The sequence below is a fragment of the Antrihabitans auranticaus genome (assembly GCF_016481275.1).
Lineage (GTDB): Bacteria > Actinomycetota > Actinomycetes > Mycobacteriales > Mycobacteriaceae > Antrihabitans.
The window spans coordinates 568,129-683,471 of the sequence record NZ_JAEMNW010000003.1 but is presented as its reverse complement, the minus strand read 5'-3'; the positions used below and the strand labels follow the sequence as shown (position 1 = coordinate 683,471).

Sequence of the window (115,343 nt, the reverse complement as noted above, 5' to 3'; positions counted from 1 at the left end):
CTCCTTGCAAGAGGCCCTACTGTCGGCTCATCGCAATGCCGGCTCGTTCCGTGCCGACGCAGCGGTCCGTAGCTGGTTGCACTCCATCGTCGTCAACGCTTGCCTCGACCGGATCCGGCGCAACAAGGTCCGCCCGACCGTCTCGCTGGACCTCGACGAAAGCGACGATCCCCGCGATGACCGCGATCGGTACTCCGAGTTCGAGATGTCCCTCGTCGTCGAGGAGGCACTCTCGACGCTGCCCCCGGACCAGCGCGCAGCCCTGGTCGCGGTGGACGTCGAAGGACTGTCCGTTGCGCAAGCCGCAGCTGCACTCGGCGTTGCGGAGGGGACAATCAAGAGTCGCTGTGCGCGGGGCCGCGCCAAAATGGCGGCCAAGCTCGAATTCCTCAGGGATCGAGGGAACCGGCTCTGACCAGCGCGCGTCAAACTCTAGTAACAGGCACGAAGACTTCCGGCGAGAGCGAGGTGTGATGGGTACTAGATACACAGTGCCCGGACCACCCTTCTCGGTCGAGCTGCTGGCGGACCTCCATGCAGACAACCTGCCGCCCGAGGTCGCCGACCAGCTGTGGCCGGTGGTGCTGCAAGACGCCGACGCGGTGCGAATTCTCGATTCGCTCGATCAGGCAACCACTGTCCTCGGCGCCCTCGGCCAGGATTCGTCGATCGGGATCCCCATCCCGCCCGACGTCGCGGCGCGTATCGATCAGGCTCTCTCGGCGCCGTCGAATGTCGTTCCGATCACGTCATCGCGTCGCCGGCGCTGGATCGTCACAACTGCGGCCGCAGCCTCGGTCGCCGCGGCGATTGCGATCGTGTTCACCGCCGTCACGCTGAATCGCCCAGCCGAGTCGCAGCCATCCGCTGCCCCTGAGTCGTCAGCGGTTTTGGAATTGCCGAGCGAACTACCCATCGCGATGTTGTTGTCCGTTCAAGGCCGCGACGAACGGCCCGGCGCACTGGCGGACCCTGCCGTCCTACGCAGCTGTTTCGCGGCCAACGGACTCAGTCCGACCGCGCCGGTTCTGGGTTCTGCGCCAGTCAGATTTCGTGACCAGGACGCTGTCCTACTGCTGACCGCAGCAGAACCCCCCGCGCACGTGCTCGCGCTCGTCGTCGGCACCGGGTGCGACGAATCCGACCCACAGGTGCTCGCCACCCGATCGATCGGCTGAGCAGCATGCTCGGAATCGGCGAAGGTCAGGTGGGTGGACGCGCGGGTCGGGAACAAGGGACCCTACCCTTGTGTTGAACCGAACGATCCAGAACCAGTAGCCCTCCGGAAGGTCAAATGACGCTCGCGCAGTCTCCAGCCGATAACACAGCCGTTCGTGATCTGATCATCGTCGGCTCCGGTCCCGCGGGATATACGGCCGCCGTGTACGCCGCCCGCGCAGAACTCGAGCCGCTCTTGTTCGAGGGCACGCAGTTCGGCGGAGCTTTGATGACGACCACAGAGGTCGAGAACTTCCCCGGTTTCCGTAACGGAATCATGGGGCCCGACCTCATGGAAGAGATGCGCGAGCAGGCCAAGCGGTTCGGCGCCGACATCCGCACCGAGGACGTCGAAGAGATCGATCTGTCCGGGGACATCAAGCGCGTGGTCGTCAACGGCGAAACCTTCGAAGCCCACGCGATCATCCTTGCGATGGGTGCAGCCGCACGCTACCTCGACGTACCGGGCGAGCAGGACCTCCTGGGGCGCGGCGTCAGCGCGTGCGCAACCTGTGATGGCTTCTTCTTCAAGGAACAAGACATCGTTGTCGTCGGCGGCGGCGACTCCGCGATGGAAGAAGCGACCTTCCTGACCAAGTTCGCTCGGTCCGTGACGATCGTGCACCGCCGCGAAGAGTTCCGTGCCTCGCGCATCATGCTCGAGCGCGCCAAGGCGAACGAGAAGATTCGGTTCGTCCTCAACTCTCAGGTCGTTCGTGTCGTCGGCGAGAACAGTGTCACCGGTGTCGTGCTGCGTGACACGGTCACCGGCGAGGAGAGCCAGCTCGATGTGACAGGCATGTTCGTCGCGGTCGGCCACGACCCACGCAGCGAACTCGTCAAGGGCCAGGTGGAATTGGATGGCGCCGGCTATGTGGCAGTGAAGTCGCCCACCACAGCGACGGCGGTGGACGGCGTGTTCGCGGCCGGTGATCTCGTCGATCACACCTACCGTCAGGCGATCACTGCCGCCGGAACCGGATGTTCCGCCGCTATCGACGCCGAGCGCTGGCTTTCCGAGCGTGGCGACATTTCGGCGAACACGATTGCCGGCACGCGGCATTCCGTCGCAGTCAACAGCTGACCTTCGCAACACAACCAGGAGATACCGTGTCCAACACCATCACCGTCACCGACGCCTCGTTCGCAGATGACGTCCTCACCAGCGAAAAGCCGGTTCTCGTCGATTTCTGGGCAACCTGGTGCGGGCCGTGCCGAATGGTCGCTCCTGTTCTCGAGGAGATCGCGAAGGAGCACGGCGACAAGCTCACGATCGCGAAGCTGGATATCGACGCCAACCCAGGCACGCAGCGCGATTACCAGGTCATGTCCATCCCGACACTGATCCTTTTCAAGGGCGGCAAGCCGGCCAAACAGATCGTCGGCGCCAAGGGTAAAGCCGCGCTGCTGCGGGAACTTTCCGACCACATCTGATCCCGAGCGCGGGCGGTTGCGATTTGGTATGCAGCTGCCCGCGGACGGTAATGTTCTGCGACAATCGTTCGACGTGTTCGTGCCGTTCTCGATTGTTGAAATGATCAGTGCGCGCATGAGGCTGGTAAAGGAAGGCTCCAACGAATGCACCGACTCCGTTCCGGTGATCATGGACCAGCTGTCGCCGAAGTTCGCGACGCGCTGGCGCGTCTCGGCTACTTGCAGGAAGATGCTCCGACCCCAGATTCAGCGGGGGACGACTCCGGCTTCTGGGTCGCCAGGGACGCCGCGTTCGACAATTCGGTCGACAGCGCAGTACGAGCCTTCCAGCAGCAACGAGGACTCTTGGTCGATGGGATCGTCGGGCCCGCAACCTATCAGGCACTGAAGGAAGCGTCGTATACCCTCGGCGCCCGGACGATGTTCTATCAGTTGTCTGCGTCGCTTTACGGCGACGATGTCGCGACGCTGCAACGTCGACTGCAGGACCTCGGGTTCTACGTCGATCGCGTCGACGGATACTTCGGTCTTCAGACCCATGAAGCGTTGAGTTCTTTTCAGCGTGAAATCGGGCTCGCATCAGACGGAATCTGCGGGCCGGACACTTTGCGTTCGCTCGAGCTGCTCGGTGCCCGCGTCACCGGCGGCAACCCGCACCGCATCAGTGAAGAAGAGTTGGTCCACCGCTCGGGTCCGCAGTTGACGGGCAAGCGGATTGTCATCGACCCAGGCCTGGGTGGAAATGACAAGGGACGTACGGTGCCCACCGAATTCGGTGACATGTTCGAGTCGGAGATTCTGTGGGATCTCGGGAGTCGACTCGAAGGCCGCATGGCCGCAACGGGTATGGAGACGTTCCTCTCCCGGCCGCACAATGCGAACCCTACCGACGTCGAACGTGCCGAGACCGCGAACACTTTCGACGCCGACTTGATGATCTCGCTGCGTTGCGCAACGAGTGACAGCCCCTCCGCCAACGGTGTTGCAAGCTTCCACTTCGGCAACTCGCACGGCTCGACGTCGATGATCGGGCAGGTACTTTCGGGGTTCATTCAGCGGGAGGTCGTCGCTCGAACCTCGTTGCAGGACTGCAGAGTTCATGGACGCACGTGGGATCTGTTGCGCCTCACCAAGATGCCGACCGTGCAAATCGACGTCGGTTATCTCACAAGCGATCTCGATGCGGCCACTCTGACGAATCCCCGTTACCGCGACGTCATCGCCGAAGCAATTCTCATCGCGGTGAAGCGCCTGTATCTGTTGGGGCAAGACGACCAGCCCACGGGTACATACACATTCGCCGAGTTGCTCGCCGAAGAACTGGCGTCCGCCGACCGCGGCTGATTCTCGCCGCGGTCGTTCTAGCGCCCAGACCGTTCTACATCGCCCCGACCTTAGACCGACTTCCGAGGTCGGCGACCGACAGCGATGCCGCTTGCAGCAATTGCTCGAGGGCGTATTCGACGTCTGCCTTCCAGCCGTGGTCGCGGTCGAGTTCCAGCCGCAGGCGCGGGAATCGGTAATGTGGCGCAACCACTTCGAAGCCGACCGCTTCGAGGAAATCCGCCGGGATCATGCAGGAAGCGGGGGAGCACTCAAGCGCTGCTGTAGCGCTGGGGCGGCCGGCTGCAATCGTGACGTCGCCGGGAACGTCGTTGTCATCCTGCCGGATTCCGAACGACTCCAGCGCACGCACACCGCGTCGCACAAGATCGGCGACGACCGCCTGCACGAGGTTGTTCGCTAGCGCGTCGTCGTCGGCTATGTCATCACGCAATGCGGCACGTTCGAGGCGCAACGTGGTGAGGAGAACCGCGTCCGCGCTGACGGGCGACGTTGGAAACAGCCCGGCGCGCGGGACAGCACTCGGCGGGGAGTACAGCGCGCAGCCCGCAGGCGTTCCGCCCACGGTTGCAACTTGACCGCATGATCCCCACTCGAGCATGACCGTCGAAAGCCAGGCTTCCTTCTCGAAGACTGGGTCCGTGAATTCTCGCGAGGTTGCCGCGACCGCGGGGTCGAGTTCCCAGAACACGCATCGCCGAGCGTGCGAGGGCAGTCTGTCCAGACCATCCAGAGTCAGAGCGGTGACGTTGGTCGACACTGCTTGCCTCAGCCTCCGTGTCTTTGCCGACGGTCAGACTCGAAAGAACGCCCTGTCACTGTGACGTTTCGAGCCTGACCCGTGGGATACCCACTCACAATCATAGATTCGCGTCTTGCTTCTCCATAAGTCCGACGATTCGTTGGAGGTCGTCGACCGAGCCGAACTCTACGACGATCTTCCCTTTTCGCTGCCCAAGGCTCACGGTGACCTTGGTATCAAAGGAGTTCGACAGCCGCTCCGCCAAGTCTTGAAGTCCGGGCATTTGAATCGGCTTGCGACGAGCGGGAGGCAGCGCCTTGTCTTCTTCGCGGTTGGCGAGCGTGACAGCCTCTTCGGTAGCTCTGACCGAAAGTCCCTCGGCAACGATTCGTGCGGCGAGGACTTCCTGCGCATCCGCGCCGGCATCCAGCGAGAGGAGTGCGCGTGCGTGACCCGCCGAGAGCACGCCGGCTGCAACCCGGCGCTGTACGGGAATCGGCAACTTCAGCAGTCTGATCATGTTCGTCACCACCGGGCGTGACCGACCGATGCGAGCAGCCAACTCCTCGTGAGTGACTTCGAACTCTTCGAGCAGTTGCTGATACGCCGCAGCTTCTTCCAGCGGATTCAGCTGCACTCGATGGATGTTCTCGAGGAGTGCGTCGCGCAGCATCGAACCATCGGCTGTTTCGCGAACGATCGCCGGGATGGTCTCGAGTCCGGCTTCCTGGCTCGCTCGCCAACGCCGTTCACCCATGACGAGTTGGTAGCTTTGCAATCCGGTGCGGCGAACAACGATCGGCTGCATGAGGCCGAACTCGCGAATCGAGTGAACGAGCTCCGCCAGAGACTCGTCGTCGAAGACCTGCCGAGGCTGCTTGGGGTTGGGGCTGATCTGCGCGTGCGGGATCTCCCGATACACAGCACCGGCGGGGGAGGCCTCGAACTCGTCGATCGAGTCCGGGATCCTGTCTGGCGCACCGGCGAGCTTCAGCGCTGTGTTCGACTTCTCGACGCCGATGATGACGTCGGCAGCTGCACTACCGAGGCCAGGTCCGCCGTTGGCAGGGCCCGTGGGGATGAGAGCAGCAAGGCCGCGACCCAGTCCACCTTTACGCGCTTGACTCATGCTCGTGCACTCCTCGTCGTTCCCGCCGAACGAGATGCAAGCTCTCGTCCCGCATCTAAATAGCTCATGGCTCCACGTGAACCTGGGTCGTAGTCAAGAACTGTCATACCGTACCCAGGCGCTTCGGAGACCTTGACGCTCCGTGGGATTACTGACCGAAGTACAGCGTCGCCAAAATGGTTGCGGACTTCGTCTGCGACTTGGTCCGCCAATTTGGTTCGACCGTCGTACATCGTGAGGATCACTGTCGACACGTGCAGCGCCGGATTCAGGTGGGCCTGCACGAGCTGAATGTTTCGGAGAAGCTGGCCCACACCCTCGAGCGCGTAGTACTCGCATTGGATCGGGATCAAAACTTCCTTGGCTGCGACCATCGCGTTGACCGTCAGCAGGCCCAGTGACGGTGGGCAATCGATCATCACGAAGTCGATATCCAAGCCATCGAGCGCCGAGTCCGACAGCGCGGTCTTCAGCCGACCTTCACGGGCAACCATCGACACGAGCTCGATCTCTGCGCCGGCGAGATCGATCGTCGCAGGAATGCACATGAGGCGCGGACTGTGCGGGCTCTGCTGGATAGCGTCCTTGGCCTTGACCTCGCCTATGAGGACCTCGTAGCTCGACGGTGTGCCCGAGGTATGAGTCACCCCGAGAGCGGTGCTGGCGTTGCCCTGAGGGTCCAGATCGACGACGAGAACCGTCAGACCTTGCAGTGCAAGCGCCGACGCGAGGTTCACCGCGGTCGTAGTCTTTCCGACGCCACCCTTCTGGTTGGCGATCGTGATGACGCGTCTTTCTGACAGCTTCGGGAGAGCTACCGATTGTGGATGTAGAACCTGGCTGGCGCGATGAGCAGCTGCTCCGATCGGGGTTTCGGTGGGGGAGATCCCCGCGTACGTACTCACAAAGTCGTTGTCGTGCTTCACTCCGTGCCTGCCTGTCGATTGTCTCGATTGCGACCGAGTTTCGCGTGAAACGGTTCCACGTGAAACATCGTATTGGTCACCACTCGGCATTGTTGCTCCTAACGCGAGCAGCAGCCCGCTAGCTGACTATCAAATCTCAAAGAGCCCGACCCGGCATCGCCTGCAACACCCATCAATGTCTCTTGCCGAGCCGGACAACAATGGCCGAAATCGGCTGAATGGTTGCGCCACAGTGGGATCGCTCAAGCTTGCCAGGGCGGACACGTCGAAGGGAAGTCAACGTGACCGAAACTTCTACGCCGTCAGGAATTCAAGAAGAATGCCGTACGCACAATCATGCCCGGTGACAAGTCACCCGGCCAAACCGGCCTAGCCACAAGATTTTCGCGACACGCCAGCGGGAGGTCCGTCGCTGCGTGTCGCCCGGGGCCGAGGCGTGGTTCCACGTGAAACATGGGTTTTCGACGCGATCGAGGACACGGCCCGCACCTATTGATCGTCGAACGAACCTGTTCCAGGGGCAAGCTCAACCCAATGGCAAGTCACACGACACGATGCATCCCGAGCTGGTCCAGTTGCCGACGCGCTCAGGAGATGGTGCTTCTCCACCAGCTTCAACGAGTCCGGAGCGACGCCGACGCCGACGCCGACGCGTCGGGTGTCTTCGACGGGTTGCGGACGGCGGAAGCGGGTGTATCTCAAACTCGACAAGTACCGCCCCTTTGAATCGGAACGCGAGCTACCTAGCTGCCGCGTGGTCCGGTAGCTAACTCCGCAAGGACTTGACCGCCGTCCTGCCCAGAACGGCGCAGCACCTGATGCCACGCCGCCTACGCGTGCGGCCAAGCCTCGCTTACTTCGGAGCTCACAAGAAGAACTAACGAGCCTTGTCCGCGGAGCTGATTCGCCGGCTACTCCGCCATCGGGCACTATCGGCCGATCCACCAAGCCGGCTCCGACCATCACGCCCAGCTCCGCATTCCCGGTACGTTCCTGAGGTGTCGACGATCGTCTCGAAGGACGAGTCGGGCAATCCAGATCAGGCTTGCCAGGAGGTTCTCACTCAATGAGCTCTCGCCCGTGTTCTCGTTCGCCCCCGCTGCCCGATGAACAGTCGTCGACCAAGTTGACCGGTTTCCCAGCGAAGTTGCGCGCGGAGTTCCGTTTCGACGTGCTCGATGATCGAACCATCGCCGCCGTCGGTGGACCGTTTTAGTGCTCGCTCAATGCCCGGTGGAGAAATTCGACGTATTGGCAACAAGGGGCCTTACCTCAACCCTGACCTTGCCTGTGTTGGACGGTGACGTTGCGTATGGCCTGACACGGATCTTCAACGGATGGTCCGGTCCACTTCGCAGCCGGGTCCGATCCCATTTCGTCCGTCGCCCACTCTCCTCCGCGAGCCGCGAGCGGAACCGGCGACAGATGGAGGGCCGAGCTGAATCGATCGGGTTGGCAACAGCCGCCCACCGCCGCATCGGCGGCAGCAGCTGTGCCGATCTGAATCTCGCCCTCAACTGGCGAGCTGTTTCACGTGAAACAGAACATCAACCGCCCTCAGCAGCGCGGCGGGAGCACTCACGCGATATCGCATTGGTTACTACTTCTCTCTCCAGACAATTCGCAACCGAGCAGTAGCCGAGTTTCGGCATCACAACTTCGGTAGGCGATTGCCCGTGGCCTCCTAGCAATTGGCCAAATGACATAGCGCGCTTTCGCGAAATCGGTTTGACGAATTGCAGAATTGGGCCAACCACGTGACGACTTCGGCTGCGTCCAAAAGCACGTCGCAACCGAAACAGAAGATGTCACCGCTGCAGGGTTTGCGCTCCACTGACACATCTCCGAACAGATCGGTCGAAAGCGCGGCATCCTTAGCTCCTGGCGAATGCGCACCGATCTCGAACGCTTACCGCGGGATGACGGTGCATCTGGGCACGAAGAACGAATCCAGTTGGTGGGACTCGTCGTTGATGCCCCTAGCTCACGACGTGCCGTCAAGGCGCGGCATTCGGATGCGAGTTCAGTTTCGCCGCCACGCCGGCATCCGATCGCTCCCCACTTCGTCCCAAACCAGATACTGCGACACCACACCGGTCCGGCGCAGCAATCTCGACAATTACTCGAACGCCGGGTCGCCAATGCCAGACCGGGCAAAGCCCTCAGTTCGGATTGTCGGTGGTCGAAAGCCCCGATCGAATCGCGCGATTTCGCCGACCCGATTGGTGGTGAGCGAAGGCGAATCGGGACGGATCGATCGGACCCAATAGATCCATGGTGCGATCATCGACCTCAGCTTCGTCGGACGAGCCCGCGCGATCTCCCTTCTCCACCGCATCGACGATCCAACCGTGAGGCTTCGGTGTGCCATCGCAACCTGCCCGACTTCACGGGCGGGCGCGTGCCCGGCACATCCCGTCCCTCTGCTGGCTCGATAAAACAGGAGTCACCAAAGAAGGCGGTCGATATTCAGACGTCACGCAGTGGTCAGTTCCAACTTGCCGTCGCCAGCACTCGTCCAAACGCATCGGGGGATCCGGTTGGTCTGTGCCAACGGCGGTCCAAAAGTAGACCAGTGACGGCGTTCGTCAGGCAGATCACGGTGGTGTAGTTGTTGTGGCGTGTTTCGGCGTCGGGGACGATGCGGTCGCCGAGGACTTCGCCCCAGCGGGCGAAAGGGAAGGTTGGAGGTGAGGACGAGCGAGCGGCTGGACACCGGTTGGAAGAACAGGTTTGCGGCGTCTTGTTCAAAGGGGATGTAGCCAACTTCGTCGAAGACAGTTCCCGGGGGTGCATCGAGCCGGTCTGACAGCAGCTGCCACATCCCGGCCACCGACACCAGCACCAGGGGGCAACCGACCTGCACCGCCCGACGCGGCTGATGCTCGAGCCGGTCGGCGGGCGCGTCCTCCGGCCGCAAAGCGCCGGCCCGTTCCCGCAGGCATCCTCCGATACGCCGCCAGCAAGGCACGAATCTTCGGCTCAGCCGCATTGATCGCAGAATCGACCTGCGGACGGTGATACTTCGGCCGCGACTCACTCGCCAACGCGGCAGCCACCGTGCCACGCGCGAACCTGAGCTTCTGTCGCAGCTCCTCGAAAACCAGGCCACTGGTGCTCGACGAAACCCGCCACCCATCCAAGGATGGGTGGCGTGGGCCCGGACTCATGGCTGACAGATCGTTGGCGGGACATCAATGGCACTCGCTTGGAGAGTGAGAGTCCTGAGCGTGCACGAACGCTGTTTGGAGATCTTGTTGACCCCGATGCGCGACGGGATCACCGTGTGGCCGAGACGTGCCGTCGGTACGGGGTCTCGCGACAAACGTTCTATGAGTACCGACGCCGGTTCTACACCGACGGAGTCGGCGCACTCGCCGCGGTCGCGCCGACCACTGACCTCACCGAGGCAGACGGACGCGGCCGTGAAGGCGGAAATCGTGCGACTACAGGCCGCCAAACCGCGGTGGGGTGCCCGCACCATCCACACTCACCTCGCTCGTGCCGGTGCACCGCGCGTGCCAACAATCTCGACCACTCACCGAGTGTTGCATCGGCATTCGACGATCACGCCGCAGCGGCGCCGCACCCAGCGCACGTGGCGACGGTACGCCCCCAACGATCTGTGGCAAATCGATTGCGCACGCAGGTCGCGTTGGCCGACGGCTCCACGGCATGGATCGTGGCCATCCTCGACGATCATGCGCGGTTCGCGATGGGCGCAACCGCGACACGTGGGTTCACCGTGCTGTCAGCAGGGCGGGCGATGGAGACCGCCATCGCCGAGCACGGCGCGCCGCGGCAGTTGGTCAGCGACAACGGCCAGCAGTTCCGCTCCCGGGACGGACACAAGCGCGTGCATTTCCAGCAACGATTGACCGCGCTGGGGATCAAGCAACTCAGCTGACGTCCTCGTCATCCGCAGACTTGCGGAAGATCGAGCGGTACCACCGCACCTTCAAGAAGTTCTACACCCGACCACGCTCCGGCGGAAACAATCGAGGAGTTACAGGCCCTATGCGAACGGTTCCGATGGCACGACAACCATGAACGCCCATACCGTGGGCTCGAGCAGCAGACCCGAAGGTCGCCGCCGGCAACATCAACTTCCGCACACGCAAGATCGGTACCGGCAGCCAACGGCGCGGACAACACGTCGTGGTGATCGAGACCGGAGTCGACACGGTGATGTTCGTCGAGCATGACACCGGAACTCTCATCCGCGAGCGAGCTAACGATCCGCCCTATTGGCACTTACCACGGCACCGGCAAGCCTCGCGGCCGTCCTCGCAAAACCCTGAACCTACAACAGAATCGGTACTGTCACCGATGTCCTGACAACACAGTGTCTGGGATGTCCCGGGCCTTACACACACTAAAACGCACGGGGTGGCCGGTTTTCAAAGAGCACTACCGGCTGGTCTTCGTCGACATCGTGCCCGAGCTGAGGTCGGGAGTCAGAAGGCTCATTGGCCGAGTACTACTAGCGGGAGGTTCCGTGCGGCAAGCTTCCGGCACAGAAATCTGCGGACTGAAAACCGACACCATCGCCGCGTCTGAGCCACCGCGGCATTCGGCCGCTAGAGGAAGGGTCACTGCGCTCCGAGCAAAGCGTCTCCAGCCGAGGCTCGGCATGTCGTCAGCAGCATCGAAAATGCAGATACGTCGTTCACCAAGCAACGCGCCGATCGGTTGCCCAGTCCCCGTGTCACGTGACAATTTCGCCCTGGGGTGATCGTTCCTGCGATTTACGAGCCCAAAAAGCACGAAATCACTGCGAATTCAGCGCTTCTGGCGACGCGGAACCCGCTCGGCGCAAACGACTGTCGTCGGCGTGGGAAGCACCCCGACCCCACATTCGACGACCTCGATGTGCGCTGCACCCAACTTTGCGAGAGCCGCCCGGTCGCGAGCGATCTCCTCGCCGGCGGTTGCGCCCTTCATTGCGACCATCCGGCCGTGTTCATGAACGAGGGGGAGTGACCACTTAGCCAGCTTCTCGAGGGGGGCGACCGCGCGGGATGTCGCCACGTCCGCACCGCCGACCTCCTTGATCACCCCCGGCTGTTCAGCGCGCCCCCGAATGATGGTGATGTCCAGCCCGACCGACTCGGTGAACTCCGCAAGAAATCTCGTTCTCCGAAGGAGCGGCTCAACTAGGGCGACCCGTAGATCGGGCCGAGCGATCGCGAGCGGAATGCCGGGCAGGCCGGCGCCACTACCGATATCCACTATCGACTCGCCATCGCCGATCAACTCTCCAACGACCGCGCAGTTGAGAATGTGCCGATCCCACAGTCGCGGAACTTCACGCGGACCGATCAGCCCGTGCTCGACTCCGTCAGTCGCCAACGCATGCCAATAGCGCACCGCAAGCTCGAGGCGACTACCGAAGATCTTTTGTGCCACTTCCGGAACATCGTCCGCGATCGGTTCCACGTGAAACATTCCTCCCAGGCACAGAACTACATCGATGTAATTAACCTACAGAACCAAAAGGGCCCCCGGTCTGTTGACCGAGGGCCCCGCTGGTCATCGTCGTCAATCCTTGACGACTACTACTCGCCTAGAAGGCTCTGCGCCTTCGCTCTCGCTCGAGACACCGTCGACTCCGGCAACCGCGTCGTGGACGATCTTGCGCTCGAACGGCGTCATCGGAGACAGGGCTTCGCGTTCGCCCGACTCCAAAACCCGGTGCGCGGCATCCCGACCCAACGATGTCAGCTCCGCACGCCGGTTTGCCCTCCAGCCAGCAATGTCCAACATGAGCCGGCTGCGCTCGCCGGTGCTCTGCTGCACGGCGAGACGAGTCAGCTCCTGAAGGGCATCGAGAACCTCGCCGCGTCGACCGACGAGCTTCGTAAGGTCTTTCCCACCGTCGATGCTGACGATTGCGCGGTCACCTTCCACGTCCAGGTCGATGTCGCCGTCGAAGTCGAGAACGTCGAGCAGCTGCTCGAGGTAGTCGCCCGCGATCTCGCCCTCTTCGATCAGATCGTCATCGGACTCCACGGCGACTTTCTGCTCGCCGTTCGCACCGTTGACTGCCGTCGACACCTCTGTCTCAGAAGAGGTCTCTTCGGACTGTCCGTTGTCCGAATCGAATGCCATCACAGTTTCTGCTTCCTCACCCTGTCGAATTTCTTCGGTAAGCATCGTCGTCACCGTCGCTTCTTGTTCGATCGACCGCGGCCGCCGGGTCTGCCACCCTGCGAAGGCCTTCGTTGCTGGCCACTGCCTCGGTTCGGTCTCTTCGGCTGAGCCTTTGCCGGCGCAGTCTCCGTAGTCGCGGCGGTGGGTTCCACAGCCGCCTCCTCAGCACCCGCGAGCGTTGCGGCTGTCGACTGACCCTTGGCCATGTCGACACCCGTCTTTCCCTTCGCAGGTCGCGCTCCTGGCTTCGGCGCGTTCTGCGTCCGCCGCTCGATTGCGGCTTCCTTCTTTTCCAGCTCCTCGCGATCGATCTTGCGGAAGACGAGGTGCTGCTGCCCGTAGGTCCAGATGTTGTTCGCAACCCAGTACAGAAGAACGGCGATCGGGAGGAACACACCGAACACCAGCACGCCCAGTGGGAACACCCACAGCGCGAGCTTGTTCATGATCGCGGCCTGCGGGTTGGCAGCTGCCGCTTCACTCTGGCGAGCGACCGACGCACGCGCATTGAAGTGCGTGGCGAGGCTCGCGATGATCATCAGCGGAATCGCGACGACCGCGATTCCAAGCGTCGACGGAGCGGCTCCACCGACCACCTGGAAGGCCTCGAACGCCGACTGCTTCTGCGTGATGAACGACGTCAGCGGCGCACCGAAGAAGTCCGACTTCAGGAAGGACTGGACGTCCTCAGCCGAGAAGAAGTAGTTCGGCGTCTGGGAGTTCTGCAAAGCGTCCATCGGCTCCGGGCGACCGAAGCCGCCGACGGTGCGGTTGAACGACATGAGGACGTGATACAGGCCGATGAAGACCGGCACCTGCGCCAAGACGGGGAGGCAACCCATGATCGGGTTGAAGCCGTGTTCCTTCTGCAGCTTCTGCAGTTCTACGGCCTGCCGCTGCCGATCGCCCGCGTACTTCTTCTGCAGGGCCTTGATTTGCGGCTGTAGCTCCTGCATCTGGCGCGTCGTCCGGACTTGCTTGACGAAGGGCTTGTACAGCAGCAGACGCAGTGTGAAGACGAGGAACACCACAGACAGTGCCCAGGCAATGCCGTTGTCCGGTCCCAGGAACGGAATCGCACCGAAGACCTTGTGCCAGAACCACAAGATCCCGGAGACCGGATAGTAAATGAAGTTGAGCACGGCTCTATGTACTCCTCTGTTTCTGCATATCCACCACGTGGTGGTGCACCGTTTGGTCATGCGCTGCTGCGGAAGATCTGTGTCCGACACACTTGCGCGAACGCTCTGGCACCGGATCCCACCCTCCAGGGTGCCAGGGTGCACATTTAGCGAGTCGAATGATCGTCAACACGAGCCCTCGAACGACGCCGTACTCGCGAAGCGCAGTGACTGCGTACTCGCTACAGGTCGGAGTGAATCTGCATGTTGGAAGCCGCAACGGTGAAACGTAGGTTCGATACAACTCGATCGAGAAGATCAAGATACGGACCGGAAGTCGGTAGACGACGACAGCCGTGCGCCGCATCCAGTCGGTGTTCATCGGAGGCCGGCAGATTCGGGTGAGCCCGCGCGGTCGAGCTGCAGTTTCCCTACGCAGCTGCGCACCTGCCGCTCGAGCTCAGCTGAAGACGCATTAGCAGAGGAGGGGAGCGCACGCAAGACGATGTCGAACTCAGGGCGCACAAAGCTGACGACCGGACCGAAGACATGTCGAAGTCGTCGTGCAACGAGATGACGGGTTACCGCAGATCCCACGGATTTGCTCACGATCAGACCGACACGTGGACCGCCGTACGCCAACGCCGGTCCATCCAAGGACCGGTCGAAGGCATGCACGACGACGTCACGCCTCCCAGTGCGATGGCCGCGGCGCACCGTCCGGGAGAAGTCTGAGTGATGATGCAACCGATTCGGCTCGGGTAGCACCCCTGTGTCCGAACCCTGCAGCCTGAATCAGGCTGTGAGCGACTCGCGGCCCTTGCGGCGACGCGCAGAGACGATCGCGCGACCCGCACGGGTCCGCATCCGGAGACGGAAGCCGTGAACACGCGCGCGGCGTCGGTTGTTCGGCTGGAACGTCCGCTTGCCCTTGGCCACGGTCAACACTCCTCGAAAATCGCGGCGCCCTTGTGGCGCCATCAGCAAATACAACTTACAAATCTGGGGTCGAGCATCGGTGGTGGCCGATTCGGTGACTCGAGCGAGTGTCCCGGCCCGGTCAGCACGAAATCGCCACCCCACCAACGGGTGACTGTTCGAGGGTACTGATGCGGCTTCGCAGGGTCAAACCAGCCCGGTAGGACTGAGTTCCGTTTTACTCACAGGCTCGGAGTCCAACCAGCCGCGTCACAATGGAGTTCACAGCAACCGTTCCCCGACCCCGTCACATAGTCGCAGTTCAAAGCCATATTGTGAAGAACTCCACGCGCGCAACTCACACGCCTGTGTTTCTCCACATCTGTGGATAATTGTGTGGAGACAGGGCTTGGGTGGCATATTCGTTACCCGAGTGGCAGGTGCCGCTTCGCTCGACAAAGCCACCGCCGTACCGCCGATTCGATCGGTGGACCTGTGGGTGGACGAAACTCTGGGGAGGCACCGTCGTGAACGACGACCTGAACATGCTTGCCGGCGTCTGGCCCGACGTTGTCGCGGAGTTGATCGCAGGCACCGATGAGCGACCGGGACACGGTCTGACGAATGCGCAGAAGGCCTGGCTCGCCCTCGTCAAGCCGCTGACCTTGACGCAGGGGTTCGCACTGCTGTCCGTTCCGTCGTTTATCGCACAGGAAGCGATCGAACGCGACCTCAGAGAGCCGATCCTTCAATCCCTCGGACGTCATCTCGGGGAGCAGGTCGAGGGCTTGGGCGTCCGGATCGCTGCCGATACCCCGGCGCCACCCGCGCCCGAACGGCCCATACCCGAACGGAATCAGTCGCTCACGCGTGAATCCGACGACGACATATCGCCGCCCACGGATTTCCGGCGGCGCAGGCTCACAGGTGGCGTCACGAGTTCCGCGTTCGACGAGATCGACGACGACCGTGAAGCCATCGCCAGCATCCAGAGTTCGTGGCCGTCGTACTTCCACAAGCCGGCCGATGCGCCGACGACGTCGCCGGCTCCGAACAGCCTGAACGCCAAGTACACCTTCGACACCTTCGTCATCGGTGCCTCGAACAGGTTCGCCCACGCGGCCGCCGTCGCGATCGCCGAGGCCCCCGCGCGGGCCTACAACCCCCTGTTTGTCTGGGGTGCGTCCGGACTCGGCAAGACGCACCTCCTGCATGCGGCCGGCCAGTACGCACAACGACTCTTCCCCGGCATGCGGGTCAAGTACGTGTCGACCGAAGAATTCACCAACGACTTCATCAACAGCCTGCGCGACGACCGCAAGGTTGCATTCAAACGCCGTTACCGCGAGACCGACGTACTACTGGTCGACGACATCCAGTTCATCGAGGGCAAGGAAGGTATCCAGGAGGAGTTCTTCCACACCTTCAACACGCTGCACAACGCGAACAAGCAGATAGTGGTCTCCTCGGACCGACCGCCCAAGCAGCTGACAACCCTCGAGGAACGCCTTCGAACCCGGTTCGAATGGGGCCTGATCACGGATGTTCAGCCGCCGGAACTCGAGACCCGCATCGCGATCCTGCGCAAGAAAGCACGAATGGATCGACTCGACGTTCCGCACGATGTCCTCGAGTTGATCGCGAGCCGCATCGAACGAAACATTCGCGAGCTCGAGGGCGCACTGATCCGCGTGACAGCGTTCGCCTCACTGAACGGTCAGCCGCTCGACCTCACGCTCGCCGAGGTTGTGCTGCGTGACCTGATGCCGGATACCGCGGCCCTCGAGATCAATGCGGCCACGATCATGGCCGTCACGGCCGAGTACTTCAATACCTCGATCGATGAGCTCTGCGGGCCGGGTAAGGCACGGCCGCTCGCCATGGCTCGCCAGATCGCGATGTATCTGTGCCGCGAACTGACCGATCTGTCCTTGCCGAAGATCGGGCAGACGTTCGGGCGCGACCACACGACCGTGATGTATGCGGAGAAGAAAATCAAGAAGGAAATGACCGAGCGGCGACGTGTGTACGACCAGGTTCAGGAGCTCACAGCACGCATCAAACAGCGCTCGAAGCGGTGACGAGCAGTGGCCTCGGACAGCTGTCCAATTAAGTTCCCCACAAATCTACTCACACCTGTGGATAACGTTGTGAGTAATGCGGATAGTTTGGGGATGAGCGCGGGACAGATGTCAGCAATTTCGAGTTCTCCCCACCCTGGCCGATCGCTCCTCGAGCCTGTCCTGAATCCATCCCCACCACACCACGCTTGCCCACCTGGGATTTTGTCGTTAATCCACAGTTTCCACACGACCTAATACTGTTGCAGTTCTCTTCCTCTAAATATCTTCTTTAAAACAGCCTGTGGGGAAGAACCGTTCGATCGCGCTCAGAAGGCCGACAAGATGCTCCGATCGACCGCTTCCAAGTTCGATCCGAAGCACATAGCGTGGTTGTCTGCACCCGCGCGTAGCGTGTGAAGCCGGGCCGTATGCCAGACTTCGACAACGGAGTCGCCGACAGCGTTGCCGGAGACGAAGCTGCCCGACCAGAACTTGTAAGACCAAACGTTTTTCCAGCTAGCTCGCTTGCGTTGCTAGCAATGCGACGAACCCAACCGACCGAGAGGAACGCCGGGGCGATGGAGCTTGGGAGCATGAAATTTCGAGTTGCTCGCGAAGACTTCGCGGATTCCGTTGCCTGGGTGGCACGGAGCCTGCCTTCTCGTCCTCCGGTGCCCGTCCTCGGCGGTGTCCTGCTGGTGGCCGACGACAACGGCCTGACTGTTTCGGGATTCGACTACGAGGTCTCCGCCCAGATGCGGATCTCTGCCGAGGTCGCGGGTCATGGCGAAGTTCTGGTGTCGGGCCGGCTACTCGCTGACATCACGAAGTCCCTGCCCGGTAAACCGGTCGATGTGACGGTCGACGGCACGCGTGTCTCGATCGTGTGCGGAAGCGCGAAATTCTCGTTGCCGACGATGCCGGTCGAGGACTATCCCCAACTTCCCGAGCTGCCCGGGCACACCGGTTCGGTCTCGGCGCAGATCTTTGCCGAGGCGGTCGGCCAGGTTGCGATCGCGGCAGGCAAGGACGACACACTGCCGATGCTGACCGGGATCCGGGTCGAAATCGAAGGCACCAACGTCGTCTTGGCGGCAACCGACCGGTTCCGCCTTGCCGTGCGGCAGGTCGAGTGGGATCCGGAGAAGTCCGACGTGAAGACGGCGGTGCTCATTCCTGCGAAGACGCTTTCCGAGTCGGCCAAGACACTTGTCGGGCCGCTCGATTCACAGGTCGAACTGTCGCTCGGTTCCGGGTCCTCGGTCGGTGCGGACGGTCTGCTCGGAATCGTCTCGTCCGGCCGTCGGACGACGACACGCCTGCTCGATGCGGAATTCCCGAAGTTTCGGCAGTTGCTGCCGAAGGAGCACACGTCGATGGCGACGCTTGACGTCGCCCCGCTGATCGAAGCAATCAAGCGTGTTGCCCTGGTTGCCGACCGCGGTGCGCAGGTTCGGCTCGAACTGTCCGAGGACGGCCTGCTGCTGTCGGCGGGTGGTGAAGACGCCGGCCGAGCGGAGGAGCGGCTCGAGGCCGACTTCCGCGGCGAACCGCTGACGATTGCCTTCAACCCCGGCTACCTGAACGACGGCCTCGGATCACTGCACAGCGACCGCGTGTCATTCGGTTTCACGACTCCCAGCCGCCCCGCCGTGCTGCGCGCCGCGAGCGACGAGGAGCCGGAGACCTCGGCGTCGGGTGCGTACGTTGCTCCGGCCAGCGATTACACGTATCTGCTGATGCCGGTTCGCTTGCCGGGCTGACCTAGGTGTTCGTCAGATCGCTTGCACTGCAGGACTTTCGGTCGTGGGACCGCGTCGGGATCGATTTGGCGCCGGGCCGGACCGTCTTCCTCGGCGCGAACGGGAACGGCAAGACGAACTTGCTCGAGGCGTTGGGATACCTCTCGACCCTTTCTTCACATCGGGTCGCGTCGGAGGCACCGCTGGTTCGGACGGGTGCGACGCGCGCACAGATCAGTTCCGCGGTCGTCAATGCCGACCGCGAGCTGCGCATCGATGTCGAGCTCAATCAGTCCGTCGCGAATCGGGCTCTCATCAATCGCAGTCCGGTGCGGCGGCCGCGCGAAATTCTCGGAATCTTGCGCACGGTCTTGTTCGCACCCGAGGATCTGGCACTCGTTCGCGGTGACCCGGCAGAGCGTCGACGATTCCTCGACGAATTGCTCACGACCCGATTGCCACGGATGGCAGCGGTGCGTGCCGATTATGAGCGGGTTCTCCGGCAGCGATCCGCGTTGTTGAAGACGGCGGCCCGCGCGCATCGGGCAGATCTGTCGACGCTCGACGTGTGGGACGGCCACCTGGCAGTGCATGGTTCGACGCTGGTGGCCCAGCGGTTGCAGCTCGTCCACGAACTGGCTCCGTACGTGGTCGCCGCATATCGAGCGATCGCGCCGGAGTCGCGTCCCGCCGCGATCCAGTACCGCTCGAGTCTGGGCGATTCCCTCCCCGCCGAGTACCTGGATCCCGCAAGAACACCGGCCGCCGACGATCGCGAATTCCTGGAGGCAGTCTTTCTCAGCGAGCTGGCCAAGGTCCGCTCGAAGGAACTGGAACGCGGAGTGTGCCTGGTCGGACCGCACCGCGACGACCTCGAGTTGTATCTGGGCAGCGAACCCGCGAAGGGTTTCGCAAGTCACGGCGAATCCTGGTCCTTCGCGTTATCGCTTCGCCTCGGCTCCTTCGAACTGTTGCGTTTCGATGGAAGCGACCCGGTTCTGCTGCTCGACGACGTATTCGCCGAACTCGACCGCCGCCGTCGCACCGCACTGGCAACCGTCGCGGTGACCGCCGAGCAGGTGTTGATCACAGCGGCCGTTGCCGAGGATGTCCCGCCTGAGCTCGAGGCGAACGTCGTGGGAGTCGAGGCGATTGCGACCGCTGATGGCCGGGTGTCGCGAATCGTCGAATCCGGCGGCACTGTCGGTGGTGCGGAATACGATCTGGAAGCCCCCCAGGCCGGAAGGAGTGTCGCGACGTGACGACAGGCGCGGAACCGGAGCCGGAGCAGCCGGTGCTCAAAGGTGTGGATATCGCACGGCGCGCCCTCGAGGAGGCGCGTGCCGCCGCTCGAGCGAGCGGGAAGGCGGTAGGGCAGGGCAAGTCGTCGCCGCGCAACGCGAACATGTCGCGGTACCGGACCGGTCGCAAACGTGGCTGGTCGGGCTCGGGTCCCGACGATCGTGACCCGCAGGCATTCGGAGCTCTGGCCGGTTCGATATCGCGGTCGCGTGGCTGGACACCGAAGGTGGCCGAGGGAACGGTGTTCGGCCGGTGGGCGCAGGTCGTCGGCGAGGACATCGCGTCCCACGCAGAACCGTCGGTGCTGAAGGACAAGGTTCTCCACGTCGCAGCCGAATCCACCGCTTGGGCAACACAATTGAGGCTCATGCAGGCGCAGATCCTTGCGAAGATCAATGCCGCTGTCGGGCAAGGTGTCGTGACATCACTGCGCATTACCGGTCCCGCTGCGCCGAGTTGGCGTAAAGGTGAGCGACATGTCAAAGGCCGCGGCCCGCGCGACACCTACGGCTAGACCAGCGGTACATAGGTCCGCGAAAGACAGTTCCTGATTTTCCGCTACGTAGGGTTTCACTCCCGAATCGTCGAGTTAATCGATTCTCGGGCGTCTCAGGGGTGTCATAGGTGCACTGTGGCCTACGCGTACCAGTAAGATGAAGGGGTAATTGGCGGCGACACCGCCGACGTGCGTTCGGAACCTCGATTTCGGTCGTCGCTGCCTAGCGAAAGCGATGCCCGAACGATGCCGGGGGAGTTGCGCGTCGGGAATCTTGGAAGAAGGAGAGCTACCGACCCGTGGCTGCGCAAAGTTCGAGTAAGGGTAAGTCCGACAGCACGGCGAAGAGTGATTACGGCGCCTCCTCGATCACCGTCCTCGAAGGCTTGGAAGCGGTTCGTAAACGCCCCGGTATGTACATCGGCTCCACCGGTGAGCGTGGGTTGCACCACCTCATCTGGGAAGTTGTCGACAACTCGGTAGACGAGGCGATGGCAGGGCACGCGACTCGAGTCGATGTCACGTTGCTCGGCGATGGCGGCGTCCAAGTTGTCGACGACGGCCGTGGTATCCCGGTTGCGATGCACTCGTCGGGTGTTCCGACGATCGAGGTCGTCATGACCCAGTTGCACGCCGGCGGCAAGTTCGACTCGGATTCCTATGCGGTCTCAGGCGGTTTGCACGGCGTCGGTATCTCGGTGGTCAACGCGCTGTCGACAAGTGTCGAAGTCGAGATCGACCGTGACGGCTTCCATTGGACGCAGACATACAAGGACGCGAAGCCGGGCAAGCTCGAGAAGGGCGCGCCGACCCGAAAGACAGGTACCACCACTCGGTTCTGGGCCGATCCCGAGATCTTCGAGACCACGGTTTACAACTTCGAGACCGTGTCACGTCGGTTGCAGGAGATGGCGTTCCTCAACAAGGGCCTGACGATTACCTTCACCGACGAGCGCGTCGCCGATGACGACGTCATCGACGAGGTCGTCAGTGAAACCGCCGCCGCACCGAAGACGCATGCGGAAGAGGAAGCGGCCGCTGCTGCGCCGGTGCACAAGGTCAAGACCCGGACCTACCACTACCCGGGTGGTCTGGAAGATTTCGTTCGGCACATCAACCGCACCAAGCAGGCGATTCACAACTCGACAGTCGGCTTCACTGCCAAGGGCACGGGCCATGAGCTCGAGGTCGCGATGCAGTGGAACTCCGGCTACTCGGAGTCTGTGCACACTTTTGCGAACACGATCAACACGCACGAGGGCGGCACACACGAAGAGGGCTTCCGTACCGCATTGACCTCGACGGTCAACAAGTACGCCCGCGACAAGAAGCTACTCAAGGAGAAAGAGCCCGCACTCACGGGCGACGACATCCGCGAGGGCCTGGCCGCGATCATCAGCGTCAAGGTCGGCGAGCCGCAGTTCGAGGGTCAGACGAAGACGAAGCTCGGCAATACCGAGGTCAAGTCGTTCGTGCTCAAGGCCTGCAACGAGCACTTGGCGCACTGGTTCGAATCGAACCCTGCGGATGCGAAGACGATCGTCAACAAGGCTGTCTCGTCGGCGCAGGCGCGCATGGCCGCCCGTAAGGCTCGCGAGCTGGTCCGCCGCAAGAGCGCGACCGATCTCGGTGGGTTGCCGGGCAAGCTTGCCGACTGCCGCTCCAACGACCCGAGCAAATCCGAGATCTACATCGTGGAGGGCGACTCCGCCGGCGGTTCGGCGAAGTCGGGCCGCGACTCGATGTACCAGGCGATTCTCCCGCTGCGCGGAAAGATCATCAACGTCGAGAAGGCACGCATCGACCGCGTGCTGAAGAACAACGAAGTCCAGTCGATCATCACGGCCTTCGGCACGGGTATCCACGACGAGTTCGATATCAGCAAGCTGCGGTATCACAAGATCGTGCTGATGGCCGACGCCGACGTCGACGGCCAGCACATCGCAACGCTGCTGCTCACGCTGCTGTTCCGCTTCATGCGGCCACTCGTCGAACACGGTCACGTCTATCTGGCGCAGCCGCCGCTGTACAAGCTGAAGTGGCAGCGCGTCGAGCCGGAGTTCGCCTATTCCGATCGTGAGCGCGACGGAATGATCAAGGCGGGTCTCGAAGCCGGCAAGAAGATCAACAAGGACGACGGTGTGCAGCGCTATAAAGGCCTCGGCGAGATGAATGCCAAGGAGCTGTGGGAAACCACGATGGACCCCGCCGTACGTGTGTTGCGTCTGGTGACGCTGGACGATGCGGCATCGGCCGACGAGCTGTTCAGCATCCTGATGGGCGAGGACGTCGAAGCTCGCCGCAGTTTCATCACCCGCAATGCCAAGGACGTTCGTTTCCTCGACGTGTAGGAGCTGGCGCGCCTGTGCGCGGTTAGCGAGTCCAGGGACTCCCAACCGCGCACGTGCAGCGCAGCCGCCTGAAAAGGAGTTTCAATGACTGACACCACGTTGCCGCCGTCGGGTGGAACTGGGGACCGGATCGAGCCGGTCGACATTCAGCAGGAGATGCAGAACAGCTACATCGACTATGCGATGAGCGTGATCGTCGGGCGCGCGTTGCCCGATGTCCGCGACGGCCTGAAGCCGGTGCATCGCCGCGTCCTGTACGCGATGTACGACAACGGCTATCGACCCGACCGTGGTTACGTGAAGTCCGCGCGACCGGTCGCCGAGACGATGGGTAACTACCACCCGCACGGCGACGCGTCGATCTACGACACCCTCGTGCGTATGGCGCAGCCGTGGTCGCTGCGGTATCCGCTCGTCGACGGCCAGGGCAACTTCGGTTCGCGCGGCAACGACGGCGCGGCGGCCATGCGGTACACGGAGTGCCGCCTGACTCCGCTCGCCATGGAGATGCTGCGCGAAATCGACCATGAGACAGTCGATTTCGTTCCCAACTACGACGGCCGCACACAAGAGCCGACCGTTCTTCCCAGCCGGGTGCCGAACCTGCTGATGAACGGCAGCGGTGGTATCGCCGTCGGCATGGCGACGAACATTCCGCCGCACAACCTGAACGAGCTCGCGGACGCCATCTACTGGTCGCTCGAGAACTTCGACGCGGACGAAGAAGCAACGCTCGCGGCCTGCATGGAATACGTGAAGGGCCCCGACTTCCCGACTTACGGGCTGATCGTCGGCGGGCAGGGTATTCACGACGCGTACACGACCGGCCGCGGCTCGGTCCGGATGCGTGGCGTCGTCGAGATCGAAGAGGACGCCAAGGGGCGCACCACGATCGTCATGACCGAGTTGCCGTACCAGGTCAACCCGGACAACCTCATCACCTCGATCGCCGAGCAGGTTCGCGACGGCAAGATCTCGGGTATTTCCGACATCCACGATGAGTCGTCCGACCGTGCGGGCATGCGGATCGTCGTCACCATCAAGCGTGACGCGGTCGCCAAGGTTGTGCTGAACAACCTCTACAAGCACACCCAGCTGCAGACCAGCTTCGGCGTGAACATGTTGTCGATCGTCGACGGTGTGCCGCGCACCCTGCGTCTCGACCAGATGATCCGGCTCTACGTCACTCATCAACTCGACGTGATCGTCCGGCGGACGAAGTACTTGCTGCGCAAGGCCGAGGAACGGGCCCACATTCTGCGTGGTCTCGTGAAGGCACTCGATGCGCTCGACGAGGTCATTGCCCTCATCCGGCGGTCGGCCAACACGGAAACCGCACGTACCGGCTTGATGGAACTCCTCGACATCGACGAGATCCAGGCAACGGCCATCCTCGATATGCAGCTTCGCCGTTTGTCGGCGTTGGAGCGCCAGAAGATCGTCGACGAGCTGGCCAAGATCGAAGCCGAGATCGCAGACCTGAAGGACATCCTCGAGAAGCCCGAACGGCAGCGGGCAATTGTTCGGGACGAGCTCAAGGAGATTGTCGACAAGTACGGCGACGACCGCCGGACCCGAATCATCGCCGCCGACGGCGATGTTGCCGACGAGGATCTGATCGCTCGGGAAGACGTGGTCGTGACGATCACCGAAACCGGTTACGCGAAGCGGACCAAGACGGATCTCTACCGCTCGCAGAAGCGTGGCGGCAAGGGAGTGCAGGGTGCCGGCCTCAAGCAGGACGACATCGTCAAACACTTCTTCGTCAGTTCGACCCACGACTGGATCTTGTTCTTCACGACGAAGGGCCGGGTCTACCGCGCGAAGGCGTACGAACTGCCCGAAGCCAGCCGTACCGCTCGCGGGCAGCACGTCGCGAACCTCCTGGCCTTCCAGCCGGACGAACGAATTGCCCAGGTCATCCAGATCAAGACCTACGAAGACGCGCCCTACCTGGTACTTGCGACGCGAAACGGCCTGGTCAAGAAGTCGAAGCTGACAGATTTCGATTCGAACCGCAGCGGCGGAATCGTCGCCGTCAACCTGCGTGGCGAAGACGAGTTGGTCGGTGCAGTGCTGTGCTCGTCCGAGGAAGATCTGTTGCTCGTATCGGCACAGGGCCAGTCGATTCGGTTCTCCGCGACGGACGAAGCCTTGCGCCCGATGGGCCGCGCCACGTCCGGCGTCCAGGGGATGCGGTTCAACGGTGACGACGAACTGCTGTCACTGAATGTTGTCCGCGAGGGAACCTATTTGTTAGTTGCCACGAACGGCGGCTACGCCAAGCGCACCCCGATGGACGACTACCCTGTGCAGGGACGTGGCGGCAAGGGCGTCCTCACGATCCAGTACGACAGGCGGCGAGGCACGCTCGTCGGAGCGCTGATCGTGAACGACGAGGACGAGCTTTATGCGATAACGTCCGGCGGTGGAGTTATTCGCACCGCTGCGAAGCAAGTCCGCAAGGCCGGCAGACAGACCAAAGGTGTGCGACTGATGAATCTCGGGGAAGGCGACACATTGCTTGCAATTGCTCGCAATGCCGACGAGCCTGACGATATCGACACCACCGGTGCAACGAACGGATCGAAGGAGTCCAAGTGACCACGCCCGACGAACCGACCGGAGCCAACGGTGCAGCCGATGGTCCGACCGAGCGCGTGCAGCAGCCACCGTCGCTGATTCCGCGCGCGATTCCCCGGCCGGTTCCATCGAAGCCCGCTAGTGACGGCGGCTCGCCCGCTGGTAGCGGCGACCAGCCGCCGCAGATTCGGGCACCCAGGGCCGAGCAGCCCCACGCGCCGCAGCATCAGGGGCCGCGTACGCAGGGCGCCCGGCCGGCACCGGTTGCCGAAACAGCGCAATCCCGCACCCCGGTGGATGGGGCTGCGGCTGCAGCCACCGAGACCGCCGCAAAGGTGCAGAACGGTCATACCCGTCCGGCGTGGCAGCGCCCGGGGCAACCACAGCGTGAGCCGCAGTCGAACCTGCACCGTCCCGGTGAGCCGCCGGTAGCGGGCAGGCCGAACAATGCCGCGCCGGTCGGAGCAGTGCGCGATCAGGCAGCGGCCGCGAAGACTCTTCGCAAGGAAGCAGCCAAGTCGAAGTCCGAGGCGATCGACGGACCTACTCGCCATATTGCGCGTCCCGAGTTGGCCAAGGACATGCCGGACCTTTCCGAGGTCCGGCATCCCACGCCGGCCGAACAAACCGCCGCACCGGCGGGTCGAGTAGTCGCCACATCGGTCGCAACGGAGGGCGAGCCCCTGCGAGCGACGGTGCAGATCCGCAAGATCGACCCCTGGTCGACGCTGAAGGTCACGCTTGTCATCTCGGTGGCGCTGTTCTTCGTGTGGATGGTCGCCGTCGGGCTCCTGTACCTCGTTCTCGACGGAATGGGTGTGTGGGACCGGCTGAACAACGCCTTCACCGACATCGTGTCCGAGAACAGCTCTGACGGCCTCGTCAGTGCAAGTCAGGTCTTCGGGTATGCCGCGGGTATCGGCGTGATCAACGTTGTGCTGTTCACCGCTCTAGCCACCATCGGTGCGTTCATCTACAACCAGTGCTCGGATCTGGTCGGCGGCGTCGAGGTGACGCTCGCCGATCCGGACTAGCGAGAAGTCGCTGCACTGGGCCGTTTTGGTTATCGACGGCCCGGTGCGGTAATCTCTCCCCTCGGTTCAGGTTGCAGATTGCAGCCGCGAATCGAACGAATACGGGCCTATAGCTCAGGCGGTTAGAGCGCTTCGCTGATAACGAAGAGGTCGGAGGTTCAAGTCCTCCTAGGCCCACTCCCCGTACAAAGTAGGGTAGGAATATGAAATTCTTCCTCCCTGTTCTCGGTGTGACGGTGGCTGTGCTCGTCGGAATCACGAAGCTGCGCACGCGCAGTAGTGAGGACGTCTGGCACGAGGCCACCAGCCGCTGATCTCAGCGGCTATCGGTCCGGGGCCGTAGCTCAATTGGCAGAGCACTGCCTTTGCAAGGCAGGGGTTAGGGGTTCGATTCCCCTCGGCTCCACAAGTTTCCGCCCGCCCGCAGCGCGCACTCAGCGCCTGCGGGTTTGTTTTTTGCCCTTTGCCGGTTGCGTGGCCGGCTTCTTCCGGCCATCCCGCTGCGGCTTCGGCGCGGTGGAGGACGATCGCGAGCTTCGTTCCGAGCGTCCCCTGACGATCCCGATGAACTCCTCGATGTGGTCCGTAGTGTGGCTCGACAGCCAGGAGACGGCGATCTCCGTTGCGGGCGCATCGACGACAGTTCGGTAGACGAGGTCTTTGCGTGCGTGCAATCGCGCGATCGAGTGCGGGACGATCACCACTCCGACCCCGGCCGCCACCAATTCGATCGTCGACTCGATCGAGTCCAGGTCGTCGGCGTTGTGCAGCTGTTCATCTGCGAGGTCCGACAGTCGCAGCTCGTCGAACGCGGCGATCGCATGTTCCTTCGGCACCAGAACAACGGGCTGCTCGCGATAGAGCGGTATGACGCTGAGCCCCTCACGGTCGACCGGTAGCCGCAAGAACCCCACGTCTATGCGTCGATCATGAAGGGACGCAACTTGATCGGCGACCTCGACGACCGATGCCTGCAACGGGACCTCCGGAAAACGTTCGGCCCACGTGCGGGTCCACTTCGTCACCGTGACGCCGGAGACGAAGCCGATGTGAAGTTCCGGGTTCGACACGACCACAGGTTCGGCGGCCTCGGCATCCGCGCGCGCGACGAGATCGTGTGCCGAACGCAAGTACTCGCGACCGGCGTCGGTGAGCTCGGTCGGTGAGGCGCCGGGGACGAAGAGCTTTGTGTCCAACTCCCGCTCGAGGTCGATCACCGTATTGCTGAGCTTCTGGCGCGAGATGTTGAGAGACTTCGCCGCGCGCGCGAAGTGCAATTCCTGCGCAACAGCGACGAACCAGCGCAGCCGTTGAACGTCGACGGACTCCAGACCGGTCATTGGAGGAAGCGTATTGCACTCGTGGTCCGGGTCGGCGCGAGAGGCAGATATTGTGTGGTGCGTGAGCCCGGACAAGAAATCGCAGACAATGAAGCCCCTGACCGCGGCGAACAAGCTCGGAATCTACTTGCCGGCAACGCCCGAGGAGTTCCGGAACTCGCAGATCTCCAGAGCCGAACTGGCGGAGCTGGAAGCGAATCCGCCCGAGTGGCTCGCCGAACTGCGCCGCAACGGACCGTTCCCGCGTGATGTCGTGTCCCGGAAGTTGGGTATCTCGAATTCCGGATTGGTACGCGCAGATGTATCGGATTCCCTGACTGCCGATCAGATCGGCGCGCTACTTGCCGATCCGCCCGAGTGGCTCGTTCGCGAACGCGCCAACCTTGCCGCGGTGATCGCGGACAAGAAGCGGATCAAAGAAAAAGAAGCCGAACGTCGGGCGGCGACGAATCGGCCCGCTAAAAGGTGAGCTCAGCTTTACAAATCGTTCTGTTTGTCTAGACATAGGACGTAGACGTCCGTAATGTCAACCGCATCGGTGCTCTACCTCACAGCACGTGAGGCGGTTGAGAAGGAGACATAGATGTCTACCCAGACAGAGACCGCGAATGCGGAGTCGGTGACGGCGCCTGCTGTTCCGGTATGGCGAGATTCCAAGCGATACATGTGGCTGTGGGGGCTGTTCGCTCCGAGCGCTCTTGCTATCGCCCTTCCGCTGATCTGGACCCTCAACAGCATCGGATGGAGCCCGGTCGCGCACGTGCTGTGGTGGCTCGGACCCGTGCTCGTGTACATCCTGATCCCGATTGCCGACCTGTTCTTCGGTCCGGACGGTGCGAACCCGCCCGACGAGGTCATGGAGTACCTCGAGAACGACAAGTTCTACCGCTACCTGACCTACGCGTTCGTTCCACTGCAGTACGCGACACTGGTCGCCGCGTGCTACCTGATCACCGCGAACGACCTCAGCTGGCTCGGCCTCGACGGTGGATTGAGCGTCGTCGACAAGATCGGCCTCGCGATCACGGTCGGTTGCATCGGCGGCGTCGGCATCAACACAGCGCACGAGCTCGGCCACAAGAAGGTCGACATGGAGCGCTGGATTTCCCGGATCACGCTTGCCCAGACCTTCTACGGACACTTCTACGTCGAGCACAACCGTGGTCACCATGTCCGCGTGGCCACTCCCGAGGATCCCGCCAGCTCACGATTCGGCGAGACCTTCTGGGCCTTCTGGCCACGCACCGTATCGGGCAGCTTCACGTCCGGCTGGAACGTGGAGAAGACCCGTCTGCAGCGGCTCGGTAAGGGACCGTGGACCATCAAGAACGAGGTCCTCAGCGCCTGGCTCATGTCGGTGGTCCTGTTCGGCGCCCTCGTCGCGATCTTCGGAATCGAGCTGCTGCCGTATCTGCTGCTGCAGGCACTGATCGGTTTCAGCCTGCTCGAGGCGGTGAACTACCTGGAGCACTACGGCCTGTGCCGGCAGAAGCTGGCGAGCGGTCGTTACGAGCGTCCGGCGCCGGAGCACAGCTGGAACAGCGACCACATCGTGACCAACATCTTCCTGTACCACCTGCAGCGCCACAGCGATCATCACGCGTATCCGACGCGTCGCTACCAGACGTTGCGCAGCTGGGACGGTGCGCCGAATCTGCCCAGTGGTTACGCCAGCATGATTCTGATCGCGTACTTCCCGCCGATCTGGCGGAAGGTGATGGACCCGCGAGTGCTTGCGCACTACGACGGCGACATCACCAAAGCGAACATCGATCCGAAGAAACGCGCGAAGGTTCTCGCCCGCTACGGAGTGACAGAGTCCGCCTGATGACGATGGCTGAGCGGTCCGCGGCGCCGGCCGCGGTCCGACCCACGTACCACTCGGCGGCCCGCGACCTCCTCAGGCAGTCGATTCTGGATTCGGTTCGCGACTTGCTGAAAGAGCGTGACTGGTCGAAGGTCAGCCTGTCCGACGTCTCGAAGCAAGCCGGCGTCAGTCGGCAGACCCTGTACAACGAGTACGGGTCGCGTTCGGGCTTGGCCCAGGCCTATGCGATCAGGCTCGCGGACCGCTTCGTCGATCAGATCGACAAAGCGATCTGGGCAAACATCGGCGACATCCGCACGGCGCTCTCCGAGGCGGTGTCTGCTTTCCTGCAGGAGAGCGCAGCGGATCCGCTGGTGCAGTCGTTGCTCACCGGTGAGGTGAAGCCTGACCTCCTGCGCCTCGTCACGATCGACAGCGCGCCGATCATCACGCACGCCGTGGGACGACTGGTCGTGGTCTTCCAACGCAGTTGGGTCGACGCGTCCGACGACGATGTCAGGATCCTCGCGCGATCCGTCGTTCGGCTCGGCCTGAGCTATGTCTCGATTCCGCCCGAAAGCGAATACAACGTCGCCGCAGACCTCGCACAGCTGCTCGGGCCCTTCGTCGAATCGATCACGACAGCGGACCCCAGCCGCTGAGGTTCGCGGCTCGCGCTACCGTCGGCACATGACAGAGCTGCTCGAGTTCCTCCTGACGGAATCTCCGACGCCCCCCGCGATCGAGTCCGTCGCAGCCGCATGGCAGCACCACCGAACAGTGGCCGATCGGTTCGAATCGCCTGTGGATATTGCGGCTGCCGCCGGGTTCGGCGCAGACCGTCTGGGCTATGCGTTTCTCTCCGGATATCGTGCGGCACTGCAGAAGCTGCTCCCGGCTATACCGAGCGACTCGATGGTTGCGTTGTGCGCGACCGAGTCGGGCGGCGGTCATCCGAGTGCGATCAAGACGCTGCTGACGCCGTCCGGTGACGGCTGGGAACTGACCGGGACGAAGTCCTTTGTGACGCTGGGGTCGGCGGCCGACGTCCTCATCGTGTTCGCGACGACCGGAACGTCTGCGCAGGGGCAGAACCAGTTGCGCGCGGTCTCGGTCGATTCGAAGAGTCCGGGAGTCCGGATCGACGACCGAGAACCCCTCGAGTTCGCGCCGGAAATTCCGCATGCTGCACTGACCTTGGATCGAGTCGCGGTGAGCCCGGACGACGTCTTGCCCGGCGACGCATATTCGTTGTACCTCAAGCCGTTCCGGACCATAGAGGATCTGCACGTTCTTGCTGCCGGTATCGGTTGGCTCACTCAGATCGCGCGCAGATCCGACTGGCCACCGAACATCGTCGAGCGGTTGCTGGCCCTGCTGACGACGGTCCGTGCTCTCGCGGCCGCGCAGGCCTCGGCTGCCTCGACGCATATCGCGCTGGGTGGAACGTTCACCCTGTTCATCGAACTGCTCGATGACCTCGAAACACAGTGGACCACTACCGATCCGGAGCTTCGCGAGCTATGGGCGAGGGATCGGCCACTTTTGTCGATCGCCGGATTCGTCCGTGCCAAACGGCTCGAGGCCGCGTGGCGAACTCTCACTCTCGGTGGGTAGCAGCTTCCATCGCTACGAGAGTCGCCAGTTCGTCGTCCGAAAGGCCACGGCCAGTGGCACGTTCGGCCTCGAGCTGTGCGCTGTTCAGGGCAGAGGACAGGACCTCGACAATGCGGGCAACGTCCGTGAGCTCCGACGGCGACGGCGGCATTCCCACGCGGGTCTGAATAGCTTCGGCCGCGCCGAGCAGCTGCGCCGCAGACTCTGCCCGGCCCCGCAGCGCAAGAGCACCGGCCATGCCCTCGAGAGCCCAGGCCGCGTCGCGCGGCGCCTGTATTACCACCGACATCGAGTATGCACGTGAGTGACAGTCCCAAGCGTGCGTTGCGTCGCCGTCGATTTCAGCGATGAAGCCCAGTTCACAGAGCACGGTCGGAAGATATGGCGGAGCCTCTTCGGGAGGCCCTTCGGGCGTGATGTCGATGATCCCGCGCAAGACCTCGAGGGCCCGCTCCACCTGACCGCCACGGCGTGCAGCGAAGCCGAGTCCCATCGACGCAAACACCTGACCGCCCATCGAGCCTTGTTCGGCCGCAAGCTTCAGAGCCGGCTCGCAATACTCGATGGCCTGCTCGAACTTGCTCTGCTCCATGGCAATCCAACCGAGCCAGGACAGGTGCCCGGCAACGTCCTGCCACAGCTCGAGCTCCTCGGCGATACGCAATCCGGCGCGATGCTTTTCGGCAGCACCGTCGAAGTCGCCCCGCAATTCAGCAAGTGCACCAAGCCATTCCGCAGCTTGCAGTTGACCCCAGCGATCCCCGACCCGGGCAAACAGTTCGGCGCTGCGTTCGGCGCAACGGCCGAGTTCGGCGATGTCGGCCTGAACGTGGGCCGCCATCGCCTTCATCAGGTGGACCGCCGCAATGCCCCACTCGTCGCCTACCTGCTCGAATGTGGCGAGCGTGGAATCAAGATCTGCCGGGCCCGGTGCGTCGATCGCTGTGAACACCGCGAACCACTCCGCACGTGCCCGGACGCGCGGGTCTGTGATGTCGTCGAATTTCGGGGCAGGAACGGGCGCACCCTGTTTTGCGGCGAAGCCGGCGTCCCATGCCGAGGCGATCGCGCGTAGTTCCGCCGCGCCGCCGGTTGTTTCGAGTGCGGCACGCAGGCAGCGGCGACCCTCGCCGAGGCGTCCGCGCAAAAACCAGTACCAGGCAAGCGAATTGGCGATGGCCAGCGCATCGTCGGCGTGTCTCGAAGCGATCGCATGGTCGAATGCGAGGCGGATATTGGCAGTTTCGGCGTCCAGGCGGTGCAGCGATCGCTGCTGCTCTGCGTGGTACAGCAGTGGCGCAGCAGACTCGGCGACGTTGCGGTAATAGGCAAGGTGGCGTGCCCGCAGTGCTTCGACCTCTTCGGCCTCGTGCTGACGCCGCAGGCAGTATGCGGCGACAGATTCCAGCAGCCTGTACCGGGTTTCGCCGCGGGTGTGGCTGCTGACCACGAGAGATCGGTCGACAAGTCGCACCAGCAGCTCGGGCACGAGGTACTCGGGTAAATCCGTTCCACTGCAAATAGTTTCGGCGGCGTCGAGCGTGCACCCGTCGGCATGGACAGCGAGCCTGCGCAACACGGTCTGCTCGTCGCTGGACAGCAGATCCCAACTCCAATCGATCATTGCCTGGAGAGTTTGCTGGCGTGGCGGCCGACCGCGGTGCCCGGTCGCGAGCAGCCGAAACCGGTCGTCGAGGCGCGCCACCATCTCGTGCACACCCAGTCCGCGCACGCGGGTTGCGGCTAGCTCGAGCGCCAGCGGTATGCCATCGAGTCGCCGGCACAGCAACGCAATCGCATCGCGCGAGGCGTCGTCGAGGACGAAATCGCGGTCTGACGAGCGGGCACGTGCAACGAAAAGTTCTATGGCGCTGGACTGTTCGAGGGTATCGACGGTCCATACACATTCGCCGGGCAACCCGAGTGGCTCTCGGCTCGTCGCGAGTACGCGTGCGCCCGGAGCACTGCGCAGGAGGTGTTCGGCAAGTTCGGCGACAGCGTCGACGACGTGCTCGCAGTTGTCGAGCACGAGCAGCGTTGCGCGACTGCGGACGGCGGCGAGCAGGCGTTCGATCGGGTTCGGGATCTCGCCCGTGTCCCGAATTTCGAGGGTCTCCGCGATGTGCTCGGCGAGGTCGGCCGGCGTCGGGCGCTCGAGGCCGGCCAACTCGACCAGCCAGACCCCGTCCGCGTGACGCGCCGCTGTGGCACCTGCGGCCGCGACGGCAAGACGGGTTTTTCCGACACCGCCCGGACCGGTCAGCGTGACAAGTCGTTCGTCACCCAGTGCGATGTCGAGGTCGCGCAGCGCGTCGTCGCGGCCCACCAGCGCGGTCAGGTCTGCGGGCAGGTTGGTCGACCTACGTTTCACGTGAATCATTTGCGGCGGCGGCGCAGAGAGCGATTCGTCCTGTGCCAAAATCGCGCGCTGGAGCGCGACCAACTCGGCACTAGGATCCAGACCGAGCTCGTCGGCAAGCAGAGCCCGCAATTCGTCGTAGCTGGCGAGCGCTTCGTGCTGGCGCCCCGCGCCGTACAGCGCGCGCATATGAGCGGCTCGAAGCCGTTCTCGCAGTGGATTTTCCGCCAGGACCTCGGAAATGTCGCCGACGACCTCGGTGTGCTGGCCAAGGTTGAGCCGAGCGTGGGCGAGATCCTCCCACGCCACAAGGCGCTGCTCCTGCAGCTTCGCAATCGTCGCCACGGCGAACTCGTCGTCCGCGAACTCCGCGAGAGCCGGACCCCGCCAGAGCGCCAAAGCCTCGGTGAGAAGCGCGACCGTCCGGTCCGGCTCGGCTCCGCGCGCGTCGACGAGCAGTTGCCGGAAGCGGGCGGCGTCGACCGCGTCTTCCGCAGTGTGAAGCCGATAGCCGGGTGGCGGCGAAACCACGAGCGACTTCGCGCCAGGCTCGGCATCCTCGAGGGCTCGGCGCAGCTGAGAAGCCTTGGCAGACAACGTACCTGCCGCATTTCCCGGCGGACGTTCGCCCCAGATGTCGTCGATCAGGCGGTCGGCGGAGACAGGCCGACCGACATTGACGAGGAGGTCGGCGAGCAACGCACGCACCTTCGTACCAGGTACGGCAACCGGTTCGCCCGTGTCGGTCCAGACGGCGAGGGGTCCCAAGATTCCGAATCGCATCGGCGCAAGCCTATCCGGAGCCCGGCAACCGACCGTAAACAAACCGTAAGGCGGTCCGCGCAGAGTGAGTCACATCGAAAGATCGCAGACCACAGAAAGAGACTCACCATGAAGAAGACAGTCGTCGCCCTCCTCGCCGCAGCGTCGGTCGCCCTTGTCGGATGCTCGTCGACCGATGCACCGGACGCTGCAGCCCCGGCCGCCGATCCCGGCCACTACGCGGCGGTCAACGGCCTGAACATGTACTACGAGGTCCATGGTGAAGACAACGGTCAGCCGCCGTTGGTTCTACTGCACGGTGGCCTTTCGGCGACCGGGACGTCCTTCGGCGAACTGCTGCCGACACTCGCTCAATCTCGCAAGGTCATCTCGGTGGAGCAGCAGGCACACGGCCACACCGCAGACATCGATCGGGTGATGAGCATCGAGTCCATGGCGACCGACACGATGACGCTGCTGGATCAGCTGGGTATCCCGCAAGCCGACATCTTCGGCTACAGCAACGGTGCCGGCGTAGCCCTCAACATCGCCATCAGGAATCCCGAATTGGTTCACAAGTTGGTGCTCGCATCGGGCAGCTACAGCACAGCGGGTCTCTACCCGGGAATGCTCGAGGGCATCGCCCAGATGCAGCCGGAGATGTTCGAGGGAACACCGTTCCTCGACGAATATCGAAGCATCGCACCACGTCCCGAGGACTTCGGGCGACTTCTCGAGCGCACCAAGGAAATCGATTCGACGATCCCGGAGTACTCGCCCGAGCAGGTCCGTGCGGTCACCGCTCCGACGCTGCTGATCGCGGCCGACTCCGACATCATCCGGCCCGAGCACACCGTCGAGTTCTTCCGGCTGCTCGGCGGCGGCCGCAACGGAGACATCGAAGGCATGCCCGAATCGCAACTGCTGGTGGTGCCCGGTGCCTCGCACGTGACCGTTGTGCAGCAACCTGCCGTCGTTCTGCCCGCAATCGATTCGTTCCTCGACGCGGATCCGGCGGCGCAGTGATGAACGGGCGGCTCCGCGTCGCGGTGATCATCGGGAGTACGCGAGTGGGCAGGTTCGGCCCGACAGTCGCCGGCTGGTTCGCAGGCCGGGCGCGCCGGCGACGGGACTTCGATGTGGAGGTCATCGATTTGGCCGACGCAAATCTGCCGGACCGACTGACCGACGACGTACCACCACCGCCGGTTCGTCACCTCGCCGCGAAGCTCGAGTCTGCAGACGCGTTCGTGATCGTCACCCCCGAATACAACCGGAGCTATCCGGCGCCGGTGAAGGCGGCGATCGACTGGTACTGCAGCGAGTTTTCCGGGAAGCCGGTCACCTTCGTCTCCTACGGTAGAGAGTCGGGTGGGATGCACGCGGTCGCGCATCTGCGCGAGGTGTTCGCAGAGCTGAACGCGGTCGCGATCCGGGACAGCGTGAGCCTGCCGTGTTATTGGAACCAGTACGCCGCCGACGGTAGTTGGCCCAAAGGGTCTGGGGAACTGGAACATTCGGTCGGCGCAACGCTCGATCAGCTGGCGTGGTGGGGGTTCGCACTGCGCGACGCCAGAGCACAACAGCCGTGTCCGCACTAGCGGCCGGTTCGAAACAACAACACACACAGGAGGATTGGAAAATGGGAAAGATCATCGAATCGACGTACGTGACGCTCGACGGAGTTCAGGACGAACCGCAGCAGTGGTCGTTCGACTACTTCGACGACAAGGCAGGCGCATTCGCGCTGGAGAGGCTGCTCGGGGCAGAGGCGTTGCTGATGGGCCGTCGGACATACGACGGTTTCGCCGAAGCATGGACACAGCGCAGTGGTGACGAATTCTCGGACAAGTTCAATTCCATGAAGAAGTACGTTGCGTCGTCGACCCTGATAGACCCGACGTGGAACAACACGACCGTTCTGGGTGCCGATGTGGCCGGCGAGGTCGCGAAGCTGAAAACCGAACTCGACGGGGACATCTTGATGTACGGCCACGGCCCGGTCGCGCGGTTGCTGCTCGAGCACAACCTGCTCGACGAGCTGCACCTGTGGATCCATCCGTTGTTCTGGGGCAAGGGCGCTCCGGCCGATCTGCTGTTCCAGCCGGCTGCAGAGACGCGTCTGGCGCTGTCGGGAACGACGGTCCTGGACTCCGGGGTGGTGATTCTTTCCTACGTTCCCGCATGATCGGTCAGTTTGAGCGCCGTACATCCCGATTGGATGTACGGCGCTTTTTCTGCCTCCGGCATGTCGAAAAATTGATTCCTGATTCGACGTATCAATAGAAGCGCAACTGGCGATGTACATCACAACAAAGCCGGCGCCAGACAAGGAGGATCGAAAATGAACGTGCTCATCGAAATGACATCGTTGGCGATCGGTCGTCCGACCGCTGACGCCGATGCCGAGACCGTTGCAGTGTGGTACGAGGCCAAAGCCCGACTCCACGAGCATCTCGCTCGCCAGGACGGGACCGACAGTGCGCGCGAGAATGCACTCGCGCTGCGCGCACACGAGCGTGCACTGCGTGCTCGCGGCATGTCGGAGCTCGCGGTAGCCTGACGAACTTGTCGGTGGTCGATGCGAACATATGTTCGTGCGAACCGATGCAACGATCCTTCACGCCGACCTGGATTCTTTCTATGCGTCGGTCGAACAACGGGACGACCCGACACTGCGCGGCCGGCCCGTTATCGTCGGCGGGGGCGTTGTTCTCGCGGCAAGCTACGAGGCGAAGGCATACGGCGTCCGCACACCGATGAACGGTCGTGAAGCACTCCGCCTCTGTCCCAACGCGGTCGTCGTCGGTCCACGTATGTCCGCCTATTCAGAAGCCAGTAAGGCGGTCTTCGACGTGTTCCGTGACACCACACCGCTCGTCGAGGGGATTTCGATCGACGAGGCGTTTCTCGACGTCGGCGGACTGCGGCGCGTCTCCGGCTCGCCGATGGAGATCGGCCAGCGGCTACGCGAACGGGTGCAAGCGGAGGTCGGGCTGCCGATCACGGTGGGAATCGCATGCAACAAGTTTCTGGCGAAGGTGGCGAGCGCCGTCGCGAAACCGGATGGTTTGCTGCTCGTTCCGCCGGGCGGCGAACTGGAGTTCCTTCATCCCCTTCCGGTCGAGCGGCTGTGGGGCGTCGGCGCTGTGACTGCACGGAAGCTGCATGATCACGGGATCCGGACGATCGGAGAGATGTCGAGCGTCGGCGAGGCTGCGCTCGCCTCGTTGCTGGGTCGGGCGTCGGGCCGTCATCTCCACGCCCTGTCCCACGCGCGCGATCCACGTCGAATCGAGGTCGGCCGACGGCGAAGATCGATCGGCTCGCAGCGGGCGCTCGGCCGGAGACCGCGGTCGGACGAGGACATCGATGCAATCGTCGTCGGCCTGGTCGATCGTTTGGGTAAGCGGCTTCGCCAAGCCGACCGCGTCACCAGGACGGTCGTGCTGCGACTGCGCTTCGACGACTTCGCGCGCGCGACTCGCTCCCATACGATCTTCGAACCCACGGCTGGCAACGACGTAATACTGGCGGTGGCAAGGAGATTGGTGAACGAAGCGCGTCCCATGATGCGGGCCAGGGGACTGACCTTGATCGGACTGTCGCTGGGTAACCTGGAGAACGCCGACTCGATCCAACTTGCACTGCCGTTCGGCGCGGCGACATCCGAGACGCTCGACGTCACGGTCGACAGGTTGCGTGAGAAGTTCGGTTCGGCGGCCGTCACCAAAGCTGTTCTGATCGGTCGCGATCAAGGTATGACAGTACCGATGCTGCCCGACTGATCCGATCTGAACTAGCGACCGATACAAAAGTCGGATGCGTGTCGGTGCCCTCCGCAATACTGTCGACGTCGGACATACCCAGCACGCAATTACCGAGAACAGGAATGTCATGCCCAATGCAATCGAGGCCGAAGGCCTGATCAAACGCTACGGCAAACTCACAGCTCTCGATGGTCTGGATCTGGAAGTCCCCGAGGGCACAGTCATGGCGTTGCTCGGCCCCAACGGCGCTGGAAAGACCACAACGGTTCGTGTACTGACCACCTTGCTGAAACCGGACGCGGGCAGCGCGCGAGTCGCCGGCCTCGACGTAGTTGCGCAGGCGCGGGAGCTGCGCTCACGCATCGGCGCGTCAGGGCAGTATGCGGCCGTCGACGAGTACCTGACCGGCGCGGAGAACCTCGAGATGGTCGGCAGGCTCTACCACCTCGGGACCAAGCGGAGTAAGCAAAGAGCCCGCGAGCTGCTCGATCGGTTCGAACTGAACGACGCCGCGGACCGCCCGGTCAAGGGCTATTCGGGCGGTATGCGACGGCGCCTGGACCTCGCCGGTGCGCTGGTGGCAAATCCTCCCGTGTTGTTCCTGGACGAGCCGACCACGGGGCTCGATCCGCGGGCAAGGCTCGGAATGTGGGACGTGATCGAAGAACTGGTCGCCGGCGGAACCACGCTGTTGCTCACGAGTCAGTACATGGAGGAAGCCGACCGCCTCGCCGACAAGATCGCGGTGATCGACCACGGCCGCGCCATCGCGCTCGGGACCGCCGATCAGCTGAAGGATCAGGTCGGCGGCGAGCGCATCGAGCTGACTGTCAACGATCCAGCCGATCTCCAGACGGCAAAGGTCACTCTGGCGCCCATCGCAGTCGGCGAAATGCAGGTCGACACGAACATCAGGAAGATAACCGTCCCGATCACCGATGGTTCGGCGTCCCTGGTCGAAGCGCTGAGCCGGCTGTCCGCCGAGGGTGTGAAGGTGCGCGACGTCGGGTTGCGCCGACCGACTCTGGACGACGTGTTCATCGCGTTGACCGGGCACGAGGCAGACATGACGCAGAACAGTGCCGACAGCGATTCCACGAAGGAGCTCACGCGATGAACGCGGTCCAGATGGCAGTGGTCGACGGTGTCACCATTGCCAAACGCAACGTCATCAAGATCAAGCGGGTACCCGACCTGCTCGTCTTCACGATCATGTCGCCGATCATGTTCGTGCTGCTGTTTGCGTACGTGTTCGGCAGCGTCATCGACATGCCGGGGATTTCGTACCGCGAGTTCCTGATTGCCGGAATCTTCACCCAGACAGTCATTTTCGGTGGTACATGGACCGGACTCGGGTTGGCGGAGGACCTGCAGAAGGGCATCATCGACCGCTTTCGGTCGTTGCCGATGTCGCCGGCCGCAGTGCTTGTCGGCCGCACCGCGAGCGACATCATCATCAACGTGATCAGCCTCGTCGCGATGGCCTTGACCGGCCTTCTCGTCGGTTGGCGGATCCGCACGTCCTTCTGGGAGGCGGCTGCCGGGTTCGCGCTGCTCGTGCTCTTCGCGTACGCCTTCTCGTGGGTGATGGCTGTCGTCGGGCTGTGGATCCGAACGCCGGAGATCTACAACAACGCGGTCTTCATGGTCACGTTCCCCCTCACGTTCATTGCCAACACCTTTGCCAACAGCGCCGAGTTCCCGACGGTGTTGCGGCACATCGCCGATTGGAATCCGGTGTCCGCGCTGACCCAGGCGGTCCGGGAATTGTTCGGAAACACGAGTCCCGACGTGCCGATCTCGGACGCGTGGCCGATCCAGAACGCGGAGTTGGCGTCGCTGCTGTGGATGGCCGTGATGTTGATCGTGTTCGTACCACTCGCGATCTGGCGATACCAGAAAGCGGTCAGCCGCTAGTAGCGCTTCGCGTCCGGGACGACAACGGTGCCGCCGACAAGCAGCGGCGAGCAGAGATCCCAGGCCGGGCACAGGATGGGTGAATCGGTGCTCGACAATGCGGTGTTGCCGTTGCGCAGGCCGAACTCGACCATGAGCCAGTCGAGCCGGTCAGCGATTGTGCCGTGGCTGACGGTCGACGCAACGGGGTGACCGGACTGGTCCTTGGTGAAGATCGTGTAGGCGGGGTCGCCGAGCCGAATCGGCTTGGCGCGCTCTGCCGGGCGGATCGGACTGTGGTCGGCCGGTCGCCGGACAGCGTCGATCGCAATCGCGTACTCCGGAGCTGTGCCACGCCGGGAAGCGGTGAGGATGCAGATCGGGTCGACGGCTGCGACCATGGCGGCGACGCGGTCCGCCGGTTGTTCTGGGTCGATCGGCAGCACCGCACCTCCGGCCTTGGCAACCGCGTAGATTGCGACGATCAAGTCGAGGGACAGTCCCATCATCAGCACGACGTGCGTATCGGGTTCCACACCGAGCCGAATAAGGCCACGCGCCAACCGATTCACCCGCTGATCGAGTTCTCCGTAGGTCACCTGCCGGCCGTCGTGGACGACTGCAACCGCATCCGGCGCGGCGGTGACCTGGGCATCGAAAAGTTCTAGGACGGTCACCGGCACGAGGGTCCGGCGCGCGACCCGCGGCGCTTCCCAGCGGGCTTCCTGCATGATGCCGGTTCTACTGATCACTGATGCGTCCTCGGTACGAAATGCCTCTCGAACGAGGCGCAAGGTCTGTTTCCGAGCGAAGAATACCGTGAAATCCGAGAAACTTCATGATCTGCGCATCCCGATGGCTATCGGCTCCGGGTATGAGAAATCAGTCGATAGCTAGGCTAAATAGTGCCGAGAGCTAAACAGCTGACAAGGCAGGCAAATTGTCAGCGAATACCTCGGGCGCCATCCGCGGGTCGGTTGACCAAGATCACTGACTCGGTTGTCAGTCCATCCGGTTAGGCTGACCTCCGAAGCTCGAACAGGACAAAGGGGAGGGCCGCAATGGCGGAAAAGGCGTCTCGAGTACTGAGCCGGTGGCCGGTATTCACGATTGTCGCCATTGCGATTCTGGTGTTGCTGGCCGGCGGGTTCGGCGGATCGTTCCAATCCAAGCTCACCGAAGTGCAGAAGAACGACAACACCGCGTGGTTACCGCACTCTGCGGAATCGACGAAGGTCGACGAAGAGGCGCAGAAGTTCCTCACCGTGCAGACGTTTCCCGGGTTCGTCGTCTTTCATCGGGAATCGCAACTGACGGCGGACGACAAGGCGCGAGTCCAGGCCGCGCAAGAGAAGATTGCGGCCATCCACGGCGTGGATTCGCAATCGGTGCTGCAACTCCCGCCAGCTCGAGATGGCACTGCCGCAGCAATTCTCGCGCCGCTGATCGCCAAACAGGACGGTGTCTCGCTGACCGGTGAGGAGGTCGCCGAGACCGAGCAGACGGTCATGGACACGGCGCGCGAAGCGATCGACGGAGCGCAGGGGCTCGAGGTCTACCCGGCGGGTCCGGGCGGATTGTTCACGGCCTTCATCGATGCCCTCGCAGGGCTGGACGGTCTGCTGCTGCTCGTGGCGCTCGGCGTCGTGATCGTCATCCTGCTACTGGTCTATCGCTCGCCCGTGCTGTGGATCTTCCCGATTCTGTCTGCGATTCTGGCGATCGGTCTCGCGTCGATGCTCGTCTACTTCATGGCCGACGCGGACATCGTAACAGTGAACGGACAGACCCAGGGTGTCCTGTTCGTGCTGATCATCGGTGCCGGCACCGACTACGCCCTGCTGCTCATTTCCCGTTATCGCGAGGAACTGCACGAGTTCGAGAATCGGTTCGAGGCGATGCAGAAGGCGTGGCGCGAGACGGCGGGTGCGATCGTCGCATCGGCAGCGACCGTGATCGTCGGCCTGCTCTGCCTTTCCTTTTCGGAGCTCGGGTCCAATCGAGGGCTCGGACCTGTTGCCGCGATCGGGATCGCGTGCACGTTGCTGATCATGATGACGTTCCTGCCCGTCTCTCTCGCTCTCGCAGGCCGTTGGGTCTTCTGGCCGCGCCGGCCGGAAGCCGATCACGAAGTAGATATCTCGACGCACGGGCTGTGGGGCCGGATCTCGCGGGCGGTCGTGGACCACCGGCGACCGGCCTGGATCGGAGCGACGCTGCTCTTGCTCGTGGGCATTCTCGGCATCGGTGCGTTGGACACCGACGGACTCTCGCTGCAGCAGAACTTCACGAACAACCCGCCTGCGGCGGTCGGGCAGAAGTTGTTCGACGAGAAGTTCGACAAGGGCGCCGGAGCGCCCACTGTCATCGCGACGAATGCGAACGCCGCCGACACCGTGATTCGTACAGTGCAACTGGACCCGGGTGTGTCGAAGGCGCCGGGATCGGTCTGCCGGCAATCCGATCTGGTGAAACTCGCCGAGCTGGCGAAACAGTTCCCGTCGGGCCAATCGCCGTCCGGAGCGACGCCGACCTGCATCGTTCCCGCCGACCCGATCGACGGCCGGATCCTCATCAACGCAACGCTCGTCGACTCGTTCGACTCACCCGAGGCGCTCGAGACGGTCGAGCGACTGCGTTCGACGCTGCACGCCATCCCCGGTGCCGATGCTCTGGTCGGCGGTTCGTCGGCGGCAACGCTCGATGTGCAGCAGGCGGCCGTGCACGACCGCAACCTGATCATCCCGATCGTGCTGATCGTGATCTTCCTCGTGCTGGCGTTGCTGTTGCGCGCAGTCGTCGCCCCGATATTGCTCATCGCCTCGGTCGTGCTGTCGTTCGGTGCGGCTCTCGGCGTGAGCGGGTTCGTGTTCACCCACGTCTTCGGGTTCGCGGGCGCCGACCAATCCTTCACGCTCTTCGTGTTCGTGTTCCTCGTGGCGCTGGGAATCGACTACAACATCTTCCTGATGACACGTGTCCGGGAGGAAACTCCCGAACACGGTGCGCGCGAAGGCATTCGACGAGGGCTTGCCGTCACCGGTGGCGTCATCACCTCGGCCGGAGCAGTCCTCGCCGCGACGTTCGCCATGCTTGGTGTGCTGCCCATCGTTGCATTTGCCGAGATCGGCTTCGCGGTTGCGTTCGGCGTACTGCTGGACACGATCGTCGTTCGTAGCATCCTCGTTCCCGCCCTCGCCCACGACATCGGCAAGAAGATCTGGTGGCCGTCGAAGCTGGCGTTCGCAAAAGACTAGGGCGACAGCGCGTCGAGACCGACCCGGATGTCGTGCGGGTGGATGTCACCCAGCAATATTCGCTGGGTGACGAAGCCCATGATCGTCGACAGCAGGGTCTTGGCGATCGCGGCGGTCGTTGCCGGGTCCGGCGTGGAGCCGTTTCGCACGAGCCAGGCGCCTGCGATCTCGGCGAAGGTCGCGCGGAGCTGCGTGTAGCGCGTAGTCAGAGCCTTGTGGACGGCAGGGTTTCGCGGCGCTTCGGCCCAGGCGTACAGAGCAATTCGGGTGACGTCGTCGGACCCCTGCTGGGCAAGAGTGCCGAGGATTGTCGTCAACAGCTGTTCGATTGTGTCGCCGATCGTCGGATGGGTTGCCGACTCGTCGAACACCGTGCGCGCGCGTTCCAGCAGTATGTCGAGCGTTTCGTCGATCGTGGCCAGGATGAGTGCGTCTTTGCCCGGAAAGTATCCGTAGAGGGCGCCGGCGGAGAGCCCCGTTTCCGCGATCACATCGTCCATCGACGTCATGTGAAACCCGTTCGAAGCGAAACGCCGCCGTGCTGCGTCGATGATCTGACTGCGGCGCGCGACTCGGTGCGCTTCGGTCACCTTGGGCATGTTCCGAGAATAAAAGCGAACCCTCGTTCTTGACAAGGAAAACGCTACGGGCGGACACTGTGGTTAACGGGAACGTACGTTCTTTTTAGGAGGTTCCGATGACCAAGAACGACCTTCGGCACATCATCGGTGCGACTGTTGTTGCCGCTCTGCTTGTTTCGGTATTCGTGGTTGCATTTGCGTGGCCGGCTGCGAACCTGCGACCACGCGATGTCCCGATCGGAGTTGCCGGCCCGGCGCCCTTCGTCGCACAGGTCGAGCAACGCCTATCGGCAGCGCAACCGGGCGGTTTCGAGATCACCGCTTACGAAAACCCGGCGGCCGCACGAGACGCCATTAAAGCTCGCGAGATCTACGGCGCGATCGTGGCAGGTCAGCCGCCGACCGTTCTGACGGCGCCCGCGGGCAGCGCAGCCGTCGCCCAGGCGCTCGAGGGAATCGCAGCAGGAATCAACGGAGTCACACCGGTCCCGACAGAGCAGGTGGTCCCGCTGCCTGCCGAGGATCCCCGAGGAATCGGGTTCTCCGCGGGTGCGCTTCCGATGGTCCTCGGCGCGTTGCTGACGGGAATCATCAGCTTCCTGCTGTTGGCCACAGTCGGTGCTCGGTTGACCGCGTTGACAACTGGATCGATCGCGGCGGCACTCGTAGCGGCGGCGTTGCTCGGACCATGGCTCGGGATTCTGCCCGGTGCGTACGTCGAGACTTCCGCAGCCATTGCGCTCGGGTTCTTTGCAGGCGGTGCGATGGTGGTCGGCTGGGCGTCGCTGATCGGTCCGCCGGGCATCGGTGTTGCCGCCGTGCTGCTGATGGTGCTGGGCAACCCATTGTCCGGTGCGCCGAGCGCACCGGAATTGCTGCCGACCGGTTGGGGAGCCCTCGGTCAATGGCTCCCGCCCGGCGCGTTGACTTCGCTGTTGCGCTCGGTTGCCTACTTCGACGGGGCCGGCGGTGCACGACCTGCTGCGATACTGGCCGCGTGGGCAGTCCTCGGCGTGACGCTGGCAGCGCTCGGTGCCCGCCGCGCTAAGGCGTCGCCCGAGCCTCTTCGTCCACCACAACAGCCGGCGCCGACCCATTAGCTGACGGACCGAGAGTCGGCGGCGCGTCCGCAACCGGCGGCGCGGTTTTGCGGCGGCGGCTCGCGCTGAAGAATGCGGCGCCCGCGGCAACGACAGCAAAGACGCCGGCGCCGATCGCGAGTCGGGTGCGTGTGCTCGACCCGCTGCCGACCGCTGCGACGTCGGTCGCTGCTGCGCGCGCGGCCTCTGACCTCGCGGCGAGCTCGGAACGGGCGACCCGCGCTCTGGCGACTCCCGTCTTGGCCAGCGTGTATCCGGCCTTGCCGAGCAGGAAGCCCAGCCCACCGGTGCCTTTTGCAAGCGCGGCGACTCCGGAGCCTGCTTGGTGGATGGCCCTCGAATAGGTGAGGGACGAGCTGGAATCGGTACTCGAATCGTCGAGTACCGCAATATCGGACTCGGGTGCGGACTTCTTAAGCCTCATCAGTCCACTCTGACATAGCAGAGCGTGTGCGCGGTTGAACTTGCCGCTAGAGGGTCGTGGCACGATGTAGCGGTGACCTCACCGATTCAGACCTCGACAGCGACGCTGCACACCAACCGTGGCGACATCAAAATCGCGTTGTTCGGCAACCACGCGCCGAAGACGGTCGGCAACTTCGTCGGCCTCGCCGACGGGTCCGCGCAGTACACGACCAAGAATGCGGCCGGCAACACGTCCGGACCGTTCTACGACGGCGCGGTGTTCCACCGCGTCATCCGCGGCTTCATGATCCAGGGCGGCGACCCGACCGGTACCGGAGCGGGCGGCCCGGGGTACGAATTCGGCGACGAGTTCCACCCCGAGCTCAAGTTCGACCGCGCGTACCTCCTCGCGATGGCGAATGCCGGACCGGGCACCAACGGTTCGCAGTTCTTCATCACGGTCGGCGCGACCCCGCACCTCAACCGCAAGCACACGATCTTCGGCGAGGTAGTCGATGCCGACTCGCGCGCAGTCGTCGACGCGATCGCGACCACGGCAACCGATCGGCGTGACCGTCCGTCCGAACCTGTCGTGATCAATTCGATCACGATCGCTTGATTGGCGAACACATGAGTACGGGTGGCGGTTACCCGCCGCCGCCGACGTGCGTTCGGCACCCGGACCGGCCGACCGGCTTGTCGTGCAATCGATGCGGTCGTCCCTCGTGCGCGGACTGCCTGCGGGAAGCGGCGGTCGGTTTCCAGTGTGTGGATTGCGTGCGCCAGGGCCGGTCCGAGGTGCGGCAGGTACGTACGGTGGCAGGCGCGCCGGCACGCAGCACGGCGACGCCGGTCGTGACGTATGCGCTCATCGCGCTGAACGTCCTCGTCTTCGCGATAACCGCGGTCCAGTCGAGCAATCTCATGGACAACGAACGCGGTTCGCGCCTGTTCGCCGACTGGGCACTATGGGCACCGGCGGTTGCGAACGGTGAATTCGTTCGTGTCGTGGGAAGCGGCTTCCTGCATTTCGGGCCGGTCCACCTGCTCGTGAACATGCTCGCGCTGTATGTCGTGGGTAAAGACGTCGAACTCGTCCTCGGCTGGGCGCGCTACCTGGCCGTCTATCTGACCTCGCTGCTCGGTGGCGCAGCCGCTGTCCTGGCGCTTCAGGACAATGCGGTGACCGCCGGCGCGTCCGGTGCGATCTTCGGACTCTTCGGCGCGATGGCGGTGATTCTGATCCGTATCCGGCAAAGTCCCGGACCGGTACTGGCGATGATCGTCATCAACGTGATCATCAGCGTGTCGATCCCGGGCATTTCGCTGTGGGGCCATCTCGGCGGCCTGGCAGCGGGGACGGCAGCGACGGTCGGACTCTTGTTTGCACCTGGGTGGCTGCGTCGGGCGGGTACGAATGTGACCGACTCGACGGCCCGTCTGGTCGGTTGGCTGACCGTTGTGGGCGTCGCGGTGTTCGCTGTTGCCGTGGTGTGCGTTCGTGCGCTGCAGATCCGCACCGAACTCGGGCTGTGACGCGCTAGTCCTCGCTCGGCGAGAGACCGTGCACCGAGATCGCGTCGAAGACATCTTCCGGATTCGCGCCCAGGTCCCAGCGCCCGAAAATCAGCAGCCGGCCCTCGGGGTCGGCTGCTGACTGCACGTCGATCTCGAGAACCGGTACGCGACGACCCAGCCGCGGGTAACGGACGATGCGCGCTCTGCGCACCTCCGTGTGGTCGTAGACGACCGCCCCGCGGATGCGCTTCACTCGTAGCCTGCGGCCGCTGAGGATCGCCAGCTTAGGTCGCTGCGCGAAGCCCAACCCTGCGACAGCGAGCAAGCCCACGGCCGCCAGTCCGACGAGGAGTTGGCCCGGACGGTCGTTGGGTACTGCGACCGCGGCCAGCGCGAGTGCGACACCCCCGACTGCGGCGACCACGAGTGCTGCCGTAGGCGTTGACCAGGACACTTCCGATTCATCCACAGGGGTTATCCACATTGGGGATGAATGACATCGATGTAATTGGCTAGCGCCACTTCATCGTCATGACGAGCCCGACGACCATCAGACCGAAGCCGATCAGGAAGTTCCAGGCATTGAGGTTCGCCATCCACTCGATCTGCTCGGCGGCCAGGTAGTAGACGATGAGCCACGCCAATCCGGCGAGCATGAAGCCGAGCATGATCGCCACGTACCAGACGGGCGACGGGCCGGCCTTGATCTTGACCGGCGTGCGGCTTGCGGGGTTGATCGTGTAGTCGGTCTTCTTGCGGACCTTCGACTTGGGCATGACTTCCTCTTCGAACGTAGAATCAGGACCTTCTGTCACAGAATCAGGCCCTGTCTCACAGAATGCCTGGAAACTGTGTCACAGCTTCGGGGGTGCCAGGCGCGTGCGACACCCGATGGTGTGGTGTACACGCTAACCTAGCGCCGATACCGTCGGATTTGCCAAAGCGGGATGGGGCGAGGATCTGCGAAACCGGGCCTGGCAGGCGCTTGCCCTCGTCGTGTGCGCGATAGCCGGTCTGCTGGTGACGACAACCCGGCAGCTGTCGGACGGCGTCGAGCTGCGAAGCAGCGATTCTGCCCGGTTGTCCGACCTTGTGCGCGCGGCGGAGGGCGCTGCTGACGAAGCCGCCGTCGAACGTGATGCGCTCGCGTCGAGGGTTCGGTCACTACAGGAAAGTGCAGCCCAATCGGATGCCGCGGTCGCAGCGGCGCTCGGTGAGGCGGACCGGCTTGCCACCGCGGCAGGTCTGGACGAGCTCTCCGGACCGGGCATCGTCGTAACCCTCACCGACGCTCCGCGGGACGCCGAAGGGCGCTATCCGGAATCGGCGACACCCGACGACCTCGTCGTTCATCAGCAGGATGTGCAGAGCGTTCTCAACGCATTGTGGGCGGGCGGCGCGGAGGGCATCGCCATGCAGGATCAACGGATCGGCGCCGACTCCGCGCCGCGTTGTATCGGTGGGACGCTGCTGCTGGGAGGCAGGTCGTACGGTCCGCCGTATGTGATCACCGCCGTGGGCGACCCGGGGAGATTGTCCGGCGCGCTTGCCGCGGAGCCGGGTGTGCGGCTGTTTCAGCAGTACGCTGCCAGGTATCGATTGGGGTATTCGGAGACCCTCGGCGACCGCCTGACCGTCCCGGCATACGCCGGGTCCGATCAGGTCCGCTTCGCCCGCTCGAGCGGCTGAACCTCGCCGGATTTCACCACGTACCCTGCTGGTATGCGGATCTTGGTGGTCGACAACTACGACAGCTTCGTGTTCAACCTCGTCCAATACCTGGGCCAGCTCGGCACGCGAGCGACCGTGTGGCGCAACGACGACCCCAATCTCGCTGATCTCGACGCCGTCGCAGCCCAGTTCGACGGTGTTCTCCTGAGCCCGGGACCGGGCACCCCGCAGCGCGCCGGTGCAACGATGGGTCTCGTCGAGGCGTGTGCCCGCGCACGGACACCACTGCTCGGCGTATGCCTCGGGCACCAGGCGATCGGCGCAGTCTTCGGTGGCACGGTCGATCGCGCACCAGAGTTGCTGCACGGCAAGACCAGCGTCGTGAACCACACCGGCGTCGGCGTGCTCGAAGGGCTGCCGAACCCGTTCATCGCAACCCGGTACCACTCACTGACGGTTCTCGAGGAGACCATTCCGGCTGAGCTGGAGGTCACCGCGCATTCGGAGAGTGGCGTCGTGATGGCCTTTCGCCACCGCACCCTGCCGATCCACGGTGTCCAGTTCCACCCGGAATCCGTCCTGACACAGGGTGGGCACCGGATGCTCGCCAACTGGCTCAGCCTGTGCGGCGACCGCCCGACCGAAGGGCTCGTCTCCACGCTCGAAGCCGAGGTGGCCGCCGCGATGGCGTGAGTCGCGCCTCAGCGCGGGATGCCGACTATCCCGATCGACACGGCAACAGGCCCGTTTCGCGGTAGTGGGCTTCCCGGAGGGAACTGCTGTGTCACCACTTTGCCGATCTTGGCACGGTCGAGCGTCGGCTCCTGGGTCTGAATCAGCTGTTCGTTCGGGGCCGCCCAACCTGCGGCGCGCAGCAATTCGAGCGCCCTGCCGACGTCCTGGTTCAGGAGGTCCGGCATCGGTACGGTGTCACCCTTCGACACCCGGACGGTGACGGTGCTGCCTCGGTCCTTCTGCGTGCCGCCCGGCGGGTCCGTCGAGACGACTTCGCCGACGGGCTGCTGCGAAACGACCTCTTCGATGACGACAACGAAGCCCCGGGAGTCGAGCGCGGCGGAGGCCTCGTTGATCGGCCGACCGACCACATTGTTGACCTCGAGCTGGGCGGGACCGGTACCGAGGGTGAGCTCGATCGGCGAGCAGCTGTTCGCGATCGTGTTCGCGGCCGGCGTCTGCACGACGACTTTGCCGACGTCTGCCCTGGTCGACTCTTTTTCGCTGGTGTCTCCGGCCAGCGTCATGCCTTGCCGGCCGGCCTCCGCTTCGGCTTCGGTCTTGGTTTTACCGAGAAGGCTCGGGACCTTGACCATCTGCGGGCCCTTGGAGACCTCGAGGGTGACCTCGCTGCCCTCGTCGTTGCGGGAGCCGGACAGCGGCTTCGTGGAGATCACGTCGCCCGGTTTGCCCTGGCAGCTGTAGATGTCGACGCGATTGACGTCGAATCCTGCGTTGGTGAGGAGCGCCTCGGCATCGGACACGGACTTTTCGGCGACGTTCGGAACCTCGACCTGGTCGGGTCGTGAACCTGGTCCCTTGAACCAGAGGAAGACACCGACGAAGGCGACCACCAGCAGCGCCGCGACGATCATCGCGGTGATGCGCAAGCCGCGCCGTTTACCGTCGTCGTCGTCATCCTCGTCGTTGTCGGGGATGTCGGCGCCGTACGAGTCCTTGACCGCTGCGCGATGCCGGCGCGGCGGTGGATCGCCCCCGCCGAGAATCGTCGTGCGGTCCTCTTCGGTCATGATCGTCGGCGCGACGGGCCGTTGACCGCCGAGGACGCGAATCAAGTCGCTCCGCATTTCTGCCGCAGACTGATAGCGGTTCGCCGGGTTCTTGCTCATCGCCTTGAGGATCACGGAGTCGAGCTCGCGCGGCACACCCTCGTGCACCGACGACGGCATCGGCGGATCTTCGCGAACGTGCTGGTAAGCGACCGCGACGGGCGAATCGCCCTTGAACGGCGGCTCGGCCGTCAAGATCTCGAACAGCACGCAGCCGACCGAATACACATCCGAGCGTGCATCGACCTGCTCGCCCCGGGCCTGCTCGGGCGAAAGGTATTGCGCCGTACCGATTACCGCGGCGGTCTGCGTCATCGGGCTGGAACTGTCCGCGATCGCACGGGCGATGCCGAAATCCATCACCTTCACGGCGCCGGCCTTGTTGATCATGATGTTCGCGGGCTTCATGTCGCGATGCACGATGCCGTTGCGGTGGCTGAAATCCAGCGCAGCGCAGACGTCGGCGATGACCTCCATAGCTTTGCGCGGCGTCATCGGGCCCTTGGCCCGGACGATGTCGCGCAGCGTGTCACCGTCGACGTACTCCATCACGATGAACGGCAGCGGCCCGGCCTCGGTTTCCGCCTCGCCGGTGTCGTAGACGGCAACGATTGCGGGGTGGTTCAGCGCCGCCGCATTCTGGGCTTCCCGGCGAAACCGCAGGTAGAACGTTGGGTCGCGCGCGAGGTCGGCGCGCAGAACCTTGATCGCCACGTCCCGGCTGAGCCGTAGATCGCGCGCCAGATGCACCTCGGACATGCCACCGAAGCCGAGGATCTCACCCAGGTCGTACCGGGCCGAGAGTTTGCGCGGCGTCGTCATCGCGGTCCTAGCGTCGGCAGCGTGAAGCCACCGGTGGGAACGGTGAGCGTCGGCAGCCCGAGCGGCCGCGACGGGCTGACCGCAGACGTCGGCTGAGTGACCGGCGGCGTCGTCGTGGTCGGCGGGGTGGTCGTCGTTGTCGTGGTTGTCGTGGTGGTGGTCGTAGTCGTGGACTCCGTGGTCGTGGTGGTCGTAGAAGGTTCGGTCGTCGTCGGCTCGGTGGTTTCTTCTCTGGTGGTCGTCGTCTCGGGCACGGTCGTCCGCTCGACGGTCGTCTGTTCGAGGGTCGAGGTGTTACCGGTCGGCGCCGGGTTGTCGTCGTTGCCCTTGAGAGCGAGCCATGCGGCGAGCAGCAGAGCGATGAGCAGTGCTGTGCCGCCGATGCCCGCAAGCGCCTTCTGCCCCGGCGACATGCCGCCTCTCGGTGGTGGCTGGCGCCGATGTGGCGCAGGCGTGTAAACCGGTGCGGGACGGGAGAATTCGCTGTTCCCAGACATGATCTGGGTCGCCTGCGTGGGTGGCGGCGGTGGCGGGAGGACGCGCGCGGCACCGGTCGGCGTCGGCGCGACAGCGGGCATCGCCGCGGTACCCATCTGCGTGGACAATCCCGGCACTGCCGACTGCGGACCGCCTGGCACGGCACCGGGCGGCGGTGGCCGCCGACCGGCACGGACTGCCGCGACGGCGTCGGCAAATTCGCCGCCGCTCCTGTACCGGCCCGTCGGATCCTTGACCAGTGTGATCTCGATCAGTTCCCGGACGTTGGGCGGTAGGTCCTCGGGCAGGGGCGCGGGGGCCTCACGAACGTGCTTCATCGCGACGGTGATCGCGCCTTCGCCCACGAACGGCCGCTTGCCCGCCAGTGCCTCGTAGCCGACCACGCCGAGCGCGTAAACATCGCTCGCGGACGTCGCGTCCTGGCCGAGAGCCTGCTCGGGCGCGATGTACTGCGCTGTACCCATGACCATGCCGGTCTTGGTGACGGGGGAGGCGTCCACCGCCTTGGCAATGCCGAAGTCGGTGATCTTCACCTGACCGGTCGGGGTGACGAGGATATTGCCCGGCTTCACATCCCGATGCACCACGCCGGCGGCGTGCGCGACCTCGAGCGCGCGGCCGGTCTGTTCGAGCATGTCGAGGGCGTGTTGCATCGACAGTCGACCGACCCGGCCCAGCACCGCGTTGAGTGGCTCGCCCGCGACCAGTTCCATGACGAGGTATGAGGTCTCGCCGCCTGAGGGATCGGTCGTTTCGCCGTAGTCGTAGACGCCCGCGATGCCCTGGTGGTTCAGCATCGCGGTGGTTCGGGCCTCTGTGCGGAAGCGTTCTTTGAACGTCGGATCGGCCGAAAGCTCCGCCTTGAGAACCTTCACCGCCACCCGCCGGTCGAGCCGGTTGTCGGTGGCTTCCCAGACCTGTCCCATGCCACCGGTCGCGATCAGCCGCTGCAAGCGATACCGGTTGGCGATGAGGGCGCCGTTGCTCAGCACTTGTCCGCACCCCCATCATCGCCGCGCGCAACTACGCCCACACGGCGGCCCGTCCCCGAGTAAAGAACTGTCGCGCTCATTATTTATCCAAACCGGCGGCGATGACAGCTCGAGCGATCGGAGCGGCGACAGATGCGCCCGTCGCGGACTGTCCGCGGTCTCCGCCGTCCTCGACGATCACCGCAATCGCGATCTTCGGGTCGTCAGCCGGTGCGAACGCGATATACCAGGCGTTCGGCGGCAGGCCGTCACCGTGCTCGGCAGTTCCGGTCTTCGACGCGATCTGCGCGCTGGGCAACGAGCCGTTCACGATTCCGAGCTCCGCGTGCTTCTCGGCCTCGATCATCATGTTGGTCAGCTGTGCCGCCACATCGCGGCTGATCGCCTGCTCGACGGATGCCGGCCGCGTGGTTGCGAGGTCGGAGTAGTCCGGACCCTGCAGTTCGGCGACCAGATGCGGTTCCATCCGCAGACCACCGTTTGCGACGGTCGCGGCGATCACTGCGTTCTGCATCGGCGTAAGTGCCACGTTCTTCTGCCCGATGCTGGCCTGGCCGAGTTCAGCGTCGTCCTCGATCGCACCGACCGTGCTTGCGGCAACTTCGATCGGGATCGTCGAGGTCGACTCGATGCCGAATGCTTCGGCCTGAGCCCGCAGGTCCGCGTCTGTCAGCTGGATTCCGAGCTCGGCGAAGGCGGTGTTGCACGACTCGGCGAACGCGACCGTCAGGGTCGTCGTCGCGCCGCCGCCGGGTCCGCAGTGCGAATTGCCGTAGTTGGGCAGCTGCGTATTGGTACCCGGCAGAGTGATGCTCGGCGCTGCCGTCACCTGCTGGTCCGGGCTTGCGCCGTTGCTCAGCGCGCCCGCCGCGACCACGACCTTGAACGTCGAACCAGGCGCGTAACGCTGGGACACAGCGCGATTCAGCGTCGGATGATCGGGGTCGCTTTCGAGAAGGTCCTTGTTCTGCGCGACGACGCCCGGGTTGTGACCGGCGAGCAGGTTCGGGTCGAAACTCGGCGTCGACACCATCGCAAGGATGTTTCCGGTGCTCGGTTCGATTGCCACGACCGAGCCGCGGAAGCCCTTCGACGTCAGTTCGTCGTACGCGACCTGCTGCATGCGCGGCTTGATCGTCGTGACGACGTTGCCGCCGCGCGGATCGCGACCGGAGAGCAAGTCGAAGAACCGGCGCCCGAACAGCCGATCATCGGACCCGTTGAGCACCTGATTCTCGGCGAGCTCCAATCCGGTGCTGCCGTAGTGCATCGAATAGAAACCCGTGACGGGTGCGTACGCCAGCGGGCTCGTCGGGTAGGTCCGCAGGTACTTGTAGCGATCGTCGGTGGGCACCGACACCGCCAAGGGCTGACCGTCGGCGCTGATCTGGCCGCGTTGGCGCGAGTACTCGTCGAGTGAGACCCGCTTGTTGAGCGGGTTGAGTCGCAGGTGGTCGGCGTTGATGACCTGAACGTAGGTCGCGTTGGCGAGCAACACCACGACCATCGCCAGGACGGTCATGGACACACGACGCAGGGCGGCGTTCATCGCTTCTTCAGCATTTCAGTCGGGGCATCGGCGATCGGGGCTTGCACGCTCTTCTTGGCCGGGGCGGGGGCACGCGCGGCATCGGAAATCTTGATCAACAGCGCGAGGAGAATGTAGTTCGCCAGCACCGACGACCCGCCGTACGAGACGAAGGGGGTTGTGAGGCCGGTGAGCGGGATCAACTTGGTGACGCCGCCGACGACCACGAACAGCTGGACGGCAATCGTGAACGACAGTCCGGCGGCGAGGAGCTTGCCGAAGCTGTCCCGCACGGCGAGCGCGGTTCGCAGACCGCGCACGATGAACACCAGGTAGAGCACGAGAACGGCGGCAAGACCGACGAGGCCGAGCTCTTCACCGATCGTCGAGATGATGAAGTCGGTGTTCGCCAGCGGAACCTGGTTGGGGCGCCCGTTACCCAGGCCGGTCCCGAAGATTCCGCCCGTGGCAAGGCCGAACAGCGCCTGCGTGATCTGATACCCGGCACCGTCGGGGTCGGCGAAGGGGTCGAGCCAGACGTCGGTCCGCAGGCGTACGTGGCTGAAGGCGTTGTACGCGAAGATGAAACCGACGATCAGCAGACCGCCGCCGATGAGCACCCACCCCACGCGCCCGGTCGCGATGTACAGCATGGTCAGTACCGTCGAGAAGATCAGCATCGAGGTGCCGAGGTCTTTCTCGAAGACGAGCACGCCGATCGAGATGACCCATGCGGCGAGTATCGGTCCGAGGTCACGCCCGCGCGGGAAGTCCATACCGAGGAAGTGTTTGCCGGCGGTCGTGAACAGCTCGCGTTTCGCGACGAGTATCGACGCGAAGAAGATGATCAGCAGGATCTTCGCGAACTCACCGGGCTGAACGTTGAAGCCGGGCAGGCGAATCCAGATCTTCGAACCGTTGGTCGTCGAGTAGGCGCTCGGCAAAAGCGCCGGAATCGCCAGCAACACCAGGCCGCAGAGTCCGAGCGTGTAGCCGTAGCGCGCGAGCGTCCGGTAATCGCGCAGGATGACCAGTACGGCGAGGAAGCCGATCAGGGCGAGCGAGGTCCAGAGCACCTGCTGATTGGCCGCGGGGTCCGGCATGATGACGTCGCAGTCGGGCTTGCCCGCGCACTCGGCAACTTCGAATTTGGCCTCCTCGATCGACGCGAGATCGAGTCGGTGGATGAGGACGAGGCCCAGACCGTTCAGCACGGCGACGATCGGCAGCAGCAACGGGTCCGCATACGGTGCGAACCGCCGAACACCCAGGTGGGCGATCGTGAACAACGCCATGTAGGCCAGGCCGTACTTGACGAGGTCCCAGGTGATCGACTGCTCTTGGCTCGCTTCTACGAGCACCAGCGACAACGTTGTCAGCAGCGCCGCGAAACCGAGCAGCAGCAATTCGATGTTGCGCCGATTCGACTGGATCGGCGCTGGGGCGAAACCACCTGGTGGGCTCGGAAAGGATGGCGCGGGTCTCGCCTTGGCCGGGGGTTCGGGGGACGACGACATTCAGTTCCCCGGCCTGCATTGGGGTGCCGGCAATTGTGAGGTCGTCGTCGGAGCCGGTGTCGTCGTGGTCGGCGGTTGCGGTGTCTCGGTCTGGTCGGCCGGCGCCGGCGGCGCGGGGGTTTCGGTCACCGGCGGGACGAACGGGCCCGGTGTCGCAGATGGCGTGGTCGTCGGCGTGGCCGGCTCCGGCTTGCAGACCTCTTTCAAGTTCTCGGCGATGAGGCGGCGCATCGTGGCCTCGGCCTCGTCGTAGGAACCGTTTGGCAGACCACTGCTGACCTGACTCTGCGCGGCGTCCGTGAGGTCGCTGTTCTCCAGCAGGCGGCAGCCCGGATGGTCCGCGTCGGGCGTGATGATCGTCAGCGCGCCGGAATTGTCGACGCAGCCGTTTCGGAAGACGTCTTCGAACGAATAGCCGGGTACCGACAACGGAATTCCACGCAGGATGACGATCTCGCCGTCGCGCTCGGCGACGTAGTAATTGTTGCGAATCATCTTGGCAGCCACGATGATTCCGATCAACAGGACGACCACGACGCCAGCTGCGATGAGCAGCCAGCGCAATTTGTGACTCTGCTTGGGCGGCGTTTCGCGGACCAGCGGAAGTCGCTTGGGCGCGGCGCGCGGTGGGCGCATCGCAGCCGCTCGGCCCGCGGACGTGTTCGGCGGGGGAGTGTCGTCGTCCACACCCGACGCCGCACCGGCGACGATCGGATGGCTCTGGCCGTAATCGAGGTCGATGACGTCGGCGACCACAACGGTCACGTTGTCGGGTCCACCGCTGCGGAGCGCAAGCTCGATCAACCGGTCCGCGCACTCGTCCTGGTTGCCCTCACGCATCGTGTTGGCGATCGTCTCGTCGCTCACCACATCCGAAAGCCCGTCCGAGCACAGCAGATAGCGGTCACCGGCGCGCGCTTCGCGAACCGTGAGCGTCGGCTCGATCTCGTTTCCGGTCAACGCCCGCATGATCAGCGAACGCTGTGGATGCGAATGTGCCTGCTCGGCGGTGATCCGGCCCTCGTCGACGAGCGACTGGACGAACGTGTCGTCGCGCGTGATCTGCGCGAGTTCGCCGTCGCGCAGCAGGTAGGCCCGCGAGTCGCCGATGTGCACGAGGCCGAGCTTGGTGCCGGCGAAGAGAATCGCGGTGAGCGTCGTGCCCATGCCGTCGAGTTCGGGCTCTTCGTCGACCTGGTCCGCGATCGATGCGTTGCCCTCGCGCGTCGCGGCCTCGAGTTTGCCGAGCAGATCGTTGCCGGGCTCGTCGTCGTCCAGGTGCGCGAGCGCCTCGATCATGAGTTGCGACGCGACTTCACCGGCGGCGTGGCCGCCCATGCCGTCGGCAAGCGCAAGGAGGCGAGCGCCCGCGTATACGGAGTCTTCGTTGTTGGATCTGACGAGGCCGCGGTCGCTTCGCGCGGCATAGCGCAGTACAAGGGTCACGATCGCAGCTCGATCACGGTCTTGCCGACCCGAACTGGCGTCCCCAGCGGCACGCGCACGGCAGTCGTCACTTTCGCTCGGTCGAGATAGGTCCCGTTAGTGGACCCGAGATCCTCGACGTACCAATCCGAGCCACGAGGAGACAATCTAGCGTGACGAGTGGATGCATAGTCGTCTGTGAGCACGAGTGTCGAGTCGTCGGCCCGTCCGATCAGCACAGGTTGAGTGCTCAAAGATATGCGAGTACCCGCGAGCGAGCCCTGCGTCACGATCAGATGCTTCGCGGACTTGTGCCGGTTGAACGACGGCAGGACGTTGCTGCTGCGGGACTGACGCGGCTGAATCCGGATGCCCGAGGCCGCGTAGATGTCACTTCGCAACGTCCGCAGCACCGCCCAGACGAACAGCCACAACACGAGGAGAAAGCCTGCTCGGGTCAATTGCAGAATCAGGCCCTGCACCGCGATCTACCTCCTCGCCTCGCCCGGACTGTTGCACGGCAGCCCGCAGCGAACCGTCGAGGCACACTGCGGGTGTTGGCAGCATCATATGGTGCTGGCAACGCTTCGAGAACACGATAGAGATCAGGTATCACGATACGGAATCGGCCCGGGTTATCTGACATAGCGAAACGCGGTGTCCGAGTCGAGACGCGCGGCGGCTCAGAGGATTCGGATCAGGATCTCGGAGTGTCCGGCGCGGATCAGGTCGCCGTCGGCGAGCTGCCATTCCTGCCCGACCGGTGAACCGTTGACCGTGGTGCCGTTCGTCGAACCAAGATCGAACAGCATTGCGACGTGCCCATCCCACCGGATCTCGAAATGCCGGCGCGAAACGCCGGTGTCCGGGAGCCGGAACTGCGCGTCCTGGCCGCGCCCGATCACGTTGTTGCCGTCGCGCAGCTGATAGGTGCGACCGCTGCCGTCGTCGAGCTGCAACGTCGCCGTGTAGTTGGCTGCCGGTGCGGCATAGCCGCCGCCGTAGCCCTGGTCGCCGTAGGCAGGCTGCTGACCGTACCCCTGTTGGCCATAGCCCTGCTGGCCGTAGGGCTGCTGGCCGTAGGCCTGGTCGGAGTAGCCCTGCTGGCCGTAGTTGGGATCGGCGTAACCCTGCTGGCCGTAGGGCTGCTGGCCGTAGGCCTGGTCGGAATACCCCTGCTGGCCGTAGGGCTGCTGGCCATACGCCTGGTCGGAGTACGGCTGCTGCCCCTGCTGGTCGTATCCGCCCTGGTAGCCGCCGCCGTAGCCCTGGTCGTAGCCGTTTTGCTGGCCCGGCTGCCCGTAGCCCCCCTGCTGGTCGTATCCGTTCTGGTAGCCAGGCTGGGCGTACCCACCCTGCTGCGGATAGCGCGGATCCTGGCCCTGCTGATGACGGTCGTCGCCGGGACGATCGGCGGCCTCACGGCTCGGGTCGTAGCCTGAGTTCTGCGTCATATCGCCGGCTCCTGGTTGCGGTGTAGCGGGTGGTCGTTGACTGGGTGGCCGCTGCGTGCGGTCGACGTCCGGATCTACTCGTCCACTCGCGCGGAACTGACCGGTGTGCAAAGTGGGTGACGCCTCGAACTCGACGAGCACGGAGCCGTAGGTCTGCCAACCCTGCTCGCGGATGTAGTCCTCCAAATGCTTGGAGAACGTGCGAACGGTCAAGTCGTGGTCGGCGGCCAGCTTCTCGTGATCGGACGCGTTGATCGTCACGACATAACAGTTGGGTGCCAGTAGATGGCCGCCCTCGAGCTCTGTGACACTGTCCGTCGCAGCGGTCTGCAGCGCGACTTCGACCTCTTGGGGGACGACGCTGCCACCGAACACCCGGGCGAACGCGTCACCGACGGCGCCTTGCAGCTTCCGCTCGAATCGTTGCACGATCTTCATCAGGAGCCTCCTCTCGGCGAGTTCTTCGGGCGTGCGGGCTCGCCTTCTGTGAGCGTGTCACGAAGTCGAACCGGTCTCGCCATGATATCTATCATCGGCGCTACCGGTGCTATCCGACAGATTCGACGCTCGCGGAAACCCGTTTCGTGACCACGGGTACCGGCGTGATAATCTTCCTCGGTCGCTCGGGCGAGTGGCGGAATGGCAGACGCGCTGGCTTCAGGTGCCAGTGTCCTTCGGGACGTGGGGGTTCAAGTCCCCCTTCGCCCACAATTGAGCAGTTCTATGAACTGCGACACATCAGGTCACGAACTCGGAAGAGGTCGTGACCTTTGTGTTTGAGCTCGTAGGCCGATCCCGGAGGCTTACGGGATGCGCCGAACACACAGGCCTGCAACCACGCATTGAAACGCCTACGACGCTCGAATACGATCCCGATCCTCCGTTCGATGTGCGGAGGAAAGGTAACGAAGCTGTTTTCTCTGTCCCGGGCGCTTGGGATCGATCGTCGGTGGGTAATAAGCCGAAGTGGAATGTAACCTTCGCAACATGACTGCCCGTGTCCTCGTGCCGTTCGTAGGTGCCGCAATTGCGGCATTTGCGATGCCGCTCACACTGTCCGTTCAGACGGCTTCTGCGGCGCCATGCCCCGACGTAGAGGTGGTCTTCGCGCGGGGAACCGCCGAGCCGCCGGGTCTCGGCATCACCGGAACCGCGTTCGTCGAATCGCTGCGCCTGCAAACGCCCGGTCGGTCGGTGGGCGCCTATGCGGTGAACTACGAGGCCAGCGCCGACTTCGGCAACCCGATTCCGCTCGCCCGCACAGTGGTCGACGGTGTCAGGGATTCGCAGGCGCACGTCGAATACATGGCGTCGGCCTGCCCCGGAACCAAAATTGTCCTCGGCGGATACTCCCAAGGTGCCGTTGTAGCCGGCTTCACCACGATGGCCGGGGTTCCGGACGGCGTGCGCCCGGAGTACGCATCGAGCCTGCCCGCCCCGATGCCGCCCGAGGTAGCGAGCCACGTCTCGGCGGTCGTTCTGTTCGGCAAGCCGTCCGATCGCTGGATGCGAGACGTCGAAGCACCGCCCGTAGTGGTCGGACCCCTCTATGGAGGCAAGGTTGCGGACTACTGCGTCGGTGGCGACACGATCTGTGACGGTTCACCGGTCGGCCAGCCGAACGCGCTGCACGTCTTCTACAGCTTCAACGGAATGGCCTTCAACGGGGCAAGTTTCGCGGCGGGGCGGCTCTGAGGCCGTAAGTCAGTAGGCGTCGGATTCGTCGTCGACTGTCGAGACGGTGATGATTCCTTCCAGTTCGCTCAGTTCCGAAACGACCGACTGCACGTCGCCCTTACCGGCAACGTAAATGCGCACTTCCAGGGTGGATCGTGCGTCGGTCTGTTCGGGAGCGGCGCCGACTGCATTGCGCTGGGTGACAGAAATGTCTTCGATCTGGAAGCCCGCCTCGCGAACGATCTCCACGATGCGGTGCAACAACCCGCGGCCGTCGAGGAAATGCACGCGAATCGGCGGCTTCGGGGCGTTGAGGTGGCGTTTGGCGAAATCGCCGATCAGCGGGAGCACCAAGACCGCGATGAAGTACGCGACTGTCGCGACCGCTGCGAGCAGCACAAGGCCTGCACCCGCGCACGCGCCGATCGCTGCGGTCAGGAAGATTCCTGCCGCGGTGGTCAGCCCGCGCACGGAATCACGTTTGACGAAAATGATTCCGCCACCGATGAAGCCGACGCCGGCCACGATCTGTGCGGCCACACGCGATGGGTCGACGATCACGGTGCCGTCGGAAAGCACGTCCTGGAACCCGTACTTGCTCACCAGCATCCACAGCGCCGCCGCGAAGCCGACGACGGTGTAGGTGCGGATGCCCGCTGACTTCTGTTTGAGCTCGCGCTCGAGTCCGATCAACGCGGACAAGCCAAAGGCCACCGCGAGTTCGATTACCTGCGTCAGACCTTCGCCGGTCTGCTCCCTCAACGCCTCGAGCATCACGGCGTTCACGCTAGCGCGGACGCGATCCAGACAGGGTAAACATCGCAATTCGCCTTTTCGGGTCAGCGGTTCGGCCGGCACGCGGTTGCGGCGGTGTCCGGCAGCCGGGTCGATACGCTGGTCGCAATCGACGGAAAGGTGTGGCAGTCGTGAGAGAACAGATCATGAGCCGGGTTGCCCGTGCGAACCGGTGGGTCACCAATCCGATTCAGCGGCAATACGCCTGGGTTCTGAAGCCGTATGCGGTCGTCGTGCACAGCGGCCGCAAATCGGGAAAGACTTACCGCACGCCGGTCGTGGGCTTTGCGAGTGGCGGCACTTTCGTCGTTCCGCTGTTCTACGGCGACAAGACCGACTGGATTCGCAACATCTCCGCTGGCGGCGGCTACGTCGTCCGGGGCGGTCGGACGTTTCCGTTGTCGAACGTCCGGATCGTCGATCCCGACGATGCCGACGTCTCGTTTCCCGCGAGTCGCCTCTGCGCGATTGCCGGACGGGCGTTGCTCGTCGACCTCGCCCCTCCCGAAGAGGGATTCGGCCGAGGACCTCGCTAGCCCGCCTCCCCACCTCGCCGAGAGTGCACCTGCTGTCGCATCGGCCGAGTATCACCGCAAATAAGTGCACACTGGCGGAGGGGCCCGGAGCCGCGCCGGGCTTCGCTAGCCTGGGAATCGTGCGGGTAGCGACTTGGAATGTGAACTCCGTCAAGCAGCGGGTGCCGCGGTTCGTGCCGTGGCTCGACCAGCGCAAGCCTGACGTGGTCTGTCTGCAGGAAATCAAGCTCACCGACGAGGCCTTCACGGCGCTGCTCGGCGAAGAACTCGCGCAGCGCGGGTACGAAATCGCGGTGAGCGGCGAAGTGCAGTGGAACGGTGTGGCGATCCTGTCTCGGGTCGGCGTCGCGGACATAGAGGTCGGCTTGCCGGGCGGTCCCGGATTTCCGCATCCCGAAGCGCGAGCGGTCGCGGCGACCTGCGGTGGGGTCCGGGTGCACTCGGTGTACGTGCCGAACGGTCGAGAACCCGACTCGGACCACTACAGATACAAGCTGGAATGGCTGGCCGCGCTGGGCGAGTCGGTCCGAACCGGACCTGCCGACGCCATGGTGTGCGGTGACGTGAACATTGCGCCTGCCGACGCCGACGTCTTCGACCCGAACGCTTACGTCGGCCAGACCCACGTGACCGCTCCGGAGCGCAAGGCGCTGACCGATCTGCTGGACCTCGGCCTCCACGACGTGGTCCGTGACCGGTGGCCGGACAAGCGGATCTTCACCTATTGGGATTACCGCGCGGGCATGTTCCACAAGGATCTCGGCATGCGCATCGACCTGGTGCTCGCGTCGTCTGCCGTCGCCGACCGCGTCGAAGCGGCCTGGGTCGACCGCCTCGCGCGCAAGGGAACTGGGCCGAGCGACCACGCACCCGTGATCGTCGACCTCGACGAAGCTCCGGACGGCGACATCGGGCCCGTCGTTCCGCCGCCCTCCGCACCTGCAGCAAAACGCGGAGCGGTCAAGTTGCCGCAGTCGAAGTAGCTAGGCCGACGGCAGCGCCCGCGGGCCCTGACGCTCGTCGAGAGCAGCCGGACCTTCGCGCTCGACCAGTTCGCGGTCGCCCTCACGTCCGGTGAGGCCACGAGAGAGGTCCTCGGGTGTGCCGACGCCCAGGGCTTCGGTGTTCCACGGGGTGTAATCGAGGCCGTACTGGTTCTGCGGGCGCGGACCCTCGACGACGCGCGTCGAGTGAATTCGCGAGAGAGCAGGCGCGGACTGTTCCTGCGGTGCCTGCGTCAACTGCTCTGCCTGGCGGTACACCGCGGTCTCGTCGGGCTTCTGCTCGTCCATCGTGACCGTGCGCTTGCGGGAGAACGAGAACTTGATCTCCTCGAACTCCTCGAAGACCGAGCGTGCGGACTTCACCGGGTTCGCGTTGCTCAAATTCTTCACGACGTCCGGCACCAGCGACTTGCCGATGCCGGTGACGGTGCGTGCGAGGTCGGGCAGCGGGTTCAGGCGCGGCAACCCGACCGACGGCGGCTTCGCCGGCTCGGCCTTCGGCTGCTGCTTCTGCTTGGGCGCTGCGACAGCGGGCAGTCGGTCCGGCGTTGCGGGCAGGTTGTGCCCGACACGGGCAATCTCGCGCCCGGGAGCGTAGTCCAAAGGCGCATCGGCAAGTTCTGCCTCTGCGATCTCGGCCTCGACCGCGTCGGCGATCGGAGTGCGCTCCTGGGCGCCGGTGCCGGCCGGTAGTGCGGCCACCGGTGCGAAGTCGAGGCTTCGCGGAAGCTGCTGGGTCTGACCGTAGGCGTTCTCGTCGAAGGCGGCCGCGACGCGACGCCGGTGATGCTCGCGCTCGATAGCCGTTTCCGCTTCGGCTGCGAAACGTGCCGAGGTGAGCTTCTGCTCGGCCCAGAGCTTCTCGGCTTCTGCGCGAACGGCTGCGCGCTTGAGCGCGATCTCGGTGTCTGCCTCGATCTCGGCGCGCTGGCGGACAGCTTCGGCGTCCGAGCTGCGGTCGAGAAGGGTCTCGCCGCGCCACAGCTTGAGCAGCAGGGGCAGCAGCATGAGGACCGCGAAGAACGTGATCGTCAGCAGGCGCAGCATCATCGCGCCCAGGTTGGCGACGGTGTAGTCGTGCATGGCGGTCCAGCGGCCACTCAACCCGCGATCGACATCGGACGGAGCCGCGGCCTTCGCAGCGGCCAGCGCTGTCGCGCCCTGCGCGATCTCGGTGTCGAGCGAGGCAACCTGCTGGTCGCGGTTCGACTCTGCGAGTGCGAGGGCATCCTTGGCGTCGAGGTAGATCTCGTTGGCCGAGCGAGTCTGGGGTCCCGATCCTGGTACGCCCGTGATGCCGGGCGGGCAGGTCGGCTGTGGGTTGAATTCGCAGTTGGCGCGGATGAACGCTTCGTTCATATGGACGCGGGCGTCGTCGACGGCCTTGTCCAGGCCCGATCGTGCAGTGCGGAGGTTGTCGAGGTTGTCGGTCGCGAGGACGACGGCAGGGGCGCCGGCGGTGCGTTCGACGGCTTGCTGGTCCAGTTCGCGGTCGACCGCGCCGCTGAAGATACCGATCGCGGCCAACTCGCCGAGAACAACACCGATGAACAGGGCGATGAGGCCGCGGCCGAGGAGTCCGTACCAGCGGGTCGGGCGCCCGCCTGCGAGAGTGCGGGCGATAGCACCGACGAGCAGGCCGACGACCAGGGTGAACGGAGCAATGAGCGCGACGGAGACCGTCGTCGAACCGGCGACGGCAACGGTCGCAACGAGCCAGGCCAGGAGGCCTGCGAGCAGGACGATCAAACCTGTGACCTGGTATGCCGAACGGTCGTGAGTGTCTCGCGAACTGGCTGCGTAGCCACCGCCGAGCCACGTCAGGCCGTTGCCCAACGCGCTGCCGGGGGCCGATTCGGCCAAGTGTCTGCTCATGGAGGACTCCAAATCAGTTCAGGGGTTGAACTCAGGGTGACAGGTACTTGCGTGAGGTTGAAGTCATCGCACGCCGTTGTGAAAAGCTTCACAATCGCCCGCCCCAGCTTGCGATGCTGGTCGGGGCCTGCGGCGCAGCACCTGTGCTGATTGCCGGCAGTTAGCTGAAGGCGTATCTCGAGAAGTCGGTGACACCACGGTAGCCGATTTGGCGGTAGATCGAGATACACGAGGTCGAAGCGCCCTTAGTAACGGAACACCGTAGTTAGGCTAGGCTTACCGGACCCTGTAGTTGAGCATCGCTCGGTTTCGCCCGCGAAGGAGTTGGAGTACCCGGTGGACAAACTTCTGGTTGTGGGCGCCGGACCGAAAGCTCTCGCTGTTGCCGCCAAGGCCGCCGTCATGCGCGAACTCGGGCTGCCGGCGCCGCGCGTGGTCGTCGTCGAGGCACATGCGGTCGGGGCGAACTGGATGGCCAGCGGCGGCTGGACGGACGGAAACCACAGGCTCGGCACGAGTCCGGAGAAGGACATCGGGTTCCCGTACCGGTCCAACGTGGTACGCGGTCAGAACCACGCTATCAACGACAAGATGATGGCTTTCAGCTGGATTTCGTTCCTCATAGATCACGGCACCTACGCCGAATGGATCGACCGCGGCAGGCCTAGCCCGCAGCACCACATGTGGGCGAAGTATTTGCAGTGGGTCGCGCAGAAGGCCGACCTCGACCTTGTGATCGGGCGAGTCCGCGCCATTTCCGCGCAAGGGGGGAACTGGGACGTCGCCGTCGAGGCGGCGGACGGCACCGAAACTCGGATCTCCGCGGACGGGCTGATGATCACCGGTCCCGGCGTCAGCACGAAGGCGCTCTACAGCCACACGAAGGTGCTGAGCATCGCTGACTTCTGGGATCTCGCCGGGCGGCGCCAACTCCCGGTTTCTTCGAAGGCCGCGGTGATCGGTGGTGGCGAAACGGCAGGATCGGCGCTCGACGAGCTGGCGCGCCACGACGCGATGACCATCTCCGTAATCTCGCCGATGGCCACGCTCTACACCCGTGGTGAGAGCTACTTCGAGAACTCGCTGTTCAGCGATCCGTCGAAGTGGAGTGCGCTGAGCAACGACGAACGGCGTGACGTCATCCGCCGTACGGACCGCGGCGTCTTCTCGGTGCGCGTCCAGGAAACTCTGCTCGGCGACAACAGGATTCATCATCTGCAGGGCCGCGTGATCCGCGCGCAGGAGCAGGGCGAGATGATCGCATTGACGTTGCACAACGACATGCGGCCCGAGCAGACCCACACATTCGACCTCGTCGTCGATGCAACGGGCGGTCAGCCGCTCTGGTTCCTCGAACTCTTCGATTCGGACGCCGTCGACATGATCGAACTCTCCGTCGGCTGGCCGCTGAATCAGATGCGCGTCGAGACGTCGATCGGGTACGACCTCGCTGTCCGCGGGCTGACGCCCAAGCTGTTCTTGCCGAACCTCTCCGGTCTGGCGCAGGGGCCAGGTTTTCCGAACCTCAGTTGCCTTGGCGCTATGTCGGACCGAGTGCTCCGCCCGGCAGGCCGGGGAAACCGTGATGCGCCTCCTGTCGAGGCGCGCGCGGCCGATCGACGGTGACAACTCGCGAACGCCGGGTCCTCGGCATTGCCGTCCTACTGGGGCTTCTCGTCATCGCGTCGATGGCCAGCATCGCCATCGGCGCTTTGCCGATGAGTCTGTCCGAAATTCGGCATGCACTCTTCTCGCCGACCGGTCTGCCGACCGATCAGGTCATCCGCGACCTGCGAATCCCGCGAACTATTCTCGGCCTGACGGTCGGGATCGCGCTCGGTGTGGCCGGCGCCCTGATTCAAGGCCACACGCGCAACCCGCTCGCTGACACCGGACTGCTCGGGCTCAACGCCGGTGCCGCGTTCCTGGTGGTCCTCTCGATGTACGCATTCGGCTTCACGATGCCGAATCAGTACATCTGGTTCGCGCTGGCAGGTTCGCTGGTCGCGGGAGTCGTGGTGTTCGGGATCGCGTCGATCGGGTCGGGCAGCACCAGCCCGCTGAGCCTCGCGTTGGCAGGTGCAGCCGTCAGCTTCTGCTTGCAGGCGTTGACGAACGCGTTCCTTCTGCTCGACGTCACCACCCTGGACGGATACCGTTTCTGGATCGTCGGGTCCATCGCCGGTCGCGACCTCGAAGTCTTCTGGCAGGTGGCGCCGTTCCTGTTGCTGGGCCTGGCCCTCGCACTGGCAAACACTCCTGCGCTCAACGTCCTCAACCTCGGCGACGACGTCGCCCGCGCACTCGGCAGCAATGTGGCGGTCAACCGCGCCGTCGGACTGCTCGCGGTCACCCTGCTTGCAGGAGCCGCGACGGCGGCCTGCGGACCGATCGCGTTCGTCGGCCTGGTTGTCCCGCACATCGCCCGCGCGATCACCGGACCCGACTACCGCTGGCTCGTCCCGTATGCCGGCCTGCTCGGTGCGCTGCTCGTTCTGCTCGCCGACGTGGTCGGCCGCGTGGTCGTCCGACCGGGTGAACTGCATGTGGGCATCGTGCTTGCGCTGGTCGGGGCCCCGTTCTTCATCGCCATCGTGCGGCGGCGGAAGCTGGTCGCCGTATGAGTACCAAGTTGAAGGTCGAGCGCAAGCCGCTGCGGGTAGGTCCGGCGTCGGCGGTCGTACGCCCGTACGCGGTCGTCGTGGTGGTCATGCTGGCGGCCGTGCTGTTCGTCCTGTTCTGCGTCGACGTCGGCCGTGGCGAGTATCCGCTCTCGATCGGCCAGGTCATCGACGTGCTCGGCGGCGGCGGAAAGCGCGCCCAGCGGGTCATCGTCATGGACCTGCGGCTGCCGCGCGCGCTCATCGGGATCCTTGCGGGTGCAGCGCTCGGCGTCGCGGGGGCGCTCACGCAATCGACGTTGCGTAACCCACTGGCGGGTCCGGACCTCCTGGGCATCACCGCGGGCGCAGGCCTGGCCGCGATTGCGGTGATCGTGCTCGGTGGCGCGACCACCGGTGGTGCGCTGCACCAGTTCGGCGTTCCTGCCGCGGCACTCGCCGGTGGCCTCGCGACTGCCGTAGCGATCTACGCATTGGCGTGGTCGAAAGGGTTCGATGGATTCCGGATCGTGCTCATCGGGATCGGCATCAACGCGATGATGACCGCGGGGATCGGATGGCTGCTCGTCTTCGGCAAGCTCGACGACGTCATCCGCGCCCAGATCTGGCTCAACGGCTCGATCAACTCGACCGACTGGTCGCAGGTCGGTCCGCTTGCTGTCGGGTTCGCTGTCGCCGGTGCGTTCGCGCTGATCTCGGTGCCGACGATGGCGACACTTCGGCTCGGTGACGACAAAGCGCGCTCGCTGGGTGTCCGGTTGCAGTTACGGCAGACCACGTTGCTGCTCGCCGCGGTCGTTCTGGCGTCGCTCGCCACAGCGGTGACCGGTCCGATCGGTTTCGTCGCGCTGGCCGCGCCGCAGATCGCGCGCCGCATCCAGCGGTGCCCTGTCGAGCCGATCTTGGCGTCCGCGCTGGTCGGGGCGATCCTGGTGATTTGCAGCGACATCGTTGCGCGGACGATCCTGCCCGTCGACCTCCCTGTCGGCATCGTGACCTCAGCGCTGGGCGGCGTATTCCTGCTGTACTTGCTTGTCGTCTCCAACCGGAAAGTGACCGTATGACGGACCTCGGAAAGCGACTTGTCGCCGAAGGCGTGACGCTCGGCTACGGCAGCCGCGTGGTCGTCGACAAACTCGACCTCGCGCTTGACAGTGGCGTGATAACCACTGTGATCGGCCCGAACGGTTGCGGAAAGTCGACGCTGCTGCGGTCGCTCGGGCGGCTCCTCGCCCCGAAGCAGGGTCGAGTCCTGCTGGACGGCAAGGCGATTTCGAGCATGAAAACTCGTGACGTCGCGAAGATTCTCGGCGTGCTTCCGCAGGCACCGATCGCGCCGGAAGGCTTGACTGTCGCCGATCTTGTTGCACGCGGTCGGCACCCGCACCAATCGTGGGTGCGGCAGTGGTCGGCCGACGACGAGTCGGAAGTGGCCGAAGCGCTCGCGCTGACCGGAATCGCCGACCTCGCCGACCGGCCCCTCGACGAACTGTCTGGCGGGCAGCGTCAGCGGGCGTGGATCTCGATGGCACTGGCCCAGGGCACTGACGTGCTGTTGCTCGACGAGCCGACGACCTACCTCGACCTCGCGCATTCGGTCGAGGTGCTCGACCTCGTGGACCGCTTGCACAGCGAAATGGGCCGGACCGTCGTGATGGTCCTGCACGACCTGAACCTCGCGGTTCGCTACAGCGATCGCCTGGTCGTCATGTCGGACGGAAAGATAGTGGCGTCCGGTCCACCGCAGGACGTGATCTCGGCCGACCTACTACGCGAGGTCTTCAATCTGGAGGCGACCGTGATCGACGACCCGGTATCGGACCGTCCGTTGATCGTTCCGATCGGCACGCGGCATGTCTTCGGCACGGTCGGCGGACCCGCCAAGGCGCTCAGCTAGCTTCTTCCGCCGCTTCGATTGCGGCGAGCGACCGCCGCAGGGCTGCCGCTTCGTCAGCGGAGACCTTGCCGACGAAATGCACCAGCGCGATACGCCTGCCGTCGGCTTCGCTCGCTTCGTGCAAGGCGTCGACCATCATTTCGGCGACCAACTCCGCCCGTCCCCGCACCGGCACGAACCGGTGTGCGCGAGTGTCCCGCTGCTGGACGAGCAGGTTCTTGCGCGCGAGCCGGTTCATCACTGTCATCACGGTCGTGTAGGCCAGCACACGGTCTGCCGAAAGCAGTTCGTGCACTTCACGCACGGTTGTCGGCCGGTTCGCGGACCAGAGGTAGTCCATGACCGCTCGTTCGAGAGCACCGAGGCGCGTTCGCTTCGGCCGTTTCAGCTCGGCAGGCCTGATGCGCTTGGTTGCAAGAGTCGTCACCGGGTTGACGCTAACCACTCAGCGGTGGTTAGGCAAGGCTTACCTCAAGTGCGTTTGTGCCAGTCCGCGTCCGGTCGGACGTGTGGCAGGTCGGCGGGCGTGCGCGGAATTGCGTACAGGGCGATCCGGCGGTCCGGCCGCACGTCGTACTCGCCGAGATTGCAGAAGCGCTTCTTCTCTACTGCTCGGCGCATCCGCACGTTCCGGTAATCGGGGTCGACGATGATGCGCCGGCACTGGGGCTCCATCCGCCAGATCTCTGCAACGAGAGAGGCCATCCATTGCGACATCACCCCCCGGCCGATCAGCTCGAGATCGGCGGTCGCGACGTGAAAGCCCATATCCCAGGGGTCCGCGTCGTAAAGCAGCGCGTTCTCGTCCTGCGCGACTCTGTACAACTCGACGTAGCCGATGTCGCGCCGACCGTCTTCGAACTCGTAGCTCAATATGCACGGGCGGGAATAGGAATCGCCAAGGCGTTCGAGGCTGTCGGCACGCCACTCGTCGACCGACCAGGGTTGCTCCCACGTCTCGACGAGATGCGGTTGCTTCATCCACGTGGCAATCAGGGCGGGATCGTCGCTGTCGGGATCGACGAATCGCAGACCGAAGGGTGCGCCGAATTCGGGCAGCTCGGGTGCCGGAACAGCGCGGACTGCTTCGGACACGTCTGTCAGCTGACGTTTTGTAGCCATTTTGTAAGGCTAGCCTAGCCTCGGCTATGGTCGGACATCGTCCTACAGCACCCGGCGATAGACGGTTAGGCTAGCCTACGCTAAAGTCAGTGCCGTACGTGAACTATTGCCGAGGTTTCGGCAGAACTCGGAGCAGCGCAATGCCCAACCCACTCGGCTGGATCAGGCAGTTTCAAAAACCAGGTTCGCCGGCGGGTCCGCCGCTCTTGATTTTTCCGCACGCGGGTAGCGGGGCTTCCGCGTATCGAGCGTTCTCCAAATTGCAGAGTGAGACGTTCAACACAATAGTCTTTCAATATCCCGGCCGGCAGGACAGAGTCCGCGAACCCGCCGCGGAGACGCTGAACGAACTCGCCGAAGGAGCTTTCGCAGAGTTCCAAACGTGGTATTCCGACGACGGTCGACCGTTGACGGTTTTCGGCCACAGCATGGGCTCGATCGTCGCCTTCGAGTTCGTGCGGCTTGCCGAAGCCGCGGGAATCGATGTCCGGCTGCTCGTCGTTTCGGCAGCGGTCGCGGCCGACCGTGTCGCGGACCTCCCACCGCATCCCACCGATGACCAGCAGCTGCTCGACCACCTGGTTTCCCTGGAGGGAACCGGAGACGACGTGCTGGCGAGCCGCGAGGTCATGAAACTCGCATTGCCGGTGATGAAGCTGGATTACCGCGCCTTCGACGCGTACTCGTGCGCAGAAGGCACCGTCGTAAACGCGGAGATTCATGCCATCGGCGGAATCGAAGACCCCTTCATCAAGCCGAAGGATCTGTACGGCTGGTCGCGGCATTCCACAAAAGACGTGCAGGTCACCGTATTCGACGGAGGACATTTCTACGTGAACGAGCACGCGCAGGGAATTGCGGAATTGCTGGCACCGGCAAATATCGCTAGCCGATGACCACGGCGGAGCAAGATCCCATCGTCATTGCCGGAATGGCAGTCGAGGCGCCAGGCGGGATCGACACGCTTGCTGCGTTCTGGTCGACATTGGCCGACGCGAAAGAATCGATTCAGCCATTTCCGCGGGATCGCGATTGGCCTGTCGAACAATTGCTTTCCCTTTCCCGCATAGACGGTTGGGGAAAGGTTTCCGACGCAGGCGGCTTTCTCGACGGTGCCATCGAATTCGATCCATTGTTCTTCGGAATATCGCCACGCGAAGCGGTGTCGATGGACCCGCAGCAACGCGTCGGACTGCGAGTTGCCTGGAAGGCACTCGAGAACGCCGGCATCAACCCCGGAACGCTCGGCGGCGAAGACGTCGGTTGCTACATGGGCGTATCGATCTCCGAATACGGACCGCGTGCAGGCGAGATCAACGAATACACGGGCCACAGGGTGACGGGTACCGCGCTGGGTGCAGTGGCCGGCCGCATTTCGCACAGCCTCGGTCTCGTCGGACCATCGGTCAGCGTGGATACCGCGTGCGCGTCGTCGCTGACAGCGCTGCACATGGCCGCGAGCGCAATCCGAAACGGCGAGTGCGACTGGGCGCTCGCCGGCGCGGTCTGCGTGATGGGATCGCCGGCCGCGTTCTTCGAGTTCTCCAAGAACAACGGTCTCGCCGCCGACGGCCACTGCCGCTCGTATTCCGACGACACCACGGGAACGCTCTGGGGTGAAGGCGCCGGTGTCGTGATCGTCGAACACGAATCGCGGGCGCGCGAACTGGGTCACCGCATCTACGGCCACGTGCTCGCGACCCGGATCAATCACAACGGCGCCGGAATGCCGATCGTCGTACCGAGCACCGAAGCGCAGGAGCGGCTGATCGAAAAGACGATCGCCGCTGCCGGTATCGATCCGGGCGATGTCGGCATGATCGAGGGACACGGCACGGGGACGCCGCTCGGCGACCCGCTCGAGCTCAACGCGCTGCAAAACACCTACGGTGCCGCCGAATCGGCAGATGCTGTCCTGGGTTCGCTGAAGTCCAATTTCGGGCACGCCCAGGCAGCGTCCGGAATCCTCGGCTTGATCAAGGTTCTGCTGTGCGGTGAGCACGGCTACATCGCACCGAGCCTCTTCTCCGACAACCCGACGACGAAGGTCGACTGGACGCGCGGCAAGCTGCGCCTCGCGCAAAAGCTCGAGTATTGGGAGCCGCGAAACGGCGTCCGCTACGGCGCGGTGTCGTCGTTCGGTGTTGCCGGAACCAACGCGCACGCCATCATCGCGATGCCAGCCGGCCAGGAGGCCAGCCATGCCTAGTTACCAGCTTCCCGATGGAAGCATTCCGGTTCTGCTGTCCTCCGATTCAGCGGACCTCCTGAAGAAGGAAGCGGTCGCGCTCCTCGCGTATGTCGAGGACCACGCAGACGTGACGCCGGACGAGATCGCGTCGATGCTGTTCCGCACCCGCGTCGCGCGCAGGCACCGCGCGCTGGCAATGGTCACCGACCGCGCGGGCTTGCTTCGTGCCTTGCGGGCGGTTGCCGACGGCGCCGAGCACCCCGCTGTCGTCGCAACGACCGCGGCTGCCGGTGCGCGCAGGGTCGGCTATGTCTTTCCAGGTCAGGGCAGCCAGCGCGCAGGAATGGGCAGGCTCTTCTACGACACTTCACCGGCCTTCCGCGCCGAGATCGATGCCTGCGATGCGGCCTTCCACGAGGTCTACGGCACATCGCCGCGGTCCTACATCCTCGACGCCGATGCGTCCGGCGACAACGACATCCGCATAGTTCAGCCCGCGCTGTTCATGCAGATGGTCGGCCTCGCCGCGATGTGGCGCGCGGCAGGCGTCGCGCCGGCCGCGGTCATCGGGCACAGCCAGGGCGAAATCGCGGCCGCTTATGTGTCGGGCGCGATGACGATGAAGGACGCGATCCGCGTCGTGTCGACCCGCGCCAGGGTCGTCCACGAGGTTGCGCCCCGCAACTGCACCATGGCAGTCGTCGCCATCGACCGCGACGAATGTGAAGCGATGATCGCCCGGCATTCCGGTTGGGCTGAGCTCTCGGTGATCAACTCACCCCACATTCTGTGTGTCTCCGGCGAACGGACCGCTCTGCTCGAGATGATCGACAAGCTCACCGAGGAGGGCAAGTTCGCCAGGGAGATCCGTGTCGAATATCCCGCGCACACGTCGGTGGTCAGTCGTTTTCAGGATCAGTTCCGCGGTGTGATCACCGGGCAGCTCGACAACGGCGCGTTTCTCGAGCCATCGATTCCCTGCATCGGTGCGACTCTGGGCGGCGCGATCTTCCCCGACCTCCCCATCGACGAGTACTGGTTCTGGAATTTGCGCAACGCCGTGCGCTTCGACTTCGCGATCGCAAGCGCGGTCGAAGAGAAGATCGACTTGTACGTGGAGATTGCCGAGAACCCGACGCTGATGCTCGCGATCCAGGAGAACCTGAGCGTTTCGGCGCCGGGGCAGCCGATGCGCGTCGTCGGTACGTCCCGCCGATCGGCGACCGACCTGCGTGAATTCACCCGCAACCTCGGGACCATCGCGGTCAACGACACCAGCTATTCGTGGGACGCGCTGCGCGTCGACACGGCAGGTCCGGTGCCACTGCCGCTGCGGGATTTCCCGAATGTGCAGATGCAGACGATGAAGCTGTGGGCCAAATACATTCCCACCGTTGCGGCCGCCGTCGAGGTGCCCGACGAGGCGTACCCGCAGCGAGTTGTCGAGAACTGGGTTCGCCTGGACCGGCGTTCGCTGACGCCACCGCGAACGATTCAGTTCGTCGACCACACCGGCGAGTGCGCGGACCTCGCCACCGCTTTGATCGACGCAGCCGACGGGCACGGCGCAACCGCCGCGCTCTACGACCCCGACCGCGCCGATACCCGCGATTTCGACACCGTCGTGATTCTGCTGCCTAGCCTTCCCGATCTGGATGCCGCGTCCGCTGTCGCACAGTTTGCCGAGTTCTTCGGCCTTCGGCGCTGGTGGCCGCCGCTCGAGGACGAGGTTCGAGACATCTGGCTCGTAACGGTCGGCGGCGAGGTGGTCACACCCGAAGACGGCGCGGCCAATCTTTTCCACGGCGCCGTCACGGCCGGCTACCGATCTATCGCGACCGAACATCCGGCGGTCACCTTCCGGCACCTCGACCTCGCGCGCGACCTCGCCCGACCGGCTAAAGCCGCCTCGATCGTCGCAGCACTGCACACCGCCGGCGAGTCGGATCTCGCGCTCCGGGGCGGGAAGGTCTACGCCAAGCGTCTGGTTCTCGACCAGTCAGCTGCGATCGCCAAGCCGCAAGACCTGAGCAACGTTGTCATCATCGGTGGCACCGGCAAGCTCGGCCTCGAATTCGCGGAGCACTACGCGCGCCTGGGTGCGGACCGCGTCACGCTGCTGAGCCGGTCGGGTGAGTCGGCTGCCCTCGCGCCACGACTGGAATCCCTCCGTGCGCTCGGCAAGACCGAGATCGTCGTTTCCGCATGCGATGTGAGCGACGAGTCTGCGGTGCTGCAGCAAGCGACCGAGTTCGAAGACAGCCCTGCGAGCCTCGTGCTCCACGCTGCGGTCAACTATGTGGACAGCCCGTTCGAGGACGTCACTCCCGAGGCGGTCGAAGAAGCAAGCCGCTCGAAGGTGCTCGGCGTCGGAAACGTGCTTCGTGCGTTCCCGCTGACCCCGGCGTGCAAGGTCGTCATGTGCTCATCGGTGGCCGCGACCCTCGGTGGCCGTGGCCAGCTGCTCTATGCCGTCACCAACCGCATGCTCGATGTCATGGCGCAGCAGCTGCGCGAGCAGGGCGTCGACTGTGTGTCGGTGCAGTGGGGACTGTGGAGCGTCCAGGGACCGCTCGACGACGCGGGAGTCGCGAAAGTCGAAGGCGCCGGTGTTATCCCGATGAATCCTGGCGACGCGATCGCCGTCGGACTGGCCGACCCTCGCGACGGCATTGTGATTTCCGCAGATTGGGCCGAAGTGGCGTCGATTCTCAGCGTCTTCGGCTACGGACCGATGTTGTCGCCCCTGGTGCCCGAAGACGTCGTCGCGCCTGCCGAGCCCGAGCCCGTTGCCGCACTCGTCGCGGAGGCACCGGCACCGACCGGCACGTTGGCCGAGCGCATCCTGCACGAACTCAATCTTGTGATGGGAGTCGACGACGCCGACGCGATCGACGGCTCGGTCCCGCTGGTTGCCCTCGGTCTGGATTCGTTGCAAGCGTTGGATTTCCGTAAGCGCGTGAAAGCGCAGCTGAACCGCGACCTCCCGGTGGCAGCCATTCTGGGTGGCGCCTCGCTGGATGAGGTCGTGGCGTTGATGAGTAATGAGGGGTCAGTACATGTCTGACGATATTGCCGCGCGGCGCAAGCTGCTGCTTGCCCAGAGGCTGCGGGAAAGTGGCTTGGCAGCATCCGAATCGACCGCTCGCGTCGTGCGCAAGCCTGGTGTGCGCTCGGCACTTTCGGCAGGTCAGCGCCGGATGTGGTTCGTCCAGACGCGCGATCCGCAGGACACGACGCTGAACATCTGCGTTGCGTACCGGCTCGTCGGCGCGCTCGACGAGGACCGGCTGAGGGCCGCGTTCGCGACTGTGCTCGAACGGCACGAAGTTCTGCGGACCACCTACGGCGTCGACGACGACGGCGAGCCGTATCAGGTTGCTCACGCGGGCGCCGAGGTCGCGTGGCAGCGGCACGACATCACCGATCTGCCCGAGCAGAGCCGTCCACGCCGCCTCGAGGTCCTGACCCGTCGCGAGTTCGGGCGCGCATTCGACCTCTCGACCGACCTTCCGCTGCGGGTCACGACCGTGCGGACCGGACCCGAAGAGACCGCGCTCGTCCTCACGATTCATCACATCGCGTGGGACGACGACTCGTGGCGCGTCTTCTTCGCCGAGGTCAACTCGGCCTACAACAACGGTGACCTGCCCACGCTGCGCGCGCAGTACGTCGATGTCGAAGTTCTGGACGGTGCCGAGCCCGCAGCGGCAGACCTCGACTATTGGCGAAACACGCTGACGCCGTTGCCCGAGCCGCTGGAGCTGCCCGGTCAGCGGTCCTACACCGCGGTGTCGAAGAATGCCGATCACCTCTCGGTCGAGGTGCCGGCCGACCTGATGCGACGGGTCGGCGACTTCGCCCGTGAGCAGTCTGCGACCGCGTACATGGTGTTGCTCGCTGCCTTCGACGCCGTCGTGTTCCGGTACACCGCGGCGGCAGATTTCGTCGTCGCGGCACCGGTGACCAACAGGCGCGGGCCCGATGCCGACGCGTTGATCGGGTACTTCGGAAACACGGTCCTCATCCGCTCGTCCTTCGATCGCGCGGCGACCTTCACCGATGTCGTCGCCACCGCCCGTGACGCCGCCGCTGGTGCGTTCGCGCATCAGAGCGTCGGCCTCGATCGTGTGATCCGCGAAGTCAATCCGGACCGCGTCGCAGGCCAGGACGTCCTCGCGCAACTTGTGCAACTCAGCTTCAGCGCACGCAGCAGTGCGGACGGCTTCGCCCTTGCGGGGATCGACGCGACCGAACTCCGGATCGGTAGCGCGGTGACCCAGGAGTCGCTGGGGTTGATGGTCGTTTCGCAAGGTGAGTCAGCGCGGATCGAAGCGGAGTACCTCGTCGACGCGCTCGAGCGCCCGGTTGTCGAGCAGCTTCTGACGAACTACGTCAAGCTCCTCGACAGCGTGCTCAGTGATCCGGCGCAGCGGATCTGCGATATCGACATGCTCGGTGACGCAGGCAAGGCCTCGATTCTCGAGGTCTCGCACGGTCCGCTGGTCGACGCTGCGCCGGCAACGCTGATTGGACTGTTCGAGGAACAAGCGCGAGCGTCGGCGGGCGCACTCGCCGTAACGTCGGATCAGATCGACCTGACCTACGCCGAGCTGAACAACCGCGCGAACCGGTTGGCGCACTGGCTGATCGGCCAGGGCGTCGCACCCGAACACGTCGTCGCGCTGGAGTTCACGACGTCTGTCGAGTTCCTGGTCGCGTCACTGGCCGTGTTGAAGTCCGGCGCCGCGTACCTGCCGATCGATCCGGCGTACCCGGCCGACCGGATCGAGTACCTCATCGACGACGCCGCGCCGAAACTGCGGCTGGATCCCGAATCCCTGGCAGCGGCCGAAGCGCAGAGCACGTCTTTGCCAGAGGCGAACCCGACCGATACCGACCGCGTCACCCCGCTTCGTCCGGACAACCTCGCGTACGTGATCTACACGTCCGGTTCGACGGGCACACCGAAGGGCGTGCCCGTTTCGCACGCGGCGATCGCCGAACACGTGTCGTTGTTCGCAAGCGACTTCGGCATGACCTCGCAGGACAGGCTGCTGCAGTCGTCGTCGGTCAGCTTCGACGCGTCGATGATGGACATTTTCGTCACGTTCGCGGTGGGCGCGCGGTTGGTCGTACCCAAGCCGAACGCCTTCCGCGACATCCCGTACGTCGCCGAATTGATCACTCGTAAGGGCGTCACCGTTCTGCACATGGTGCCGTCGATGCTGAGCACCTTCCTGCTGCTCCCCGAGGTCAGCGAATGGCGCAACCTGCGGTTCGTGCCCGTTGGCGGCGAGGCGCTTCCCGGTGAGGTTGCAGACAGGTTCGGCAACGTCTTCGATGCCGAGCTTCGCAATCACTACGGGCCGACCGAGGCCGTCGTCGCCTCGACCCGCATGCCCGTCGACGGACCCCAGGGCACCCGCATCGTGCCTATCGGAACGCCGAACAAGAACGTCTACCTCTACCTCCTCGACGACGCATTGCAACTGGTCCCGATGGGTGTGGTCGGCGAGATCTACATCGGCGGCAATCAGCTGGCCCGTGGCTATCACGATCGGTCGAGCCTCACGGCCGAGCGCTTCGTTGCCGACCCGTTCCAACCCGGTGGCCGGCTGTACCGCACAGGTGACCTTGCGCGCCGCAACGGTGATGGCGACATCGAGTTCGTCGGGCGATCCGACGAGCAGGTGAAGATCCGCGGGTTCCGCATCGAACTCGGCGAGGTCGAGGCCGTGATCAGCAGCCATCCGACCGTTGCGCACTGCGTGGTTGTCGCAACCGAGAACGAAGCTCTCGGCGCGATGCTCGCCGCCTACGTCGTGCCCGAGCGTGATGAGGAAATCGTCATCGAGCAGCTGCGCGCCCACGCGGCCGCGATCCTGCCCGACCACATGGTGCCCGCAGCGTTCGGCGTCATCGAAGAGGTGCCGACCACCGCGCACGGCAAGCTCGATCGTCGCGCGTTGCCCGAACCGATCCTCATGGTTGCGCGCGAATACCGGGAGCCTTCGACGCCGACGGAGAAGCGTGTAGCCGGACTGTTCGGGCGGATCTTCGGTCGCGATCGAATCGGTGCCGACGACTCTTTCTTCGAGCTCGGTGGCCATTCTCTGCTCGCCGCTCGGTTGGTGACCCAGATCCGGTCCGAGTTCGGCATCGAGATCGACGTGCGCGTGCCTTTCGATACGCCGACGGTCGCCGGCCTCGCGGCGCATCTTGTCGCAGCCTTCCGCGACGAGTTCGACATCGATCTGGACGACGAATTCGAGGACCTCGAACCGACCGTCGAAAGCTCGCGGCCCGAACTGACCGAACGCGAACGGCCGGACGACGTCCCGGTGTCGTACTCCCAGCTCGCGATGTGGTTCCAGCATCGGCTCGAAGGCCCGAGCGCGATGAGCAACATCCCGTTCGCGGTCCGGTTGGACGGTCCGCTGGATCTCGCGTCGCTCAGTTCCGCCGTGAACGACGTGGTCAATCGCCACGAGGCGCTGCGGACCAATTTCGTGGAGCGCGACGGGTTGCCGTACCAGGTTGTGCGGCCGGTCGAATCGTTCGAAATTCCAGTGACCGAGATCGCGTCGAGTGAGCTCGACAGCGTGCTTGCCGATGTCGCGACCTACTGCTTCGACATCGAGTCGGAGCTGCTGATCCGGGCGCGAATCTTCGCACTCGACGAGCGGACGCACGTGCTGTCGGTGCTGGCGCACCACATGGTTGCCGATCACGGCTCGTTCAGCGTTTTCCTCGCCGACCTTGCCGCTGCATATGGTGCGCGGTCGACCGGTCAGGCGCCGACGTGGAACGAACTGCCGATCCAGTACGCGGACTATGCGCTGTGGCAGCGTGAGATTCTGCAGAGCAGCTTCGGCGAGAGCGAACTCGAATACTGGCGCGGCGCGCTTGCCGGCCTGCCCGACGAGATCACTGTCGCCCACGATCGGCCGCGGCCGCCCGTGCTCGGTAAGAGCGGCGAACTCGCAGTGTTCACGGTTCCCGCGTCGGTGCGCACACGGGTCAAGGCACTGGCCGAGGAAACGGGCGCAAGCGAGTTCATGACATGCCAGGCCGCAGTGGTGACGATGCTGCACGCGCTCGGCGGTGGCAACGATCTCGCGTTGGGCACGCCGATCGCAGGTCGTGTCGACGAAGCGACGACGGATCTGGTCGGACTTTTCGCCAACATGGTCATCCTGCGCAACGACCTGTCCGGCAATCCCACACTCAGGGACGTCTTGCTTCGCGGTCGCGATTCGGCGCTCGGTGCATACGGCCATCAGGAGCTTCCGATCGAGCGGCTCGTCGAGGCACTCAACCCGAAGCGGACCCGGTCGCGTAACCCGTTGTTCCAGGCAATGATGCATTTCCGCGATCGAGAGCAGAGGCTGGACCTCACCGGTGACACGACGCTGACGATGTTGCCTGTCGACTTCGACATCTCGTTCCTCGACATCAACGTCAACTTCGCGGTCGAGGCGGACGGTGCGATCACGACCCGAATCGTCGTGAGCAAAGACCTCTACGACCCGGCGACGGCCGAGCTCATGGCCGAGACCCTCGCGAAGGTTTTCGACGCATTCGCGCAGACGCCCGACGTGGCACTCGACGAGCTGGATCTTGTCCCCGCGGCCGAGCGAGATCGGGTCCTCGAGTGGGGCAAGGGGACCCAGCAGGCACTTCCACTCGACGCGTGCACCGCTGACGACCCCGACGTGCTTGCGCGCTCGATCGTCGAGCAGCACGCAGAGACTGTGCGCGCAGACGCGCAAGTCCTCGCGAGCCTCGCTCTGTCCGGCGTCTCGATGATGCCGTCGGTGCGGCTGTGGATTGTGAACGCGCCGGCCGGTCCGGCGTCGTTGAACGAGCTGCTCGTTGCCCTGGCACCGGAATCGACAGTCACCTACGAGTACCGCATCGGCGACGCGATTCTGCGCGACGGTCGCCCCGTCGAGGGATCGCGCGTTCAGGTGCTCGACGAGAAGCTGCGGGTGTTGCCGCACGGCGTGGTCGGCGATGTGTTCGTCGACGGCGTCAAGACGGCAGAGCGCGCACGCTGGAGTTCGACAGGTGCGCTCGTGTTCGATTCGGCGGCAACCGAAGTCGAGGTTCCACGGCGAACCGATGCCGTCACAGGTCCGGCGTCGGACACCGAGCGGGTGCTCATCGAGATTCTCGAGGAACTGCTCGAAATCGATGACGTGACACCCGAGGACGGGTTCTTCGCGCTCGGCGGCGACAGCGTCATTTCGATCCAGTGGTCCGGTCGGGCGAACAACCTCGGACTGCCCTTGACGCCCCAGATGGTTTTCGAGTTCTTCACGATCTCAGAGCTGGCTGCCGCGGTGGATGAGGCGAGGGCAGCGCCGGAGACCGTGGCGGAAGAACCGGCTGAGCAGCACACGCACGCGCCGATGACCGCGTCCGGTCTGGGTGCGGATGCCTTGGCGGCGTTGTCGGCGTCGTGGAACGCCCGCTCATGACGGCCGAGTCCCCGCCACAGATCGAAGACGTCCTCGCACTCAGCCCCCTGCAGGAGGGTTTGTTCTCCCTGGCGCAGCTGGCCGACGAGGGCATCGACCTGTACACGATGCAGTTCGTCGTCGATATCGGCGGACCGCTCGATGTGGCGCTGCTGCGCCGCAGCGTCGAGGTAATTCTGCAGCGGCACCCGAACCTTCGAGTGTCGTTCTGGGATCGTGACCTCCCCAAACCCGTACAGATCGTGCCGTCGCGGGTGGCGCTCCCGTGGTTCGAACGGTCGGCGTTGCCCGAGGAGTTCGACTCGATCGCCGAGTCCGAACGGCAGCTGAAGTTCGACCTCGCGAGCGGCCCGCTGCTGCGGGTCGTCCTCGTGAATCTGCCGAACGAACGCCGTCGCATGATCCTGACCGCGCATCACATCCTGATGGACGGGTGGGCGGTCGCGGTGTTCTTCGGTGAGCTCATCGCTGTCTACAACGCGGGCGGAGCCACCGGCTCGCTGCCGGAACCGCGGCCGTACCGCGATTACATCGGCTGGCTCAACGCTCAGGACACCACCGCTGCCGCCGGCAAGTGGGCCGACTATTTGCGCGGGCTGAGCGGTCCGCTGATGTTGGCGGACGGGTCCGCCGACGTCGGCGCGACCGTGCCACAGCGGACTCGGCTGAGCCTCGACGCATCCGATACCGCGAAGCTGTCGCAGTGGGCGCGGTCGAACGGTTTCACGTTGAACACTGCCGTGCAGTACGCGTGGGCGATCGTCCTCGGACGCCTGACGGACCGTCGTGATGTCGTCTTCGGCACAACGATTTCCGGACGGCCCGAGGCGTTGCCCGGCGTCGAGACGATGATCGGGCTGTTCATCAACACGGTCCCGTCGTTCGTCGAATTGGACCGCACGCAGACCGTCGGGCAGCAGTGCGCCCGGCTGCAACGCGAGTCGGCAGCAATGCGCGACAAGGGGTATTTGAGCTTGTCGACGGTCCAGCGTGCGGCGGGGCACGGTTCGCTCTTCGACACGTTGTTCGTCTTCGAGAACGCGCCGATCGGGTCCGCGACCGAACCGGTGACCGCCGCCGACGGCGCCCGGTTCCTCCCCGTGACAATGGAGAGCCTGGCGCACTACCCGCTGACAGTGGTGTCCTACCTGCTCGACGGCTCGCTCGTCGTGATCATGGAAGCGATCCCCGAGGCGATCCCGCACTACTCGGCTGCCGACATCGGCGCCCGGCTGCTCAGCGTCCTACGGCAACTTCCCGACTCTGCCGACTCGACAGTCGACGATCTCGACCTCCTGTCCGCGACCGAACGCGCTGCACTCGTCCACGCACCTTCCATCGTGGAAACGGGGAGTATCACAGACCTGTTCGAACGACAGGCGACGGCGACTCCGGACGCACTCGCTCTCACGACCACCGACGAGCGGTTCACCTACGAGGAACTGCGCGAGGCCGCGCACCGTGTGGCAGGCGAACTGGTCAGCCGTGGCGTCGGCGCGGAATCGGTTGTGGCTCTGTTGCTGCCACGTTCGGCGCGGTCGATCATCGCAATTCTGGCCGTGCTCGAGGCAGGCGGCGCGTACGTACCGGTCGACATCTCGTTGCCGTCGACTCGAATCGACTCGATTCTGCGGCAGTCGAATCCGGTGCTGGCCATCTCGGATACCGACTCCCTCGGACTCGCGGGCGACCTGCCCGTGCTGAACCTCGACGAGCCCTACGGCGTCGACGAGTTCGTACGGCCCGCCGTGCACCCGGCGCAGTGCGCGTACCTGATCTTCACATCGGGATCTACGGGAGAACCCAAGGGCGTCATGGGAACTCACGAAGCAGTGGTCGGCTACTTCGCCGATCACCGCGACCACGTGTATGCGCCCGCGGTCGCGCGACTCGGCCGCAAGCTCACGATCGCGCACGCGTGGTCGCTCAGCTTCGACGCGTCGTGGCAACCGTTGATCGGTCTGCTGGACGGCCACGCGCTGCACCTGTTCGACGCCGAAGCCATGCGGGATGCGCAGCAGTTGGTCGCGGGAATCGGCGCGCACGACGTCGACATGATCGACACGTCGCCATCCATGTTCAACCAACTTGCCGCGGTCGGCCTCGGGGAGACTCAGCTCGCGGTGCTCGCCCTCGGCGGTGAGGCGATCGGGCCGCAGCTGTGGTCGCACCTGCAATCGCTGCCCGAAACGGACGTCTACAACTGCTACGGACCGACCGAGACGACGGTCGAGGCAGTCGTCGCCGTCGTCAAGGATTCGCCGGTGCCGACGGTCGGGGGACCGACCGCCGGAATGTCGGCCTACGTCCTGGACTCCGGACTTCGGTTGGTGCCGAACGGCGTTGCGGGTGAGCTGTATCTGTCCGGCGTGCAGCTGACGCGCGGCTATGTCGGCCGACCGGCAACCACCGCCGACCGCTTCGTCGCGGACCCGTTCCATGCCGGTCAGCGGATGTACCGCACCGGCGACCTGGTCCGCCGACTGCCGAGCGGCGGACTGTCCTTCCTGGGTCGCACCGATACTCAGGTCAAGGTTCGTGGCTATCGCATCGAGATCTCCGAGGTCGAGTCCGCGCTGCTTCGGCTGCCGCAGGTCGATAACGCGGCTGTCATCGTGGTGCGACGGCAGAGCGGCGCGAGCCTCGTCGGTTTCTTGGTCGGCGGCGATGGCGACACGACACGTATGCGGTCTGCACTCGCGGACCGCTTGCCGTCGTACATGATTCCGTCGCGCCTGATCACGCTCGATTCTCTGCCGGTCAACTCGAACGGAAAGCTCGACGCGCACGAATTGACGCGCATCGCCGGCTCGATCGCAGAGGCGAAGGTCGAGCCGGACACCGACACCGAACGTGCACTCTGCGGCGCATTCGCCGAACTGCTCGATGCGGCGCCGAGTGTGGACGAAGACTTCTTCGACCTGGGCATGGATTCGATCGTCGCCATCTCGCTGGTCAACAAGATGCGGCGACACGGGTTGCCGATCACGCCGCGAATGGTGCTCGCAACACCGACGATTCGGGATCTGGCAGCGGCGATCGACGCGTCAGTTTCGAGAACGGCCGACGTAGCCGAATACGGCGAGATCGGCGCGGTGCCGATCATCGACTGGATGTACGAGTTCGGGAACTTCCGCCGGTTCACGCAGACAGCACTCGCTACGCTGCCGTCGGATATCGACAGTGAGCGACTCGAATCTGTGCTGCAGGCGGTACTCGACGCGCACGACATGCTGCGGTCGCAGCTTGGCGACAGGTTGGTCTCACGTGCACCCGGAGCTGTTCGGGCAGCAGACATTCTGACAAGGGTTCCCGCACCTGACTTCGAGAACGCGTTGGTCGAAGGCGCGCGGGCGGCGATCGATCGCATCGACCCGGCGGCGGGCCGGATGGTCCAAGCGGTGTGGTTCGAGCGTCCCGACGCGGACGACGTCCTGCTGCTGACGATCCACCACCTCGCGACCGACGCGGTCTCGTGGCACGTCCTGTTCGCCGACCTCGCCGATGCGGCGGCACAGACCGGAAGTCCGAAGGTGCTGCCGGAGTTCACCAGTTACCGGACGTGGGCGCAGCTGCTGGGAAAGCGCGCCGCATCGGCGGAAGTTGGCGCGCAGCAGGACTATTGGATAGCGCAGGTAAAGGAAGCGGATCCAGTCATCGGCGACCGATTGCCCGACCCGGCAACCGACACCTGGGCGGCACTGCAGGTCACTACGGCGCCGACTTCGATCGCGACGACGCGTCTACTGCTGGACAGGGTGACCAAGGAGGTCGGCGTCCGGGAGTACCTGCTCACCGCGCTGTCGCAAACGATCGCGCAGTGGCGGGTCGAGGGCGGGCACGACCCCGGTGCCGGAACGCTCATCGCGATGGAAGGCCATGGTCGCGAGGACGAACTCCTTGGTGCGGACACGGCGCAGACGGTCGGCTGGTTCACGAGCGTGTATCCGGTCAGGCTCGGGGGAGACCTCGAGTCCGTGACGGCGCAGATTGCGCAGATACCGAACAACGGTCTCGACTACGGACTGCTGCGCTACGGGCTTCGGGTCCCGGAACTGGTTGCCGCACAACCGCCGCAGATCGAATTCAACTATCTGGGCCGCTTCGATCTGGCGGGGGCGAACGAGGCGCCGTGGGCGCCGATCACCGATCTGGCGCTGAACAAGCTGCTGCCGCTCGACCCCGAGCCGGACCTCCCGTTGCGCTACACGCTCGACGTCGCGGCGGCGATCCAGCCGACCGCAGACGGTCCGCAACTGGTGACCACGTGGCGGTGGAGCGACGCGCTGTTCTCGGCGGACAGGGCAAAGCGGCTCGCGGAGATCTGGTCGCGAGCCCTCGAAGGTCTGGTCCAATAGGAAACCCCAACCGCGGGTGCGGTTGGGGTTCGGTGGGGCCTGATCAGACGACGGCGACTGTCATCTCGTAGGTTGCGTTTCCGCGGGTGCCGCTGACCTCGATGAGGTAGTAGCCGGACTCCGGAAGCACGATGGCAGAGGAGGTTTCCTCGATGCAGAGCAGCGTGTTGTCGGGTCCGTAGACGCTGAAGGCGGCGTTGCTCTCGTAGGAGACGATGTCGGTGTACATGACCTGTCCGGCGTAGGCCTCGACGAAGTACGAGTCGTAGTCGCCGCGAACCACCGAACCGTCGACGTACGCGCCGCTCGTGCCAGGTGCGAACTGGATGTCCGCGACTGTCCCGGCGTTGGCGGCCGACGTTCCCGCCGAGGCAAAGGCGAGGGCTGCGGCGAACGCGACGAGGACCAGGATGATCGGGCGAAGTTTGGCGCGGATGGCGGTCATGAGGGGGAGCTCCTTCGGTGAGCGATCGTGTTCGATCGGGGTAAAGGTGACTCTCGTCCGCACCCCTTGCCGATCTCTTACCGTCCGCTGAATCCCCGCCGCCTCACCTCACCTCGACGGGCACCGGAGCTTCCCGCGCGCCGGAGCGGGCTGCACCGATGCCTGCCGCGACGACGAACCCGATGCCGACGACGGCCAACGGACCCGGCACCTGATGGAGGATCAGTAGCCCGATCAGCAGGGCCAGGGCGGGCTCGAGGCTCATCAGTGTCCCGAAGGCAGCGGTGGTGAGCTTGCGTAATGCCAGCAGTTCCAACGTGAACGGGACGACGGGCAGGAGGATCGCCAGTCCGAGTCCGATCAGCAGGAGTTCGGGTGTCATCCGCTCGAAGACCGCCGGACCGACTACGACGGTCGCGACCAAGCCGGCGACCGGCATCGAGACGGCCAGTCCGGTTATGCCGGCGACCTCGTCGCCCACCCGTTGAGTGAGCAGGATGTACAGCGCCCAGCACGCGGCCGCGGCGAGAGCGAATCCGACACCGATCGGGTCGACGGTTCCGGCCCATGGTTCGGTCAGGAGCAGGACACCGACGAAAGCCAGTGTGGGCCAGAGGAACCGCTTGCCGCGGCCGTGTGCGATTGCCACGCCGAGCGGTCCGAGGAATTCGATCGCGCTGGCTGTGCCGAGCGGAATCCGGTCGACGGCGGCCATGAACAGGATGGTGACGGCCGCGGTGACAACACCGAGCATGGCACTTGCGAGGAACGTCGACCGCGTGAACTCGGACCGGCGTGGGCGCACGATGACGAAGAGCAGGATTCCGGCCCAGGCCAGTCGCAGCCACGCGGCACCGTCGGCACCGACGCGGTCGATGAGACCGACTGATACTGCAAGGCCGAGTTGGACGCACACCATCGCCGTGAGCGCCAGACCCGCACCGTTCAAGGCGGGATTCCGTGTCATGTCGTCCATGTAACGACATCGCGACCGTTCGCGTCCACGTGACTTTCATGGACAAACCGTTCAAGAAAGACGAACAATGACCTGTGTGGACACACGGCGCCTGTACCTCTTGCTCGAACTCTCCCGCCTGGGATCCATGCGTGAAGTCGCGGAAGTGCATCGACTGACGACGTCGACCGTCTCGCAACAGATCGCCGCCCTCGCGAAAGAGACCGGTGCGCAACTCATCGAACCCGACGGCCGCCGGGTGCGACTGACCCCGGCGGGTCTGCGCCTTGCCGACCACGCCGTGACGATCCTGGCCGCGGTCGATGCCGCGCGCCTCGATCTGGATCCGGACGCCGAGCCCGCGGGCACACTCCGGGTGGGGGGCTTCGCCACCGGCATCCGCGCGTCCCTGCTGCCGGTCGTCGCGGCGCTGGCAAAGACGCATCCCAAGGTGAATGTCGTCGTCCATGAGTACGAGCCGGTCGAAGCGTTCGCGTTGCTCGCCGACGACGACCTCGACCTCGCGCTGACCTACGACTACGACCTCGCGCCGGCGTCGCCGAGCGCTGTCCTGGAAACTGTCCCGCTGTGGTCGACGCCGTGGGGGCTCGGAATTCCCGCGGGTGGACCGCGCGAGGTGACCGCCTATGCCGATATGCCGTGGATCGTCAACTCCCGCAACACGGCTGACGAAAATGCCGTCCGCACCTTGGCCTCGCTCGCGGGATTCGTGCCCCAGATCGCCCATCAGATCGACAGCCTCGACCTCGTCGAGGACCTCATCGTCGAAGGCTACGGAGTTGGCCTCCTGCCTGCTCACCGTCAGGTTCGCGAGGGTGTGCAGGTCGTTCCGCTGACCGATCCGGGGGTCGTGATGACCGCGTACGCGGTGACTCGGCGGGGCCGCGCGACATGGCCGCCGCTGAAGCTCGTTCTGGACCGGCTGACCCCACGAACCAGGACGGTGCCTCCGCTTCCCGTGCGGTAGTCTCCGACCATGAAGTTATCTAAGGCTGTGCTAACTTCCATTGTCGTTGGCGGATCGCTGACGCTCTGTGCGCCCGCGCCGGCAACAGCCGCCCCCGGCGGCGAGCGCGTCGTCGTCCTGGTGCCGGGTCAGGAGCCCGTGCCTGGGCAGACCATGTCACGCGATCTGTACGCCGCGATGGAACAGCAGCTCACAGAGCAGGGCTACACCGTGCGCACGGTCGGCGTGGCCGGGCACGACCTCCCCGCGGACAGCGCGGTGATCGGACGAGCCGTCGAGCAAGCGACCGCGGGCGTCGACGTCGAATCGATCGCGCTCGTAGCGCACAGCTACGGCGGACTGAGCAGCCGCAACTACCTGAAATCGCTCGGCGGTTCGGATGTCGTCGATACCTACATCGCCATCGGCTCACCGCAGTACGGGACGCCCGGCGGCTGCTTCCAACTGCCCGGATCCGGCTTCGACGGATGCCCGATCACACCGTTCATGACGAACCTGAACGCCGGCGACGACACTCCCGGCGACACGAAGTACGTCTCGATCCGCAGTGCCGAGGAGTGGGCCGACGGCCGACTCGACGGCGGGCAGTGCCGGGTGACGCCGATCCCGAACCTGGCACACGTTCCGGAGCCGGCCGACGACCGGGTCATCGCAGCGGTGACGCGGACGCTGTCCGGCGAATGCGACGCTTACGTCGACGAGCAGATCGATTCGTTCACCTGGACGCAGACGGTCTTTCCGCAGTAGGGCTGCCCACGACGATGCTGCCGACGTTGCACTCTTCGAGTTCGTCGACCTTCGCGGCCTCGTTGAACGCGGCGGTGTCACCGTAGCCTTGCGCCACGGCGCCCAGTCCCATCGCGGTCGACGCCAGGTAGATGGTCTGCAGGACCACGCCCACGTGCTTGAGGATGATCGCGTAGGGCACCTGTTCGTAGGTCCACATCAGGCGGCCCGACCGGGCGGCGATGACGAAAAGCACCTGCGGCAGTTGGCCTTCGGACAGGGTCAGCGACGACGTCTTCAGCATTCGCTCGACGACGCTGTCGTCTGCAACCGGTCGCAGAACGTGGTCGAACGAGTCGTAGTGATACATGCCGGCCGCGAGCCCTGCCACATTGCGCACGACCGGATAGATCTCCAGTTCGTAGACCGCGCCACCGGCCGGGTAGGGCCGCGAGAGGTATTCGACACCCTTCGCGGTCCGCAGCAACTTGGTCCGTGCGGTACGGAAGAGCAGTTCGCCGACCTGCTCGAGCGTGATGGGAGCCGAGTCGTCGAAGTCCCGGCAGGAGACCCGGTCTTCGAGCACGGCGGTAATGCTCGGATCGGACTCGCGCAGTGTCTCGATATCCGGTGCGTACAGCGTGATCGGGTCGCCGGGGTAGCTGGCCTTGCGCGCCGGGAGCGGTGGAAACTCGCCGTCCGCCCACCGTGTCGGTCCGAATTCCTCCCAGGTGAGTACCCGCTCGCTCAGGTTGCTCAGCCGGTGGAACCAGAGTTCGTGTGCACCCCACGAGCGGGTACTGAATTCCTGGTCCTCGGCTGCGCGGTCGGCAACTGTGTGGCCGGTCCATTTCAAGTCGGCAGCCAACCGGTCGGCGACGGCGCCCTCTTCGGTTCCGAGTCCCGAGACCAGCCCGACGATCCGAGAGTCGTAAATGTCTATGTCGCACCATGACATTGGATGCTCGAGCACGAACTGGCCCTTGTGCTGTCGCATGATCGCGAACTTCGACAGGGTCCGGTTCTGCTCTACCGCCGACGGCCGAGCCGGCGGCGCCTTGAACGGCCGGATCGTGTACAGATCGGTGTCGCCGGAGCGCACCGTAATCGTCAACCACCCACCCTCGGCAAGGGATTCGAGGACAGCGCGAACGCCGGGGTCGTGGCCGGGTTCGATCTGTTCGCCGGCGTTGAGATTCTTCAACGCCTGCAACTGCGCGGGCGGCAGTTTGCCCAACCGTTCCTTGTGCGGCGGCGCCAGCAGGATCGCGGCGCCGCCGGCCGTCACGCACGTTGCTCCAGGGCGGAGTGCGTACAGGACTGTGGTCGGTTGACTCACTACTTCGCAGCGTTCGCCAGCGTGGGCTCGATTTTGTCGAGCGCGTAGGGCAGCGCAAGCACTGTCGGCTGATTGAGCGCGGTGATCGTCGTCAAATCGGCGATGTAGACCGCGTCCTTCTGCACCGAGCGCAGCGAGTCGTAGCCCGGCAGAGCCTTGAACTGGTCCGCGTTCGGAGACTGCGACGCGGCAATCAGCATGTCCGAGTTCAGTTCACCGATGCGTTCGGTCGATATTGCCGGCCGACCGGTCGGGCCTGCGATGTCGATGAGGTTCTGCGGAATCGACATGCCGAGCTTCGCGAAGATCTTCGCCGAACCGTCGTTGGGGTCCGCCAGCACCGTGATGTTGGTCCCGACGAGATAAGCCGTTACGAACGTCTTGCCCTGCAGCCCAGGGTACTTCGCTGCGAGCCCGTCGAGCTTGGCGTTCACACCGGCGATGACCTCGTCGGCCTTGTCCTCCTTGCCGAGGATGGTGCCGAGTGTCTCGACCCGCACGTCCCACGGGTCGACACCGGACGTGGTGATCGCCGTAAGCGTGGGGGCCAGTGCCTCGAGCTTCTGGTAGGTCGGCTCGTCGATCAGGAAGTTCGGCACCAGGATCAGATCGGGCTCGAGCGCGCCGATTTTCTCGACGAGGTCGCCACCCAGGTTCAGCTTGTCGATACCGTCGAGCTTGCCTTCTTCCCACGGCGGAGCCGAGCCGGCGACGACGGAGAGATTGTCGATGTAGGCGACCGGCTTCGTGTCGAGCGCCAGGAGGCTGTCGAGCCACTGGTTGTCCATGGACACGATCCGCTGCGGGTTCTTCGTGATCGTCTGCTCGCCCTTGGAGTCCGTCACGACGATGGTGTCCGTCGAGGCGTCGTCGTCGGAACTGGAACCGCATGCTGCGACGCCGAACGCCAATCCGGCGGCCACCAGAACCACCGCGGTACGTTTCCAACGGCCCGTAACAGGTTTCACGTTCAGCTCCTTTTGCTGGCGAGGGCACACATAGGTGCTTCGGCTAGGAAGGATAGCCTAAGTTATCGCTGGACCACGCTGGCGTCCGCGAGGTCGTGCTCGTCCATCGCGGCGACTTCCAAGTAGATCTGTGCGACCTGCTCCAACCGTCCGTGCTGGGCGTCCTTCGATTCGAGTCGACCTGCGAGCCCGGCGACGTTTCGACCGGCGAAGATATCGGCAACGACGGCCTGTGGTGCATCGAGCCACTCGCGAACCCGTGCGATCAGGGTCGTCGCAAGGACGGAATCGCCACCGAGGGAGAAGAAGTCGTCGGTCGCGCCGACCTTCGTCGCACCGATGACCTCGCCCACGATCGCTGCCAGTGCCTTCTCGAGGTTTGTCGAAGGTGCGACGAACTGTCCGGCCTCGTCGTCGGCGTCGAACAGCCGTTGCACCGCAGCGCGGTCGAGCTTTCCGTTCGACGTCAGCGGGAAGTCGGCGAGGATTTCCAACCGGCTGGGGACCATGTAGCGGGGCAGCAGTTCGCCGACCGCGGCGAGGATGTCGTCGGCACTCACCGCGTCGTCGAGTGTCACTGCCGCTGCCAGCTTCGGCGCGACCTTCCCGACGACAACCGCGACGGCGAGGTGAACACCGTCGACCGAGCGCAGCGCACCTTCGATCTCGCCGAGTTCGACGCGATAGCCGCGAATCTTGACCTGATGGTCCGCACGGCCGAGGAACTCCAAAGTGCCGTCCGGCCAGTACCGCGCCAAGTCGCCTGTGCGGTACCAGTTCTGCCCCTCGAAGTGGACGAAGCGTTCGGCGGTGCGGTCCGGGTCGTTGCGATACCCGAGTGCGACGCCTGCGCCGCCGACCCACAGTTCACCCGCAACCCAGTCGGGGCAGTCCAGGCCCGACGGTGCAACCACGCGGCACTGCACGTTTGTGAACGGCTTTCCGAAGGGCACGGCGGTCCAGTGAGCGGGCGCTTCGACGACCTCGCAGATCGAGAAGTGAATCGCGGTCTCGGTGGCGCCGCCGAGACCGGCGAACCGGCACGTCGGAACCTGTTCGGCCAGGCGGCCCGGGAGGTCCGCACCGACCCAGTCGCCCCCGAGCAAGACTGCGCGCAGCGTTCCGCCGACGCCGCCGGCGGTCAGCAGCATGTCGAGCATGCTCGGCACGCAGTTGAGGATCGTGACCTCGTACCGATTGATGAGTTCGACCCACTGGAAGGGGTTTTCGCGTGTCGCGGCATCCATCGCGACGAGCGATCCGCCCACGGAGAGCAGTCCGAAGATGTCGTAGACCGATGCGTCGAACTCGAGTGCCGAGATGACGAGCACACGATCCGCTCCGGTCATGTCGAAGTGTTCGTTGACGGCGTCGACCGTGTTCATCGCGGCGCGGTGCGGGACGTCGACGCCCTTCGGTGTGCCGGTCGAGCCCGACGTGAAGATCACGTACGCGACCGATTCGACGTCGGGAACCACCGGTGCAGCAAGGGGTTCCGCGTACCGGGCGGCGTCGGCGAACGGCACCGCGGGAACTCCGGTGTGCTCGTATTCGGCAGCGTCTACGCACAGGGCCGCGGCCGCCTGCGCGGTTTCGAGAATCTGTGCTCGCCGCGCGACCGGCTGGTCGTAGCCGATCGGTACGTACGCGCCGCCCGCCGCGAGCACGCCGAGGATCGCGACGATCTGCTCGGGGCCCTTCGGAAGCTGAACTGCGACAGCGTCGCCGGCGGTCACACCCGCGGCGCTCAGCGCGCCCGCGATGTTCAGTGCGCGCGCGGCCAACTCGCCATAGGTGAGCCGGCCGTCGGAGCCCCACAGCAGGGCGACGGCGTCCGGTGTTGCCTCGGCGTGTGCGAAGAAGCCTTCGTGCAGCGCGCGGCCGGTGACCGGTCCGGACGTTGCGTTGACGCTCGACCGGACGGTGAGTTGGTCGATGGGAAGGCGCGGTGTCGCCTCTGCTGTCCACGCTGCTTCGCCTTGTGCGAGCCGGTCGATCGCGGCCTTGTACTGGGCGAACATCGCGTCGACAACGCCTGCGGGGAAAGCTGATTCGCGGACGTCCCAGTTGAGCAGCAAGCCGCCGCGAACCTCGGTGACCTGTGCATCCAGCAGAACCTGCGGGCCTTGCGACACGATCCACACCGGCTCGCCGAATGCCTTCGACACCGAATCTGCAAACAGCTCACCGAGATTGAGCGCGCTCGTGTAGACGATCGGTGCGAGGACCTGCTCGCCGCGGTGCCGGCCGAGGTCACGCAGCACATCGAGGCCGGAATATCCGCTGTGGGAGCCGTTGGTGTGCAGCGTTTTCTGCAGGGCGCGGGCGCGATCGGCGACGTTTGCGGGTTCGCTGACGTCGATGTCGAGCATGACCGACGACGTGAAATCCCCAACGATGCGATCGACGTCGGGGTGGAGAGCTTCGCGCTGGAACAGCGGCAGATTCAGCAGGAACCGCTGGTCGGCGGACCAGCGACCGATCGTCTCGGCGAAGACCGACGCCAAAGCCATGGCGGGGGTGATGCCGCGGGTATGGGCACCCGACAGCAGTCGTGCCTTGGCCTCGGGCTCGAGCCAGTGGTGATAGCGGACAGTGCGATTCGGATCGGTGCGTTCCGACTCGGGAACCAGGGGGAGGGTCGGCGCTGCGGGCAGGTCCGCGAGCCGGTTCTGCCACCATTCGCGATCCGCGTCTCGGGTGACGCTCGTGCGAGAGGCGAGGTACTGGCGATAGGTGTACTCGCTCGCCGCGACCGTTCCGCCGCGATACAGCTCGGCGAGGTCGGTCATCAGAAGCCGGTAGCTCATGGCGTCGGCGGCGAGCATGTCGAGGTCCAGGTGCAGCCGGGTGCGTCCCGCGGGGAGCAGCGACAGGGTCACGTCGATGACCTCACCGTCTTCTACCCGTAGGCGCTGATGCGACTTCTCCTCGCGCAGCTCCTCGAGACGCGCTTGCACGTCGGTGCTGTCGCGCAGATCGACCACGGCGAAGGACGGATGCAATGGCGTCTGTAGGACCTGCTGGGTGCCGTCGGGAAGGAACTGCGCGCGCAACTGCGGGTGGATGTGCACCAGCTCGGCGACAGCCTTTTCCAGCGCCTTGGGATCGACGTCTGCACCGTCGAATTCGACGTAGAGGTGCGCAGCCACACCGCCGAGTTCGTGACTCTCCGAGCGTCCGATCCAGAACGCGTGCTGCATCTGGGCGAGCGGGAAGGGCTCGCTGCTGTCCGCAACGAACACCGGCTCGGGTGTGGCGACGGGCGCGGGTTCCGCGCCGGTCAGCCTCTGGAACCAGGCCTCGACGGACGGGTCGGCAGCGAGCTCGGCGAAGTTCACGGCGAAGCCCTGCTTGCGCCAGCCACCTGCGAGTTTCATCATGCGGATGGAATCGAGGCCGAGCGCGATCAGGTCGTCGTCATCGGCAATTGCCTGCGCGGGAATGTCGAGTGCGCGCGCGATGGTGTCGCGAATGTCGTCCGTACTGAGCCCTGAGTTCACGCCGGACAGCCTATCCGACTTAAAGTAGGGTTGCCTAACCTAGCTGTGCCCGAAAGGACTCTCATGACCACGACCCCGCATCTCGACGGCTTCGTTCCCTTCGATCCGGCGCTGGCCGCGGGGTACAAGTCCGAAGGGTTCTGGGAGGGTGTGACGCTGGGCTCGCTACTGCGCACAGCCGCACAGAAGTGGCCATCGAAGATCGCCGTGAAAGACGCGGTTCCGCTGACCTACGAGCAACTCGACGTGGCAGCGGACGGCATGGCGGCGGGTCTCGTCGAGCTGGGAATTTCGCCCGGTGACCGCGTAGTTCTGCAACTGCCGAACACTCCGGAGTTCGTCGTGGTGCTGTTCGGTTTGCTACGCGCGGGCGCGATCCCTGTGCTCTGTCTGCCCGCGCACCGGGCTGCCGAGATCGGTCACCTGGCAGAGCTCTCCGGTGCGGTCGCCTATGTGATCCCCGAGACTGCCGCCGGGTTCGACTACCGCGAACTCGCCCGCACCGTGCAGACGCGCGTTGCAACGCTCGAACACGTGCTGGTCCTCGGGGATCCAGCCGAATTCACATCGTTGCTGGATGTGCCCCGGGATCCGCGGCCGCTACCGGAGCCGGATCCTTCCGACCTCGCGGTACTGCTGATCTCGGGTGGGACGACGGGCCTGCCGAAGCTGATTCCACGCACGCACGACGATTACGCGTACAACGCTCGCGCAAGCGCCGAGGTCTGCGCGCTGACGCCCGATGACACCTACCTGGTGGCTTTGCCTGCGGCGCACAACTTCCCGCTCGCCTGCCCGGGAATTCTGGGAACGATCGTGACCGGTGGAGCGCTCGCGTTCACGGCCGATCCCAGCCCGGAGAATGCGTTCGCGACGATCGAGCGGCACGGTGTCACCGTCACCGGCCTGGTGCCCCCGCTGGCCCAATTGTGGACCGCCGCAACCGAATGGGAAGACGCCGACCTGGCGACGCTGCGTCTGCTGCAGGTCGGTGGAGCACGACTCCCTGAGCAGCCGGCACGCGAAATCACGCCGGCTCTCGGTGCCCAGTTGCAGCAGGTGTTCGGCATGGCCGAGGGACTGCTCAACTACACGAGACTCGACGACGATCTCGAACTCGTCGCGAAAACCCAAGGCAGGCCGCTCTCGCCGGCCGACGAGGTCCGCGTGGTCGACCTTGCGGGCAACGACGTCGCGCCCGGTGCGGAGGGCGAATTGCTCACGCGTGGTCCGTACACGATCCGCGGGTACTACCGTGCGCCCGAACATAATGCGCGTGCGTTCACCCCGGACGGCTTCTACCGCACGGGCGACCTCGTGCGTCAGCTCCAGAGTGGGCACTTGGCCGTCACGGGCCGGATCAAAGACGTCATCAACCGGGGCGGCGAGAACGTCTCATGTGACGAGTTGGAAGAGCACCTGATCGCGCACCCGGCTGTCCGGGCTGCTGCCGCCGTCGGCATCGCCGACGCCATGCTGGGTGAGAAGGTCTGCGCCGCATTGGTTGTCGACAGCGAAATGCCGACCCTGGCGGAGATCAAGACCTTCCTGACCGGTCGGGGCCTTGCGGCCTTCAAGCTTCCCGACTCGGTGGTGCAGGCACACGATCTGCCTGTCACGCCGGTCGGGAAGATCGACAAGCGCGCGCTGGCAGCTCAGCTGGCCGGCACGACGTAGGGGGAGACGCTCGAGAGCTTCTCGCACGTTTCCTCGAACTCACGCTCCGGCGAGGACTGGGCGATCACGCCGGCACCCGCGCGCAACCACGCGTTGCCGTCTTCCTGATAGATCGCACGCAGGACCAGGGCTGCCTCGAGATGCCGTCCCGGCGAAACGACGACGACCGCGCCCGAGTAGAGGCCGCGCGGCACATCGTCGAGACGCAGGATCGCATCGACGCTCTCGCGCTTGGGAATTCCCGATGCGGTGACCGACGGGAAGAGGACGTCGAAGGCCTCCCAGTGCGTGCGCCGCCACGACAGCCGACCACGGACCGTCGACGCGAGATGCTGCACGCTCCCTCGCTCGCGGACCGTCATGAAGTCCGAGACGACGGCTGTGCCGGCCTCGGCGACGGACGCGATCTCGGCGAGCGAGGTCCGCACCGACACGGCGTGCTCGACGATTTCTTTCGGGTCCGACTCGAGGTCGATGCGTGCGGCGAGGTCCTCGGCGTCACCGCGCCCGAACGCCCTCGTGCCGGCCAGCGGTTCCGTCGTCACCTCGCCCTCTTCGTCCACGGAAGCGACCAGTTCGGGGCTGAATCCCGCAGCTTCGAGAGTGCCGAGCTTGAAGAGGAACGACCGTGCTGGTGTGTTGTGCCGACGCGCCAGACGGTAGGTGGCGGGCATGTCGACGTCGAACCCGACGTCGACCCTGCGCGACAGGATGACCTTCTCGTACTGGGTGTCCCGGATTTCCGCGACGGCAGCGGCAACCCGGTCGCAGTAGCCGGAGGGGTCGGTCCGGATGTCGACCGGAGCGGCCGCGGCGTGCGACACGGTGCCCGGTTCCATGAGCAGCTTGCGCAGCTCGTCGTGCTCGGCTGGAGTGCCGCCGGAGATGGTGGCACCGGTCTCGGTCACGCGGACCTCGATGCGCGGGATGATCAGATGCGCCAGCTTGGTCGGCTGGCTGAGCGCCGCTGCGGCGTCGTAGCTGTAGGCGCAGAACTCGAAGCCGACCCACCCGTACGCGTGGCGATTGCCCAGCGGTAACCCGGCCAGTGCGTCGTCGAGAACGGTTGCGGGGCGGCCGGTCCAGGTGATCGTGCGCGGTTCGCCGTTCCAGACCGAACGCAACTCGGCGGTGTCCAGCTCGATCGAGCCGACAGGATCGGCCGCAAAGATCCACTCGTCGGGCCGCTCGTAGATCACGTACTCGGCGAACCGGCCAGATGCGGCGAGACGGGTGACAGCAGCAAGCGGGTCGACTCGCGCGTCGATACGCAGTTGTTGTTCCATCGTCGGCATCGGTCCTCCAGTTTGGAAAGGCAAACCTTACTTAGGACCAGAGATTAGCACCGAAATCGGGCGTCTATGCAATCTGTACGGCTGCTCGCAAAAGTCCATCCCGCAGTCCGGTATACCGCGTACTGAGAGCGAGTCGGTTCATGATTCGCGCGCCGGTCACGAGCCGTTGCGTGTGTTTGCGACGCTTTCTGTCGTATTTGTGCAGGCCGCCCTCGACGCCGTGCTCGACGAGGGCCGCGCCGAGGGTGGCGGCATCGACGAGCGTCTCGCACGCTCCGCGACCCAGGTTCGGGGTCATGGCGTGAGCAGCGTCACCTATCAGTGCGACGTTGCCGCGGATGTAGCTGTCGAGCTTGGGCATCTGCTTGATGCGGTAATGGATGATCGACTCCTCGTCGAACCGCGCGAGAATGTCGCGCACGTCCGCGTGCCAGTGTCCGAAAGTGCTGCGTAGGAACGCCGCCGGGTGTGCCGGAATGTCGGCGTCGACCGGTTCGCGATACGCGGCAAACCAGTTCGTGCGGTTGCCATCCCGTGGGCTGATGCCGAAGATTCGCTGTTCGCCCCAGGTTTCTGCGACGGTGTCCGTTTCGCCCGGTGCCCAGCCGACCAGTGCGCTGACTCCCAGGTACTCCGGATCGACCTGCTGCCCAGCGACAACGGTCCGGACGCGGCTGTTCACCCCGTCTGCTCCGATGATCACGTCGTAGCCGGCGAGGTCGTCGATCGTGGCGATCGGCGACGAGAATTTCACGACCCCGTCAGGTAGGCCTTCGGCCAGCGTGCGCAGGAGCGGCGGACGCGAGATCAGAACAGCCGTGCCGCGATGGCTGTTGATGTTGGCGATCGTCGATCCGTCGACGCGGCGAATTGCGCCACGCCGCTGCTGACTGCCGATCGCGCGAACTGCGTCGCCGGCGCCGATCGAGTCCAGCGCGGCGAGAGCTTCGGGCCACATCCCGAGGGCGGTCCCTGTGTCGGGGAGTGCGGCTGCGCGTTCGAATACGTCGACCGTCCAACCGTGCTGAATGAGGTAGTTCGCGGTGGCGAGCCCGCCGATGCCGCCGCCGATGATTGCTGCTGATGTGGTCATGGACCGACCGTACTACAGATGTAGTGCAGTTTTCACTACGTATGTAGTGAGATTTCTGAGCGCGAGCGACACTACGCATGTAGTGTCTACTGTGTGCCAACAAAGAAAGAGGTCGTGCTGGACGCGGCCATCGAAGTTCTCGGTACGCGCGGCTCGCGGGGCTTGACCCACCGCGCGGTCGACGAGGTCGCGCAGGTGCCTACCGGAACCTCGTCGAACTACTTTCGGACGCGAAACGCACTGCTCGAAGGCATCGTCGACCGTCTCGTCGAGCGAGATCGCTCCGATTGGGAGATGCTGAACGCACTGCCGGTCCCGGACACCGTCGATGGCGTGATCGACGGTGCCACCGCATGGCTGCTCTACTCGCTCGGACCCGACAGGACGCGGACGGCGGCCCGCTACGCCCTGTTCCTCGAATCGGCCACGACCGTCGAGTTGCAGCCGCCATTGTTACGAGCGCGGCGCGAGCTGGTCGCGTGGGCCGAAGGGCTCCTCAGCGGAATCATCGATGACCCCGCGGGTGTCGTGACGATCTTGATGGACTATGTCGAAGGCGCAACGCTCCACCAGCTTTGTCTGCCGGTCCCGGACTTCGACCCGAGACCGGCGATCGCGAAGCTGGTTCGGTCGTTCGTATAGGAGGAAGTAGGCGAGATCACATAGTCCGGCGACCGGATTCGTGCCACTGTGGTCGTGCTCGCGGACCGAGACATGACGTCACGGTCGACGGGGTCCGGCATCGGCGCCGGTCACAAGGTGTGCGAGAACTCGTAACAGCACGATCGGTGCGGGAAGTCGGACCCGTCGATTGATCTACACTTGATGCGGGTCGGCCCGCCAAACGCAAAATGCATAAGCGCAGATAGAACTCATAATAAGGGCTGCCTAAGTTGGTACTGGCCCCCGGTCCTGACTTATCGTTTCCTCTTACGCCGGAACAGGAATGCTCCGGCATCCGAACAGCCGCACCTCGGTATCAGCGTAGTCGGGGAGAGCTGGTCGGAGGTGCCGTACGCGCAAGCGTGTCGGCACTCCCGCACAGTCCTGGGCAACGCGCAGGAATCACTGCACCGGGATGACCATCAGCGCCGCTGGTCGTCGATGCATACGAAGGCTAGGTATGAAGCAACCTCCAGGCCGGCAAGGCCTCTACGACCCGGCGAACGAACACGATTCGTGTGGCGTCGCATTTGTGGTCGACATGCATGGCCGGCGCAGCCGGGACATCGTCGACAAGGCGATCACAGCCCTTGTCAATCTCGAGCACCGCGGCGCCGCCGGTGCCGAACCCAACACGGGCGACGGTGCGGGAATTCTGCTGCAGGTTCCGGACAAGTTCTTTCGAGCCGTCGTCGATTTCGAATTGCCGGCTGAGGGTTCCTACGTCACCGGCATCGCATTCTTGCCGCAGGCGCGTGCAGAGGCCGCCAAGGCCGCGATCGGCGTCGAGCAGATCGTGTCCGAAGAAGGCCTCGCCGTCATCGGCTGGCGCGACGTCCCCACCGACGAGTCTTCGCTCGGTGCGCTCGCTCGCGACGCGATGCCCACGTTCCGCCAGGTCTTCATCGGACCGCGGCCAGGTTCGCGCGCTCCGATCACCGGCATGGACCTCGAGCGCCGTGCCTATGTGATCCGCAAGCGCGCCGAGCACGAGCTCGGTACCGACGGCGCGGGCCGCGGTGCGACCGGTAGCGAGACGGTGTACTTCCCGAGCCTTTCCGGGCGCACCTTCGTCTACAAGGGCATGCTGACGACGCCGCAGTTGAAGGCGTTCTACCTCGATCTGCAGGACGACCGGCTCGAAAGCGCGCTCGGTCTCGTACACTCGCGCTTCTCGACCAACACGTTCCCGTCGTGGCCGCTGGCGCATCCGTTCCGCCACGTCGCGCACAACGGTGAGATCAATACGGTCACCGGCAACGAGAACTGGATGCGGGCACGCGAGTCGCTCATCGAGTCCGACGTGTTCGGTGCCGAGTCGCTGAAGAAGATCTTCCCGGTCTGTACGCCGGGTGCCAGCGACACCGCGCGCTTCGACGAGGTGCTCGAATTGCTGCACCTCGCGGGCCGCAGCCTGCCGCATGCCGTGCTGATGATGATTCCCGAGGCGTGGGAGCGGCACGAAAGCATGGACCCCGCTCGCCGGGCGTTCTACAAGTACCACTCGTCGCTGATGGAACCGTGGGATGGACCGGCATCGGTCACGTTCACCGATGGCACCGTCGTCGGCGCCGTGCTCGACCGCAACGGTCTGCGCCCGAGCCGCGTATGGGTCACCGAAGACGGTCTGGTCGTCATGGCCTCGGAGGTCGGCGTTCTCGACATAGAGCCGTCGAAGGTCATCCGCAAGATCCGCTTGCAGCCGGGCCGCATGTTCCTCGTGGACACCGAGCAGGGCCGGATCGTTGCCGACGACGAGATCAAGGCTCAGCTCGCTTCCGAGCAGCCGTACCAGGAGTGGCTCGACGCGGGGCTCACCGAGCTCGGTGACCTGCCCGACCGTCCGCACGTCCACATGTCGCACGATCGCGTCCTCATCAGGCAGCAGATCTTCGGTTACACGACCGAAGAACTGGGCATCCTGCTTGCGCCGATGGCGAAGACCGGTGCCGAAGCAATCGGTTCCATGGGTACCGATACTCCGGTCGCCGTCTTGTCGGCCCGCCCGCGGATGTTGTTCGACTACTTCCAGCAGCTGTTCGCTCAGGTGACCAACCCGCCCCTTGATGCGATCCGCGAAGAGGTCGTCACGAGCCTCGGTGGCACGATCGGTCCCGAGGCGGACCTCCTCAATCCGGGTCCGCAGTCGTGCAAGCAGATCGTCCTGCCGCAGCCGATCCTGGACAACGACGACCTCGCCAAGCTCGTTCACATCAACGACGAAGGCGCGCAGGAAGGTCTGCGTTCGGTCGTGCTGCGAGGCCTCTACCCGGTTGCCGAGGGTGGCGAAGGACTGCGTAACTCGCTCGACGCGATCAGGGCGCAGGTCTCGGCCGCGATCGACGGCGGCGCTCGCATCATCGTGCTGTCCGACCGCGAGTCGAACGAGAAGCTTGCGCCGATCCCGTCGCTGCTGCTCACTGCCGCGGTGCATCACCACCTTGTCCGCGAGCGGACGCGCACGAAGGTCGGCCTGATTGTCGAGGCCGGTGACGCGCGCGAGGTGCACCACATGGCGACGCTCATCGGGTTCGGCGCTGCGGCGATCAACCCGTACATGGCCTTCGAAACCATCGAGGACATGATCGAGCGCGGCGCGCTGCAGGACATCGACTACAAGACCGCGGTCAAGAACTACGTCAAGGCCGCCGGCAAGGGCGTCCTCAAGGTCATGTCCAAGATGGGCATCTCGACGGTCGCGTCCTACACCGGAGCCCAGCTGTTCCAGGTGATCGGTCTGTCGCAGGAACTGTGCGACGAGTACTTCGTCGGTCTCCGGTCCCATCTCGGTGGCATCGGTCTCGACGAGATCGCCAAGGACGTTGCGGCACGCCACGCAACCGCGTTCCTCGAGAACCGGCAGGAGCGCGCGCACCGCGAGCTCGAGGTCGGCGGCGAGTACCAGTGGCGGCGCGAAGGCGAGTACCACCTGTTCAACCCGGACACGGTGTTCAAGCTCCAGCACTCCACGCGGACCGGTCAGTACAAGGTCTTCAAGGAGTACACGCAGCTGATCGACGACCAGTCCGAGCGGCTCGCGTCGCTGCGCGGTCTGTTCCGCTTCAAGACCGAAGACCGCCCGTCGATCTCGATCGACGAGGTCGAGCCGGCGTCGGAGATCGTCAAGCGGTTCTCGACGGGTGCGATGAGCTACGGCTCGATCTCGGCCGAAGCCCACGAGACCCTCGCGATCGCGATGAACCGCATGGGTGGCCGTTCCAACTCGGGTGAGGGTGGCGAGAACATCGCTCGCTTCGAGCCGGACGAGAACGGCGACTGGCGCCGCAGTGCGGTCAAGCAGGTCGCGTCGGGCCGCTTCGGCGTGACTGCGCACTACCTGACGAACTGCTCCGACATCCAGATCAAGATGGCGCAGGGTGCGAAGCCCGGCGAGGGCGGTCAGCTGCCCGCGCACAAGGTGTACCCGTGGGTTGCCGAGGTTCGGCACTCGACGCCCGGCGTCGGCCTGATCTCGCCGCCGCCGCACCACGACATCTACTCGATCGAGGATCTTGCCCAGCTGATCCACGACCTGAAGAACGCGAACCCGGGTGCCCGGATTCACGTGAAACTGGTGTCGGAGGTCGGAGTCGGTACCGTCGCCGCGGGCGTCTCCAAGGCGCATGCCGACGTCGTGCTGATCTCCGGTCACGACGGTGGCACCGGCGCAACGCCGCTCACGTCGATGAAGCACGCAGGTGCACCCTGGGAGCTCGGCCTTGCCGAGACCCAGCAGACCCTGCTGCTCAACGGCCTGCGCGACCGCATCGTGGTCCAGGTCGACGGCCAGCTCAAGACCGGCCGCGACGTCATGGTCGCCGCGCTGCTCGGTGGCGAAGAGTTCGGTTTCGCAACCGCACCGCTCGTCGTCACGGGCTGCATCATGATGCGCGTGTGTCATCTCGACACGTGTCCGGTCGGTGTCGCGACGCAGAACCCCGTGCTGCGCAAGCGCTTCACCGGCAAGCCGGAATTCGTCGAGAACTTCTTCATGTTCATCGCCGAAGAGGTCCGTGAGCTGCTGGCCGAACTCGGCTTCCGCACGCTGAACGAGGCAATCGGTCAGGTGCACCTGCTCGATACGACGAAGGCCAAGGAGCACTGGAAGGCGAGCAAGCTCGATCTGTCGCCGATCCTGGAGAACGTCGAAACCGCGTTCATGAACCAGGACCTCTACTGCACCGGCGTCCAGGATCACGGCCTCGACAAGGCGCTCGATCAGCAGCTCATCATCCAGAGCCGCAACGCGATCGATCGCGGCGAGAAGGTCAAGTTCAGCTCGAAGATCACGAACGTCAACCGCACGGTCGGCACGATGCTCGGTCACGAGCTCACCAAGGCCTACGGCGGCACGGGTCTGCCCGACGACACGATCGACATCACCTTCACCGGTTCGGCTGGTAACAGCTTCGGCGCGTTCGTGCCGGCCGGTATCACCCTCCGGGTGTTCGGTGACGCGAACGACTATGTCGGCAAGGGACTTTCGGGTGGCCACCTTGTTCTGCGCCCGCCGCTCGATGCGCCGGCGGACTTCGTCGCAGAAGAGAACATCATCGCGGGCAACGTGATCCTGTTCGGTGCGACGAGTGGTCAGGCGTTCCTGCGCGGTGTTGCCGGCGAGCGCTTCTGCGTCCGTAACTCCGGCGCCGTCGCGGTCGTCGAAGGTGTGGGCGACCACGGCTGCGAATACATGACCGGTGGCAAGGTGGTCATCCTCGGCGAGACCGGCCGCAACTTCGGCGCCGGTATGTCGGGCGGTGTCGCTTACGTCTACAACCCGAGCGCGACCTTCGAAGCGAACCTCAACTCGGAACTCGTCGATCTCGAGGATCTGCACGGCGACGACTTCTCCTGGCTTCGCGGAATCATCACGCGCCACCGGGACGAGACGGGTTCGGCTGTCGCAGAGCACATCCTGAGCGACTGGAGCCAACAGGTGAACCACTTCGTGAAGGTCATGCCGCGCGATTACAAGAAGGTCCTGCTCGCGATCTCCGACGCCGAGAAGAACGGCAAGGACGTCGACGAGGCGATTATGGAGGCAGCACGTGGGTGACCCAAGCGGATTTCTGAAGCACACAGCACGTGAGCTTCCGACTCGCCGGCCAGTGCCGCTGCGTCTGATGGACTGGAAAGAGGTTTACGAGGACTTCTCCGACGACACCCTGCGCAAGCAGGCCAGTCGGTGCATGGACTGCGGTATTCCCTTCTGCCACAACGGTTGCCCGCTGGGGAACCTGATTCCCGAGTGGAACGACCTGGTCTTCAAGGACCGCTGGCGCGAGTCGATCGATCGCCTCCATGCGACGAACAACTTCCCCGAGTTCACGGGTCGCCTCTGTCCGGCGCCCTGTGAGGCCTCCTGCGTTCTCGGCATCAACCAGGACCCCGTCACGATCAAGCAGGTCGAGGTCGAGATCATCGACCACGCCTTCGAGAACGGCTGGGTCGTCCCGGTGTATCCGACGCGGCTCACCGGCAAGAAGGTTGCCGTCGTCGGTTCCGGCCCTGCCGGACTCGCTGCAGCACAGCAACTTACGCGTGCCGGTCACACGGTGACCGTCCTCGAGCGTGCGGACCGCATCGGCGGACTGCTGCGCTACGGCATCCCCGAGTTCAAGATGGAGAAGCGCCACATCGACCGCCGTCTGGCGCAGATGGAGGCCGAGGGCACCGTCTTCAAGACGAATGTCAATGTGGGCGTGGACATCACGGCGGCCGAACTGCGCAAGCAATTCGACGCCGTTGTGCTCGCCGGTGGCGCGTGCGCTTCCCGCGACCTGCCCATCCCGGGCCGCGACCTCGATGGCATCCATCAGGCGATGGAGTTCCTGCCGTGGGCCAACCGGGTGCAGCTCGGTGACGAGGTTCTCGGCGACGACGGTCAGCCGCCCATCACGGCGAAGGACAAGAAGGTCGTCATCATCGGCGGCGGCGACACCGGTGCGGACTGCCTCGGCACCTCGCACCGCCAGGGCGCGGCAAGCGTGCATCAGTTCGAGATCATGCCGCGGCCACCGGAAGAGCGCGCGGACCAGACCCCATGGCCGACCTACCCGCTCATGTACCGAGTGTCCTCGGCGCACGAAGAGGGTGGCGAGCGCGTGTTCTCCGTGAACACCGAGCGTTTCGTCGGCGAGAACGGCAAGGTCACAGGCCTCGAGGCGCATGAGGTCAAGATGGTCAACGGCCGCTTCGAGAAGGTCGAAGATTCGGACTTCACGTTGGACGCCGACCTCGTCCTGCTCGCCATGGGCTTCGTCGGACCGGAGAAGCCAGGCCTGCTCGACGGACTGGGTGTCGACTACTCCGACCGCGGCAATGTCGCACGTAACGATGGCTGGGCGACCAGCGTCGACGGCGTCTTCGTCGCAGGTGACATGGGTCGCGGTCAATCGCTCATCGTATGGGCGATTGCCGAGGGTCGTGCCGCTGCCGCGGCTGTGGACAAGTACCTCGTCGGGGAGACGGCACTGCCGTCACCTATCGTGCCGACGGCGGCACCGCAGCGCTGACGGACGCGGGTCGGGTGTGGTACGTCGCGTACGGGTCCAACATGTGCGCGGCACGATTGAGCTGTTACCTGGCGGGCGGACGCCCGCCAGGTGGGCTCATCGACCATGCCGGTGCCCGCGACAAGCGTCCACCCGCAGCAACTTTGGCGTTGACGCTGCCCGGAACCGTGTTTTTCGCGGGCGAATCCCGCACGTGGGGTGGTGGTCGGGCGTACTACGACCCGACCACTGCAGGCCGGACCCCCGCGCGCGGATATCTGCTGAGCAGTGAGCAGTTCGACGACCTCCGGGCGCAGGAACCGCCCGTTTACGACCGGCTGTTGGAGCTCGGCGTGCGCGACGGCGCGCGAATGCTCACCTTCACGAGTAGCTACGGAAAAGCCGCCGTCGAGAACACACATCCCGCCCCCGAATACCTGTCGATCATGGCCGAAGGAATTGCCGAAACTCATGGTTGGACAGCCGCCGAGATCACGAAATACTTAGAGAACCTCATGGATTAGGGTCTGTGGGTTGGCGCACATTGAGGCGCCCGGTAACGTGCGTTTACCGATCGTGCATCGTTTCGACATCAGTCGGTGCAAGAGTCGGGCAGTCGAAGAAGTCGTAGCGGGAAGAAACTGTGGGGAGCTAGTCAGTATGCGTAACACGAGAATTGGCGCTGCGCTGGGCGCACTCGTTGCTGCTTTGTCAATCGTCGCGGTCGGGGGCGGGTCGGCGCAGGCGGATCCCGCCGGGTGCCCGAGCCTCTATGTCCTCGCCGTTCCGGGAACATGGGAGCCGTCCGCCAGTGGCGGACAGCAGGCCGGAATGCTCGGACCTGCGACAAGCGGCTTGCCTGCGAACGTGCGGACCGATTACGTGACGTATGCCGCAACTGCCTTCCCGTGGGAGTCGGAGGTCTACGCCCGTTCCAAGAAGGAAGCCGTGGACCGCGGGCGCGGGATGGTCGCAGCGATGGCGGGCCAGTGCCCGGCCACGCGGGTCGCGATCATCGGCTACAGCCAGGGTGCTGACGCGGCGGGCGATCTCGCTGCCGAGATCGGCACCGGCATCGGTGCCATTGCGCCGAATCGCGTTGTCGCGGTTGCGTTGATCTCCGATCCCCGACGTGCGCCGGCCGATGCACTTGTCGGCACCCCCGTCGGTGGCGGTGGCGCAGGCGGCCCGCGCATCGGTGGCTTCGGCTTTCTGAGCCCCGTCGTCAAGACCTTCTGCGCTCCCGGCGATCTCTACTGCTCGACAGCTTCGGACGACTTCGTGACGCGCTTCGCGGGTTACCTCGCGCAGACGTCGGATCCGAACCCGGCAAACTTCGGTCGTTACCAGCAAGAAGGCTTCTTGATCTTCAACGACCTGATGCGTTCGGGTGGACTTCCCGTGATCCAGGACCAGCTGAACGACGAAGCGAACGAGAAGCGCCGCGAGCAACTCGAAGAGTTCTACGGCGGCGGCGCGCACTTCGATTACGGTTACGCCACGAGCTGGGTCCACAACTGGCTCTCCGATTTGGCGTGATAACGGTTGGGCGGCCTCCGCGCGTTCGAGTGGCGACCGCCCCCGGCAGGTGTTAAGCACAGGTGTGCCCAGCAACTCAGGCGGTAGCAGCCGACGGATTCCCTGGCTGTTACTGCTTGCTGCGCTCGTCGTCGTCCCGCTGATCCTGACCGCGCTGGCCGCGTTCAGCGGTGGCGGCGGAATCGAAAGCGGCTTGTCCGAGCGTAGTCACGAGGCCCTCACCAAAGCCGGTCTCGCGAACGTGGATGTCGAGTTCGACGGTCGCGATGCGACGATCTCGAACGCCGACGCCGACCAGGCAAAACTCGCCGCGGTGATCGTCACGGCGATTCGTGGGGTGCGGACTGTCGAAGTCGACGACGTCAAGCCTGTCCCGAAAGCTCCTGTTCCGCTTGCGGTCGCCATCGCCGAAGACGGTGTGACGCTGACCGGCTCGGTTCCGGACGAGGCCGCGAAGGCGTCCCTCGTAGAATTCGCAAACGCCCGGGGGCGGCCGGTCGTCGACAATCTGACTGTCGACCCGAACGCCAACCTCTCGGGCGCAACGGTGACTCTCAGCGGTCCGGCGGCGACCGCCGACGAGAAAGCTGCGATCGGCGAACAGCTGCGCGGCGCGCTCCTCGAGGTAACGGTGGACAACCAGCTCGTGGTGCCACCCGCGCCCCCACCACCCGCATTCGACAGAGCTGCCCTGCAACAGCAGTTGACCGGTCTGCTGTCCGAAGCGCCGATCACGTTCAACGCGGACACCAGCGTCCTGACCGCGCAGGGGTCGGCAACGATCGCGCGAATCGCGGACGCGTTGCGTGCCGCGCCGCAAGCGCGAATCGAGGTCGACGGCCATGTGGCGGACACACCGGGTCCCGACCCGAATGCCCAACCGCTGAGCGACCAGCGCGCAGGCGCCGTCAAGCAACGGCTTGTCGAGCTCGGCATCGATGCGGGCCGGATCGATGCGTTCGGTTTCGCCGCGACTCGTCCGATCGCTCCCAACAACACGTCCGCCGGCCAAGAAGCGAACCGCCGAGTCGAGATCATCGTTCTTTAGGAGGAACCGCCATGTTGTACCTGTTCGGGCAAATGTGGATCTGGATTCTCATCGCATTCGCACTCGGTCTGCTCATCGGATTCTTCATCGGGCGTGGCAGAAAACCTGAACGTCGTCTCGACGGCGAAATGATCGACCGGCTGCTGGATCGCGAACCTGTCCGCGGCGGCAGCGGAAGGCATCAAGCGCCGGAGTAGGCGTTCTGCTGATGGTGAACCCGCTCGGCAACGATCTCTGCACGGCGCACACTGGATTTGTAACGGTGTAATCATCCGAGGCGGTGGTCGTCATGCCAGATGAATCAGTCGATACGTCTGCAATGGACGCGTATTCACGCATTGTCAGCACCGTCGCAGCGACGGTTACCTCCCATGTCGCGAGCGTCCGCCTACGCAACGGCGGGGGGTCGGCGGTGATCTTCACGCCGCAGGGACACATGCTCACCAACGCCCACGTGGTTTCGTCGTCGCGCGGCGGTAACGCGACCTTCGCGGACGGCTCGACCTCGCGGTTCGACGTGGTCGGCGCCGATCCGCTGTCCGACCTCGCCGTTCTGAGTACGCGCAGTGCCGCACCCGAACCCGCGGAATTCGGGAATGCCGACGCGCTCGTCGTCGGGCAACTGGTCGTTGCGGTCGGTAGTCCGCTGGGTCTGACCGGGTCGGTGACGGCGGGCGTTGTGAGCGCACTCGGCAGATCACTGCCGGTGAGTCAGGGCCGGGTAGGGCGCGTCATCGAGAACGTCATCCAAACCGACGCCGCGCTCAATCCCGGCAATTCCGGTGGAGCGCTTGCCGATTCCGTGGGGCGAGTGGTCGGCATCAACACCGCGGTCGCCGGGTTCGGTCTTGGACTCGCTGTGCCGATAAACCCGACCACCCGGCGAATCATCGACACCCTCCTGGTCGAAGGCAGGGTCCGGCGAGCCTATCTCGGCGTCGTCGGCGTGCCCGCGCCGTTGCCCGACGATGTCGCCGCGCGCACGGGTCAGCGAGCAGGCCTGCGTGTCGTCGAGGTCGTCCGGGGCGGGCCGGCCCACCGTGCGGGCCTTCGGGAACGGGACCTCGTGCTTACCGTTGCAGGGGAACGCATTGTAGACGCACAAGGTATTCAGCGCCAGCTCTTCGCCGAGGTGATCGGCACCAACCTTGCGGTCACTGTGCTGCGCAACGGCGCGATGGTCGACGTATTCGCGACGCCGATCGAGCTGACCGTCTAGCGGTCGGTGTGGGTGAGAATGGCCGGAATTACCGAATCCCACACTCGCGGGGGCGGATTCTCGTGCCCGGTCCGGTCCATGGCGAGGAGCGTTGCGCCGGGAATCGCGTTCGCCAGTGCGAGGCCGTGCTCGTAAGGGAAGAGTGGATCTTCGGTGCCGTGTAAGACCAACGCCGGTGCTGTGATGTCGCCGAGTCGGTCTCGCGGAGAGTCGCCGCCGCCGACCATGAACGGGTTCGTCATCTGCGCCGCGAGGTTGTTCGACCTGTCGTAGACCCGGCCCCAGAATTCGGCCACCGCGTCCGCGTCGAAGGGCACCGAATGTGCCGCGAAGAGGCGCTCGAAGTCGACGAGTTCTCGGACGGTCCGGTCGCGGTCCGTCCAGTCCGACTCGGGTTGTTCGGCACTGAACATCTCTGCCAGTGCCTCGGACATCGGCGGTAGGTCAGACCCGCCGGGGGACGTCGATGCCAGCGTGATGGACCGAACGCGATCGGCGTGGTCCAACGCGAGCAACTGCGTGACGAACCCTCCGCCGGATACGCCGACGAGGTGCGCCTTTTCTATGGACAGCGCGTCGAGCAGTCCCAGCACGTCTGCGACGACGTCGTGGACGTCGTAGGGCGGATTTCCGACCTCGAACGTCGTCGATTTGCCGGTTTCGCGTGCGTCGTACCTGATCACGAATCGCCCGCCGGCGGCGAGTCTCTCGCAGAACTCTTCGGCCCACGACAGCATGCAACTGCCGGCGCCCGCCAGCAGCAGGATCGCGGGATCGTCCGCGGATCCGAACGTCTCGACGCACAAGTGAACGCCGTTGGATTCGATCGTCTTCGTGTTCCCCATGCCGACACGATGCCACAGATTGTGGACACCGTCTACTTATTGATTTCCGGACAAACGCCAGATATCGGAGAAGCTGTGAATGCGTTCGAATTTGGTTGTAGCGTCCTGAGATATGCCTGGTCAACTGGTTGCAGCAGATCGTGAGCCCGAGCGGGCGGAGGCGATCCTGCGGGTGTTCGATTACTCGTTCGGCGAGTTGCTCGCGGCCGATGCTGCCGCGTTTCGCGTCAAGTTCCGCAAGATGGCAGCGTCACCGTTCGCGTTCTATCGCGGTACCGCTGGACTGTTCTACTCCGACCTGACCACCGAGCCGTACAACGCATACGGCTCGGGGTATCTCAACGACAAGACCAGCAGGGTCTGGATCCACGGCGACCTTCACGCCGAGAACTTCGGCACCTACCTCAACGCCGAGGGCCGACTTGTCTTCAACGTCAACGACTTCGATGAGGCGTATGTCGGCGCGTTCACCTGGGACGTGCAACGGCTCGCCGCGAGCCTCGCGCTCATTTGCTATGCGAAGGCGTTGTCCGACGACACGATCACCGAATTGGTCTGCGCGTTCGCAAAGGCGTATCGGGATCAGATCGCCGAACTTGCCGGCGATGGCAGTCCGGCGGAATTCACCCTCGAGACCGCCTCGGGTCCGATCCTCGACACCTTGCACGAAGCGCGCATGCAGACCCGGGTCGCGATGCTCGAAGACCAGACCGTCATCGAAGGCTACGACCGGCGCTTTCGAAGCAGTGGGGGAACGATTCCCCTCGACGACGGTACGAAGGCAGAAGTGCTGGCGGCCTTCGACTCCTACCTCGAAACACTGCCCGCGGACACACGGGCGCGGCCCGGGGCGCTGCGCGTGAAAGACGTGGTCGGGCGTCGGGGAGTCGGGATCGGCAGTGCCGGATTGCCGTCGTACAACATGCTGCTCGAGGGGCATACAGATGCTCTGGAGAACGACGTCATCATTTACATGAAGCAGGGCCAGACGCCGGCAGTATCGAAACACGTTGGAGATCCAGCGATTCGCGACTACTTCGAGCACGAAGGTCAGCGCACGGTCATCTCGCAGCGGGCGCTTCAGTCGCACAGCGATCCGTGGCTGGGCTACGCGATACTGCGTGGTCAGGGCCAGTTGGTTGCCGAGGTGTCGCCCTACGCCAACGACCTCGACTGGACCGACCTCAACGAGCCCGACGATATTCTCGCTGTGATCGATTGCCTCGGAAAGGCAACAGCGACGATGCATGCGGCCGCCGATGAATCATCGAGCGGTCACAGCCTGGTCCCGTTCTCCACCGAGCATGCGATCGATGCGGCGATATCTGCCGACGAGGACGGATTCACCGACATGCTGGTGAAGTTCGCCCACGAATACGGCACCCGTGCACGGCAGGACCACCAGATCTTCATGGATCTGTTCCGGAACGGGCGAATTCCTGGCCTCTAGGAGCTAGCGATGTTGCGGGGCAACAGGTCCCACACGTGCGACGTTTCGTTCACGCTCGCGACCGTACGTTTCCCGTTGCGCGAGAACAGGATCCGGGTGACCGAGCAATAGTCGATCGGGAAGGCCAACCGTTTCTCGATATCCAGAATGTCGCCGACATAGGTGTTGATCACACCACCGTGAGCGAAAGCGGCAACCGTGTCGGCGTGGTCCGTAGTTTCGACGATGCTCTGTACCGCGTCGAGAACACGTTGCTTGAACGCTTGCCCGTCGACGACTTCGGGGAGGTGGCCGTTCTTGATGCGCTCGTACATTTCCGGAAAGTCGTGCTTCGCCTGCTCGATAGGAATGTAGAAGCTGTTCCCGTGGTCGTACTCGGCGAGGCCGTCGAGGATTCCGACGTCGAGGCCCAGCTTCTCGGCAGTCGGCTTCGCGGTTTCCTGAGCCCGCAACTGCGGGCTGCTGACGATCCGAACGATCCGGTGCCGGTCGATCGCAGCCGGTACGCGTGCCGCTTGCTCGACGCCGGTCGGTGCGAGTCCGGGGTCCGCGCCCTCGGCCGCATTCTCGATGCGGGACGGCAGCGCGTGGCGGATCAGCAATAGTTGCACGGGATCAACTTTGCCCTATGACCGACGGTGAGGTGCACCTCGGTGTGGAACCGGCCGGTCGGCTGGTGCGTCGTAGTATCGAGAGCATTTATCGCGCTAATGGGGGGTGGCGATGGTCGGCGACGTGGGTCTTGATCAGATCGACGTGTTCTATCGGGGCGCTGCGGCGGGGAAGTTTCGCATGGAACCGGGCGTTGCGGAGGGGTGTGCCGCTGACGTGCAGACGTTGATCGATGCGTTGGAGGCGCAGCGCTACAGGGCCCAGTTCGATGTCTTCAGTGCTTTCGGAGGGTTCGATTCGGCACAACAGATGCAGAAGGGTTTCGGTTCGAAAATGTCGCAGGTCGTGACGTTTCTCGACGAGTATGTCGGCGCCGCCCACAGACTTAAGCAATCCTTCCTGATCGCGGGGAGGCTCGTCGACGCCCAAGAAGTGGAGAACACCCCGAACGTTGTTGCCACCGAGAACGAGTCACTGATTTCCGACGGAGGTTCGTAACGTGAACCGCAAGTTCATCACCATTGCGTTTGCAGGTGCAGCCCTCTGTGCGTGCGGTACAGGCCAGTCAGAATCAAGCGTGAAGGACGCGTCGTCGCAGGTGAATTCGACCAGCGTTCGAGTGACTTTGACTGCCGAAGAGTTGCAGCCGCCGAAGCAAGACAACGATCCGCGCTACGAAGACGTCGTCTACGACCCGTGCACTTTTGTCGAAGACCAGGCCGTGATCAATGCGGGATTCGACCCGTCGACCAGGCGCCGAATCGACGGAGCAGCCGAATGGACAAACTTGGGATGCCACTTCGACTCCGTCGATGGGGGCATGCTGTTGATATCGGGCAACGTCAAATTCGAGGACCAGCGAGAGCGGTTCGCCGATAAGCGAGTATCGAATGAGCTAGTCAATGGTCGAGACGCGTTCATATACCGCGAGCCAGGTGATCCCAGGACCTGCTCTCTCGACATGCGTACCAAAGTGGGATCGGCCTTGGTCGCAGTGACCGTCGACGTCGGAAGCAATGTGAATCCTTGCGATGGACTTGTGAGGGTGGCGCAGATTATCGAGCCATCGATCGGCGCCGAGAACTAGGTCGGTGGTCCATCGAGTGCACGGTTTTACAGGCCGCCGCTCGGCGTGTCGGGCCGAAGAACTATGCACTCGACGTGGGTTCTGATCGCCGGGATCGTGGAACCGACCGGTCGGCTGCTGCGTCGTAGTATGTCGAGAGCATTTATCGCGCTAGTGGGGGGTGGCGATGGCCGGCGACGTGGGCCTGGATCAGATCGAAGTGTTCTATCGGGGGGCTGCGGCGGGGACCTTCCGCATGGAAGCGGGTGTTGCGGAAGCGTGTGCGGCTGACGTGCAGACGTTGATCGATGCGTTGGAAGCGCAGCGGACGAAGGCGCGCGAGCGTGACCAGCTTGCCTTTGGCGCGTTTGATTCGGCGAAGCAAATGCAGAACGGATTTGAAAGTAAGTTGAATGACCTTGGCAGATTTCTCGACGAGTTCGTTCTTGCGGCGGAGCGCCTCCGGGAGTCCTTCTTGATTGCCGGCGGGGCGGTCGAGAGACAAGAACTGGAGAACGCCGTGCAGCTGAGCAATTCCGCACCAATTCTCGGCGAGAGCGCGGGTCGATGAACGCCGCGCGGATGACAGCTAGTTTCGCGATTGTCGTGGGCTTTGTCTCGGCGGGGTGCAACGACAGGGAAGCAACGCCAGCACCTGCCGAATCGCCTTCGTCGACGGCGCCTTCTACTTTGACAGTCTCGGAGTTGCAGCCGCCTGAGCAGGAGAACGCGTCAAAATACTCGGATGTTGTATTTGATCCTTGTACGTATGTGAGCGACGAAACGATCGTGCGAGCCGGGTTCGACCCGGCTTCACGAGAGCGTCGCGACTTTGTCGCCGAATACACCTTCTTTGGGTGTGCATTCAAATCGCCGACTCGAGAACTGTTTCTGAATTCAGGAAACGTTGCCTTCGATGATCAAAGGCGTAGATACGACGATCGTGGCACGGCGTCCTCGTTGCCTCCCGTCAACGGACGAGATGCCTTTCTCGTCGTGGATCCGAAGGATGAGCGAACGTGCATCACGATCCTGCGAACTACCGTGGGCGCGGTTTTTGTGACCTCCAGCCTGCAGGACTTCCACGATGCGCAGGCGCCGTGTGACGGGATGAGCGAATTGGTACAGATCATCGAACCAACGATCGGTGCGGAGAACTGATGGGCGCGTTCGGGGATATGGGTGAAGAGGCCGTCGCGGTCGGGGAGCACAGTTCTGTCTCCCGCCTGCGGACCTCGCGGGGGTCTTCGCGGTTCGACGGTGCCGTCGACCCGCCATATGTGGATGCGATCGAGTATTTCGCAGCGATGTCTCACGCCGACATCTATGCCAAGGTCCAGGACATGGCGCCGCGTGCGCTGCAGCAGTTTGCAGACAAATGGAAGGAAATCGGGGACGGCGTACAGACCGCTTTCAACGATTTCACGTCGAACCTCACTCGGACAATGGCCGGCTGGGAGGGGAAGTCGGCGGACGCCGCGGCGGCGGCGGCTTCTGCCTTCGCCGGCTCGGGCAGCGATTTCGGCGAGCTGACGGCAGGCATATCGCCCCGCGTATCGGAGATTGCCAGCGTCGCATTCTTGTTGCAACGGGAAGTCCGTCCGCCTTTCACCGGGCTCAGCCGCGAGAATCCGATTGGACTTGTCGCGCCCGCCACCGTGCTCGCGCAAGATGAGCATGCAGAGGCGGAGTGGCGTGAAGCGATAGACACCATGAATTCGATCTACGTCCCGACGTTTCAGCCGGGTTCTGGTGTAGGAGAACGCGTGCCGGCATTCTTCTCACCTGATGACCCCGTTCCGGGCGGTCTGGACGACGATCGGACCGGTAACGGCGGAGGCGGTGCAGCCCGTAATGGTTCCGCGCAAATCGATTCTCGCCCAGTCGAATTCGGCTCAGCTTCCCCCGACGTGATTCGCGGCGGGGGTACGACGGGTGAGCTGGTCAGCCAGCCGACGGACCTCCCCGGCGAAGTCGCTCCCGTCGTAACCGCAGGTATGGGACTTCCGGGAACCGACCAACCGAGTCGCGTAATCCCCACGAGCACAGCACTTCCCAACGTCCCGAACGCTGATGCGACCACGTATGGGGCCCGACCGTCGTACGGGGACGCCGCACAGCCGGGCAAGACCCAGCTTCCCGCCGCATCCGGAGGTTACGCGAGTATGCCCACCCC

Annotated in this window: 95 protein-coding genes, 3 tRNA genes and 2 pseudogenes (2 of these 100 only partly in view); 63 read left to right on the top strand and 37 right to left on the bottom strand. The window is 64.4% G+C overall.

Annotated elements, in window-relative coordinates:
* The 5 genes from sigM to JGU72_RS17405 all read left to right on the top strand — a co-directional run.
* Positions 1 to 415, top strand: partial view of an RNA polymerase sigma factor SigM gene (gene sigM / locus JGU72_RS17425; RefSeq protein ID WP_199685185.1) — the 3' portion only. Its footprint begins 137 nt before the window's first position; only the last 415 of its 552 coding nucleotides appear in the window; its start codon lies beyond the left edge, outside the window; it ends in the stop codon at positions 413 to 415.
* Positions 416 to 491: 76 nt separating this feature from the next.
* Positions 492 to 1,178: a hypothetical protein gene (locus tag JGU72_RS17420; RefSeq protein WP_307828487.1), complete on the top strand. Its 687-nt coding sequence runs from the start codon at positions 492 to 494 to the stop codon at positions 1,176 to 1,178.
* Positions 1,179 to 1,294: 116 nt separating this feature from the next.
* A complete protein-coding gene (gene trxB, locus JGU72_RS17415) occupies positions 1,295 to 2,302 on the top strand; it encodes a thioredoxin-disulfide reductase (RefSeq protein ID WP_199685183.1) in 1,008 nt (335 codons plus the stop codon).
* A gap of 26 nt (positions 2,303 to 2,328) precedes the next feature.
* Positions 2,329 to 2,652: a thioredoxin gene (gene trxA, locus JGU72_RS17410; RefSeq protein ID WP_307828486.1), complete on the top strand. Its 324-nt coding sequence runs from the start codon at positions 2,329 to 2,331 to the stop codon at positions 2,650 to 2,652.
* A gap of 144 nt (positions 2,653 to 2,796) precedes the next feature.
* Positions 2,797 to 3,996 carry an N-acetylmuramoyl-L-alanine amidase gene (locus tag JGU72_RS17405; protein ID WP_199685181.1) on the top strand — a complete coding sequence of 400 codons (1,200 nt, stop codon included), beginning with the start codon at positions 2,797 to 2,799 and terminating at the stop codon, positions 3,994 to 3,996.
* Between the two features lie 34 nt (positions 3,997 to 4,030).
* Here JGU72_RS17405 and JGU72_RS17400 read toward each other — a convergent pair whose 3' ends face one another.
* The 3 genes from JGU72_RS17400 to JGU72_RS17390 form a co-directional block, all read right to left on the bottom strand.
* Positions 4,031 to 4,756 carry a GNAT family N-acetyltransferase gene (locus tag JGU72_RS17400; protein ID WP_199685180.1) on the bottom strand — a complete coding sequence of 242 codons (726 nt, stop codon included), beginning with the start codon at positions 4,754 to 4,756 and terminating at the stop codon, positions 4,031 to 4,033.
* A gap of 100 nt (positions 4,757 to 4,856) precedes the next feature.
* Positions 4,857 to 5,867 carry a ParB/RepB/Spo0J family partition protein gene (locus JGU72_RS17395; RefSeq protein ID WP_199685179.1) on the bottom strand — a complete coding sequence of 337 codons (1,011 nt, stop codon included), beginning with the start codon at positions 5,865 to 5,867 and terminating at the stop codon, positions 4,857 to 4,859.
* Complete coding sequence (locus JGU72_RS17390; protein WP_199685178.1) at positions 5,864 to 6,883, bottom strand: ParA family protein; 1,020 nt, start codon at positions 6,881 to 6,883, stop codon at positions 5,864 to 5,866. Before JGU72_RS17390 ends, JGU72_RS17395 begins: the two co-directional genes overlap by 4 nt.
* Positions 6,884 to 7,859: 976 nt before the next feature.
* Between JGU72_RS17390 and JGU72_RS17385 the strand changes: the two genes are divergently transcribed.
* Positions 7,860 to 8,009, top strand: a complete 150-nt coding sequence (locus tag JGU72_RS17385; protein ID WP_199685177.1) for a hypothetical protein — start codon at positions 7,860 to 7,862, stop codon at positions 8,007 to 8,009.
* A 1,412-nt stretch (positions 8,010 to 9,421) separates the two neighbouring features.
* Here JGU72_RS17385 and JGU72_RS17380 read toward each other — a convergent pair.
* Positions 9,422 to 9,596: pseudogene (locus JGU72_RS17380) on the bottom strand (ATP-binding protein); the annotation flags it as partial.
* 822 nt (positions 9,597 to 10,418) lie between these two features.
* Between JGU72_RS17380 and JGU72_RS31260 the strand changes: the two are divergent.
* Positions 10,419 to 10,700 (top strand): DDE-type integrase/transposase/recombinase, encoded by a 282-nt coding sequence (locus JGU72_RS31260; protein WP_199685176.1) that lies wholly within the window; start codon positions 10,419 to 10,421, stop codon positions 10,698 to 10,700.
* Positions 10,701 to 11,575: 875 nt separating this feature from the next.
* Here JGU72_RS31260 and rsmG read toward each other — a convergent pair.
* The 6 genes from rsmG to rpmH form a co-directional block, all read right to left on the bottom strand.
* Positions 11,576 to 12,241 carry a 16S rRNA (guanine(527)-N(7))-methyltransferase RsmG gene (gene rsmG, locus JGU72_RS17370; protein WP_199685175.1) on the bottom strand — a complete coding sequence of 222 codons (666 nt, stop codon included), beginning with the start codon at positions 12,239 to 12,241 and terminating at the stop codon, positions 11,576 to 11,578.
* Positions 12,242 to 12,334: 93 nt separating this feature from the next.
* Positions 12,335 to 12,949, bottom strand: a complete 615-nt coding sequence (locus JGU72_RS17365) for a Jag family protein (RefSeq protein WP_233532652.1) — start codon at positions 12,947 to 12,949, stop codon at positions 12,335 to 12,337.
* A 5-nt stretch (positions 12,950 to 12,954) separates the two neighbouring features.
* Positions 12,955 to 14,088: a membrane protein insertase YidC gene (gene yidC, locus JGU72_RS17360; protein ID WP_199685174.1), complete on the bottom strand. Its 1,134-nt coding sequence runs from the start codon at positions 14,086 to 14,088 to the stop codon at positions 12,955 to 12,957.
* A gap of 4 nt (positions 14,089 to 14,092) precedes the next feature.
* On the bottom strand, positions 14,093 to 14,434 hold the full coding sequence (gene yidD, locus JGU72_RS17355) for a membrane protein insertion efficiency factor YidD (protein WP_374101126.1): 342 nt from the start codon (positions 14,432 to 14,434) through the stop codon (positions 14,093 to 14,095).
* Between the two features lie 11 nt (positions 14,435 to 14,445).
* Positions 14,446 to 14,835, bottom strand: coding sequence for a ribonuclease P protein component (rnpA, locus tag JGU72_RS17350; protein WP_199685172.1), 390 nt, complete (start codon positions 14,833 to 14,835; stop codon positions 14,446 to 14,448).
* A 27-nt stretch (positions 14,836 to 14,862) separates the two neighbouring features.
* Positions 14,863 to 15,006 carry a 50S ribosomal protein L34 gene (gene rpmH, locus JGU72_RS17345; protein WP_005263481.1) on the bottom strand — a complete coding sequence of 48 codons (144 nt, stop codon included), beginning with the start codon at positions 15,004 to 15,006 and terminating at the stop codon, positions 14,863 to 14,865.
* Positions 15,007 to 15,512: 506 nt separating this feature from the next.
* Here rpmH and dnaA point away from each other — a divergent pair.
* The 9 genes from dnaA (at position 15,513) to JGU72_RS17300 (ending at position 26,962) form a co-directional block, all read left to right on the top strand.
* Positions 15,513 to 17,066 carry a chromosomal replication initiator protein DnaA gene (gene dnaA, locus JGU72_RS17340; protein ID WP_199685171.1) on the top strand — a complete coding sequence of 518 codons (1,554 nt, stop codon included), beginning with the start codon at positions 15,513 to 15,515 and terminating at the stop codon, positions 17,064 to 17,066.
* Positions 17,067 to 17,626: 560 nt separating this feature from the next.
* Positions 17,627 to 18,811 carry a DNA polymerase III subunit beta gene (dnaN, locus tag JGU72_RS17335; RefSeq protein WP_199685170.1) on the top strand — a complete coding sequence of 395 codons (1,185 nt, stop codon included), beginning with the start codon at positions 17,627 to 17,629 and terminating at the stop codon, positions 18,809 to 18,811.
* Between the two features lie 5 nt (positions 18,812 to 18,816).
* The gene (gene recF / locus JGU72_RS17330; protein WP_199685169.1) at positions 18,817 to 20,052 is read left to right on the top strand and encodes a DNA replication/repair protein RecF; all 1,236 of its coding nucleotides are present in this window, start codon (positions 18,817 to 18,819) and stop codon (positions 20,050 to 20,052) included.
* Complete coding sequence (locus JGU72_RS17325; protein ID WP_199685168.1) at positions 20,049 to 20,606, top strand: DUF721 family protein; 558 nt, start codon at positions 20,049 to 20,051, stop codon at positions 20,604 to 20,606. Before recF ends, JGU72_RS17325 begins: the two co-directional genes overlap by 4 nt.
* A gap of 281 nt (positions 20,607 to 20,887) precedes the next feature.
* Positions 20,888 to 22,939: a DNA topoisomerase (ATP-hydrolyzing) subunit B gene (gyrB, locus tag JGU72_RS17320; protein ID WP_199685167.1), complete on the top strand. Its 2,052-nt coding sequence runs from the start codon at positions 20,888 to 20,890 to the stop codon at positions 22,937 to 22,939.
* 84 nt (positions 22,940 to 23,023) lie between these two features.
* Positions 23,024 to 25,543 carry a DNA gyrase subunit A gene (gene gyrA, locus JGU72_RS17315; RefSeq protein WP_199685166.1) on the top strand — a complete coding sequence of 840 codons (2,520 nt, stop codon included), beginning with the start codon at positions 23,024 to 23,026 and terminating at the stop codon, positions 25,541 to 25,543.
* On the top strand, positions 25,540 to 26,556 hold the full coding sequence (locus tag JGU72_RS17310; RefSeq protein WP_199685165.1) for a DUF3566 domain-containing protein: 1,017 nt from the start codon (positions 25,540 to 25,542) through the stop codon (positions 26,554 to 26,556). The genes gyrA and JGU72_RS17310 overlap by 4 nt, the downstream gene beginning before the upstream one ends.
* Positions 26,557 to 26,659: 103 nt before the next feature.
* Positions 26,660 to 26,733, top strand: a tRNA-Ile gene (locus JGU72_RS17305).
* Between the two features lie 156 nt (positions 26,734 to 26,889).
* Positions 26,890 to 26,962, top strand: a tRNA-Ala gene (locus tag JGU72_RS17300).
* A gap of 28 nt (positions 26,963 to 26,990) precedes the next feature.
* Here the strand turns inward: JGU72_RS17300 and JGU72_RS17295 are convergent.
* Entirely contained in the window at positions 26,991 to 27,896 is a 906-nt protein-coding gene (locus tag JGU72_RS17295; protein WP_199685164.1) for a LysR family transcriptional regulator, read from the bottom strand.
* Positions 27,897 to 27,957: 61 nt separating this feature from the next.
* Here JGU72_RS17295 and JGU72_RS17290 point away from each other — a divergent pair, with 61 nt between their 5' ends.
* The 4 genes from JGU72_RS17290 (at position 27,958) to JGU72_RS17275 (ending at position 31,320) form a co-directional block, all read left to right on the top strand.
* The gene (locus JGU72_RS17290; RefSeq protein ID WP_307828484.1) at positions 27,958 to 28,365 is read left to right on the top strand and encodes a DUF5997 family protein; all 408 of its coding nucleotides are present in this window, start codon (positions 27,958 to 27,960) and stop codon (positions 28,363 to 28,365) included.
* A gap of 114 nt (positions 28,366 to 28,479) precedes the next feature.
* A complete protein-coding gene (locus JGU72_RS17285) occupies positions 28,480 to 29,724 on the top strand; it encodes an alkane 1-monooxygenase (protein ID WP_199685163.1) in 1,245 nt (414 codons plus the stop codon).
* Entirely contained in the window at positions 29,724 to 30,365 is a 642-nt protein-coding gene (locus tag JGU72_RS17280) for a TetR/AcrR family transcriptional regulator (RefSeq protein ID WP_233532507.1), read from the top strand. Before JGU72_RS17285 ends, JGU72_RS17280 begins: the two co-directional genes overlap by 1 nt.
* Before the next feature lie 28 nt (positions 30,366 to 30,393).
* Positions 30,394 to 31,320 (top strand): acyl-CoA dehydrogenase family protein, encoded by a 927-nt coding sequence (locus tag JGU72_RS17275; RefSeq protein WP_199685162.1) that lies wholly within the window; start codon positions 30,394 to 30,396, stop codon positions 31,318 to 31,320.
* On the opposite strand, the gene JGU72_RS17270 is transcribed toward JGU72_RS17275, so the two are convergent.
* Positions 31,304 to 34,462, bottom strand: a complete 3,159-nt coding sequence (locus JGU72_RS17270) for an AfsR/SARP family transcriptional regulator (protein WP_199685161.1) — start codon at positions 34,460 to 34,462, stop codon at positions 31,304 to 31,306. The genes JGU72_RS17275 and JGU72_RS17270 overlap by 17 nt on opposite strands.
* Positions 34,463 to 34,570: 108 nt before the next feature.
* On the opposite strand from JGU72_RS17270, the gene JGU72_RS17265 reads away from it, so the two are divergent.
* The 7 genes from JGU72_RS17265 to JGU72_RS17235 all read left to right on the top strand — a co-directional run bounded on the left by JGU72_RS17265 (position 34,571) and on the right by JGU72_RS17235 (position 40,128).
* Positions 34,571 to 35,467, top strand: a complete 897-nt coding sequence (locus tag JGU72_RS17265; RefSeq protein WP_199685160.1) for an alpha/beta fold hydrolase — start codon at positions 34,571 to 34,573, stop codon at positions 35,465 to 35,467.
* Positions 35,467 to 36,042, top strand: coding sequence for an NADPH-dependent FMN reductase (locus tag JGU72_RS17260; protein ID WP_199685159.1), 576 nt, complete (start codon positions 35,467 to 35,469; stop codon positions 36,040 to 36,042). Before JGU72_RS17265 ends, JGU72_RS17260 begins: the two co-directional genes overlap by 1 nt.
* Positions 36,043 to 36,083: 41 nt before the next feature.
* Positions 36,084 to 36,629 carry a dihydrofolate reductase family protein gene (locus JGU72_RS17255; protein WP_199685158.1) on the top strand — a complete coding sequence of 182 codons (546 nt, stop codon included), beginning with the start codon at positions 36,084 to 36,086 and terminating at the stop codon, positions 36,627 to 36,629.
* A 156-nt stretch (positions 36,630 to 36,785) separates the two neighbouring features.
* A complete protein-coding gene (locus JGU72_RS17250; RefSeq protein WP_199685157.1) occupies positions 36,786 to 37,004 on the top strand; it encodes a hypothetical protein in 219 nt (72 codons plus the stop codon).
* 28 nt (positions 37,005 to 37,032) lie between these two features.
* The gene (dinB, locus tag JGU72_RS17245) at positions 37,033 to 38,229 is read left to right on the top strand and encodes a DNA polymerase IV (RefSeq protein WP_199685156.1); all 1,197 of its coding nucleotides are present in this window, start codon (positions 37,033 to 37,035) and stop codon (positions 38,227 to 38,229) included.
* Positions 38,230 to 38,338: 109 nt separating this feature from the next.
* Positions 38,339 to 39,328 carry an ATP-binding cassette domain-containing protein gene (locus JGU72_RS17240; protein ID WP_199685155.1) on the top strand — a complete coding sequence of 330 codons (990 nt, stop codon included), beginning with the start codon at positions 38,339 to 38,341 and terminating at the stop codon, positions 39,326 to 39,328.
* The gene (locus JGU72_RS17235; protein ID WP_199685154.1) at positions 39,325 to 40,128 is read left to right on the top strand and encodes an ABC transporter permease; all 804 of its coding nucleotides are present in this window, start codon (positions 39,325 to 39,327) and stop codon (positions 40,126 to 40,128) included. Before JGU72_RS17240 ends, JGU72_RS17235 begins: the two co-directional genes overlap by 4 nt.
* On the opposite strand, the gene JGU72_RS17230 is transcribed toward JGU72_RS17235, so the two are convergent.
* Complete coding sequence (locus JGU72_RS17230) at positions 40,125 to 40,859, bottom strand: AMP-binding protein (RefSeq protein WP_199685153.1); 735 nt, start codon at positions 40,857 to 40,859, stop codon at positions 40,125 to 40,127. The genes JGU72_RS17235 and JGU72_RS17230 overlap by 4 nt on opposite strands.
* A gap of 309 nt (positions 40,860 to 41,168) precedes the next feature.
* Here JGU72_RS17230 and JGU72_RS17225 point away from each other — a divergent pair, with 309 nt between their 5' ends.
* On the top strand, positions 41,169 to 43,364 hold the full coding sequence (locus JGU72_RS17225; RefSeq protein WP_199685152.1) for an MMPL family transporter: 2,196 nt from the start codon (positions 41,169 to 41,171) through the stop codon (positions 43,362 to 43,364).
* Here the strand turns inward: JGU72_RS17225 and JGU72_RS17220 are convergent.
* Positions 43,361 to 43,963, bottom strand: a complete 603-nt coding sequence (locus JGU72_RS17220; RefSeq protein ID WP_199685151.1) for a TetR/AcrR family transcriptional regulator — start codon at positions 43,961 to 43,963, stop codon at positions 43,361 to 43,363. The two genes, JGU72_RS17225 and JGU72_RS17220, sit on opposite strands and share 4 nt — an antisense overlap.
* A gap of 98 nt (positions 43,964 to 44,061) precedes the next feature.
* Between JGU72_RS17220 and JGU72_RS17215 the strand changes: the two genes are divergently transcribed.
* Positions 44,062 to 45,045, top strand: coding sequence for an ABC transporter permease (locus JGU72_RS17215; protein WP_199685150.1), 984 nt, complete (start codon positions 44,062 to 44,064; stop codon positions 45,043 to 45,045).
* Here the strand turns inward: JGU72_RS17215 and JGU72_RS17210 are convergent.
* A complete protein-coding gene (locus tag JGU72_RS17210; protein WP_199685414.1) occupies positions 44,990 to 45,469 on the bottom strand; it encodes a hypothetical protein in 480 nt (159 codons plus the stop codon). The two genes, JGU72_RS17215 and JGU72_RS17210, sit on opposite strands and share 56 nt — an antisense overlap.
* 72 nt (positions 45,470 to 45,541) lie before the next feature.
* On the opposite strand from JGU72_RS17210, the gene JGU72_RS17205 reads away from it, so the two are divergent.
* Together JGU72_RS17205 and JGU72_RS17200 are read left to right on the top strand one after the other, a co-directional pair.
* Entirely contained in the window at positions 45,542 to 46,069 is a 528-nt protein-coding gene (locus JGU72_RS17205) for a peptidylprolyl isomerase (protein WP_199685149.1), read from the top strand.
* Positions 46,070 to 46,080: 11 nt separating this feature from the next.
* Entirely contained in the window at positions 46,081 to 46,986 is a 906-nt protein-coding gene (locus tag JGU72_RS17200) for a rhomboid family intramembrane serine protease (protein ID WP_199685148.1), read from the top strand.
* Between the two features lie 4 nt (positions 46,987 to 46,990).
* Here the strand turns inward: JGU72_RS17200 and JGU72_RS17195 are convergent, their stop codons facing one another.
* Positions 46,991 to 47,452 carry a PH domain-containing protein gene (locus JGU72_RS17195; protein ID WP_199685147.1) on the bottom strand — a complete coding sequence of 154 codons (462 nt, stop codon included), beginning with the start codon at positions 47,450 to 47,452 and terminating at the stop codon, positions 46,991 to 46,993.
* A 28-nt stretch (positions 47,453 to 47,480) separates the two neighbouring features.
* Positions 47,481 to 47,744, bottom strand: a complete 264-nt coding sequence (gene crgA, locus JGU72_RS17190) for a cell division protein CrgA (RefSeq protein ID WP_199685146.1) — start codon at positions 47,742 to 47,744, stop codon at positions 47,481 to 47,483.
* A gap of 184 nt (positions 47,745 to 47,928) precedes the next feature.
* On the opposite strand from crgA, the gene JGU72_RS17185 reads away from it, so the two are divergent.
* Together JGU72_RS17185 and JGU72_RS17180 are read left to right on the top strand one after the other, a co-directional pair.
* Entirely contained in the window at positions 47,929 to 48,657 is a 729-nt protein-coding gene (locus JGU72_RS17185) for a DUF881 domain-containing protein (RefSeq protein ID WP_199685395.1), read from the top strand.
* A gap of 33 nt (positions 48,658 to 48,690) precedes the next feature.
* Positions 48,691 to 49,332, top strand: a complete 642-nt coding sequence (locus JGU72_RS17180) for an aminodeoxychorismate/anthranilate synthase component II (protein WP_199685145.1) — start codon at positions 48,691 to 48,693, stop codon at positions 49,330 to 49,332.
* An 8-nt stretch (positions 49,333 to 49,340) separates the two neighbouring features.
* On the opposite strand, the gene pknB is transcribed toward JGU72_RS17180, so the two are convergent.
* The 7 genes from pknB to JGU72_RS17145 all read right to left on the bottom strand — a co-directional run bounded on the left by pknB (position 49,341) and on the right by JGU72_RS17145 (position 59,118).
* Positions 49,341 to 51,266 (bottom strand): Stk1 family PASTA domain-containing Ser/Thr kinase, encoded by a 1,926-nt coding sequence (gene pknB, locus JGU72_RS17175; protein ID WP_199685144.1) that lies wholly within the window; start codon positions 51,264 to 51,266, stop codon positions 49,341 to 49,343.
* A complete protein-coding gene (locus JGU72_RS17170) occupies positions 51,263 to 52,756 on the bottom strand; it encodes a serine/threonine-protein kinase (RefSeq protein ID WP_199685143.1) in 1,494 nt (497 codons plus the stop codon). The genes pknB and JGU72_RS17170 overlap by 4 nt, the downstream gene beginning before the upstream one ends.
* Positions 52,757 to 52,835: 79 nt before the next feature.
* Entirely contained in the window at positions 52,836 to 54,305 is a 1,470-nt protein-coding gene (locus tag JGU72_RS17165) for a peptidoglycan D,D-transpeptidase FtsI family protein (RefSeq protein WP_199685142.1), read from the bottom strand.
* On the bottom strand, positions 54,302 to 55,801 hold the full coding sequence (locus JGU72_RS17160; RefSeq protein ID WP_199685141.1) for an FtsW/RodA/SpoVE family cell cycle protein: 1,500 nt from the start codon (positions 55,799 to 55,801) through the stop codon (positions 54,302 to 54,304). Before JGU72_RS17160 ends, JGU72_RS17165 begins: the two co-directional genes overlap by 4 nt.
* Complete coding sequence (locus tag JGU72_RS17155) at positions 55,802 to 57,247, bottom strand: PP2C family protein-serine/threonine phosphatase (RefSeq protein WP_199685140.1); 1,446 nt, start codon at positions 57,245 to 57,247, stop codon at positions 55,802 to 55,804.
* Positions 57,244 to 57,708, bottom strand: a complete 465-nt coding sequence (locus JGU72_RS17150) for an FHA domain-containing protein FhaB/FipA (RefSeq protein ID WP_199685139.1) — start codon at positions 57,706 to 57,708, stop codon at positions 57,244 to 57,246. Before JGU72_RS17150 ends, JGU72_RS17155 begins: the two co-directional genes overlap by 4 nt.
* A gap of 201 nt (positions 57,709 to 57,909) precedes the next feature.
* Complete coding sequence (locus tag JGU72_RS17145; protein ID WP_199685138.1) at positions 57,910 to 59,118, bottom strand: DUF3662 and FHA domain-containing protein; 1,209 nt, start codon at positions 59,116 to 59,118, stop codon at positions 57,910 to 57,912.
* 187 nt (positions 59,119 to 59,305) lie between these two features.
* On the opposite strand from JGU72_RS17145, the gene JGU72_RS17140 reads away from it, so the two are divergent.
* Both JGU72_RS17140 and JGU72_RS17135 read left to right on the top strand, forming a co-directional pair.
* A tRNA-Leu gene (locus JGU72_RS17140) sits at positions 59,306 to 59,388 on the top strand.
* A 279-nt stretch (positions 59,389 to 59,667) separates the two neighbouring features.
* A complete protein-coding gene (locus tag JGU72_RS17135; protein ID WP_199685137.1) occupies positions 59,668 to 60,375 on the top strand; it encodes a cutinase family protein in 708 nt (235 codons plus the stop codon).
* A gap of 9 nt (positions 60,376 to 60,384) precedes the next feature.
* Here the strand turns inward: JGU72_RS17135 and JGU72_RS17130 are convergent, their stop codons facing one another.
* The gene (locus JGU72_RS17130; protein ID WP_199685394.1) at positions 60,385 to 61,131 is read right to left on the bottom strand and encodes an MgtC/SapB family protein; all 747 of its coding nucleotides are present in this window, start codon (positions 61,129 to 61,131) and stop codon (positions 60,385 to 60,387) included.
* A gap of 152 nt (positions 61,132 to 61,283) precedes the next feature.
* On the opposite strand from JGU72_RS17130, the gene JGU72_RS17125 reads away from it, so the two are divergent.
* Both JGU72_RS17125 and JGU72_RS17120 read left to right on the top strand, forming a co-directional pair.
* Positions 61,284 to 61,688 (top strand): PNPOx family protein, encoded by a 405-nt coding sequence (locus JGU72_RS17125; RefSeq protein WP_199685413.1) that lies wholly within the window; start codon positions 61,284 to 61,286, stop codon positions 61,686 to 61,688.
* Positions 61,689 to 61,807: 119 nt separating this feature from the next.
* Complete coding sequence (locus tag JGU72_RS17120; RefSeq protein ID WP_199685412.1) at positions 61,808 to 62,671, top strand: exodeoxyribonuclease III; 864 nt, start codon at positions 61,808 to 61,810, stop codon at positions 62,669 to 62,671.
* On the opposite strand, the gene JGU72_RS17115 is transcribed toward JGU72_RS17120, so the two are convergent.
* Positions 62,672 to 64,567 (bottom strand): DUF4407 domain-containing protein, encoded by a 1,896-nt coding sequence (locus JGU72_RS17115; RefSeq protein ID WP_199685136.1) that lies wholly within the window; start codon positions 64,565 to 64,567, stop codon positions 62,672 to 62,674. It lies immediately after the preceding gene.
* 336 nt (positions 64,568 to 64,903) lie between these two features.
* Between JGU72_RS17115 and JGU72_RS17110 the strand changes: the two genes are divergently transcribed.
* From JGU72_RS17110 to JGU72_RS17095, 4 genes and pseudogenes are all read left to right on the top strand, one after another.
* The gene (locus JGU72_RS17110) at positions 64,904 to 66,193 is read left to right on the top strand and encodes a SidA/IucD/PvdA family monooxygenase (protein ID WP_199685135.1); all 1,290 of its coding nucleotides are present in this window, start codon (positions 64,904 to 64,906) and stop codon (positions 66,191 to 66,193) included.
* Positions 66,184 to 67,191: pseudogene (locus tag JGU72_RS17105) on the top strand (FecCD family ABC transporter permease); the annotation flags it as partial. The gene JGU72_RS17110 and the pseudogene JGU72_RS17105, both read left to right, overlap by 10 nt.
* Complete coding sequence (locus tag JGU72_RS17100) at positions 67,188 to 68,252, top strand: FecCD family ABC transporter permease (RefSeq protein ID WP_199685134.1); 1,065 nt, start codon at positions 67,188 to 67,190, stop codon at positions 68,250 to 68,252. The pseudogene JGU72_RS17105 and the gene JGU72_RS17100, both read left to right, overlap by 4 nt.
* On the top strand, positions 68,249 to 69,085 hold the full coding sequence (locus tag JGU72_RS17095) for an ABC transporter ATP-binding protein (protein ID WP_199685133.1): 837 nt from the start codon (positions 68,249 to 68,251) through the stop codon (positions 69,083 to 69,085). The genes JGU72_RS17100 and JGU72_RS17095 overlap by 4 nt, the downstream gene beginning before the upstream one ends.
* On the opposite strand, the gene JGU72_RS17090 is transcribed toward JGU72_RS17095, so the two are convergent.
* Both JGU72_RS17090 and JGU72_RS17085 read right to left on the bottom strand, forming a co-directional pair.
* Positions 69,078 to 69,473: a BlaI/MecI/CopY family transcriptional regulator gene (locus JGU72_RS17090; protein WP_267909239.1), complete on the bottom strand. Its 396-nt coding sequence runs from the start codon at positions 69,471 to 69,473 to the stop codon at positions 69,078 to 69,080. The genes JGU72_RS17095 and JGU72_RS17090 overlap by 8 nt on opposite strands.
* Positions 69,474 to 69,556: 83 nt before the next feature.
* The gene (locus JGU72_RS17085; RefSeq protein ID WP_199685132.1) at positions 69,557 to 70,207 is read right to left on the bottom strand and encodes a GNAT family N-acetyltransferase; all 651 of its coding nucleotides are present in this window, start codon (positions 70,205 to 70,207) and stop codon (positions 69,557 to 69,559) included.
* Between the two features lie 140 nt (positions 70,208 to 70,347).
* Here JGU72_RS17085 and JGU72_RS17080 point away from each other — a divergent pair, with 140 nt between their 5' ends.
* Genes JGU72_RS17080 through JGU72_RS17060 form a run of 5 tightly spaced genes read left to right on the top strand, consistent with a single transcriptional unit; the run spans position 70,348 to position 85,242 of the window.
* A complete protein-coding gene (locus JGU72_RS17080; RefSeq protein ID WP_199685131.1) occupies positions 70,348 to 71,103 on the top strand; it encodes a thioesterase II family protein in 756 nt (251 codons plus the stop codon).
* Positions 71,100 to 72,416: a beta-ketoacyl [acyl carrier protein] synthase domain-containing protein gene (locus tag JGU72_RS17075; RefSeq protein ID WP_199685130.1), complete on the top strand. Its 1,317-nt coding sequence runs from the start codon at positions 71,100 to 71,102 to the stop codon at positions 72,414 to 72,416. Before JGU72_RS17080 ends, JGU72_RS17075 begins: the two co-directional genes overlap by 4 nt.
* Positions 72,409 to 75,465: a nocobactin polyketide synthase NbtC gene (gene nbtC / locus JGU72_RS17070; protein WP_199685129.1), complete on the top strand. Its 3,057-nt coding sequence runs from the start codon at positions 72,409 to 72,411 to the stop codon at positions 75,463 to 75,465. Before JGU72_RS17075 ends, nbtC begins: the two co-directional genes overlap by 8 nt.
* On the top strand, positions 75,458 to 80,884 hold the full coding sequence (locus tag JGU72_RS17065; protein ID WP_233532505.1) for a non-ribosomal peptide synthetase: 5,427 nt from the start codon (positions 75,458 to 75,460) through the stop codon (positions 80,882 to 80,884). The genes nbtC and JGU72_RS17065 overlap by 8 nt, the downstream gene beginning before the upstream one ends.
* Positions 80,881 to 85,242: a non-ribosomal peptide synthetase gene (locus JGU72_RS17060; RefSeq protein WP_199685127.1), complete on the top strand. Its 4,362-nt coding sequence runs from the start codon at positions 80,881 to 80,883 to the stop codon at positions 85,240 to 85,242. The genes JGU72_RS17065 and JGU72_RS17060 overlap by 4 nt, the downstream gene beginning before the upstream one ends.
* A gap of 43 nt (positions 85,243 to 85,285) precedes the next feature.
* Here the strand turns inward: JGU72_RS17060 and JGU72_RS17055 are convergent, their stop codons facing one another.
* Entirely contained in the window at positions 85,286 to 85,687 is a 402-nt protein-coding gene (locus JGU72_RS17055) for a hypothetical protein (RefSeq protein WP_199685126.1), read from the bottom strand.
* Positions 85,688 to 85,790: 103 nt separating this feature from the next.
* Positions 85,791 to 86,654, bottom strand: coding sequence for an EamA family transporter (locus JGU72_RS17050; protein ID WP_199685125.1), 864 nt, complete (start codon positions 86,652 to 86,654; stop codon positions 85,791 to 85,793).
* 85 nt (positions 86,655 to 86,739) lie between these two features.
* Here JGU72_RS17050 and JGU72_RS17045 point away from each other — a divergent pair, with 85 nt between their 5' ends.
* Together JGU72_RS17045 and JGU72_RS17040 are read left to right on the top strand one after the other, a co-directional pair.
* Positions 86,740 to 87,630 carry a LysR family transcriptional regulator gene (locus JGU72_RS17045; protein WP_199685124.1) on the top strand — a complete coding sequence of 297 codons (891 nt, stop codon included), beginning with the start codon at positions 86,740 to 86,742 and terminating at the stop codon, positions 87,628 to 87,630.
* A gap of 9 nt (positions 87,631 to 87,639) precedes the next feature.
* Entirely contained in the window at positions 87,640 to 88,377 is a 738-nt protein-coding gene (locus JGU72_RS17040) for an esterase/lipase family protein (RefSeq protein WP_199685123.1), read from the top strand.
* On the opposite strand, the gene JGU72_RS17035 is transcribed toward JGU72_RS17040, so the two are convergent.
* From JGU72_RS17035 to JGU72_RS17025, 3 genes are all read right to left on the bottom strand, one after another.
* Positions 88,346 to 89,695, bottom strand: a complete 1,350-nt coding sequence (locus tag JGU72_RS17035; protein WP_307828482.1) for a SagB family peptide dehydrogenase — start codon at positions 89,693 to 89,695, stop codon at positions 88,346 to 88,348. The genes JGU72_RS17040 and JGU72_RS17035 overlap by 32 nt on opposite strands.
* The gene (locus tag JGU72_RS17030) at positions 89,695 to 90,663 is read right to left on the bottom strand and encodes an ABC transporter substrate-binding protein (RefSeq protein ID WP_199685122.1); all 969 of its coding nucleotides are present in this window, start codon (positions 90,661 to 90,663) and stop codon (positions 89,695 to 89,697) included. The genes JGU72_RS17035 and JGU72_RS17030 overlap by 1 nt, the downstream gene beginning before the upstream one ends.
* A gap of 62 nt (positions 90,664 to 90,725) precedes the next feature.
* A complete protein-coding gene (locus JGU72_RS17025) occupies positions 90,726 to 94,166 on the bottom strand; it encodes a non-ribosomal peptide synthetase (protein WP_307828481.1) in 3,441 nt (1,146 codons plus the stop codon).
* A gap of 63 nt (positions 94,167 to 94,229) precedes the next feature.
* Here JGU72_RS17025 and JGU72_RS17020 point away from each other — a divergent pair, with 63 nt between their 5' ends.
* Positions 94,230 to 95,843 (top strand): (2,3-dihydroxybenzoyl)adenylate synthase, encoded by a 1,614-nt coding sequence (locus JGU72_RS17020; protein ID WP_199685121.1) that lies wholly within the window; start codon positions 94,230 to 94,232, stop codon positions 95,841 to 95,843.
* On the opposite strand, the gene JGU72_RS17015 is transcribed toward JGU72_RS17020, so the two are convergent.
* Both JGU72_RS17015 and JGU72_RS17010 read right to left on the bottom strand, forming a co-directional pair.
* The gene (locus JGU72_RS17015; RefSeq protein WP_199685120.1) at positions 95,822 to 97,138 is read right to left on the bottom strand and encodes a salicylate synthase; all 1,317 of its coding nucleotides are present in this window, start codon (positions 97,136 to 97,138) and stop codon (positions 95,822 to 95,824) included. The genes JGU72_RS17020 and JGU72_RS17015 overlap by 22 nt on opposite strands.
* Before the next feature lie 64 nt (positions 97,139 to 97,202).
* Entirely contained in the window at positions 97,203 to 98,231 is a 1,029-nt protein-coding gene (locus tag JGU72_RS17010) for an FAD-dependent monooxygenase (protein ID WP_199685119.1), read from the bottom strand.
* A 93-nt stretch (positions 98,232 to 98,324) separates the two neighbouring features.
* Here JGU72_RS17010 and JGU72_RS17005 point away from each other — a divergent pair, with 93 nt between their 5' ends.
* From JGU72_RS17005 to JGU72_RS16970, 8 genes are all read left to right on the top strand, one after another.
* Complete coding sequence (locus JGU72_RS17005; RefSeq protein WP_199685118.1) at positions 98,325 to 98,873, top strand: TetR/AcrR family transcriptional regulator; 549 nt, start codon at positions 98,325 to 98,327, stop codon at positions 98,871 to 98,873.
* 481 nt (positions 98,874 to 99,354) lie between these two features.
* Complete coding sequence (gene gltB / locus JGU72_RS17000) at positions 99,355 to 103,950, top strand: glutamate synthase large subunit (protein ID WP_199685117.1); 4,596 nt, start codon at positions 99,355 to 99,357, stop codon at positions 103,948 to 103,950.
* Positions 103,943 to 105,409, top strand: a complete 1,467-nt coding sequence (locus tag JGU72_RS16995; RefSeq protein WP_199685116.1) for a glutamate synthase subunit beta — start codon at positions 103,943 to 103,945, stop codon at positions 105,407 to 105,409. The genes gltB and JGU72_RS16995 overlap by 8 nt, the downstream gene beginning before the upstream one ends.
* Before the next feature lie 14 nt (positions 105,410 to 105,423).
* Entirely contained in the window at positions 105,424 to 105,912 is a 489-nt protein-coding gene (locus tag JGU72_RS16990) for a hypothetical protein (protein WP_307828480.1), read from the top strand.
* Between the two features lie 136 nt (positions 105,913 to 106,048).
* On the top strand, positions 106,049 to 106,927 hold the full coding sequence (locus JGU72_RS16985) for a cutinase family protein (RefSeq protein WP_199685115.1): 879 nt from the start codon (positions 106,049 to 106,051) through the stop codon (positions 106,925 to 106,927).
* 64 nt (positions 106,928 to 106,991) lie between these two features.
* The gene (locus JGU72_RS31255) at positions 106,992 to 107,975 is read left to right on the top strand and encodes an OmpA family protein (RefSeq protein WP_199685114.1); all 984 of its coding nucleotides are present in this window, start codon (positions 106,992 to 106,994) and stop codon (positions 107,973 to 107,975) included.
* Positions 107,976 to 107,986: 11 nt separating this feature from the next.
* Positions 107,987 to 108,172: a Z-ring associated ZapG family protein gene (locus JGU72_RS16975; protein WP_199685113.1), complete on the top strand. Its 186-nt coding sequence runs from the start codon at positions 107,987 to 107,989 to the stop codon at positions 108,170 to 108,172.
* A 92-nt stretch (positions 108,173 to 108,264) separates the two neighbouring features.
* Positions 108,265 to 109,194, top strand: coding sequence for a S1C family serine protease (locus JGU72_RS16970; protein ID WP_199685112.1), 930 nt, complete (start codon positions 108,265 to 108,267; stop codon positions 109,192 to 109,194).
* Here the strand turns inward: JGU72_RS16970 and JGU72_RS16965 are convergent.
* Positions 109,191 to 110,039 (bottom strand): alpha/beta fold hydrolase, encoded by an 849-nt coding sequence (locus JGU72_RS16965; protein ID WP_199685111.1) that lies wholly within the window; start codon positions 110,037 to 110,039, stop codon positions 109,191 to 109,193. The genes JGU72_RS16970 and JGU72_RS16965 overlap by 4 nt on opposite strands.
* 112 nt (positions 110,040 to 110,151) lie before the next feature.
* On the opposite strand from JGU72_RS16965, the gene JGU72_RS16960 reads away from it, so the two are divergent.
* Positions 110,152 to 111,489, top strand: coding sequence for a DUF2252 domain-containing protein (locus tag JGU72_RS16960; protein ID WP_199685110.1), 1,338 nt, complete (start codon positions 110,152 to 110,154; stop codon positions 111,487 to 111,489).
* On the opposite strand, the gene JGU72_RS16955 is transcribed toward JGU72_RS16960, so the two are convergent.
* Positions 111,486 to 112,100 (bottom strand): histidine phosphatase family protein, encoded by a 615-nt coding sequence (locus tag JGU72_RS16955; protein ID WP_199685109.1) that lies wholly within the window; start codon positions 112,098 to 112,100, stop codon positions 111,486 to 111,488. The two genes, JGU72_RS16960 and JGU72_RS16955, sit on opposite strands and share 4 nt — an antisense overlap.
* A 124-nt stretch (positions 112,101 to 112,224) precedes the next feature.
* Between JGU72_RS16955 and JGU72_RS16950 the strand changes: the two genes are divergently transcribed.
* The 5 genes from JGU72_RS16950 to JGU72_RS16930 form a co-directional block, all read left to right on the top strand.
* A complete protein-coding gene (locus tag JGU72_RS16950) occupies positions 112,225 to 112,599 on the top strand; it encodes a hypothetical protein (RefSeq protein WP_199685108.1) in 375 nt (124 codons plus the stop codon).
* A 1-nt stretch (position 112,600) separates the two neighbouring features.
* The gene (locus JGU72_RS16945) at positions 112,601 to 113,188 is read left to right on the top strand and encodes a DUF3558 domain-containing protein (protein WP_199685107.1); all 588 of its coding nucleotides are present in this window, start codon (positions 112,601 to 112,603) and stop codon (positions 113,186 to 113,188) included.
* A gap of 166 nt (positions 113,189 to 113,354) precedes the next feature.
* On the top strand, positions 113,355 to 113,738 hold the full coding sequence (locus JGU72_RS16940; RefSeq protein ID WP_199685106.1) for a hypothetical protein: 384 nt from the start codon (positions 113,355 to 113,357) through the stop codon (positions 113,736 to 113,738).
* On the top strand, positions 113,735 to 114,328 hold the full coding sequence (locus tag JGU72_RS16935; RefSeq protein ID WP_199685105.1) for a DUF3558 family protein: 594 nt from the start codon (positions 113,735 to 113,737) through the stop codon (positions 114,326 to 114,328). Before JGU72_RS16940 ends, JGU72_RS16935 begins: the two co-directional genes overlap by 4 nt.
* Positions 114,328 to 115,343, top strand: the 5' portion of a protein-coding gene (locus tag JGU72_RS16930) for a hypothetical protein (protein ID WP_199685104.1). Its footprint extends 262 nt past the window's final position; only the first 1,016 of its 1,278 coding nucleotides appear in the window; the start codon lies at positions 114,328 to 114,330; its stop codon lies beyond the right edge, outside the window. The genes JGU72_RS16935 and JGU72_RS16930 overlap by 1 nt, the downstream gene beginning before the upstream one ends.

Excerpts from the sequence above, each read along its gene's own strand:
- gyrA (WP_199685166.1), top strand. The coding sequence starts at position 23,024 with ATGACTGACACCACGTTGCCGCCGTCGGGTGGAACTGGGGACCGGATC.
- JGU72_RS17050 (WP_199685125.1), bottom strand. The coding sequence starts at position 86,654 with ATGACACGGAATCCCGCCTTGAACGGTGCGGGTCTGGCGCTCACGGCG.
- dinB (WP_199685156.1), top strand. The coding sequence starts at position 37,033 with ATGTTCGTGCGAACCGATGCAACGATCCTTCACGCCGACCTGGATTCT.
- JGU72_RS17280 (WP_233532507.1), top strand. The coding sequence starts at position 29,724 with ATGACGATGGCTGAGCGGTCCGCGGCGCCGGCCGCGGTCCGACCCACG.
- JGU72_RS17235 (WP_199685154.1), top strand. The coding sequence starts at position 39,325 with ATGAACGCGGTCCAGATGGCAGTGGTCGACGGTGTCACCATTGCCAAA.
- JGU72_RS17260 (WP_199685159.1), top strand. The coding sequence starts at position 35,467 with ATGAACGGGCGGCTCCGCGTCGCGGTGATCATCGGGAGTACGCGAGTG.
- JGU72_RS17145 (WP_199685138.1), bottom strand. The coding sequence starts at position 59,118 with ATGAAGATCGTGCAACGATTCGAGCGGAAGCTGCAAGGCGCCGTCGGT.
- JGU72_RS17265 (WP_199685160.1), top strand. The coding sequence starts at position 34,571 with ATGAAGAAGACAGTCGTCGCCCTCCTCGCCGCAGCGTCGGTCGCCCTT.
- JGU72_RS17240 (WP_199685155.1), top strand. The coding sequence starts at position 38,339 with ATGCCCAATGCAATCGAGGCCGAAGGCCTGATCAAACGCTACGGCAAA.
- JGU72_RS17180 (WP_199685145.1), top strand. The coding sequence starts at position 48,691 with ATGCGGATCTTGGTGGTCGACAACTACGACAGCTTCGTGTTCAACCTC.
- JGU72_RS17160 (WP_199685141.1), bottom strand. The coding sequence starts at position 55,801 with ATGTCGTCGTCCCCCGAACCCCCGGCCAAGGCGAGACCCGCGCCATCC.
- dnaN (WP_199685170.1), top strand. The coding sequence starts at position 17,627 with ATGGAGCTTGGGAGCATGAAATTTCGAGTTGCTCGCGAAGACTTCGCG.
- JGU72_RS17250 (WP_199685157.1), top strand. The coding sequence starts at position 36,786 with ATGAACGTGCTCATCGAAATGACATCGTTGGCGATCGGTCGTCCGACC.
- JGU72_RS17015 (WP_199685120.1), bottom strand. The coding sequence starts at position 97,138 with ATGCCGACGATGGAACAACAACTGCGTATCGACGCGCGAGTCGACCCG.
- JGU72_RS17390 (WP_199685178.1), bottom strand. The coding sequence starts at position 6,883 with ATGCCGAGTGGTGACCAATACGATGTTTCACGTGGAACCGTTTCACGC.
- JGU72_RS16975 (WP_199685113.1), top strand. The coding sequence starts at position 107,987 with ATGTTGTACCTGTTCGGGCAAATGTGGATCTGGATTCTCATCGCATTC.
- rsmG (WP_199685175.1), bottom strand. The coding sequence starts at position 12,241 with ATGTTTCACGTGGAACCGATCGCGGACGATGTTCCGGAAGTGGCACAA.
- JGU72_RS17215 (WP_199685150.1), top strand. The coding sequence starts at position 44,062 with ATGACCAAGAACGACCTTCGGCACATCATCGGTGCGACTGTTGTTGCC.
- JGU72_RS17130 (WP_199685394.1), bottom strand. The coding sequence starts at position 61,131 with ATGCTCGAGGCGTTGAGGGAGCAGACCGGCGAAGGTCTGACGCAGGTA.
- JGU72_RS17080 (WP_199685131.1), top strand. The coding sequence starts at position 70,348 with ATGCCCAACCCACTCGGCTGGATCAGGCAGTTTCAAAAACCAGGTTCG.
- JGU72_RS17085 (WP_199685132.1), bottom strand. The coding sequence starts at position 70,207 with ATGGCTACAAAACGTCAGCTGACAGACGTGTCCGAAGCAGTCCGCGCT.
- JGU72_RS16985 (WP_199685115.1), top strand. The coding sequence starts at position 106,049 with ATGCGTAACACGAGAATTGGCGCTGCGCTGGGCGCACTCGTTGCTGCT.
- JGU72_RS17295 (WP_199685164.1), bottom strand. The coding sequence starts at position 27,896 with ATGACCGGTCTGGAGTCCGTCGACGTTCAACGGCTGCGCTGGTTCGTC.
- JGU72_RS17285 (WP_199685163.1), top strand. The coding sequence starts at position 28,480 with ATGTCTACCCAGACAGAGACCGCGAATGCGGAGTCGGTGACGGCGCCT.
- JGU72_RS17365 (WP_233532652.1), bottom strand. The coding sequence starts at position 12,949 with ATGCTTACCGAAGAAATTCGACAGGGTGAGGAAGCAGAAACTGTGATG.
- nbtC (WP_199685129.1), top strand. The coding sequence starts at position 72,409 with ATGCCTAGTTACCAGCTTCCCGATGGAAGCATTCCGGTTCTGCTGTCC.
- JGU72_RS17040 (WP_199685123.1), top strand. The coding sequence starts at position 87,640 with ATGAAGTTATCTAAGGCTGTGCTAACTTCCATTGTCGTTGGCGGATCG.
- JGU72_RS17405 (WP_199685181.1), top strand. The coding sequence starts at position 2,797 with ATGCACCGACTCCGTTCCGGTGATCATGGACCAGCTGTCGCCGAAGTT.
- JGU72_RS17195 (WP_199685147.1), bottom strand. The coding sequence starts at position 47,452 with ATGTGGATAACCCCTGTGGATGAATCGGAAGTGTCCTGGTCAACGCCT.
- JGU72_RS17255 (WP_199685158.1), top strand. The coding sequence starts at position 36,084 with ATGGGAAAGATCATCGAATCGACGTACGTGACGCTCGACGGAGTTCAG.
- JGU72_RS17395 (WP_199685179.1), bottom strand. The coding sequence starts at position 5,867 with ATGAGTCAAGCGCGTAAAGGTGGACTGGGTCGCGGCCTTGCTGCTCTC.
- JGU72_RS17275 (WP_199685162.1), top strand. The coding sequence starts at position 30,394 with ATGACAGAGCTGCTCGAGTTCCTCCTGACGGAATCTCCGACGCCCCCC.
- JGU72_RS17075 (WP_199685130.1), top strand. The coding sequence starts at position 71,100 with ATGACCACGGCGGAGCAAGATCCCATCGTCATTGCCGGAATGGCAGTC.
- JGU72_RS17095 (WP_199685133.1), top strand. The coding sequence starts at position 68,249 with ATGACGGACCTCGGAAAGCGACTTGTCGCCGAAGGCGTGACGCTCGGC.
- JGU72_RS17220 (WP_199685151.1), bottom strand. The coding sequence starts at position 43,963 with ATGCCCAAGGTGACCGAAGCGCACCGAGTCGCGCGCCGCAGTCAGATC.
- JGU72_RS17020 (WP_199685121.1), top strand. The coding sequence starts at position 94,230 with ATGACCACGACCCCGCATCTCGACGGCTTCGTTCCCTTCGATCCGGCG.
- JGU72_RS17165 (WP_199685142.1), bottom strand. The coding sequence starts at position 54,305 with ATGAACGCCGCCCTGCGTCGTGTGTCCATGACCGTCCTGGCGATGGTC.
- JGU72_RS16965 (WP_199685111.1), bottom strand. The coding sequence starts at position 110,039 with ATGGGGAACACGAAGACGATCGAATCCAACGGCGTTCACTTGTGCGTC.
- JGU72_RS16940 (WP_199685106.1), top strand. The coding sequence starts at position 113,355 with ATGGCCGGCGACGTGGGCCTGGATCAGATCGAAGTGTTCTATCGGGGG.
- pknB (WP_199685144.1), bottom strand. The coding sequence starts at position 51,266 with ATGACGACGCCGCGCAAACTCTCGGCCCGGTACGACCTGGGTGAGATC.
- JGU72_RS17065 (WP_233532505.1), top strand. The coding sequence starts at position 75,458 with ATGTCTGACGATATTGCCGCGCGGCGCAAGCTGCTGCTTGCCCAGAGG.
- JGU72_RS17055 (WP_199685126.1), bottom strand. The coding sequence starts at position 85,687 with ATGACCGCCATCCGCGCCAAACTTCGCCCGATCATCCTGGTCCTCGTC.
- yidD (WP_374101126.1), bottom strand. The coding sequence starts at position 14,434 with ATGCGGCGCACGGCTGTCGTCGTCTACCGACTTCCGGTCCGTATCTTG.
- JGU72_RS17270 (WP_199685161.1), bottom strand. The coding sequence starts at position 34,462 with ATGCGATTCGGAATCTTGGGACCCCTCGCCGTCTGGACCGACACGGGC.
- gltB (WP_199685117.1), top strand. The coding sequence starts at position 99,355 with ATGAAGCAACCTCCAGGCCGGCAAGGCCTCTACGACCCGGCGAACGAA.
- JGU72_RS17385 (WP_199685177.1), top strand. The coding sequence starts at position 7,860 with ATGAGCTCTCGCCCGTGTTCTCGTTCGCCCCCGCTGCCCGATGAACAG.
- JGU72_RS17225 (WP_199685152.1), top strand. The coding sequence starts at position 41,169 with ATGGCGGAAAAGGCGTCTCGAGTACTGAGCCGGTGGCCGGTATTCACG.
- JGU72_RS17200 (WP_199685148.1), top strand. The coding sequence starts at position 46,081 with ATGAGTACGGGTGGCGGTTACCCGCCGCCGCCGACGTGCGTTCGGCAC.
- JGU72_RS16970 (WP_199685112.1), top strand. The coding sequence starts at position 108,265 with ATGCCAGATGAATCAGTCGATACGTCTGCAATGGACGCGTATTCACGC.
- JGU72_RS17010 (WP_199685119.1), bottom strand. The coding sequence starts at position 98,231 with ATGACCACATCAGCAGCAATCATCGGCGGCGGCATCGGCGGGCTCGCC.
- trxB (WP_199685183.1), top strand. The coding sequence starts at position 1,295 with ATGACGCTCGCGCAGTCTCCAGCCGATAACACAGCCGTTCGTGATCTG.
- crgA (WP_199685146.1), bottom strand. The coding sequence starts at position 47,744 with ATGCCCAAGTCGAAGGTCCGCAAGAAGACCGACTACACGATCAACCCC.
- JGU72_RS17135 (WP_199685137.1), top strand. The coding sequence starts at position 59,668 with ATGACTGCCCGTGTCCTCGTGCCGTTCGTAGGTGCCGCAATTGCGGCA.
- JGU72_RS17115 (WP_199685136.1), bottom strand. The coding sequence starts at position 64,567 with ATGAGCAGACACTTGGCCGAATCGGCCCCCGGCAGCGCGTTGGGCAAC.
- JGU72_RS16935 (WP_199685105.1), top strand. The coding sequence starts at position 113,735 with ATGAACGCCGCGCGGATGACAGCTAGTTTCGCGATTGTCGTGGGCTTT.
- JGU72_RS17100 (WP_199685134.1), top strand. The coding sequence starts at position 67,188 with ATGAGTACCAAGTTGAAGGTCGAGCGCAAGCCGCTGCGGGTAGGTCCG.
- JGU72_RS16960 (WP_199685110.1), top strand. The coding sequence starts at position 110,152 with ATGCCTGGTCAACTGGTTGCAGCAGATCGTGAGCCCGAGCGGGCGGAG.
- JGU72_RS17210 (WP_199685414.1), bottom strand. The coding sequence starts at position 45,469 with ATGAGGCTTAAGAAGTCCGCACCCGAGTCCGATATTGCGGTACTCGAC.
- JGU72_RS17060 (WP_199685127.1), top strand. The coding sequence starts at position 80,881 with ATGACGGCCGAGTCCCCGCCACAGATCGAAGACGTCCTCGCACTCAGC.